Here is a 115,343-nt window from a genome sequence, read left to right as displayed (position 1 = left end):
ATTCTTTGTCCAGAACGTACTCATCATCGGAGCTCCAGGCACAGGACGCACTTCGATGGTTCAGGATTTGGCAAGGCGCTATTCCACAAGCTACTCCGTGGAGTATGCAAAAACATACTGCCACGAGCATCGGATTGCGGACGATGAACTGGATGTAAAGGACTTTCATGCAATCGGCATCGGACAGTTTGAGAATAACAGGCGGCATATCCACTCCCCCGGCACGCGCAAAGTCTTCTTTGCGGACACCGATGTCATGACTACAAAGGTCAACATGAAACGATATGCCGATGGAGAGGAATTCAATCGTCTGAAATCCGTCTTCGACTACTATATCCATCTCCAGAACTGGTCACTCGTCCTGGTGCTGCCTCCGGAAGCACCGAAAGGCGAGGCAGTGGACAACCTCGGTGCTAAAAATGAAATCCATGAAATGATCATGGATGAGCTGGAAATGCACGACCTTCTGTCAATAACACATATTCTGGATGGCGAATCCTATAGAAACAGATACCAGGAAGCGCATAGGCTGGTGGATGAAATTCTGAAAGAGGGCAAGGATAACTGATGAAAACGTTTTACCGGATAATATTACACTCTTAAGTATATTTGTCTCTCTTATAATTATGGAAAATACAGAAAACTTTGATATTATAGTGTACATCTATTCTATGGAGGCAGATATATATGGAACCGAACTTGCTACTCACACCCGGCCCGACGCCCATCCCCCCTCAAGTAACACGTGCAATGTCAGATGGCATGATTGGACACCGCTCTTCCGACTTCACTGCACTTATGGAAAATGTGCAGTCCAACATAAAGACATTATTCGGCACAGATGATTCTGTTGCCGTCCTTACATCAAGCGGCACAAGTGCCCTGGAGGCAGCAATGGTCAACCTTGTACAGCCCGATGAATCCATTGCAGTCATCGTCAGTGGCGCGTTCGGCGACCGTTTTAGAAATATTGCACAGACATATCCATTCGACGTACATGTTTTTGAAGTGCCGTGGGGCGAAGGGGCAGACCTGAAAAGTTTCAAGAAGTTCCTTGATGATAAAGAAAATATCAGGGCTGTATTCTCACAAGCCTGCGAAACATCCACAGCCGTAGTCCACCCGATTCATTCCCTGGGAAAGCTGGTCAAGGATTACAATAAGGACACGCTGTTCATCGTCGATGGTGTAAGTGCGGTCGGCGGCATGAAGTTCGATATGTCCGGGGATGCCATCGACTGCCTGGTGACGGGCAGCCAGAAGGCGCTGATGCTGCCGCCCGGAATCGCTTTCGTCGCCATGAACCATACGGCGAGGGAACGTGCTTCCCAAAACACCCTGTCCAGGTTCTATCTGGATATCAACAGATACTTCAAATCTCTGGAGGAGAACTCCACCCCCTTCACCCCGGCCGTTTCACTCATACAAGGATTGGCGCAGGTTCTGGAGCTGTATAAGGAGGAAGGTGTGGAACAGGTGTACGAGCGCCATCTCAAGATGCGCAATATGCTGCGGGCTGGGCTCAAGGCACTGGATTTTGAACTCCTGGTAGATGAAACCCATGCCTCTCCGACTGTCACCGCATTCAAATCCGATGAAGCAGAACTTGCGCATATCAAGGATGCCCTGAAAAAAACACATGGAATCACAATTGCAGGAGGGCAGAAACAGCTTAAAGGAAAAATATTGCGCATCGGTCATATGGGCTATATGTTTCCGAAGGATATGCTGACCGTCCTATCTGCACTTGAAGCGATCACAAGTGACTATCGCGGGAAGAAATACTATGGCAGAGCATTGACTGCTGCCCAGGAGGCATATTATGAATCAATATAAAGTACTCGTATTGGACCCAATCAGTGAGGACGGCATTAAAGAACTGCTCGATCATCCCAATTACGAAGTGGATATCAACACGGGCCTCTCTGAAGCGGAAATTTTTGAAATCGTTCATGATTACCACGCCCTAATCGTCAGAAGCCAGACAACCGTCACCGAGGAAATCATCCAATATGCAAGATCCCTGAAGGTGATCGCCCGGGCCGGGGTCGGTGTAGACAACATCGATATCGACGCCGCTACAAAATACGGGGTCATCGTAATCAATGCGCCCGATGGCAACACGATATCCGCGACTGAGCATACAATGGCAATGATGCTTGCCTTGACACGGGAGATTCCGGCAGCACACAAGGAGCTTTCAGAAGGTGCCTGGAATCGCAAGGCCTATAAAGGGACAGAAATGTATGGCAAGACGCTCGGCATTATCGGAGTCGGTAAGATCGGTTTCGGCGTCGCCCGGCGTGCCCAGAGTTTCGGCATGAAAATCGTTGCGTTCGACCCCTATCTGTCAGAGGATAAGGCCAAAGAAGCAGATATAGAAAAGATGGAAGTTGAAGATATTGCGAAACACGCAGACTTCGTCACTGTGCACACACCTCTGACCCCACAGACCAGAGGAATTGTCGGCAAGGAATTCTTCAAACTGGCAAAACCGGAACTCAAAATTGTCAATGTGGCAAGGGGTGGCATCATTGATGAGGCAGCACTACTGGAAGCGCTCGATGAGGAACAGATAGATGGTGCAGCCTTAGATGTATTCGAAGAGGAGCCCCCAACCAACCAGAAGCTTCTCAGCCACCCCCGCATTGTAGTGACGCCGCACCTTGGAGCCTCGACTGTCGAAGCCCAGGAAAAGGTGGCGATCAGCGTTTCCCGGGAAATAATAGACATTCTTGAAAACAATACAATCGTCCATGCCGTGAACGCACCAAGAATGAGTCAGAATATCAATGAAGAACTCAAACCTTTCATAAATATTGCCACACATATGGGCAAGGTGGCGATACAGTTGATGAATCGCCCCCCTATGGAAATCAAACTCAAATACCACGGCGATCTTGCATTAGATGATACAAGCATTCTGACACGGTCATTTGTTGCAAACATGCTGAAGCCCCACCTAGGTGAAAACGTCAATATCATCAATGCACTCTACCTGCTCCAGGAACAGGGTGTCACATACAAGGTGGAGAAGAAGGGGCAGACGCACGGCTACAGCAATTACCTCGAAGCAGAACTGGTCAATGACGACGAAACGTTGACAATCGGCGCAAGCGTCCTGAACGGCTATGGGGAACGCATTGTGAAAATAAACGGCTTCCAGGTGGACATCAAACCGACAAGACACCTCCTCTTCATCAATCACCTCGACCGTCCGGGCATCATTGGTGAAATGGGATACACTTTAGGCAAGTATAGTATCAATATCGCCAGCATGCAGCTCGGCCGGAAAGACGAAGGTGGTGCTGCGCTATTGTCCTTGAGGCTAGATCAGAGTGTAAGTGACAAAGCAATTGAAGAGCTCACAAAGATCGATGGCTTCCATAGGGTGAAGCAAGTTGATCTATCCTGAGAAGGACAGATCGAGCGCAAAAAAACCATCACTCATGAGTGATGGTTTTTTAGTATGATTTCTTCCACTTCAAGAACAGAATCAACCATGTGGTTCACCCCTAGGGCTTCAAAATTTGGAATGATCGCCCGTCCCGTGAGGCCGGTCAATGTAGCAACGAAGTCCGATCCGATTGCTTCAGCACAATAGTAGTCGGCCACCGAATCTCCCACGATGAAAATCTTATCCTCCGAGATATTTCTTTGATTCACCGCATCTTCAAAATGCTTCTCCTCATGCTCGTACAGACTCCATAAATAGCTGTATGGATGGGGCTTGGCAAGGGACCCTTCAGCCTGTTCCTTCGCCTCTGCCGCAAGCACTTCCGAGGCAGTGGATATCCTGTTGTCACGGAATATGTCCATGAGACGTTCCTGGTGGAAGGGGATGAGCGTCTCCTGCCTCGGGCGTCCTGTCGCCACACCGATCTCAATCCCCGCATCAAGCAGGCGCTTCAGCATGCCCCTGATGGCTTCAGGTTCCACAATCCACTCCTCATCATGGATGAATCCGGGTTTGTCCGGCTCCTCCGCCTCAATACCTGTGGATGTCTTTACATCCTTACTGCCAAGATACCATTCTTGATATTTATACTGTCCCGTTGCCCAAATCGGTCCCGACATCTCAAAAGCGGACACGTCCTCTATGCCCAATTTCTCCCTGGCATACGTCATGAGTGCATCATAGATCGAATCTTTCGTATAAGTGTCACCCTTGAGGAAATCGACAACTTTGCTGTAGTTCACCTTTTGGGCGCCCATCATGTCACCGACCCCATGGATTTCGGCAATATCCACATTTTCGACATTGACCTGCGCATCTTTCATCAGCTCTATATAGAGGATTGAAAATGTAACAAAAAGCATATCCCAGTTGGAATTCAGACCCATCTGCTTGAACCGGTCAAGCACTTCGTCGTTACTGAACACTTCCGCCCTTATATCCTTGATTTCCTGATCACTGTAGTCCGTACGGAAGTGATATGTATCCAGATTCAGATATCTTGGACTATAAAGCATCTCATGCACCGCCAGAGCGGATACATCAAAACACCTTTCTTCACTTAAAAAAACACCATCCACATCAAATAGTACCACCGTCACACTCTTGTCCTCCCCATTCACACTAGGTTTTTATAAGCTCAAGTTTCTCATATCAGCCGTTAATTGTCGATATTCGTTTTGATAATTAAAAATTTTACAAATTCACCCCTCTCAAGAGAGGTAAAATTATACCATATTAATCGTTATACACTGCCAGTCGCGTGGTTTAAACCGCTTTCACACAGGGAACAACGAATTATGCAAGAAAACGTTTTACGCCAAATATAACATTTTAACCCGGGTTAATTTTTTTATTCTGATGCATTTTCATAAGTTTCATCCTATAATGTAAGTCGTAATATGAATGGTAAATATTACGTTAAAATCATTAATATAATGTTAAGGTACGCTGTGCCTGGGTGGAGGAATATTTATGGAACTCAGTCCGATGGAAGTCATCTTTCTATTTCTCGGAGGACTTGGTATTTTTCTTTATGGTATCAAACAGATGGGGGATGGCCTGCAAGCTTCAGCAGGAGACCGGTTGCGTGAAATTCTGAACCGGATGACATCTAACCCGATTAAAGGGATCATTGCTGGTATTGTCGTTACAATACTGCTGCAGACCAGTACAGGAACGACGGTGCTGACTATCGGACTTGTTTCTGCAGGTTTCATGACACTGCGTCAATCTATCGGTGTGATTATGGGTGCCAACATAGGTACCACAGTCACTGCCTTCATCATCGGACTGAAGATTGGCGACTATGCATTGCCGATTCTGGCTCTTGGTGCATTCCTCATATTCTTTCTGAAGAATAGCCCAAAATCCTATAATATCGGGCGCATACTCTTCGGCTTTGGTGCCCTGTTCTACGGACTCGACCTGATGGGTCAGGGTATGAAACCATTGGCGGATTATCAATGGTTTACAGACCTTATGCTGAACATGTCTTCCAACTCTCTTCTCGGAGTTACTGTCGGTACAGCACTTACAGTCATAGTCCAAAGTTCGAGTGCTACCATCGGTATACTGCAAAGTCTTTACAGCAACGGGCTTCTGGACCTCAGTGCCGGTTTGCCATTACTGCTCGGGGATAATATAGGAACAACAATTACTGCTGTTCTTGCAGCGCTTGTCGGTTCCATCGCAGCCAAGAGAGCTGCTGCTGTCCATGTCATTTTTAACGTAATCGGCGCAACGATCTTCATGATTATCATGCCGTTGTTCGTCAACTTCGTTTCCTATCTGCAATCTGCAATGGAACTCAACCCGGAAATGACAATCGCTTTTGCCCACGGTTTCTTTAATGTCACAAACACACTCATCCACTTGCCGTTCATTGCCGCACTCGCATGGATTGTAACCCGTATAGTCCCAGGAAGAGACTTCTCTGAAGACTATAAGCCAAACCACTTGGATCCTCATCTTCTTAAGCGCTCACCTGGCTTGGCCTTGCAGGGTGCCCAGAAAGAAGTGAAGAACCTTGGCAATCTTACACTCAGCATTCTGGATGATACGAAAGAGTACAGCGAGACTAACAATCCTAAATTGTATAAACAGATTAAAGAGAAAGTGAATGTCGTCGATACGCTCCAGGACAGCCTGCGATCATATATCATCGACGCATCAAAGTATGACATTTCTCCGGAAGATGCGGAAAGACAGTCAACCTTGCTTGAAGTGACGCGCATTTTCTATAAGGTAAGTGGGCAGATCAATGAATATGCCGACCTTTTCAATAAGAAGCACCGTGAGAACATCGATCTTTCCGAACCAGCCCAAGAAGGCCTTGAAGATCTGTTCAACCATGTGTACAAGTCCTTCAGGAAGTCGATAGAGTCTCTCGATATATACAATCCACAGGATCTGGAAGAGGTCATTAGACTCAGTCAGAAATCATACAAGATAGAGAACAAGTTAAGAAAACAGCATGTCAAACGTCTGAACAAAGGCATCTGCTCCACAGATGGCGGATTGCTTTATGTAGATCTCATCAGTACCCTGGAACGCATCGGCTACAATGCAAGAAATATTTCTGAAACGAACTTGAGTGATGAAGTCGATGACCTTGCTGAAGATTTTACCATCTATGAATAAGGAAAAAAGCTGGATCAGCCAAATGGCTGGTCCAGCTTTTTCTATACCTTCCCTTTTAATAATGCATTCCAGTACATGATTGGCAGCATATTTTTCTTGAACTGATAGAATATCTTTTTGTTATCTGCCTGATTCAAAAACGTCGTTTCTTCAGGAATATTATTGTAGTCAAATTCTGCAAGTATCAGATGACCATAGTCAGTCGCTATCGGACAGGCGGTTTTTCCATCATACTCATGTGAAGGCACCTTGTCATCCATACGCTCCAGAAGATTTTTGACGAGGATGGGCATCTGTTCCTTTACCGCACTGCCCATTTTGACCGTCGGCAGACTCGAAGCATCACCCAGTGAAAAGACTGTAGTATAGGTGTTGTGCATCATCGTATGGGGGTCTACACTTACCCATCCTTCCGGGTTCAGAAGACCGGAGCCTTCAAGCACCGAAGGCCCGCTCATGGGAGGTGTGATGACGAGCATTTCGAAGGGCACAACATGGCGTTCCCCCGTATCAAGGTTTTCAAATACGGCTTCCTTATGTTCCCCTCTGACCTCGACAAGTTCCTCTTTCATCCTGTAGTCTATCTTCTTTTCCTCCAGCCGTTCCACAATTTTATCACTGTATTTTTTCACCTTGAATACTTGATCCCGTCCGCTACGGAACACTATGCTGGCATCACTGTCATTATCCTTTATATATTCATCCATTGTGAAGACAGAGTTTTCAGCGGAAACGCCACCTTTTATCCTGGACTGCGGCTTGGTAATCACAATGTTCCCCTCTTTGACATTCTGCAGGGTCTCATACGTATAGTTGACATGTTCATATATATAGTTCGTACATACTCCGTTTGATCCAAGCGACTCCCTGGCACCCTTGATTGCATCATAATTCAGCTCTATCCCAAGGGCCACCACCAGGAAATCATATTCGATGGTATATTTGCCTGCCGCCACTTCACGTTTGACAGGGTCCACACGTTCCACCGTTTCCTGGAGCCACTTCGCACCTTTTGGCATCACCTTGTCCATGGATTTTTTTGTGGCCTCGAGCTTCATCTCTCCGCTGCCGACCAACGGCCAGCCCGGCTGGAAGTAATGATGCGTGGTGGGTTCTATGATCAGTACATCGTTTTTCAGACTCTTGTCTTCACTCAGAATACGGCTTGCTGTGGAAATACCGGCAGTCCCTCCACCCAATATGACCAGTCGATAATGCTTTTTCATTCTTTCGACACCTCCATTTTTAAGTATCATTCCCCTTTCTCCGTCCATTTATTCAACAAAATAACTGGCAAAACTTTCCTATTTTTAATACTATGTAATAAAAGGAGGAGAAGAATTTGAATATTGAAACACATTTGACAAATTTCAAAAAAGAAATAGGAAAAGTGATTGTCGGCCAGGATGAAGTTCTCGACCTTATATTTATCAGCATACTTCAAAAAGGACATATATTGTTCGAGAGTGTTCCTGGAACCGGGAAGACGTCATTGGCCAAGGCGTTGGCAAAGACAATCGCTGGCTCCTTCAGGAGAATCCAGTTCACACCGGACCTGCTTCCCACCGACATTACAGGTTTGAACATATATAATCCAAAGACCCATGAATTCGAATTGCAGGTGGGGCCGATAGCCACCAATGTCCTGCTGGCAGATGAAATCAACAGGGCTACACCCCGCACACAGTCGGCCCTCCTCGAAGTCATGGAAGAACGACAAGTAACGATTGATGGCCAGAAAATAGAAATCGACGACCCATTTATTGTAATGGCTACCCAGAACCCGATTGAATCCACTCAGGGGACTTTCAGTCTGCCTGAAGCCCAATTGGACCGCTTTCTGATGCGGGTAGACCTCGGATACCCTTCGCGGGAAGAAGAACTGAATATGATGGCATTGTACAACGGCCCATCCCTTGAGGAAGAGATCCGTCCTGTATTCAGCAAGGAAATGATTGCCGAATTACAACGCAGGCGCTCGGCCATTGCAGTGAATCACTCCACTATGGAATACATGCTCGATATGATCCACCATACGAGGGTCCATCCGCATGTAGATGTTGGCGTATCGCCACGCGGTACACTGGCTCTGATGCACGCTGCGCAAGGGGTTTCCTTGATTCGTGATAGGGATTATGTAACGCCGGAGGACGTGAAATATATTGCCCCATACATATTAGGCCATCGTATTGTTTTGAGTATTGAAGGCCTCACCCTGGCGGACCAGAACAGCGTCATAAGGGAAATCATTGAGAACACAGAAGTACCAGTTGAATATGGGGTCCCAAGACATGAATTATAAGGTCGAATATCGCCCTTCTAGTACAATGACATTCTTTATCGGTGCTGTCGCCATCCTTTTCATATTGGACGTTTTCTATGGTATGCAGTTGAACCAGTGGCTGACTTTGTCCCTCGGCCTCTTCATGTCTTTCTTCCTTCTCAACCTCGTCTATGAAAAAAAAGTGCCTGACCAGATTACAGCCTCCATTGTGGACAAAGAGATGCGTTTGTTCAAGAATCAGGAAAGGATGCTTCGGATCAGACTCCATAATGGGGGGTGGCTCCCTGTTCTGAACGGTTCGATAACACTGGTTGCAAGTGATGATATTGAATTTTTTAAAGATACTTCATTAAAAATAAGACACCAGACCGAAACGAGCGTCCCTTTTACTGTCATGCCCAAAAGTGATGTGACCATCGAGGTTCCCTTCAGAGCGAGGAAACGTGGGATAGTCAAAGTAATGGATACAAGAATGAAAGTGCCGAAAATATTTGGCTTTGGTTCGCTTCTACTTACTCAAAAAGGCAGATTTCTCCATGAAATCCTCGTCTATCCCGGACAGCTCGACATACCACCTTTCGATATGAGAAATAAAACCCTGCAGGGGCTTTTCATACAGAAACAGGCACTCTATAATGACCCAATGCTCACCATCGGAACGAGACGTTATCAGCAGACGGACAGCATGAAGGACATACATTGGAAAGCGAGTGCCAAGACCGGAGAACTCCAAACACGCATCTATGAAAAGACAACCCATGTCTCCTGGCTGATTGCCATCAATCTTCGATCGGAAAAGACTTATGCTCCTCCGGCCAATATAGAAGAGAGCATTGAAAAGATCGCCTACCTTACCCGCATGGCGAATGAAGCTTCCATTCCCTACAGCCTGTTTACGAATCTGTCCACCTTCGATTCCCGTACATTTCTCAACTTGGAAGAAGGAGCGGGAAGACTGCATTACAGAAAAACATTGGAGACACTCGCGCGGATCGATACATTATCCTATACATTGAGTTTCGATCGCCTTTTGAAACATATCCACATTCACGAGGCACTGCCCTCCCATCTGCTCTTTACAGGCAGAACAGACCCGGCGATTGAAGATATGCTCAAGTCCTTCCGGGCCAAAGGCGTCGAAGTATTCCAGATGGATGGAGATGCTGTGCTACCATATTCTTTTCCAGTGAGGAGCGATGACGATGAGCCGAACTAGCTATTATTTTTCATTCTTCCACAGCTACGGAACCACTCTGTTCCTCCTTTATTTCATCATACTATTTCTGAACACCCATAACGGAAAGCCACCACTTCTACTGTCCTATGTGGTGATTGTCCTGACCATCATGGCAGTGAGTTGGATCATCGCCCATTATTTCAGACTGCGATATATATACGTTATACTGCCACTTGTTCTGGTTACTGCCGTAATGCTCGGTTTCCATTGGTTATCAGCATTACTTCTGAGCTTTGTCCCGATACTGCGCATCGAATATCTTTACGATGATATTGAAGATACGCTGGCAGCACCTTCCATCATTACTACATTCCTGCTCCTTCTTGGCGTCAATATTTTGGGGACCGGAGCCGATTCCACCCTCCTGGCGGCATACCACCTGTTGTTCATCAGTCAGGTACTGTTCTATTTCATCGGAAGGATAGTGTTTCTGCTGCTTGGAAGCCCGGATGTCCGTGTTGGAAAATTCACTGTCTTCCTTTCGCTCTCAGGCATATTCATAACGCTCGGCGTTATCCTTGCTGCCGCCTATAGATATGCTGTCTTCTCCCTCCAGTATATCGTCGTCGTATTGCTGGGTGGTATGGTCCATATACTGAAGCCTTTCTTTTCATTCCTGGAAGATGTCGATTTTGAGCCGCCCCGTCCACCGGACAGTGAGACGCCGGATCAGACAGAAGGGGAAGAAAGTGTGGAGATGGTCCAGACAGAATCCACAACATCACAGATACCAGTCGATACAATCACGACGTTTCTGCTCATATTGATAATCGGCATCGTCATTTACTATTACTATAGAAAAAGGGAGGCTCCGACTGAACAAAAAACAGAGAACAGTCAGAGCAATGGAGCAACAGCTGCTCATTACTCCGGGATGAAAGACTATGCAAAACCAGAAGCCCCGAAGAATAAAGTACGAAAACTATATTATAATTTTGAAAAATGGCTGGCTTCAAAAGGACTGGGAAGATACAGGGATGAAACCATTGAAGAATGGATTCTGCGATGTCGCCTGGAAGAGATTATCGATTCCGATAAACTTGAGATATACCGCAGGACAAGATATATGGACCAGGATACTTCAGATGCTGATTATAGGAAATATAAACATGCAATAGATCATATGAAAACGGCAATCATGCGGAATATGAAAAAACAGGGATGAGACCCGGGTCTCATCCCTGTTAACTTTAATACTGATTCAGATACTGTTTGAGCTCCCAGTCGGAAACTTGTGAACGGTACATGTCCCATTCGACGCTCTTGTTGCCATGGAACTGCTTATAGATGTGGCTGCCCAGAGCATCCGTGATGACTCTGTCTTCCCTCAATGCTTTAAGTGCTGTGTAAAGAGTAGAAGGCAGGTCTTCTACACCGACTGCTTCCCTTTCTTCACGGGACATTTCATAAATGTTCTCATTTACCGGCTCTGGAAGGTTCGTCTTGTTCTTGATGCCCTCAAGACCAGCTTTAAGAATGACAGCCAATGCAAGGTATGGATTGGCGGATGGGTCGACCGATCTCACTTCTGCACGTGTGGACATCCCGCGGGAGGAAGGTATCCGCATCAATGGTGAACGGTTCTTGCCACTCCATGCAATATAGCTTGGTGCTTCATATCCTGGTACGAGACGCTTGTAGGAATTGACAAGCGGATTACATACTGCAGTAAATCCACGTGCATGCTTGAGTATTCCAGCCATAAAGTATCTCATATCCTGGCTCAAACCAATTTCATCATTTTCATCATAAAATGCATTCTTTTCACCCTTGAACAGGGAAACGTTGAAGTGCATTCCATTTCCGTTCAAGCCGAACAGAGGCTTCGGCATGAATGTAGCATGCAGGTTGTGCTTGCGTGCAACTGTTTTAACAACAAGTTTGAATGTTTGAATATTATCACAAGCTGCGATGGCATCAGCATACTTGAAGTCGATTTCATGCTGGCCAGGTGCCACTTCGTGGTGGGAAGCTTCTATTTCAAAGCCCATGTCCTCAAGCTCAAGCACGATGTCCCTACGGCAGTTTTCACCAAGATCTGTCGGTGCAAGGTCAAAGTATCCACCCTGGTCATTCAGTTCAGTTGTCGGCTGTCCCTTTTCGTCAAGTTTGAAAAGGAAGAATTCCGGTTCAGGCCCGAGATTGAATGCAGAGTACCCCATGTCTTCCATTTCTTTAAGTATACGTTTCAAATTCGATCTTGGATCTCCATCGAACGGCTCTCCATCAACGTTGTATATATCGCAGATCAGTCTCGCTACTTTCCCTTTGCCTGCGGTCCAAGGGAAAATCGCCCATGTTTCAAGGTCTGGAACCAGATACATGTCGGATTCTTCGATGCGGACGAAACCTTCAATTGAAGAACCGTCAAACATCATTTCTCCATCCAATGCTTTATTCAATTGGCTGATCGGCACTTCGACATTCTTAATTGTTCCTAAAATATCAGAGAACTGTAGGCGTAAGTATCTGACATTCTCTTCCTCTGCAATACGGACGATATCTTCTCTTGTAAATTCGCTCATTGTACACGCTCCTGTAGATTATTGGAAAAACCTTGATAAATCTCCACGATTCAATAGTGGTCTCTGGTATTCGTTATGCTTAAGGATCTCGGGTGTCTCGACTTTCTGAGGTTCATTTAGGATTTCCCCTATCCTTTTCATGGTAAACCCTTTTTCCATGTAGTTTTGGATGGCAAGAAGAAGATCCAGGTCGTTCATGGAAAAGATCCGATGGTTTCCGGGAGTCCTTTCAGGAGAAATAAGAGACAGGGATTCATAATATCTGATTTGCCGCGCCGTCAGACCAGTCAGTTTCATGGCTGATGACATCGGAAAAATAGCGGTGTTACGCCTCATCTGATCTCTATCCAAAATGATCACCTCTAATCATATTCATAATATTAGCACAATGTTTTTTAAAAATCTAATCGATGTTAGATAATCTTACATGGATTTAAAGGTATAATAAAACAACGGGGAAAACAAGTTGTTTCTCCGTTGTTTTTCTACCCACGGCCAAATTTATGACGGTTCTTTTTGAAATTCATCGTCAATGTTTCCCGTGTGAGCAGACTATAGACAAGTGGGACGATGAGCAGAGTAAGAAATGTGCTGGTAAACAGTCCGCCAATCACGCTGATGCCCATCGGCTGATTGATTTCTGCGCCCTCACCAAATCCAAAGGCGATCGGTATCAGACCGAGCATTGTCGTGAAAGCTGTCATCAAAATCGGACGTATGCGTATATTGACCGCTTCTATGATCGCTTCGTATGGATTCATTCCACGCTCCCTCAACTGATTGATGAAATCGACAAGGACAATGCCGTTGTTTACGACAATGCCGATCAGTACCAGCGCACCTATGAAGACCGGCACACTAAGCGGCGTATCGGTGATCCATAGGCCGAACATGATTCCGATCGACATGAGGGGAACTGTAAACATGATGACGAATGGATACTTGAATGATTCAAACTGTGCTGCCATGACGAAATAGACAAGAATGACGGCAAGCACCATCGCCATCAGCATATCCATTACAGAGTCTTCTATCAGTTCCTGATCTCCGGTAAATTGTATTTCACTGCCTTCACTGAGGTTGAGGTCTCCGGTCGTCTCTTCAAGTTCTGCAGCGGCTTCCGAAAGGCTGCTGCCTGCTGCAACTTCCAATTCATACTGATAAGCATGCAGTCCATCAATCCTCTCGATTGTTGCCGAAGCGGCCTGGCGTTCAATCTCCGCCACATCTTCGAGATTGACGCTCTCTCCTGTCGCCGAAGTCTGTATTGTCATATTACCGAGCGCCTCTATACTATCTACATCTTCATCGGCAAGCTGCAGGGAGACGGTCAAGATTTCCTCAGTTTCGCCTTCAGTAATATTGAAGACATCTACCCCTCTCGTGAAGTTTGAAAACTTCTCAGCCACTTCAGCGGCTGTCAGCTGATTCTCAAATAGTGCTTCCTGGTCCAGGTCGACTGCCAGCTCCTCGACCGTCTCAGTCAGATTATTGGAAACCCCCGCTACAGTATCCAGTTCTCGCAATGCAGCTGTAAGTGCTTCTTCATCCGCATTGAGATCCTGCTCACTGTCATTCATCAGATTGAATGACAACACTGAGGAGTCGGTACCGGTAGAGGTGGAAGTCGTCATGGAAACCTCCGCATCCTCAATATACGATTCTGCGATATTCTGCAATTCCGGTCCAACCTCTCTCGCAATTTCATTTGTCGACCGGCCCCTTTCCTCCATTGGAACTGTCGTGACGTAGATTGCCCCCTCCGATGTATCAGCTGAACTCATGATACCGCCATTGCTTGATACTCCGGCCATGCTCAGATATACATCAATATCTTCAATGGAGGATAGATATGATTCCATCTCCCCTACCGCCTGTTCCGTCGTCTCCAGATTGGTTCCTGCCGTCATATCGATGTTTGCAGAAAAGAATCCTTCGTCTGTTTCAGGCAGAAATATCAAACCGGTACGATAGATGCCGAATACGCCAAGTCCCACCAGAATACCGACCAGGATGATAGTGATGATCCTGAATCGCAGCACCCTTTTCAGAAGCCCGTTGAACACCCTGTTGAAGAACCCTTTTCTGTTCCCTCTCTCCAGATTTTTGTTCGGCCGCTTCATGAATTTGCTTGCGAACATGGGTACCGTGGTCAATGAAACAACGAGCGAGGCAAGCAGGCTGAAGGCAATGGTTACCGAGAACTGTGTAAATATCTGACCGATGATGCCCTCGATGAATACGACTGGCAGAAATACAGCCACTGTGGTAAGTGTTGACGCGGTGATGGCGCCCGCCACCTCCTTCGCTCCGTCATAAGCAGCCTCCTTCGGTGACTTGTTCATCCCCAGATGCCGATTAATGTTCTCTATAACAACGATACTGTTGTCCACGAGCATTCCCACACCGAGAGCGAGCCCCCCCATTGTCAGGAGGTTTAGTGTAAAGTCGGAGAAATACATCAGTACAAAGGTGAATACGACGGAATATGGGATTGCGATGCCGACGATGATGGGACTTTTGAAGTTCCTCAGGAAGAGGAAGAGGACTGCCATCGCAAAGGCTGCCCCAAGAATCAGCGCCTGCGAAATGTCACTGATCGAGCGGTTGATATAGTCACCCTGGTCAAAAAGAACATCTGCTTCTATATCCTGATACTTGGGCTGTTCGAGCGTCTCTTCAAGGACGGCATTGAATTCCCGTGAGGCATTGGATGTATTGCCATCTGCCTCTTCAAGTACATTGACCAGCACGGAAGGCTGCTGATTCGTCCTGGAGATCGTATCGCCGCTCGTACTGACCCTCTCTATTTCAGCAATATCCGAAAGTGTAATGGCTTCCCCATTCGCAGGGTCGACCGTCACAATGAACGCTTCCAGATCAGAAATGGACTGGAACTGGGACTGTATGCGTGTAGTGATGCTTTTGGTCCCGTCATCAATCGACGTTCCGGGCAACGACAGATGGCTCGCTGTCAGCGCCTGCTGGATGGCCGTCATATCCAACTGATGTTCATCCAGTGCCTCCCCATCCAGATTGATTTCTATACTTTCAGTCGCAAGGCCTTCGGCATCTACACTTGCTATCCCCTGGATACGTTCGAGCTCCACCGTCAGATCTTCGATGAGGGACTGGAATTCCGCATCCTTTTCATCACTGCTTAAAGACATCTGAATGATGGGCAGTTGGCTTGGGTCGAATTTCATGAAACGGGGTTCGCCTGCGCCATCGGGCAACTGGGCAGCACGGAGCGCCTGGTTAATGTCGTTTTCAACCTCATCAATATCGGTGGCCCATCCAAATTGCAGAAAGATCAGATTCGACCCTTCCTGGGAAGTCGAAATCATCGAATCAAGTCCCGGGGTCGTCGACAACTGATTCTCAAGAGGGAGAGTAACCTGCTGATTCACCTCTTCAGGACTCGCCTGGCTATAGCTCGTAACAACCACACCGATCGGAGGGTTTATTTCCGGTATGAGCTTGAGTGGTATATTGATCAGGGAAACAGCGCCTAGAATAATCACAAGCAGCATTGTGACCATAGTGAGTACGGGACGTCCAATCGAAAATTTAATCATTCCATTCCCTCCCCGGAATTGATATCTATTGATTGAATATTACCACAATTCATCTCATCTGCCCTACGGCTTTTTTGACTATAAAAAAAGAACTTCCGGCCCAGCGCCGGAAGTTCCCATCTAGCCTATTATACTTACTGCAAAAACAATCAGTATCACTACTGGAAGTACAAACCTCAGCATCAATATCCAGAATTTGTACAACCCATACATCTTGCTGCTTTCATCAACATTCAACTGACTCATCGTCACACGCCTGTCGATGACGAAACCGACAAACAGGGTCGATACGAGGGCGCCGATCGGCAGCATGATATTGGAGACGAGGAAGTCCACATTATCAAAAATCGATCTGCCGAAAATGATGACATCGCTCAGGACACCGTAGGATAGGGCAGATGGAATACCCGCCAGAAATACGAAGAAGGCGAAGATATAGGCTCTGCTGCGCCGTTTGCTCTCATTGCCTTTTATCGCATTGGCCACATTGATCTCGATCATTGAAATCGAGGAAGTCAATGTAGCGAACAGGAAGGCACCAAGGAACAGGATGTAGAAAAGCATGCCCAGCGGAATCTCCCCAAATACTTGTGGCAGGACGATGAATACAAGCCCTGGACCTTCAGCCGCTTCCACACCGAGCGATGCAATCGCAGGGAAGATGGCAAACCCGGCCATGATGGAAATGACAACATTCATGATTACAATGGACAGCGCCGATTGTGTAAGATTGTGCTCTTCACCCAGATACGATGAATATGTAATCATCGTCGTCGCACCAATGCTGAGGGCGAAGAAAGATTGGCCCAATGCATAGAGCAGCGCCGTAGAATCGATTTCGCCGATATTCGGTGTCAGGAAGAATGCGATGCCTTCCATCGCCCCGGGAAGTGTCACTGAACGGATGATTACAATCAGGAACAGGACAAACAGCAGCGGCATCATTACTTTGGATGCACGTTCAAGCCCTTCCTGCACACCTTTGGCCACAATGAAGGCCGTCAACAGGATGAAGACACCCTGCGCAACAACGACATAGAAGGGATTGGCGATGATGCCTTCGAAAGCCGCACCATAATTGTCGATCTGGACCAGATTGATTGCATCACCAAGTGCAACAACAAGGTAGATCAGTATCCAGCCTCCGATTACACTGTAGAAGGAGAGCAGCAGAAATACTCCTATATTTCCAAGCCAGCCGAATACTCTATAGAACTTTTTGCCTCCAAGATATTCGAATCCTTCAATCGGGTTTCGTTGGCTTGCCCGTCCGATGACAAACTCAGACAACAGAAGTGGCATCCCAACAAATAATGTCAATATAAGAAATACAAGAAGAAACGCGCCGCCACCATGCTCAGCGGTCATATAAGGGAAACGCCACAGCGCACCAAGTCCAATTGCTGAACCCGCAGCTGCCAGAACAAATCCAATTTTGGAACCCCATCTCACACTATTCATAAACTAACCTCACTTCACTATTATTCACTTCATTCATTTTAAATAGAGTTCCTAATATATTAGCACACCTGTAATGCGTTTGAATACTCTGCGTCAGAAATTCCCCGTTAAAATAGTGCAAGGGGACGTTCCCATGACAGGAACATCCCCTTTGTCCGCTAGTTTGGATTGTCTTCAAGATCAGGCACCGGCTTTTCATAGTACTGCCTGTCTTTGTTTGCATTGAAATGGTCTGCCTTCTCCAGTTTCACATCGACTGTATAGTCGGGCATCTTCGCATAGTTTTCATATATGCCCTTTGGCACAAGATAGTTGCCTTCCGGGAACTGGATGCCCAGATTGCCCGATTTGATATCAGCGCTTCTTGCGAATCCCTGGAATACACCGTTCTTGTTATAGAGGACGATGGCTTCACCATCCTGGATCCCTTCGCGTTTCGCGTCTTCTTTACTGACGAGCACGTCATACCTGCCCATTTCATTGAAGGCGTCCGTATCGCCGTAAACCATGGAGTTAAACTGTTTGCCACGTCTCATCAGAAGCCTGAACTCTCCAGCTTTCTTGCTGTTGTCCGGTATATCAATGCCAATGAGGTTCGCCCTGCCGTCCGGCGTCGGGCACACGCCTCCCTCACACAGCCAGGCGCCGCCGTATTGATAGACGTCCCCAGCCTCCTTGAGATGCTGCACCCCGTCATACTGCGGATTGGCTCTGGCAATCTCTTCCCTGATCTCCTGTCCGGATGTAAAATCAATGAGTTCTGCTGATTCCGGCTTCACGCGTTTGGCAAGATCCACATAAATCTGCCATTCGCTCCTCGCTTCCTCGATGCGGTTTCGATTCCCTTCAATTTCCGGGGAGAAATAGACCATCCGTTCTGTTGATGTGGACAGTCCGCCCCCATCCTGCTCATACCGTGTCTTGGCAGGGAGCACAATCACCGTCTCTTTGGCGTCAAGCAGCGTCGAAGTATTCAGGATGATGTCCTGATGCACACGGACATCCAGATTGGAAAGTGCTTCCGCTACAAAATCAGGATCCGGCATCGTCTCAAGGAAATTGCCCCCCGACATATAATAGAGCTTCAGCTTCCTTTCGTTATCTTCCGGCAGCATGGCATTTTCGATTGTGACACCAACGGAATCCCCCGGCCATTTCGGCAATTCGAAGTTCCATATCTTTTCAATCCGTTCCCTGTTCGCATCATCATAGTCGCCTCCAGGCAGAACGAATGGATCGGCCCCCATTTCTCCTGAACCCTGGACACTGGAATGTCCGCGCAAAGGCATCAGACCACAATTTTCCCTTCCAAGCCAGCCACGAAGCAGGGCGAGATTCGCAACTTGTGAAATATTGTCCGTCGCATGCTTATGCATCGTCAGGCCGAGTGCCCACACCATGACGCCGCTATTCGACTTCGCAAGCAGTTCCGCAAGCTCTGTGATGCGCTCCCGGCTGATGCCCGATGATTCAACGATACGTTCCCATGTCTGATTTTCCACAGTTTCTTTAAGTTCATCGTAGTTGTTTACGTGATCCTGTACAAACTGGTGATTGATTGCCGAGCCGGAGTTTTCCGCCTCCATTTCGAACCAGTGCTTCATGACGCCATGCATCATGGCAATGTCACCGCCGATGTTCACTTCAAAGAAGTCATCCGCAATCTTTGTTCCGAATAGAGCCGATTCCGTCACAGAAGGCACCCAGTAGTTCTCCATCGCCGGTTCCTTATATGGATTGATGACGATGATTTTCGTACCGCGTTTCTTCGCTTCCATCATATACTTTGTGGATACCGGACTTGAGTTTGATGCCACACTGCCCCAGAATACCAGTACATCCGTACCAAGCCAGTCCTGATAGTTGCATGTCGAAGCCCCAACACCGATCGAGCGCTTCATGGCCGTCTTGCTCGGTGAATGGCAGATGCGGGATGCGTTGTCTATATTGTTGGTGCCGAGAAATCTTGATGCTTTGGCTGCAACATAATAGGATTCATTGGTGATGCCCCGGCTTGTCAGATAGAAGGCATACTGCTTCGGGTCCAGAGTCTTCATCTTATCTGCAACCGTGTCCATCGCCTCGTCCCATGAAATACGGATGAACTTGCGATCCCCCTTGCGGCGCATCATCGGGTACGGGATGCGGCCCAGTTCCCTGAGTTCCGCACTCGTCATCTTCCTCAGTTCGTCGATATCCTGATGCAGAACCTCGGGTTTGATCGGCGGCGCAGTATTCAGGCGGAGGACATTGAAGCGGGTGGTGCACATATGCGGCCCTTTCAGTGTCTGGTCCTGCAGACCGGATACACCCAGCGCACATCCATCACACACACCTTTGGTAATGATATTTTTGGCATAGTTGAGGTTGTCTTTATTTTTCCACGCAATTTTGGCCGTATCCCTGATGTGGTGCGGTTTCACTTTGGTCAGACCGAACGGCACCGGACTCACCCACAGGTTCGGATCCCATTTTTTCGTCTTGCTTATCGGACCTTGATGCAGAGTTTTTCCCATTACTACACTTCCTCCAAAAAATTGTCTTTTCCTATAGTTATTGTATCCCAATTTTCAGTTTAATCAATTCTCTTCTGAGAATTTAAACTTAAAGTGATTATAACCCCATATAATGATTAAAATTGGACAAAATTGAAAGACATGCTCTTCAAGATGAAGAGAACATGCCTTGTTAAAATGGCAAATTATAAAATTCAATTTTATAATTAACATACACTGGAATTCTTTCTCCAATTACTAATTTTCCATGACAAGCTCCGGTTCGCTGTCGTTTTTTGCCACCGTCTCAAGTTTTTTGATATCCACTCTGATGAATATGGAAATCAGAAAGGCAACAACGAACATTCCTGCAAAGATGTATAATGTTAGAGTATAGCTCTGCGTCGCTTCATAGACTGTAGAAGAGATATAAGGACCGACCAGCCCTGCAGCTGCCCAGGCAGTCAGTATATACCCGTGGATCGCCCCCAACTGTTTCGTCCCGAAAATATCACCTATATAGGCAGGAATGGAAGCAAATCCCCCGCCGTAGCATGAGATGATGACGAACAGCATCATTTGGAAGATTAGGGCTTGGGTGACTGAAGGGAGAATCAGGAACAGGGCGATCTGCAGGATGAAGAATAGCGTGTAGACATTGGGCCGTCCCAAATAGTCGGACACCGTTGCCCATACCAGCCTTCCGCCACCATTGAACACACCCATCAGCCCGACCATCAGAGCAGCTGCGCCCGCTGAGAGACCGGCGATTTCCTGAGCCATGGGACTTGCTACAGCAAGGATCGCGATGCCGCACGTCACATTAATGAAAAGCATAAGCCATAGGAAGTAGAACCTTCTGGTTTTGACCGCTTCATTCGCTGTAAGCTGCACCAGATCCTTCTTCGCCGTTTGCTTTTCTTCCAAATCCACACCTTCTGGCTGATAGCCTTCCGGCGGTTTCTCCAAATACAGGCTTGAGAGCAGCATGATTACAAAATAGACCCCGGCAAGAACATAGAAAGTGGCACCGATGCTGAACGCTTCAATCATGAATTCCATTGCTGGGCTTGCAAGCATTGCGGCAAAACCAAATCCCATGATGGCAAGTCCTGTCGCCATCCCCCGTCGATCAGGAAACCATTTTACAAGAGTCGATACGGGGGTGATATATCCTATCCCAAGCCCGATTCCACCCAAAGCGCCGTAACCGAGATATAATAGCCAAAGACTCTCTATCTGCACGGCAAACCCGGCAATAGCCAGACCTGAGGCGAAAAAACCTGTAGAAACGAGACCTGATATGCGTGGTCCCTTCGCTTCTACAAAATGGCCCATGAAGGCTGCGGATAGCCCGAGAAACAGTATTGCCAGGCTGAACGTAAACGAAACATTACTCAAACTCCATCCCAACTCGGCCTGAAGCGGTGCAGTGAATACGCTCCATGCATAGACCGATCCTATCGAGATATGTATTCCCACTCCTGCCAATGCGATGAGCCAACGGTTTTTCTTTGTTTTCAATCGAAGCGCCCCTTTGTTTTAATTGTTTACAAAAAAACCTTTACACTATAGAATATATTTGCAATGTTATGAATTAATTTTCATTATAATATAATGGGAAAGCGTTTTCAATATAATTAAAAAGGAGGGAAAATATTGAAGACCACAACCAATAAAAAGATTCTGCGCTACAGTGATGACCAGATGATGGAAGTGGAAGATGCTGTAGCAGAGGAATTCCCTCTTACGATCTACTTGAACGATGTGGAATTTGCAACACTGGTATGTTCGCCGGAACATCTTGAGGAACTGGTTATCGGTTTTCTTGCATCTGAAGGGGCGATAAAACGGTTCAGCGATATAGAATCCATGAATCTGGACGACCACGGCGGCTTCTGCCACATCCGTCTGAACAGGGAGATCCCCACCGATCACTTCATCTACTCCAAACGTATCCTCGGATCCTGCTGCGGCAAGAGCCGCCAGTTCTATTTCCAGAACGACGTGGACACTGCAAAGGTCTCAATGGCCAAAACGACGCTGACCCCGGCCCAGTGCATAGAACTGATGCGTGGCATGCAGGAGCGGAGCACCATCTTCAAGGAGACGGGCGGCATACATAATGCAAGTCTGGGTACGTCTGATAGCGTCATTGCTCACCGGGGGGACATCGGCAGACATAATGCATTGGACAAACTGTATGGCCACTGCCTGCAGAACCGTATTTCCGTCCGGGATAAAGTCCTTGTATTCAGCGGACGCATTTCATCCGAAGTGCTGACAAAAGCTGCGAAGATCGGTGTCGGCATCGTGCTGAGCAAATCGGCGCCCACAAACCTCGCAATACAGTTGGCGGAGGACCTGAACATTACCGCTGTCGGTTTCGTCCGCGGTGATTCCTTCAATATATACAGTCATCCCTGGCGCATTAAAAAAGATTCCAGCCTTTAGGCTGGAATCTTTTTTAATGCTTATAATAGTCTTTCAGGAAATTGTCCGCGTCCTTGCCCAGTTTCTGATAATGCGACTCGACGATACGGCCTATCTTCAGGGCCCATTCTATATCGGTCGCGTAAAGATGACTCCCAGGATTCACAGGGTTCCAGCGCATCGCATACAGCGTCTGCTGTTCCTGATCCAGGTAATTTTCCCTGATGAATTTTGCACCGCCGAGTATGGCTGCTTCAGGGGTGGACCATCCGGCACGGGCTGCGTAGGCCGATCCTTCTTCGATTGCCTGCCGGTCGAAAGCACCGACGCCGAAGAAATTATAGTATATGGCATCTCCTGCACGGATGCCCTGCGCAAGCTGCGACTCCCCATTGCCGGTCTCGAGCTGGGCATGACTGATGAGATACAACACGTTGATGTCATATTTTTCCTGGGCTTCAATGAATAAATCTCCGCGTCCTTCAAGTATGCCTTTGCCTTCCAGCAGCCGATCCAGTTCTTCATTTGCAACATCCACTTTTTCAGTGAGATTCAAAAATTGATATTCGACAGGGCTTCCATGGACTTTCATCGCATTTCTGATTTCATCGTTTTCAGCCTGCCGCGCCCTGCCCTCTTCAAGCTTCAAATCCGCTGTACCATTATTGATCTGACGCTCCACTGCCTCCTCGAAATTATGGATATTTCCACCCCCCTTGAACAGTGTCGTTTCCGACACCATGAATGCCAATAGGAATATGGCCATGATTCCCAGCAATATAAGAATCGGAATATTCTCTTTTGTCCTTTTATTCATCCGTCCACTTTTCCCCATCCGTTCAAATTGATCCTCATACTAAAATAAGCATCTGATACATCAGATGCTTATCGTCTCGGAATGCGACTGACGCACCAGACCATCAATCATGACACTCAGCCGTTCTTTCAGTGCATTGTTGATCAGCTCGTATCCTTCGCCGGTCTTGTCAAAATCTTCATCACATGTACATACCTGCAGCGGCAGTACCATCGCATGTACGCCCCTCATCACCATCCGCAGCTGCGTGAGGGGGTCGGAATTCCTCATGCCGCCGCTGTTGCAGAAGAGTCCGACCGGTTTCATTTCAAATTCGTCTATGGACAGATGGTCCAATGCATTTTTCAGCAGACCGGAAAATGAAGTATGATAGTTCGGCGTGCCGATGATGATGGCATCTGCATTTTCAGCATGCCGCTTCAAGACTTCTATATCTTCCGTCTTCCCCTGCCCGAATACGGGAATATCCATTTCCCTGAGATCTATATGGGTTACATCATGTTCCGGCTGTTCCACAAGAGATTCGATCAGCCTGGCAATAGAATGTGTGTGCGAACCTGGAAAGGCACTTCCTGAAAGGATCAGTAACTTCATTGGAAAGGCTCCTTTATACATATATTTAAGTGTGTATTATATGTTACCATCTGCATGATTTGAATTAAACCGCCTAAAGTTGTATAAAATAAACTGAGATCGGCTGCCGCCTACCTCAGTTCATCAGTTTATCATTCAAATTTTTAAGTTTGTCTATCGTCTCTTGGTCCAGGTCATCAATATCGACCTGTCCGTCTATAATTGATTGAGCCTGATCAATGGAGATATCCACAGCCCTGCTTATCTGGTAAGCAGTTAACTTTTCAGTCATTAATTCAAAATTCAAACCAATATCCATGCATTCACCTTCCTCAACCAATTAATCAAACTAAAGTTAATTATATCACAGGAAGTGGATTAAACAATGAATGTGAATTGCATTCAAACAGTTTCCTATGAAATGAGATGAACATGTACAGTGAAACATTACAACTCTGCTAGTTGAACAGAGCACTTTCCAATCCAGTGATCTTTGCTTTGACTGCTTCATCAAGCTGCTCGACTGCCACTTCTTCGTTCAGGAGACTTTGTGCCATTTCCATCGGGATGCCCAGGGCTTCGCTCAATTGGTAGGCTGTCAGTCTACCTTCCAATATTTTCAATCTCGTCTCCATTTGATCACCTTTTTCCTGTAGTAAATTAAGTATAGTGCCATTTCGATAAAAAGCAATCATTTTTACACAAACCATATGAAACTTTATCATTCTGTAAAGCAGTGTTAATTAAATTGAGTATTCAAAATGTTGTAAGGTGATATGGGCTGTTCAATAAGGGGAGAGTACATATTCCATACTTATCGGGGTACATATATAAAAATGAGGAGTGATTAAAATGTATGAGTCGTTATTCAATAGACAGAAGCAATTTTACCAGTCTGAAAGAACGAGGAGCCTCCCGTTCAGAATCGAATCGCTTAAACAATTGAAAAGAGCTATCCGTTATTATGAAGATGCTTTGCTTAAAGCCATGAAAACGGACTTGAATAAAGGAGAAACTGAAGGATATCTGACCGAAATAGGATATGTCTACAATGATCTCAATCTCTCCATGAGGCATCTCAAAAAATGGGCAGAAACAGAAAAGGTGAAAACACCTGTAAGCCACATCGGTTCAACTTCAAAAATCCATAAGGAACCTTATGGCGTCACATTGATCATTTCACCATGGAATTATCCATTTAACCTGGCCATCGGCCCTCTGATTGGTGCAATCAGTGCAGGCAACACCGCCATTCTCAAACCGTCGGAACATACACCGGCCATCAGTCGGGTAATCAGCGATATCATATCCCTGGCGTTCCCCGAGAAATATGTCGCTTCCGTAGAAGGGGGCATAGAGACAAACCAGAGTCTCCTCAACCTGCCCTTCAACTATATCTTCTATACAGGAAGTTCCCATATAGGGAAGATCGTCATGGAGAAAGCCGCGCAGCATCTTACACCTGTCACTCTTGAACTCGGAGGAAAATCGCCAGCCATCGTGACAAAAAATGCCAATGTGAAACTTGCAGCCAAAAGGATTGTATGGGGCAAGTTCATCAATGCCGGCCAGACTTGTGTGGCTCCGGATTTTGTCTATGCGCATGCTTCCATCAAACAGGAGCTGATCCGTCATATGAAATATTACACTGAAAAATTTTATGAGGAGCCTTTCAGGAATGGAGGCTATATGCGCATAGTCAGTGAAAAGCACTTTGAACGTGTTAAAGATCTGATTCAGGGTGATGTGGTCCACGGGGGGCATGCAGACCCTTCCACTCTTTCCATAGAACCGACAATCATCGATAATGTGGACTTTGGACACGATGCGATGCAGGAAGAGATTTTCGGTCCCGTCTTGCCTGTACTCGAATTCGATTCCCTTGATAAGGCGATACTGGATGTCAGGGACCTGCCCGATCCATTGGCTCTGTATGTATTTACCGGGAACAAAGCCGAAGCTGGAAACGTCATCCAATCTGTACCGTTCGGCGGAGGTGCTGTAAACGACACCGTCTTCCACCTCGTCAACCCACACCTTCCTTTCGGCGGACGCGGCAATAGTGGCATGGGAAGGTATCATGGAAAGTACTCATTCGATACTTTCACGCACGAAAAAAGCATTCTGAATCAGACGACATGCTTCGATTTTCCTTTCAGATATCCCGATGCCAAGCTATTCGGTAAAATGATCAGGTATATTTGGAGATGAATCAAAAAGGCCCCATCTGGACGAAGTCCAGATGGGGCCTTTTTGATTTCCTCATGCTTTTCGTGCCTACATATTGATCGGCATTCCGCCTGTCACTCCGAATACCTGACCTGTGATATAGCTGCCACTGTCTGAAGCGAGCAATACATAGGTATCCGACAGTTCAACCGGCTGCCCGGCGCGTTGCAGTGGTGTATTCTGGCCGAATTCCGGGATGTTTTCCGGCGGCTGGCCTCCTGAAATCTGCAACGCCGTCCATACTGGTCCGGGTGCTACGCCATTTACCCGGATGCCTTTCTGTCCGAGCTTCTGTGCCATCGAAACGATGAATGACACCTGGGCGCTCTTCGTCATTGCATAATCCGCCAGAAGGGATGCCGGACTGAAAGCCTGCACGGAAGTTGTGATGATTACACTGCCGCCTTCAGGCAGGTGATCCAGTGCTTCCTGAAGCATCCATACGTTCGAGAATACATTGATGGTGAAAGTATCCTGAAGCTGTTGTGTCTTCAGGCCTTTTATATCATTTATATACTGTTGCATCCCCGCATTCATCACCAGGGTGTCCAGCCCCCCCAGCTCTTTGGCTGCGTCATGGACGAGCTGTCTTGCAAAAGATTCGTCCCGAAGATCTCCTGGCAGAAGAACTGCTTTCCTTCCTGTCGCCTCGATCACTTCTTTGACTTCCTGGGCATCCGACTCTTCATCCGGCAGATAGCTGATGGCAACGTCCGCGCCTTCTTTGGCATACGCAATGGCTGCGGCACGTCCGATTCCGGAATCCCCTCCGGTAACGAGGGCCTTTCTTCCTGTCAGCCTGTCGCTGCCTTTATAGGATTCCTCCCCACAGTCGGGTACCGGGGTCATCTCATTCTGGACGCCCGGGTATGATTGTTCCTGTTTGCTGAATTTATCATCAAAGTACTTATATTTTGGATTATTCAAATTGTCCATAATCCTACTCCCCTTCCATCTTGCTTATATCTACTTATTGCGCATTTTGGGAGGCGTTAAACATATTTTTATTTTCAATATGTTTCAAGCGGACATAAAAACCGATGGCTGCAGACGTAAGACCGATGGAGATGCCGACCCAAAAGCCATAGACCTCAAGACCGGTCCGGGAAGCCAACAAATATCCCGCCACCATGCCGACCAGCCAGTAGGAAACAATGGCGATGACTGAAGGCAGGACGACATCCTTGTATCCTCTCAGTATCCCCTGGAAAGTCGCCTGCAGAGCATCGGAGAACTGGTAGATGATGGCAAACAGGAATAACGGCATTGTAACGGCCACCACTTCTGGATCATCCGTATACAGGTATGAAATGGGCTCCCTGAAGAAGTAAAGAAAGATGGAAGCGGCGCCAACAAGTCCGAGACTTGAAACGACTCCCATTATTTTATAACGCCTTGCATCCTCATGTCGCCCGCCTCCAGCACTAAACCCGATTACAATGGTCATTGCCATGGATATACTGAGTGGCAGCATGAACAGCATCGTAGTAAAATTGAGTACCACCTGGTTGGCTGCGATGATATTTGTGGTAAACATCACTCCGATAAGGAGGGTCATCATGGAAAAGATGCTGGTCTCTACAAATATGAGTACACCGATCGGCACCCCTACGGCCAAATGGTGTCTTATGGTGCCGGCCAACGGCCGGGACCATTCTCTGAATATGTAGAATCCCTTTAGTGGATTGACTCTCATGACCATGAGGGATATGAGGAGGAACATGAGCCAGTAGGTGATGGATGTCGCATAACCGGCACCGATGCTCCGAGTTCCGGAAAGCCGAAGTTTCCGAAAATTAAAGCATAGTTGAAGAATATGTTCAAAGGCAACGACGTCGTTATAACGTATAGCGATATTCTTGTAAACCCTTGTGCATCAACGAAATTTCTCAGTACTCCAAAAAAGAATAATGGCAACGTACCGGTGGATAGACCAACAAGATAGTAGTAGGCTATATGATGGACGGACCTCTCCAGCCCCATGATGTCCAGCACATCATCCAGAAAAAACATGCCGATCAATAGGACGATGGCCGTGAGCGCCACTGCTACATAGATTGCCTGCTGGACATTATGGCGCATCGCCTCTTTCTTTCCCGCGCCCAGCAGCTGAGCGACGATGGCGGTGACGGCCAGCAGGATTCCATTGATCCCTGTGGAAACGGGCGCCCAGAAACTTGACCCGATGGCTACACCAGCCAGGTCGTCCACCCCTGACCTCCCTGACATCATCGTATCAATCAGGTTCATGGAATAGAGAAGCACCTGGGTGATCATGATCGGCCACAGTATTCTGATGAATTGTTTGTACATTTCTCTTTTGGACTCTGTATGGTACATGTTCTCACCTTTTCTGGATGTTATAAATCCACCCGAAGCCTAAGCTCCGGATGGATTTTAAATGTTATAGGATCATACCTGCAAAAAATCCTGCAATCAGGACAGGTATATTCAGGAATACGAAAGTCGGCACACAGGTATCCCATATATGGTTATGCTGACCGTCGGCAGCGAGTCCGGCCGTCGGCCCAAGTGTCGAGTCGGAAGCTGGTGAGCCGGCATCACCCAGGGCACCTGCAGTACCAATGATAGCAATGATGGCCGGTATCGACAGTCCAAGTTCCATTCCCATCGGAATGAAGATGCTCGCGATGATCGGAATGGTAGCGAAGGAGGATCCGATTCCCATCGTCACTACCAGTCCTACAAACAGCATGGAAGTGACTACCAGTATCTTCTGATCCGAGAGGATATTCGCAATGCCATCGACGAGTGGACTCACATGCCCGGTCTCTGAAATGACAGCAGCAAAGCCATTGGCAGCCAGCATGACGATTCCGATGTAGGCCATCATTTTGATTCCATTGACCAGTTCATTGTCCAGCCTGCTCCATTTGAACTGGAAAGACAGGAAGAAGACCATGATTCCCGCCAATGCGCCAAATATCATGGAATCCGTCAGAATCTGGACACCAAACGTCGCAACAATTGCAATCACAGCAATGGAAACTGTCTTGACATTCACCTCTGCAACACTTTCAGAAGCGATGTCTTTGGTTTCATACCGCCGGTTCTTCCTATAGTAGAACAACGCCAGAACCAGACCGACGACAAAGCCGCTCGCAGGAATGACGAGTGCAGGTGCCACTTCCCCGAAGGCAATGTCCATCCCTGCAGACTCGAATCCTGTCACAATCGTATTCTGGAATATCTGGCCAAAACCGATCGGGAAAAGGACATAGGGGAAGGTCAGGCCAAAAGTCAGTACAACTGCAATGAGACGCCGGTCGAAACCGAGTTCGTTCATCAGGCTGAGCAGCGGTGGAATGAGGATGGGGATAAATGCAATATGGACCGGGATGAGGTTCTGACTCATGATCGATACCGCAAGGAGAGCGACTATGATCGATACCTTCGCAATGATCCGCGCTTTTTTGGACTGCTCTTTCTTCAGCGCCTTGATTATGAAGCCTACCAATACTTCTGTAATGCCACTGTACGCAATCAGCGCAGCAAATCCACCGAGGAGCGCATAGCTGAGTGCAATTTCCGCTCCCCCTACAATACCTTCCGTAAATACGGTGATGACTTCACCATACCCCATACCTGCAACCACTCCGCCAGCGAGTGCGCCGATAAATAGTGCCAGTACTACATTCAATCTGAAAAGACTTAATAAAATCATTACAAAAACCGCTATCAGGACCGCATTCAAACAGAGTCACCTTCCGATCATCAGAGTTTTACAACATTGCAATACTAAATACTTTACCGTCATTTGTCAATGCAGCCATGTTTAACAAGAAAATAAAGGGGAATTATTCTTTTGAATCGTCAATATCAATACATTCATAGGAGGAATCATACACATGAAACCATTCATCAAACCGTATACGAATGACGAAGCACTCCAAGATGATGTTAGTAAACTCACTTCCAAAGATGTAAGCGCAGATGACATCTATGTCATCTCCCACGATGATGACCGCACTAAGCGCATTGCAGACAACGCAGGCATCAGCACGGTGGGTCTCAGTGAAATGGGCGTCGGCGAAGCAGTGAAATCAACATTTGAGAAAAAAGGCGACCTTCTCCGTAAACAGCTTCAGAACCTCGGCTTTTCAGAATCCGAAGCTGAAAGCTATGAAAGTGAAATGGACGAAGGAAAGGTGTTCCTGATCGTTACAAATAACGACAGTGTCGAACAATATCTCTCCTAGAATAAAACCGTTTCCCCTCCAGGAAACGGTTTTATTTTATAATATATACAGTTATGGAAAGCAATATGGAAACAAGGAGTATGATTCCAAATGGTCTTGATGCACGGCCGGCCATATCCCTCATATTGATGTTCAGCCCAAGTGCAATCATCGCCATCGTCAGAAGCACTGTGGTCAGATGGGAGATGAAAGTCATGAACCCTTCAGACAAACTCACAATATCCCCCAATACATAACTGTTCAACAGGCTCATCACTATGAACCCGATGAGGAAGTATGGAAAAGCCACTTTGGCTTCTCCTGTCCTGCTCTGTTTCCGCCTCATATACCAGATGAAAACGAAGCATAAAGGCACGAGCAGAAAGACCCTCGAAAGCTTGGCGAGCAATGCAAATGCCAACGACTCTTCACCAGCGGGTTCTGCAGCAAGCGCTACATGCGCAAGTTCGTGCAGGCTCAGGCCCGACCACACCCCATATGCAACATCATCTATCGGCAGATATGGACGCACGATGAGATAGGCGATTGAAAACACTGTTCCGAGCAATGCAATGATGCCTACACTCACCGCCGTATCTTCATCCTTCGCTTTGATGATGGGAGCAACTGCAGCAATGGCAGCGGCACCGCACACCCCCGTCCCGACCCCCAGCAGCATGGAGAGGGTCATATCGGCTTTGAATATTTTAGCCAAAGTATAAGACAGAAGGATGGCCAGAGCAATGACGATCGCTGATTTCATCAAGAGTGGCAGACCTTCGCTGAATACAGTATCTATATTGAGTTTCAGACCATATAGGATGATTGCAGCACGCAGCAGTATCTTTGCTGAAAATTGTATACCCGATCTCAGCCTGTCAGGATAGCCGAAAATCTGTCTGTATATGAATGCAAGTATGATTGCAGTCGCCAGTGGCCCAACATAGGTGAATCCCGGCAATTGGGCGATTCCAAAGCTGAATACCGCTATGCTGAATGTAAAAAGAATCCCATACCAAAATTGTGGTTTTTCAGCCCCCATAATATTCGCCTCCGTACTTCATGATAGGGCGGTAGGAAGCATAAGTGAAATAGTATATAATTATGTTAATTATAACTAATAGGTTATGGAAAGGGTTTTTACATGATCAACCAGGTAGCGCGGGTGTTCGTCGCAGTTGTTGAAGAAAGAAGTTTTACCCGAGCGGCGAGTATGCTTCACATGACACAGCCTGCAGTGTCGGGCTATATCAAACAGCTTGAAGAAGAGCTTGATATTACGTTGATTGAGCGGTCCACCCGGGGCATCAGACTGAATCCCGCCGGAGAGATATATTATCATCACGCCAAAGAAATGATGTCTCTCGAGTCAAGGATGCATCACCTCATCCATGACCTCCAGGAAGAGACGAAAGGACCGATTCATATTGGCGCGAGCTATACGTATGGAGAGTATATTCTTCCTTCAATACTTGCAAGACTCGTAAAAAAACACCCCGGAATCATACCCGAAGTCCATATCAGCAATTCGGCAGCCATCATGCATGGTATAAAATCCTCTGACCTCGACATAGGCATCATTGAAGATGAGATCACCGATACAAAAGTCAATATCACCCGGCTTCTCAAAGATGCAATGCATATCATAGGCGACGCCACATTTCCCGCTTCTCCCACACTCCAGACACTGGAGGAGACGACTTGGCTGATCCGCGAAGAAGGCTCCGGTACCCGGCACTATCAGGAGCAGGTTCTCGAACGCCTCGGCATTCATCCCAAAACAATCACTTTAAGCAGCACCCAGGCAATCAAGAATGCTGTAGCAAGCGGCATCGGCCTTTCGCTACTGTCGAAGCACACCATCCAGCATGAGCTCGAAACAGGCCGGTTGCAGCACATCAATTACAATGACATGGCAATCGACAGGCACTTCTATCTGCTTACACCGGATGTCCGATTCCAATCAACCAGCACACTCGCCTTGCTCAGGCTGCTCAACGAAACGAGTATTGAGTCCCACGAAGTTTCACATTGAGTGCATCAGGAAATCAGCTTCAATCCGACTACAGCAAAGATGATGAGCATAATGAAGAAGATGCGTTTCCAATCCTTCGATTCCCCGAAGAACACCATGCCGAGCAATGCACCTCCAGAGGCCCCTATGCCTGTCCATACTGCATAGGTGGTCCCCATCGGCAATACTTCAAGTGCAATCGACAGGAAGAAAAAGGACAAACCGAAACATGTCAGCAACAGAATTAGGGAGAATAGGGACTTGTCCTTATGCAGCTTATTTATCGAAAGCACACCGCACACTTCAAACAGCCCTGCTACAATAAGTGAAACCCACGCCATATTCATCCTGCCTCCCCATCCGTATTTTCATCCGTCACAATTTTCAACCCGATGACACCAACAAGTATGAGTGAAATCAGAACAATCTTAAGGGGCACAAAAGGTTCCCCGAAAAGAATGATTTCCGAAAACACCGTTCCGAAGGCGCCCAAACCGACAAAGACAGCGTAAACCGTGCCAACCGGCAGATATTTGCCTGCATCGATCATCAGATAGAAGCTCACAAAGATGGCAATCAGGGTGCCAATCCATTCATACCATGTCGTCGAATGAGTGAGACCGACCACCCAACCCACTTCAAAAGCACTTGCAATTACAACTTTGATCCATTGCCTTGTCATATTCTACCTCCTGTGAAATCAAAAAAGCCCGAAAGAGAATCGCATTCTCTCCCAGGCTTTTATCCTTCCGTGTCATGAATAAACTTCATGCGCCACCTCTCGGACCAGCCCCATCTTTAAATGGCGGAACCCTAGGCGACCTTTTTATATGATTATCTGTATGGTACCCAAAATAAGGATGGATTTCAAGGATGATGGTATGAAAGAGCATTAAATGGGTAAATAGTTAACATGAATCCCAAAATTGGTTTCCAATATGAAGGAGTAGATTGAATGCTCGTAGTAATAGATGTCCAAAATGATATTTTCGACGAAAGAGGAACAGGATACGCAAATTCCACAAAAGAGGTGCGGGATGGCATTGAAGCACGCATCCAGCAGGCCATAGACAATGGTGAGTCCATCATCTATACACGTAACCTCTATCCGGAATTCGAACAGGAGAAGCGGAGCCTGGAAAGCATCCGTTTTGACGAAGAGATTTTCCCACAGTTCCGCCAGCTGCTTGAAACCCACGGGGATGAATATGTAAAAACCTTCTATGGCATCCCTCCTGAAGAAGCGAGAAAGATCCAGAAAAACTATGAAGATGAAGTGGAGACCAACCGCACCATTGAATTTGTCGGTGCAGAGACGAACGTCTGCGTCCTCGCCAACATCATGATCATCCAGAACATTTTTCCGCAGGCAGATATTACACTCAATAAGGATCTATCCGCCGGCACTGATAGAACACTCCATGACAAGACAATCGATGTCCTTTCCAATATGAATGTCTTCATCATAGGAGAGGACGAATAACGAAGAAGCACCCCCAGAGTTGATTTTGGTTCAACTTTGGGGGTGTCTCTCATCATTGAGGGGCTTTTTTCGTCATAATCAGGTTGATCCACTTGAGGAACATCGCAATACCAAGTAATAACCCTACATAACCCATTACCGGATAGACGGTTCCCACTAGGTCAGCAAAGCCGACAAAGCTGAGGAAATACCCCAGAACCAGTGCTATTGGCAGCATGATATTGTAAAGGCGGCTTTTCGGCTGGCTGAACCGTACGAGAAACGGATAGAGCATGCCGACAGCCGTATTATATATGACCAGCAGCATCGCTATCGAGAGCAGAAAACCGAGTACCGGATGGATTTCATTGGCCAGAAGGAGCATCGGCAGTTCGAATTCATTCACCTGATCCATACGTGCCAATAGCCCGTTATTGATAAGGAACATGAGCAGGATGATGATGATGCTTCCTATAAGTCCACCCCAGCCTGCAACTTTCCTTGAACTGGAATCGGATCCCATCATCGTCAAAAAACTGAATGCTACGGCGATTGTAAAGCCACTATATGTAATCGCATCCCACCACCATGGTCCGAAGGTCGTTTCGCCGGGCTGTGCATACTGATCCACTTCACCGAGTGACACAGCGGGGTTCAGGAAATTGACAACAGCAATGATCACCACGAGCGCAAGCAGATATGGTGTAATGGCCCCCAGCGCCAGTACGATCCGGTTGAAGCCCATATTCAATGTAATATAGACACCGATGATCAGTATCAGCGAACCGATCCATGGTGCTACGCCGAAACTCTCATAAAATGTCGAGCCTGCACCTGCAAACATGATCACGGCCACTCCGTATAGGAAAAACGCAAGCACAATGTCGATAATCCGGCCGAATGTATTGCCGAACATGTTCAGAAGGGAATCCACATGGGATTCCGCCTTGATATCGAAGCCGACGTCCGCCGTCCACTTCCCTGTAAAAAGGATCAAAAGACCGGAAAGTAATATTGCAAAGACACTCATTGCACCATTATTGGTGAAAAACTGGAGTATCTCCTGTCCCGTGGAGAACCCAGCTCCAACTACTACCCCCGTATAGGCAAAGCCTATTTTCAAGGCCTGTCTGAAATTCTGCAATTTGACCACTCCAAATTCTCTTAAAATTTTTAAAACACAGTAACTTCATATTAAACTTATTGCGATGTGTTGGCAAATGAAGAAAATCTCCGCTGCAGCAATTCATATTCATCACTGCCAGTCGAGCGCGTCAAAGAATTTCTGGATATCTTCAAAAAGCATCTCCTGGTCCTTGCCTCTCGTCATCAGGTGGCCGGTGTTTCCATAAGACTGGATTTCCTTTTCATTATGACCGATGCTTTCATATATACTTTTCGCGCTCTCCATGTATAATTCCGCATCCTTTTCTCCGTATTTGACCGCTACAGGAACATCAATGTACCCCAGATTCTCATGCACTTCATCGATCAGCTTCCGGAAATCCTCCAGACTGTCCATTGGATTATCCCTGTAGTACTCGACTGCCTCCTTGATTTTTTCGTCGACTTCTCCGGTAAACTCCAAGAAATTCTTCGTATAGTTCAGTACCCTCCTGTTTATATCTTCGACATCCTTGCCCTGCGGCACAGACATGCTCACAACACCATTGATATCTCCAAGCTGCTCTGCTGCCCTGAGAGCCAATACACCCCCAAGGGATACGCCGCCAACTGCGATGTTTTCATACCCCTTATCCTTGAGGAAATGATATCCGTCCATGACATTCTGCCACCAGTCGGAGGGGCCGGTCCGGACGAGCTCTGAAGGTCCCATGCCATGCCCTTCAAAACTCGGGACATGGACAGTATATTCATGCTGATAAAGATGCTGCGCCAATGGCTTTACATCCCTGACAGTTCCTGTAAAAGAATGCAGTAGCATAACTGCTCTGGGACCACTTTCATATTTCAGAGGTTCGGGTTGCACAATTTTCATCAGTCATTCTCCTTTCGTGTACCTGCCGTACGATGATATATGTACTCCGCTTCATGCTGATCCAGTCCGTAGTCCTTCTTCAGCACTTCGATAATCTCCCCTCTTGTCTTCCCCGCCCTACGATCTTTCAAAACCCGGTGATGAAGTTCTTCAGCATAATTCTCGGCAGTCATACTTTTTCTGGTCCTGTTCAGTTGAAGACGGCTCAAAGTGAAAAGAAGAAGTGCCACAATCATCAACAGGACGACCAGAACATCGTACATATGCCTCACCCTTTCCATTATTTAAATTTTTAAAAGTATTTGACAAATTAACTGACCTTATAGTAACATAGTCCCTAATCAAATATTTGCTTATCCAGAGTGGTGGAGGGATTGGCCCTGCGAAGCCCGGCAACCTTTTAGGTAAGGTGCTAAATCCAACAGGTACGTTCCTGAAAGATGAGTGACTCGAGAGTCTCCCTTAATCTTTGGGCAGGCTCTTTTTTATAATATATAACTGGAGGAATGAACAATGACAGAGAATCACCGTTTCGAGACAAAACAGCTTCACGCCGGACAAGAAGTGGATCCCACCACAAATTCACGCGCCCTTCCCATCTATCAGACGACTTCCTATGTATTTGATGATACGAAGCATGCTGCAGAACTGTTCGGCCTGCAGGATACAGGCAATATATACACGCGTATCATGAATCCGACAACTGCCGCTTTGGAAACACGTGTTGCAGAGCTCGAAGGCGGCGTCGCTGGCCTTGGTGTTGCGTCCGGTATGGCTGCCATTACATATGCCATCCAGGCTGTAGCAAGCACCGGAGACCACATTGTCTCCTCCGCCAGCCTGTATGGGGGCACTCATACACTATTCACCCACACATTCAAAAAGTTCGGCATTGAAACAAGTCTTGTTGATTCGAAAGATCCTGAAAATGTTTCACGTGAAATCAAGGAGAATACGAAGGCGATCTTTGTAGAAACCATCGGCAACCCGGAAGGCAATGTGGAAGATTTGGAAGCATTGGCGAAAATTGCAGAGGATAATGGCGTACCACTTATCGTGGATAATACATTCGCCACTCCGTATCTCTGCCGCCCGATTGAGCACGGCGCACATGTTGTTGTTCATTCAGCTACAAAATTCCTTGGCGGCCATGGCACTTCAATCGGAGGGGTAATCGTCGATGGCGGAAACTTCAATTGGGACAACGGGAAGTTTCCGGGTCTGACAGAACCGGATGCGTCCTACCATGATCTTGTCTTCACTGATGCGTTCGGACCTGCTGCCTATGCATTCAAAATCCGTACCACCCTGCTCAGGGATACCGGCGCAGCACTTTCTCCGTTCAATGCATTCCTCCTTACGCAAGGGATTGAAACGTTGTCACTACGGATGGAGAGGCATGTGGAGAATGCAAAGACGGTTGCCAAATTCCTGGAAAACCATGATAAAGTGGAATGGGTCGACTATGCAGGCCTTGAGTCCAGCGAGTATCATGGACTACAGCAGAAGTATCTTCCAAAAGGTGCCTCTTCCATATTTACATTCGGTGTCAAAGGCGGATATGAAGCCGGCAAGACATTCATAGAATCCCTCGAACTCTTTTCACTGCTTGCCAATGTTGGAGACGCCAAGTCACTCGTCATCCACCCGGCTTCCACAACCCACTCCCAGCTTAAGGAAGATGAACAGTTGTCAGGTGGCGTAAGGCCGGAAATGATCCGCCTGTCTGTCGGCCTGGAGCATGTGGATGACATCATAGACGATCTAAAAAAAGGTCTGGATGCGATTTAAATGCCTATTAAAATCATTGAAGGCCTCCCGGTCCGGGAGCGCCTCCATAAGGAAAATGTATATACCATAGAAGCGACCCGGGCGCATACGCAAGATATACGCCCGCTTCGCATGCTTATTTTGAACCTGATGCCCAAAAAGGAAGAAACGGAACTTCACCTTTTGCGGCTGCTCGGGAATACACCGCTGCAGATCGATGTCGACTTCATGTATATGAGTACACACCACAGCAGGAATACGCCGACCAGCCATCTTCAGAAGTACTATCATAATCTGGAAGAGGTACGCAACCGGCGGTACGATGGCATGATTGTCACAGGAGCGCCGGTAGAGAAGCTCGATTTTGACCAGGTGGATTATATTGAAGAACTGCGTGATATCATCGAGTGGTCGAGGACCCATGTATTCTCCAGGTTCTTCATCTGCTGGGGGGCACAGTTTGCTCTCAACCACTACTTTGGCATACAGAAATCCATATTGCCGACCAAACTGTTCGGAGTATTCGACTACAACAACCTGATACCCACCCATCCGCTTCTAAGGGGATTTGATGATGTCTACCAGGTGCCCCAGTCGCGGCATACACAGATTGATATGGAGGCAATAGAGGATATTGATGACTTGAACATCCTCACATCACATCCGCAATTCGGTCCGGACATCCTGAGTACAGAGGATCAACGTGACCTGTTCATATTTGGTCATCTGGAATACGAACGGGATACACTGAAGAATGAATATGACCGCGATCTGGCAGGCGGCCGTGAGATTGCCATTCCCCACAACTACTTCCCCGAGGACAACCCGACAGCTGCGCCTATATTCAGTTGGAAAAGCCATGGACATCTTCTTTTCAGCAACTGGATCAATGAAACATACCAGAACACCTATTATGACCTGACAGAATTAGAATAGCCTGCGATATTATCGCAGGCTATTCTTTATAGTTTATGGGAGATTGTGTAATTCCTAAGGTTTTCATGTTGCCGTTTTCTGGAGAGTGCCATGAGGTGCCTGAAAAACGAGTCTGCATAAATCTCCAAGCTTTGGTCCTGTAACCTTCCTACATTTTTACAAACGACCTGCTCTTCCCGCGTTTCATCAAACACGGGAATGTCATTTTCCAATTTGTATTCGGCAATATGGCTTGCAACTTCCATTCGTGCTTCAAATAACGCAATCAGTTCTGCATCCAGCTCATCGATCCTATGCCTCAATTTTTCATGTTCATTCATGGCCATCCCTCCTTAATTTTATTGCTGGACGATCTGTTTTCCTGCCGCTGTTTTCTTTTCGATATCAAGCAGCATATTGATCGTCTGCATCAGTTCTTCAAACTCGTCCGGAGTCAGGCACTGCTGTCCGTCGCTCCATGCATTTTCAGGATCTTCGTGCACTTCTATCTGAAGTCCATTCGCACCTGCCATCACTGCCGCTTTGGCCATGGATGGGATGAGGTGTCTTACACCCGCTGCGTGACTCGGATCGATGACGATAGGCAGGTGGGACTCTTTCTGGATGACCGGCACAGCCTGGATGTCCAGTGTATTACGTGTCGCGGTTTCGAAGGTGCGGATGCCTCTTTCACAGAAGATGACGTTATCATTGCCACCCGCCATGACGTATTCTGCAGACATCAACCATTCTTTCATCGTTGCCGACATGCCTCGCTTCAGCAGAACCGGCTTATCTGTCTCGCCGATTGCCTTCAGCAGGTCGAAGTTCTGCATGTTGCGGGCACCCACCTGGATGACATCCACCGATTCAACGAAATCATCGATGTAGTCGGTGGACATCAGTTCGGACACGATCGGAAGTCCCGTTTCTTCTTTGACGACATTGAGGATGCGCAGCCCTTCAAGGCCGAGTCCCTGGAAAGCGTATGGGGATGTCCTCGGTTTGAACGCGCCCCCGCGGAATGTATTTGCACCTGCTGCTTTAAGCTTCTTGCCAAGCGCCACCATGTCATCTTCGTTTTCAACAGAACACGGCCCTGCACATACCAGGAAGTTTTCAGCCCCTACTTTGACACCATCGATATCAATCACACTGTCGTCTTCGTGGAACTGTCTATTCGCTTTCTTGTAAGGCGCCTGGATACGGTGGACGGCATCCACAATCTTGTACTTTGCGAAGTCATTCTCCGTCACTCTTGAAGTATCGCCAATCAGTCCGATCACAGTCCGGTTCTTGCCGTCCGAACGGTTCACCCCGAAACCAGCTCCTTCTATATTCCTGACCAGATCCTGGATCTCCTGCTCTTTTGCATTATGCGCAACATGAATTATCATAATAAAAAACCTCCCAATAGAATTTGTATAACAAAACCGCCACTCATTATATAAATAAGTGGCGGTAGAATTTGATAAAAAGATATACCTGAACCCTAGCCACTTATTTATATAAATGGCTAGACATCACAAAATGCTTTAGCCATCACTGATACAAACAAATTTGTTTTACGTTTGTACGCAATGATGGGTACAAACGGTATCAAAAATAGCTAAAGTAAAATCGATTATGTTGTTGTTGTTTAGTGAGTAACATATAATCGCCTCTTTTGAGATGTGTTGAGAGTGATTATACCTCCCTAAAATTATTTTGTCAATACAGAATTGTCAGAAATATCGATATTGCTTTAGAAAATAATTATGTTTATACTACTCTAATACGAATGAAAGTGGAGGTAGAGAAATGAATATTGTCATAGTTGGCCTCGGAAACATTGGTGGCTCGTTCGCATTATCTTTAAGGGAAAACGCAGGCGAACACACTGTATATGCAATTGATGTGGACGAAAATACACTGCAGCATGCTGAACGGGAAGGCATCATCCATCAGGGGTTCACCGAACCCGAAGAAATCCTGCCTCAGGCAGATCTGATCATTTTTGCAGTATATCCACTCATACTGAAAACATTGGTGGAGAAATACATACCACTTCTAAAGGAAAATGTCATTCTGACGGATGTCACCGGCGTAAAACGCTCGATAATCGGACAGATCGAACCGCTTCTGCCCGAATCTGCAGACTTCGTCTTCGGCCATCCTATGGCCGGCAGAGAAAACAGAGGATTGAAATATGCCAGCGGCGAGGTCTTCAAGGGTGCGAATTATCTGTTTACATTGACAGATAGGAACAGGGATTCGAACATCCAGCTGCTGACCTCCCTCGTCAAAAGGATGGGATTCAAGAATGTTTCCTCCGTAACACCCGAATTCCACGATGATGTCATCGGTTTTACAAGCCAGCTGGCACATGTCATTGCCCTGTCACTCATAAACAGCGATGATGTCCAGAGGAACACAAAGCAGTATACAGGAGACAGCTACAGGGATCTGACACGCATCACCAATATCAATGAAAACCTATGGCCGGAACTGTTCATCATGAACAAGGATTATCTGCTCGACCACATCGACCGTTTCAAATCACAGATGGACCTCCTGAAAGACGCGATCGAAACGGAAGATGTCGATACGATGAAGGAAATGATGATAGAAGCCAGACGCAGATATCATGATCTGCATAACCTTGAACTGCCGGATTCCGAGTAGCGTCCATATGAAAAACTGCCCCCATTGTTGGACTATGTCCAACAATGGGGGCAGTTTAAAAATGAATGGCTTTTTCTGATCAGTACACTTTATCCCCATTGAAAATCGAGTTTTTGACCATCACATAATCGACGGTGCGGATTGCATCCAGACTATCGCCCCCGGCATAGGAAATGGAGGATTGCAGATCCTGCTCCATTTCTCTCAGAGTATCGCCGAGTGGCCCTTTGTAATCCACATACATCTTCTTGCCTTCCACATTCTTCTTTTCACCTTTTTGGAATTCTGAAGCGGAACCGAAGTATTCCTTATATTTCCTACCATCCCTCTCCACAGTTTCCCCCGGTGATTCCTCATGTCCTGCAAACAGCGAACCGATCATCACCATGGACGCGCCAAAACGGACGGACTTGGCAATGTCACCATGCGTCCTTATGCCGCCATCGGCAATGATGGGTTTTGAAGCCGCTTTTGCGCACCATCTCAGAGCGGCAAGCTGCCAGCCTCCTGTGCCAAATCCTGTTTTTATCTTCGTGATGCATACTTTCCCGGGCCCGATGCCTACTTTTGTAGCATCCGCGCCTGCATGTTCAAGCTCACGAACCGCTTCAGGTGTGCCCACATTCCCGGCAATCAGGAAAGTTTCAGGAAGATGTTCCTTGATATACTGGATCATTCTGATGACACTGTTCGAATGTCCATGGGCGATATCAATTGTAATATAGTCAGGCACAAGGTTTTCTTTTTTCAGCTGATCGACAAAGCCGAACTCTTCTTCCTTTACTCCAACACTGATTGAAGTAATCAGTCCCTTGTCCTTCATCTTGCTGATGAAATCCATGCGTGTTTCCGGCTGGAAACGGTGCATGATATAGAAATAGCCTTCCTGCGCCAATTTCAGTGCAATGCTCTCGTCAATAATCGTCTGCATGTTGGCAGGGACAACAGGCAATTTGAATGTATGCCTGCCAAGTGTGACGGATGTATCACAATCAGATCGGCTATCTACTATGCATTTATTCGGAATCAACTGGATATCTTCGTAATCAAATACATTTTCCATTAAAATTCTCCTCGGAATACGAATATTTTTTATAAATAATATTATTAAGTTCGCCATTCGGTAGTTTATGATATTTCAGGTCCAAAGTCAAGACTATGCATTATATATGAGTTAAATCGTTTATAATTAAATTATTATGCATTATTTTAAATAATTATTTGATTTTTAGTTATATTCATGTATAATTACCGTTAAATACTTTTCTGGGAGATGATTACTTGGGGCGGCAAAGCAATTAAAACTCATCAACTTTTATGGCAAGAACTTTTTGAAGGAATATGATTTCAACAAAGACCAGCTCGAAACCTTGATCGATTTTGCGGAACACTTGAAGAAAAAAGAGAAACACGGTATCCCTCAGCGTTTCATGAGCGGCAAACATATTGCTCTTATCTTCGAGAAGCAGTCGACACGTACGCGTTCCGCCTTCACTGTGGCTGCGAGCAAACTCGGCGCAAACGTTGAATACTTAAGCAAGAACGACATGCAGCTTGGGGCAAAGGAATCGGTGGAGGATACAGCCAAAGTGCTGGGAACGATGTTTGATGGCATCGCCTTCCGAGGGTTTGAACAGGAAACGGTCGAAGCGCTCGGCGAGCATGCTGGGGTTCCCGTATGGAATGCCCTCACAAATGAATGGCATCCGACCCAGATGCTGGCTGATTTCCTGACGATAAAGGAATACCTCTGCACCTACCATGGAAAGACAGTCACTTTTGTAGGGGATGGCAGAAATAATGTGTCCCATTCTCTTCTCGTGACAGGGGCAATTCTTGGGGTGAACATCAATATTGTAGCACCCGAGTCCCTGCAGCCTGCACTTTCTGTACAAAAACTGGCCAAGGAGCTTCAACAGCAGTCCGGAAGCCGATCACTGATCACTTCAGATGTGGAAAAGGGCGTCTATGGCAGTGACGTCATATATACCGACGTCTGGTGCTCCATGGGGGAAGAAGATGCACTTGATGAACGCTACGAACTTCTTCATCCATACCAGGTGAACCAGCAGCTGATGGACATGACAGGGAAGAAAAATACCATTTTCCTCCATTGTCTCCCGGCAATTCATGATACAACGACTGATGTGGGCAAGCTCGCCTACGAAAAATTCGGCGTTGATGGACTTGAAGTGACCGATGAAGTATTCAGAAGCAGCTATTCGAAAGTGTTCGAACAGGCTGAAAACCGTATGCACACAATCAAAGCTTTACTCGCTGTAACTTGCGGCGATGTCTACTAGGAGAGCAACTTCACAGTTGCTCTTTTTTTGATGTGTACTCTATACGCAGGCGGGTATATAAAAAAGGGAAATGACCAACCCTTGTATACCTATAGGGGTATTTGACAAATGCAATTTCAACCTCTATAATATGGACATATCAAAAAAAGAAGGTGATGTTGTTGGCTACACTGGAAGAACAGACGGTTTACGATAAAGCTGTAATCAATCGCATCCATCGCCTGCAAGGCCAGATCAACGGTGCACTGAAAATGATCGAGGAAGGCAAGGACTGCAAGGATGTCGTCACCCAATTGAGCGCAGCAAAAAGCGCCCTCAACCGGACGATGAACGTTATTGTCAGCGAGAATCTTGTACAGTGCGTTAGAGAATCGATGAACAACCCTGATGAGGACACGGATGAACTTGTCAAAGAAGCAGTTGAATTGCTAAATAAAAGCAGATGATTTCATCTGTTTTTATTTGAACCAAAAAATACCCCGCCAGGTATTTGACAAATTGAAAAGGTATTGCTATTATACCCCTATAGGTATTTGAAAACAGGAGGATGATTTAGCACTATGAGTGACATACAAACAAAGTACCACATTAATGATGCCGACCAACTGGTCGAAGCAAATGAATATCTACTGGATGTAAGAGAACCTTTCGAATATGAGATGGGACACATTGCCGAGGCAGACAATGTATCCGTGAATGAAATTGAGGAACGCCTTGACGAACTCCCCAAAGACAGAAGAATCCATGTATATTGCCAGCGTGGCAAACGTGGCGCAAATGCTGAAGCAATACTGAAACGTAATGGGTTTGATGCAGTAAACCTTGAAGAAGGCTACTCGGCCTACACTGGTAAATATGATAGTGCAAACGAAGCTGCAGAAGAAAATGCTCCAGGCTCAAATGAAAACGTTGAACTCAATCCAAGCCGGGTGAAAGTCGAAGCAAGTGGACTGCAATGTCCCGGTCCCCTTCTCAAAGTGAATGAAGTGATGGGAGAACTCGAACCTGGACAACAGATGGAAATCACGGTCACAGATTTCGGCTTCTGTACGGATGTCGAAGCATGGGCGCGCAAAACAGGACATTCCGTTCTTAAAAATGAAAAATCGGGAGACAAGGTCGTAGTGGTGCTGCAGAAGAACGCCCCTCAGTCCAAGACCGACGGCGAAGACCATCAGATGGTGGAAACCAAAGATGGCGCGACGATGGTCGTATTCAGCGGAGACATGGATAAAGCATTGGCTTCATTCATCATTGCCACCGGTGCAAAAAGCATGGGTAAAGATGTCACCATGTTCTTCACATTCTGGGGACTTAATGTCATCAAAGATCCAAATGCACCGAAAAAGAAGAAATCCGGTCTGGATAAGGCGTTCAGCATGATGATGCCAAAATCCGCCTCCAAGCTTCCGATCTCCAACATGAACATGTTCGGGCTGGGGTCCAAAATGATCCAATATGTAATGAAGAAGAAGAAAGTTGACGCGCTTACTGAAATGATCGAAAAGGCAGATAAACTTGGCGTCAAAATGGTCGCCTGCACAATGAGCATGGATATCATGGCCATTGATGAAGACGAGCTTCTTCCCAATGTCAATTTCGGCGGCGTAGGCACTTATCTCGGCGATGCAGAAAACGGCAACTTGAACCTCTTCATATAATTGAACAGGCTGTCCCGCGTATCCACAACAATCAATCAAAATTTCAAGGAGTGTATATAAATGTTCTTTAAACAATTCTTCGATAAAAAACTTGCACAGACCTCCTATATGGTGGCTTGTCAGAAAACGAAAGATGCAATCATCATCGATCCAAAACGCGTCATTGATGAATATGAGGAAGTAGCGGAAGCTGAAGGCTTCAACATCACCCAGGTGACTGAAACACACATCCACGCCGACTTCGCTTCCGGCCTTCGTGACGCTGCAAAACGCTTCAATGCGACAGCATATGTATCTGACGAAGGCGACGAGAACTGGAAATACGAAAATATGCCGGAAGATACCGTCTACCTCAAAGACGGCGACATCGTCAATGTCGGCAATATCGAATTGAAGGTCATCCACACCCCAGGCCACACGCCTGAAAGCATCTCCTTCGTACTGACCGACCGTGGTGGCGGCAGCGACGAGCCGATGGGCATATTCACAGGCGACTTCCTTTTCGTTGGCGACATCGGCCGTCCGGATCTGCTCGAAGAAGCAGCCAAAATGGAAGGAACAACTGAAGAAGGTGCCAACGCGATGTTCAATTCCCTCAAGAAAATGAATGACTACCCCGACTTCATGCAAGTATGGCCAGGCCATGGCGCCGGCAGCGCATGCGGCAAATCCCTGGGGGCAGTACCTTTATCCACACTCGGGTATGAGCGCAAGAATAACTGGGTATTCGAATACGAAAATAAAGACGCATTCACCAAAGAATTGACGAGCGACCAGCCCGAACCACCAAGCTACTTCGCCCAGATGAAGAAGGTCAACAAGGAAGGCCTGCCTGAATTCAAGGTGAAGGAAGTCGAAGTCGGTACACCTGATACGCTTCCAGGCCAGCTGTTCGACCTCAGAAGCAAGGAAGAATTCAAAAAAGGATTCAAAAAAGGCGCCATCAACATCCCATACAATGACAAATTCCTTCAATTTGCAGGATGGTATGTAGATTATGATCAGCCGATGACAGTGATTGCGAATCCGGAATACAGCACAACGCTTCAGGAAGAACTTGCATCCATCGGTTTTGACAACCTGCAACTGATCGTGCCTGCTGATAAAGCCGACAAGTACTTCGATGACTCATATGAAAACGTATCACCTGAAGACTTTATCCAGAACTATGAAGACAAGCACATCCTTGATGTGCGTTCCACTTCCGAGTATAAGGAAGGCAATATCGATAATGCACACCACGTCCACTTTGGGCATCTCAACGAAAAAGAAGTGCCATTCAGCACAGACGATACAATCTATGTCCACTGCCAATCCGGCGTACGTTCAGCCATTGCAATGAGTGCACTTAAAGCACGCGGCTTCGATAATGTCGTCAATATTGAAAAAGGCTATGCCGGCATTAAAGAAGCGATAAGCTAATGGACGCCACTTTCATCATCATGATCTTTCTGATCGGATTCATCGGTTCCTTCATCTCCGGGATGGTAGGAATCGGTGGCTCCATCATCAAATATCCGATGTTGCTCTATCTCCCCTCCATGCTCGGAATCGCTGCATTCTCCTCGCACGAGGTAGCAGGCATCAGTGCCGTACAGGTTTTCTTCGCAACCATTGCTGGCGTATGGGCATATAAGAGCAGCGGATACTTGAACATGAGGCTGATTGCCTATATGGGTGGCGCCATCCTCATAGGCAGCCTTCTCGGGGGCTATGGATCAGAGTTCCTTACTGAAACACAAATAGACATCGTCTATGCAGTTCTTGCAACAATTGCTGTCATCATGATGTTCCTCCCAAAGAAGGAACTCCCCTTCCATCCTGGTGATGACCTTGATTTCAATGGTCCTTTGGCAGCTGCACTTGCTTTTATCACCGGTGCAGCAGCAGGTATTGTTGGTGCAGCAGGAGCATTCATTCTCGTACCAATCATGCTTGTCCTCCTTAAGATACCCACCAGGGTAACGATTGCCACCAGCCTTGCCGTCACCTTCATCTCATCCATCGGCACCACCATCGGTAAAGTTGCCACAGACCAGGTGCTCTATGGGCCAGCAGCTATCATGATTGTTGCGAGCCTCATCGCCGCACCTCTGGGTGCCAAAGCAGGGCAGAACATGGACACCAGGATTCTCCAATGGATATTGGCATTGCTTATTTTGGGTACGGCGGTGAAAATATGGACGGAAGTGCTCATGTAGAGGAAGAGATCACATAAATAAAAGGCACAGTGCAGTCGCACTGTGCCTTTTAGTCTATATTGCCGAAAGTTGAACTTATGGACTGTTCTGTCATAGGTCCGGTATATTTATACGCGATGTACCCATTCGAATCGATGAAATATGAAGTGGGAATTGATTTGACCTGGTACATGTCTGTAACCCTTCCATTTTCATCAAGTGGCACAGGGAAATTCAATGCATATTCCTCATGGAATCCCTTCATGTCTTCTTCGCTGTTCTCTTGGTGCAGCATATTTACTGCAATAATTTCCACATCCCCCTCCTGGGAGTCATAAAAATTGACCATGTGGGGTATTTCAGCTTTGCAGGGTGGGCACCATGAAGCCCAGAAATTCAGCATCACCGGTTTTTCCAACTCACTGAGAGTCATTTTTTCGCCCTCAAGCGTTTCGAGGGTGAAGTCAGGTGCTTTAGCCCCAATTTCGATACCAGTCTCCGGATTTGAATCCAGGCTGTCACTTATCCCCATATTATTTAACAGCGCCTGATACAGGGTAAATCCGATTGCTGCAGATAATATGGTAATGAGGAGGACATGCCTGGCCCTATTCACCTTCCGTTTCCTTGTTCATTGAGAGCAGTACATATATCAGACTGATGATGATCCACCACTGGATGATGCTTATGCCTGAAACTTCCGGACCGCTGTATATGAAGAATCTCCCTAATAACTGCACTATGAATATCGTTACAGTAACGAACAGTATTGCTCTGAAACGCCTCCACATAAAGTATATCAGAACCAGTGCGGCAAGCGTTATGACAGCAAGAGCAATATAATGCCATTGCAGAAGTGCCCTCAGCTCCAGCACACCATAGAAGGCGAGCAGGGAGACCGAGAAAATACAATAGGCCTCTACATAGAACAGACCCCTCGACTGGTAGAAGAGGTAGACGAAGGTCACTACCAGAGCAATCAGAAGGCCTACAGCTCCTCCATCAAAGTATAGGGCGCTCATTGGATTATCTATAAATTCCGGCCAGTTGAACGGAATGTATGTAAGCTTATAGACCAAAAATAAAATGATGATAGCATTCGTCCATTCGTTGAAGAGTCTTTTCTTATCCTCAGATTCCCATAACATCAGGTAGGTGACGATAAAAGACAGCAGGATGGCCATATAGACCGAAGGTATGGAGATGTTGCCGATATCAAACGTTTCAAACATGCTATCAATCCAATTCAAATAGATTTAAAGACGTTTATAATGATGCCACGAATTCCAGTACAATAAAAGCTTATTGCATCCTATAAGCCTCTGAAAGCCTGTGTATGATCTAGTACAGCCTTCCAATCGCCTGTTTCACAATTGCATCATAGATCTTTGCAGGAAACATCCTGCTTAGGAACCCCAAGGCAAAAGAACCCCGGGTAGTTCGATAGACGGGGCTTACATGCTCTTTAAGCAAGGCTTTGACCATAATATCCCTCGTATGGTCCACATCCGGTGCGCGCTCGAACGCCTTCAGCATGAAAGTCTTCAGGTCGCGCATCTGAGCTTGATAATCCGGAGTTTTCGGCGCCATATAGTTTTCGTCCATTGCTATTTGCCCAAAGGCTGTTTTTACAACCCCCGGTTCCACCATCACTACATCAATTCCCAAGTTTCCTACTTCCTGTCTCAATGCCGTTCCAATTGCTTTAATACTATGTTTTGTCGCAGCATAGTATCCCATCCCTGCACTCGAAACGTGCGCAGCTGAAGAGCTCGTCAGTACGATGCGTCCCGCCTTTTGGCTACGCATCGATGGCAGCACCGCACGTATCGTTTCAACGGCACCGAAGACGTTGACTTCAAACTGTCGCCTGATCGCTTCTTCCGGAACTTCTTCAATAGGCCCGTAGACACCAAAACCAGCATTCACCAGTACTGCATCAACCGGTCCGAGTTCCTTTTCAATCGTCCTCTGGACTCTTTCTATTTCAGCAGTCTTTGTAATATCAAACGGATAGGCCTTGGCACCTTGTCTGACAAGCACTTCCAGAAGGTGCGCTCTCCTCGCACTTACACATATGACATGGTCCGTATCTTTCAACAGTTTCATTGCTACGGCCATGCCAAACCCGCTTGAAGCCCCGGTAATCCATATCACTTTCGTCATAATTCAACCTCACTCATATCCGGTTGGATTCTATTTTTTGAACATGCTGAACAGTTTGCTGAAGTAGCCACCTTTTTCTTCTTCATGCTGTTTATCTGATTGAGATGTTCTAACTGTATCCTCTTTTTCTCCTTCTTCTTCGGAAGCAGCATAGTTGCTCATATCTACATTGGAGGCATTACCATCCTCTGCCTCTTCAATATCACTTGTGTAAATCGTTCTTCCTTCCGGCTCTTCCGTTTCGGCCTCATCTACTTGAGGCGGCTCCTGAGGTTGTACTTCTTCATATACTTCACGGTTATCGGAGTCGCCCCCCTGGTGCCATTCTTCATTTCTATCTTCTTCACTATATTGAAGTGATAGCGTTTGGGAATACTTGCCATATTCATCCAGCTTTTCAACCAGTCTATGTACATTGTTCTTAAGTTCTCTATTTTCCTGTTGCATTGTTTCCAATTTATCCATGACAACGCCCAGCATCTGGTTAATATCGCTATTGGTAACGTTGGCAGGCATATGCTGGGAATTCTCCGTGACAATGTTCGGTACTTGTTCAATGATTTCATCTGCAGCCGTTTCCAGCGTATATCCAGGTTGCTTCGCGAGCTTGATGAATGCTTTCAGGACCTCTACATCCCCTTGTGAAAATAACCTTCTGTTATGCTCATCCTTAGCAACTTCATACTTTCTGTCCTCAAGCAGCCGGACGTATTTTCGAACATTCTGATCTGACAACTCCACCTTATCTTTTACTTGAGCAGTGGTATAGTATACTGCCTGATTGAGTTCTTTCATAATTTACCTTCTCCCATAAAATAGTTACCGTAATTATAACATTATTTATGCAACTGTCCACAATACATAACAAAGTACTTATACATCAATTCGTATCGCTATAACATCGGTGGTGCGAATTGCATTATAAATTTACATAAACGCTTATAAAATGGATTTATGTACGTTATAAAAGCGATATTAATCGATTTCTTTTGCATCGCTCATTTTAAAAGTATAAACCAACTTTATACTTTTACTTACTATGCTATTATAACGATAAAAAACTGTAATATACAAGAAATTGCTGCCGCTTAAATTATTTATAAATGTCAGATAATGAGATTGACTTTGCCGGTATAAATCTGTATATTTGTTTAAACTGAATTTTTATAGGATGATACGATGAAGAGAAGAGTAGGTTCTGATGCATTTATAGAGAGTCTCCGGGAGGTGGAAGGGGATAATGGATAGGATTGAACATGAGCTCGGAGTGTCAGTGGCGGCTTCCCGTTATAGAAGCCCAGTATTCAAATACTGGATGAGGTAGGGATAGCGATATTTCTATAAAAAAGGTGGTACCACGTAAGCTTGAGCTTTCGTCCTTCTGACAGATCAGTTCTGCAGATGGGGGAAAGCTTTTTATATTATAATATTAGGAGGAATACCATGGATACCAAACTCGCACAGATAGGGATGAATACAGATATCACTGGAGCTACAACAAGCCCAATCTATACGGCTACTGCCTATAAGCATGAGAGGTTGGGCATGTCTACCGGCTATGATTATACAAGGACGGCCAATCCAACACGGTCACATTTTGAAGAAGCATTTGCCGAACTGGAAGGGGGGACCTCCGCTTTTGCAACTTCCAGCGGCATGTCAGCCATCCAGCTTGTCTGTAATCTGTTCAAACCTGGGGATGAGGTACTTGTAAGCTTCGATCTTTATGGAGGGACCTTCAGAATATTCGATTTCTACGAAACACAGTACAATATAAAGTTCAAATATGTCGATTTCGATGACATGAAGGATGTAAAAAATCATGTCAACAGTTCGACAAAGGCATTCTTCATTGAACCGATCACAAACCCCTCAATGATTGAAGTATCACTCGGACCGATCTACGACCTGGCCCGTGAGCATGAAATAATGACCATCATAGACAATACTTTCCTCACGCCATATTATTATACTCCTTTATCAGATGGGGCGGATATCGTACTGCATTCAGCCACCAAGTACATCGGCGGACATAATGATGTTCTGGCTGGAGTCGTTACAGTAAAGGATGAAGCACTCGGAGATATTCTTTCCATGCATCATAATATGATTGGGGCGACACTTTCCCCCTTTGATGGCTACCTCCTGTTAAGAGGATTGAAAACTCTGCATCTTAGAATGGATCGTTCGACGGAAAATGCACGGCACCTCTCCGAATATTTCACTGGACACCATGCAATCGATGAAGTCCTTTATTCCGGACGTACCGGCATGCTGAGTCTAAGGTTGAATAAGGAATATGATGTCGGTGCCCTCCTTGAAAATATAAAGGTCTGTACCTTCGCAGAAAGCCTGGGAGGTACCGAAACCTTCATCACCTTCCCGTTTACACAGACTCATGCAGATATGCCGGATGAGGAACGGATAAGTCGGGGCATTGATGAACAGCTGATCAGACTTTCCGTAGGTATAGAGGATATAGAAGATATTCGGGCAGATTTGACACAGGCACTTTCCAAAGCAAAAAGAGGAGCATGATACGAGCTGCTCAAAAGAGGCAGACATGAGTCCGATAGAGGACAACTTATCAGACTGTCACTGCCCATGTATCATCCCCATCATTTCCCGGTTCATCCCGGATTCTGGAGATGACTACCTATATGTCTGTCAGGTGACCCAGATTGAACAGCGTCCAAAAAGAAACCCGCCAAGCGCGAGCATGAAAAATACGGTTTAACAATGACCTGTTTGCCGAAGCTTTATTCGTCAATAATGAGAAGCCGAAAGCAAGTCTCGAAAAACTCCAATTGGAAATTATGTAGGCAGCAGAAAAGCACGCTCGGCCGAGCGTGCTTTTTTATGTGTAACTCTGTTTGAGTTCCATTTTGTCGATCAGATAATCTATCTGTTTTTCGGTCCTTGATATGAGTGCACTATCCAGAATGGGTTCGGTGCTTTCCTTATCAATCTGATTATCCAGATAATAGACGCCTTTGAGCGGAACCCCCTTCAGGGTCGAGAGTAGCGGCTTCAATGTATATTCCATCGCCAGCAAGTGGGAGATGCTTCCTCCTGACATTATAGGCAACACCGGAGTATCTCTCAATACATCCTGTGGAAGTATATCGAAAAGGCTCTTGAGCACACCTGAATAGGCTGCTTTATATACTGGGGAACCTACGATGACACCTCTGGCATTATGAATATCTTCCGCAATATCCGTGACTGTTGGACTATTGAAGTTGCCAAACATCAGATCCTTGGCCGGCACTTCCCGGACGGATACATGACGGACAGACAGACCGCGCTGCGTCAGTATAACGCCGATATATTTCAAGACACTTTCAGATCTTGAGAACTCGGAGGGGCTGCCTGAGACAATTACAACATCATACATATGATCACCTTTTCTAGACTGACAGTCTGTAATGTTTGAGCGTATCTTCAAGATGGGTAATACCCACTTCTGTAACGGCGTCATACCTGTTGCCGAATCCCACTTCCACCACAGGCACATGGCGTACCCCGTATTTCACATCAAGGATATCCCTCAGATGGTCATTTTCTGTTACATCTATAGTCTGATAATCGAACCCGTTCTCTTCCAGATACTGCTTCACTTCTTCACAGTAGGAGCAGCCCCGCTTGGACCACACCAGTACATTCACTTTTTTGCTCATTTGACTTCCTCCTTATCCTTTTCTTGGGCCTTGTTTGTGTAACGGTTCTCCTTGAATCCGAGTCCAAGGTTGTCTCTCAGCGTATCGCCGATATATTGGCGGTCATAATATCCTCTATCCTCCAATATGGGAATCACATTTTCAATGAATTCATCGAATTGACCATCGAATATCTGAGGATTCAGCATGAAACCGTCGGCGGCACCTTCTTCTATCCATTCAATCATCCGGGAAGCGACATCTTCATAGCTGCCATAGAATGGATCCTTTGGAGAAGCGACCTGCAAGGCGACTTCCCGAAGCGTCAATGCTTCTTTTTCTGCTTTCTCTTTAATATTATCAGTCGTTGACCTAAAACTGTTCTTTCCAACCTCTCCAACATCCGGGAAAGGTCCATCGAGAGGATGGACAGAAAAATCATAATGATCAAAGAACCTTCCGAGAACTTCCAGTGCCTTATCGATGGATATCAGATTCTTAATCTGTTCATATCTTTGTGCAGCTTCCTGTTCTGTCGGAGCAATGATTGGGGAAAGTGAAGGGAAGATGAGGATATCTTCTGCTTTCCTTCCTGATTCTATCGCCTTATTTTTTAACGTGCTGTAGTATTCCTGATTTTTTTCAATACTGTTGGCGTGGGTGAAAATCGCTTCTCCATACTTCGCTGCAAAATCCTGGCCCGTCTTGGATGCTCCGGCCTGGAAAATTACAGGCTGTCCCTGAGGCGACCGCTGGATATTCAATGGTCCCTTCACTTTGAAAAATTCCCCTTCATGCCCGAGGGTATGAAGTTTCTTTTCATCCAGAAACTCGCCTGTTTTCCGATTCCTGACAAAAGCATCATCTTCATAGGAATCCCAAAGTCCCTGCACCGCTTCCACATACTCGCTGGCCATCCGGTATCTAAGGGAATGCTCGGGATGATTTCCTTTGTTGAAATTGTCCGCACTGCCTTCCAATGGCGATGTAACGACGTTCCATCCGGCCCTGCCACCACTTATATTATCAATACTGGCAAGCTGTCGCGCAACGTTATACGGTTCACTGTATGTGGTGGAGACCGTACCGGCAAGTCCTATCTTCGAAGTGACAGGCGCCAGTGCCGAGAGCAGGGTCAGTGGTTCAAAACGATTGAGAAAATGAGGGATGGACTGTCTGTTGATATGCAGACCATCTGCGATGAACATGAAGGCAAACCCTGCATCTTCCGCTTTCTGTGTTACATTCAAATAATGATTGAAATTAATACTTCCATCTATTACAGCATCCTCCGATCTCCAGGAGGTGGGATGTGATCCCGGTCCCTGTATGAGCACGCCCAATTTTATTTTTTTCCTTATCATGCGATCACCACTTTCTTAGTTTTATATCCGTTTCTACAGATACAGACAATCGTCCATACGAGGAGGGGGGTCATCAAGCATTTTACATATCGTTATAACGCCATTCCCACTATTGGCCCTTGATGCCATATAAGGCTAAGGATGCCAGTACTGCCATGTCCTATACTTCATAAGGTCTATTGATCCTTGCTTCATACCATCGCTGCACCCAGCTGTATACAATCGTCATGCCCCAGTAGATGATGCCAACTGCCAGATAGGCTTCAAAAAACTGCAGTGTCGCTGTAGCGAGCAGTTTACCTTGTGCAAGCAGCTCGGTTACACCTATCGTGAAGGCCAGGGAGGAGTTCTTTATCAACCCAATGAACATGTTTCCTGTGGCCGGCACTGCGTTTCTTACTGCCTGAGGCAGAACAATGCCCCATACTGCCTGTCGATATGTAAGGCCAGTTGATATCGCCGCTTCCGTCTGCCCCTTGTCCACGGATATCAATGCTGCCCTAAATATTTCCGCCAGATATGCTGAAGTATTCAGGCTGAAGGCAATGATGGCTGCATTCACAGCGGATAACGAATTCAACCAGGGGAACAGCTGGGGCAGACCGAAATAGATCATCAACAGCTGCACGAGTACGGGGGTCCCTCTGAAGAAAGATATATAGAGTTTCGAAAGCTGCAGGAGCACCGGCACTTTATTGACGAGAAGCAATGAAAGCACCACACCTATGGCCACTGCAATGATCATCGATACAATTGCTAGGTATAGTGTGATTGGTATATATACCAGCAGTTCCGGGATAATTTCGAGCATATAGGCTAAATCAAAATTCATTATGCTTCCTCCTTTCCATCCAACTAAGCCATTACCAGTGCGGGTTCTTCTTTATCATTCTCTGCAGGAGCCTGCCTGCCATACTTGCTGAGGAATCTTCTAGTCCTTTCATGCTGCGGGTTGTCGAATATATCTTCCGGTTTGCCTTCTTCGACAATATAGCCGTCTGCCATGAAAATGACTCGATCTGCGATATCTCTCGCAAAATTCATTTCGTGCGTAACGATCAGCATCGTCTTATCCTTTTGGGCAATATCGGATATGACATTGAGCACCTCTCCGACCCATTCCGGATCGAGTGAGGAAGTCGGTTCATCGAAGAGGATGGCATGTGGATCCACAGCCAATGCCCGGGCAATACCGACCCGTTGCTGCTGCCCCCCTGACAGGGATATCGGATATGCCTCCTGCTTATCAAGTATTCCCACTTGTTCCAGAAGCTTTCGCCCGACTGTATCCGCTTCACTTCTGCGATACTTTTTCGTGGCTGTCAGAGGATACGTGATATTCTCCAGCACTGTTTTGTTTTTGAACAGATTATAATGCTGAAAAACCATGGAGGTCTGCATCCTCAACTGGTTTATCACGGCCTTTTTCGGCTTGTCTGCATCGATGGATACTTCTCCCACTTCAATATTTCCGGCATCCGGCCTCTCAAGATAATTCAGGCACCTGAGCAATGTCGATTTGCCTGATCCGGAAGGACCGATGATGGCCACCGTTTCCCCTTCACTTACTTGAAAACTTATATCTTTCAATACCTCGTTGTTATTGAATGATTTCTTCAATCCGGAAACTCTGATCATATACAACCCTCCCAATCCATACTTCGTTGCTCTGATTAATGTTTTTAAGTATAGCACCCTGTTCCGGGTGCTTCAAGATGATGCTTATAGGTATTCATCCCTCTACTTATAGATGCTTTCTATATGAATGAGCGAGAATACACTTCAGGCCTTTCGGATGACACCTTCCTGATGATGGCAGTCATTTCATCAAAACCGTCAATATCCATGCCATTATGATGAATCAGGTCGGTCTTTAATGAAACATTTGCCAGAGTCGGAACATCGACTGCTACAAGCGACCCTTCTTCCAGTTCCCTATGTACACTGAGTTCCGGGAGAAAACCGATGGCTGCCCTGTTCAGAATGATGCCTTTCGCAGATTCCATACTATCCACTTCGTACTGTATATCCGGCTGTTCCCTCAGACTCAGAAATAGATTATGGACCATTGTCCAGTCCAGGGAGCCGCATTCAAAAAACACGATGGGGGTTTCGACCAACCGCTCAATATCAATCGTCTCTCCGTCTGCAAAGGGATGGTCCGAAGGGACAATGAGACGTATGGGGCTTTCAATCACCCTTTCTGCATTCAGTTTCGTCTGGGAAACATTGCTGGCAAAGCCGTAATCAGCATCTCCATTCGCCACCATCCGTGCAACCGTTTCACTCGTCTCAGTCATTATTCTAAACGTCTGGTCTGGAAAACGTTCTTTGAACATCGGCATCAGTCTGGGAATCAGATAGAAAGAGACAAGGCCGGAACATGCGATGGTTATCTGGTTCTTCTCTTCCATATTCTGAAGATGTTCCTTGCCTTTTTTCATGGTACGAATGATATTTTCCGCAAATGGCAGAAACTCTATCCCCTTGTCTGTAATGATCAGTTGTCTCCCGACACGTCTGAACAGTTCTGCATCCAGTTCCCGCTCGAGAGATTTGATTCTTGATGTGACAGAAGGCTGGGACAGGAATAATGCTTTGGATGCCTTGTTTATACTTCCAAAATGATTGACGAAAACAAACGCTTCTATATTATCGATATTCATATGCATCCACTCTTTTCATAAAAAATCACAATTGTTTAATATTTAATATCCTATTATATAGATATGATTTAAAAAAGTAAATAGTACAGCCGGTTATCTTTATATAGACAAAAAAATAGCAGAACCGAAGTTCTGCTATTTTTTATTTGCATTATTTATCGCTTCCATTGCCTGGATAACACTTTTTCTGAAGCCATTATTTTCAAGTTCCATCACACCCTGTATGGTGGACCCTCCTGAAGTAGTTATCTGATCCTTCAGAACGGCTGGATGGGATTCCGTTTCCAGGACAAGTTTCCCTGCCCCCACCACGGCCTGGGCTGCCAGCATATAGGCCTGCTGGCGTGGAAATCCGGCGCTCACTGCCTTGTCCGCCATTGCTTCTATCATCAGGAACGTATAGGTAGGGGAAGATCCCGTAAGGGAAGGCACATATTTCATCAAGGACTCCTCCACCCATGCCACCGCAGCGATTCGGGTGAATATTTCATCAAGGATCCTCTTATCTTCCTCCGAAATATGGGCGTTGGCCGCCATCACCATCACGCCTTCCTGGACAGATACTGCGATATTCGGCATATTCCTCACAACCTTGTGCTGTGATAAGATCGTTTCCATCTCATCTATTGATACACCTGCCGCAATCGAAATATGGATTGCATCTTCTCTCGTGTGAGACTTCACCTCGTTGAATACATGCAGTGTCTGGTCCGAGCTCACACCATTGATTATAATATCGCATTCGGACAGCAGGCGATAATCGGTACTTACCTTTATCCCTTTTCCATCATTAAATTTCTCAAGCTTCTGCTGGTTTCTGCCTGTGACGATGATATCGTCTTGCATATCAGGATCCTTCAGAAGCCCTTTGACGATGTGATTGACCATCTTCCCAGCACCGATGAATCCCAGTCTATAACTCATATGTACTTCATCCCCTTAAGCTTTATTGAACATTTTAACACGCCTGCCGGCCGATGGCTTATAATTTGTATAAAAAGTGGCAGGTGATATAATTATCCCCAAATGAGTACGCATCCAACAGGAGGGACACCAATATGGCGGAAAAGGATCTGATTAAAGAAAATAACAGATTGCGTGAAAAGTTGGACCCGAGATATAAAAAGGTTTATGAAGATATCCTCGTGTACATCCGGGTGAATACCAGCACACGGAGTCATGAAACAGAGGCAGTGCTCAATACATTGTTGAAGCAGATTATACAAACCCAAAGAGAGGGGAAAAGTATAGAGTCTGTTACTGGAGAAGACTATAAAGCTTATGCCGACAGTCTGGTTAAAGAACTCCCCAGGAGGAACTTGTGGAGACTAGCAGCCTTTCTCGCCCTCATCCTGGTGGGATTGAATCTTATTTTCGATTATATGATCCAGATACTCTTCAGACTGATCGACAGTGCGGCGTTGACCACTACCGTGGTGTCCATCCCATTCATCCTGGAAATTGTCATTACTGCATCTCTTGGCATCGGCTTTATATACACTTTGTTTTATGCCTTTAGCCAAGTTGCATTCAAGGATTGGCCCGCCTGGAAGGAATATGGGTTGTATTTCCTGATCGGTGCAGGCTTCTTTCTTGTCTACCTGCTCATCGATAGATTCCTTGCTTCCATCGATAGTGGCCCTTCATTCGAGATGAACATGTTTTTAATAGTATTGCTTGGCATTATCCTAACAATCCTCGGCTTTATGGGGATTTTCAATAAAAAGTAACGCCACCCGTTATGTGAATCTATAATGGGTAGCGTTATAAATGGGAGAACTTCCTGATTCAACGTGTTTTCGGCAGTGTTGTTCCACTGCCCGCTCTCCTCATTCCAAGGAATGCCATGGCGATCAAGAATGGACAAGATTCGTGTTTCACAGTGAACGATACATTCATATAAAAAAGTTTGAAGAATTCTCTCCTCCATCAAGAAAGCCCTGCAATGATCATTGCAGGGCTTTCTTCTAACTTAGCAGTGCGCCTTCTTCTTGGGACTTCAAATTCAGTTTATCGGAAACAATTTCATGTATTTCCTTGAATTTCTCAGGCTGCTCAGATAGATTGATGCCGTAGGAAGGTACCATTTCTTTTATTTTATCTTCCCATTCCGGGTACTCCCGCGGGAAGCAACGCTGCATGACATCCAGCATGACATCTACAGAAACGGAAGCGCCAGGTGAAGCGCCGAGCAGTGCTGCAACGGAACCATCCTCAGCAGTAATGACCTCTGTACCAAACTGGAGTGTCCCCTTTCCACCTTTTTCAGTATCCTTGATGACCTGTACACGCTGCCCGGCCACTACGATATCCCAGTCTTCACTTCTTGCTGACGGGATGAATTCTCTCAGATCCTCCATCCTGTCTTCATTCGACTGCAGAACCTGCTGAATCAGATATTTTGTCAGACCCATCTCTTTGGCACCTGCTGAAAGCATAGTAAAGACATTGTTCGGCTTTACAGAGCCGATAAGGTCAAAGTAGGAACCGGTCTTCAGGAACTTGGGAGAGAATCCTGCAAATGGCCCGAAGAGCAGTGATTTCTTACCTTCGATATAGCGTGTATCCAGGTGGGGCACCGACATCGGAGGGGCCCCAACTTTAGCTTTGCCGTATACTTTCGCATTGTGCTTCTCCACAACTTCAGGATTCTGGCAGACCATGAAGATTCCACTGACCGGGAAGCCACCTATGTTTTTGGATTCCGGTATGCCGGTCTTCTGAAGCAATGGCAGGCTGCCTCCGCCTGCGCCGATGAAGATGAACTTCGAAGTATGATATTCAACTTTTCCTGTTACCAGGTCTTTGACTTTTACCTGCCACTCTCCACCTTTTGTCCGTCTGATATCTTCCACTTCGTGTCCGAGATTGAGCGCTGCGCCCTTTTCTTCGAGAAGTTCAAATAGCTTGCGCGTCAAATTGCCGAAGTTGATGTCCGTACCGGTTTCGATACGCGTTGCTGCAATCGGCTCCTTTGAGGTCCGCCCCTGCATCATCAATGGAATCCATTTATTCAATGTCTCCGCATCATCTGCGTACTCCATCCCTTCAAACAATGGACTTTTGGATAACGCTTCTACACGTTTTTGTAGAAATTGAACATTCTTTTCTCCTTCTACAAAACTGAGATGGGGGACCGGCATGATAAAGTCCTGAGGCTTCTCCATCATGCCTTTTTCAACAAGGTGAGACCAGAATTGCTTGGATAGCTGAAACTGTTCATTGATGTGGATCGCCTTTGTCACATCCAGGGAACCGTCAGCCTTTTCAGGTGTGTAGTTCAATTCGCACAGGGCCGAGTGTCCGGTTCCAGCATTATTCCAGGCATCAGAGCTTTCCTGGGCTGTTGAATCCAGCTTTTCAAATACCTCAATGTCCCATTCTGGCTTCACTTCTTTTAGAAGTGTGCCTAATGTTGCACTCATGATTCCGCCACCAATAAGAATGACATCAGTTTTGTTCATTACACTGTTCATAATAACTCCAAAGCTCCTTATCAAAATTCAAGTATAGGGATGCTCCAGGCCAAGTAGTCTATCAATACGCCAGGTGCACCTTGATTCTTTAATGCAGCCATCTTTGCATGAGATGGTATAATGGTTATTCAGTTGTAAAAATATTAGTTATTATTTGTTAATTATACTCCTTTTTCTACAGATGTAAAAGGGTTATGTACTAATATGACATACAGAAAAATAAATATGTCATACTAATTAACAGAAGGAGAATCTATGAAAAATATCCCCGTTTTCATCATCACACCAATGGTGCTTTTCCTATTCCTGATCCTGATCACCGATTTTGGGAATGCCATCGGTGGCGTGTTCATCTATCTGCTTGTCATGCTCGCACGCTTCCTGTTCGACAGGCTCAAACGGAGGAAGGAGAATCACAATAAAGGCTCTGGAAACTGACGTTCCAGAGCCTTTTGCAACTAGTCCACTTTATCATTTACATATTCGACAAATGTGTCGACGTCACCTTCGGTCACATCGATCATCGCTACTTTTCCCATTCCTTGGGGAAATTCTATGAAAAGGGTATTATTCTCGATTATGGCACGAACGATATCCTGATAGCTGAATACACGCTTATACGATTCGCCGTTCATATCGACATTCATGATCATACGCTCGCTTGTCGTAATATAGGCACCTTTGAAATGCGTCTGTTCCCCAACCTTATAAATGATTGTGCCTTCTACAGCTGGGCCCAGCTTTTCTGTTGGATACAGTTCATCCTTATCTATCTTTGTCAAACTCACTTTATCACACTCCACTATCTGATTCTCCATCATTCATCATAACACTCCGTAATCCCTGCTTGCCAATATTGAGTACTAGTCGGTATGAATATGCCACTGCTTTCTGGAAGCAATCGCCATGAGCCGCTCATCCGGCTTCACTGCTACCGGCCTCCCTACAAGTTCAAGCATCTTAAGGTCTGCATAGCTGTCACTGTATGCTTCACTGTTCTTCCAATCCACTTCTTTCCCTGCAAAATGCTGTCTGATGATATCTATCTTACGATCTGCATAGACACGCTCAAAGCGGGATTTATTATCCAGTCTTTCTCCGTCATAGTTTATTTTCGATCCTACTATACAGTCTATGTCATACCCTTGGAATATCGCTTCAAGTAGCGGGATGAAGGCACCCGATATCAGCATTATATAGTAGTTGTCCTGTTTCAGCTGTTTGATCTTTCGTATTAATGGCGCCCTCAGATCATCTATCATGTCACCGGCAACCTCTTTGAAGAATGATTCTATCTCTCTCCTGGAGTTCTTCTTGAAGGAGAGGATATAGTATTCCATCGCTTTGCTCTGCATCGTCGCTTTATTAATCAGTTTGAGCTTGTAGAAGAAATATATAGGCGCAAAATTCCTTACAAACCGTTTATAGTTCTTTTTATATTTGGGATGGCGTTTCAGGCGTTCCATCAGAATATTGAATGTTTCATACGGATACAGGGTCCCGTCAAAATCAAACAAGGCCACTTTCATATTACTTATCCTTCCTTACTGGGATGGTTCTTTTATAGTTCTTTGTATTATATTCTAACATATTTCCAGGGTGATTGGTTACTGGTTGTTTCACGGGAAACATTATAGCATATGTCGGGTTGTCGCACTCAATTCTTCAAGATACAGCCTTGCCATACGGCTGAGCTTAATCTTCTTATTGACGACCCAGCCAACCTTGATCGTGTCTTCAACTTCCAAGGGTACCTGTACAATTTCAGAACTGTCCAGGTCTTTGCTCAATATTCCTGTAGATATGGTATAGCCATTCAGTCCGATGAGCAGATTGAACAAAGTCGCCCGGTCGCTCACCTGTATGCTTTTGGGACTTGGTATCGTGCTGAAAACCTCTTCGGAATAGTAGAAGGAATTGAACTCACCCTGCTCAAAAGCAAGGCGCGGGTATGGGTCCAGGTCATCCAGGGTTACAGAATCCCTCGTCGCCAGAGGATTATTGTTGCTGATGAATATATGGGGATGAGCTTCAAACAGCTGAGTGAACTCCAGACCTTTTTCCTTGATCAGCTGCAGCAGCACCTTTTCATTGAAAGCACTAATGTAGAGCACGCCGATTTCGCTGGTCAAATTTTTCACATCCTCTATTATCTCATATGTCCGTGTTTCCCTGATTGTAAACTGGTACTTGTCTCCGCCATATTTGCGGATCATCTCAACAAAAGCATCCACGACGAATGAATAGTGTTGGGAGGAAACCGAGAACAGCTGCTGCGAAGGTTCCGTATCGAAATACCGCCTTTCAAGCAGTTCAACCTGCTCATTGATCTGTCGGGCATAGCCCAGAAATTCAGCCCCGTCCGGAGAGAGTGATATGCCTGTGGAGGTTCTTGTAAACAGAACAATACCGAGGTCCATTTCCAGCTCCTTGATCGCTTTGGACAGAGTGGGCTGTGATATATACAGTCTTCTGGCCGCCTCATTGATGGATCCGCTCAACACAACTTCAATGAAGTATTTCAATTGGTGTAGCTTCATATAATCCTCCTTCGATATAGCCTATGGTTATAACAAATTATAAAAATAAACCGTTACTCTATATCTTATATGCATGATAGTATTTAAACAATATCAAGTTGAAAGAGGGATTAGATGAGTACACTGAAGACAAAAAAAATATATAGGGCAGATCACGTAGGAAGTCTGCTGAGACCTGAAAGAATTAAAGAGGCAAGGAAGCAGTTCTCGGAAGGTGCAATGGACGCGGAAGAACTGAAACGCATTGAAAATGAAGAAATTGCCCGGATTGTCAAGAAGCAGAAGGAACTCGGCCTCGAGGCTGTCACGGATGGAGAGCTCCGCCGTTCATGGTGGCATTTCGACTTCCTTGAAAACCTTACAGGTGTGGAGGGCTACTGGTCTGGTGATGGGATTGCATTCAAAGAGAAGACGACTAAATCAAGGGCCATCAAAGTGACCGGCAAACTGGACTTCAATGATCATCCGATGCTTCAGGATTTCAAATATCTTAATGAACAGGCCGGGGACCACACTGCCAAGTTCACAATTCCGAGTCCAAGCATGCTGCATTTCCGGGGAGAAATTGATCCATCTGTCTATCCCGATGAAGATGTCTTCTTCGATGATCTGGCAAAAGCCTATAAAAAGGCACTGGATGCCTTCTATAAAGCGGGCTGTCGATACCTCCAGCTCGATGACACAGCATGGGCATACCTATGTTCCGAAGAGCAGAAAGAAGAGTTGAAAAACAAGGGGCTCGACCCGGATCATCTGGTCGGCAAGTATCTTGAAACCCTTAATAAGGCGGTAGCCGACCGTCCGGATGACTTCAAGATTACAATGCACATCTGCCGCGGGAACTTCCGCTCCACATGGATTTCTTCCGGTGGATATGAGCCAGTCGCAAAAGAGATCTTTGGCAAGCTCGACATCGACGGATTCTTCCTCGAATACGATAGTGACCGTGCCGGTGATTTCAGGCCGCTCCGTCATGTGAATCGTGAGGATCTCTTCATCGTCCTTGGATTGATCACTTCCAAGCACGGCGCACTCGAGAACAAGAATGAAATCAGGAAAAGAATCGAGGAAGCAACGGAGTATGTCCCACTTGAACAGCTCGCCCTGAGTCCACAGTGTGGTTTTGCCTCCACTGAAGAAGGCAACCTGCTGACCGAAGAAGAACAATGGAACAAGTTGAAGCATGTAGTGGAGATTTCCCAGGAAATCTGGTCCTAATAAAAGAAAGGGAGGAAGCCTATGCGTACAGTACAGGTAGAACAGGTCATCGATCAGAGCAGATTCAATAAATTTCATCTGCTCGTTTTCCTGTGGTGCTTTTTTGCAATTTCGTTCGATGGTTTCGACATTGCACTTTATGGCATTGGATTGCCGTTAATGATGGAGGATTTTGGCCTCAGCTCTGCAGAAGGTGGGGCAATCGGCAGCTATGCACTCATTGGAATGATGCTGGGAACATTCATACTCGGCTCTTTTTCCGATATCCTTGGCCGAAAAAGGGTACTTGCACTCTGCCTGGCACTCATCAGCATTTTCAATATGCTTGCCGGCTTCGCACCGAATGCCACCTTCTTCGTCATCATGCGATTCATTGCCTCCATGGGAATGGGCGGACTGATGCCAGTCGTTATTTCCCTAATGACCGAGTATTCGCCAAAGAAGAACAGGGCGATGACCGTCGCCGTAATGTACTGCGGTTACTCCATTGGAGCCATTTTAGCCTCCTTGATTGCCATGGGGCTTCTGGAATCACTTGGATGGCGATTCATGTACTGGCTCGGCGTGCTCCCTCTTCTCACCCTTCCTTTCTTTCTGAAACAGTTTCCGGAATCCCTGTCATATTACATAGCGAGGGGCCGGGGGGACCAGGTGGCACATATATTGAACCGGGCTGATCCTGAAGGAAACTATAGCCCTGAAGAGCGGTTCGAATATACAAAGGCGGCCAAAGCTGCCAAGGGAGTGCCTGTGAGCAGACTGTTCAAGGACAGCCGTGGCCGCACTACAGTCGCATTCTGGATTATGGTATTCAGCTGCCTGATGATGATCTATGGTTTGAACACATGGCTCCCGGCAATCATGCAGGAATCCGGTTTCGGCATTGCTTCAAGTCTCTCCTTCGTCATGATTTTGGCGGTGGGTCAGATTGCCGGTTCATTGGCTGGTGGCTATCTGGTGGACCGTGTTGGGCATCGCAACGTGCTTCTATCGATGTATCTCATCGGTGCTCTGACTTTCATCGTATTAAGTGTTACACATGAACCTATAGTGCTGTATATACTCATCGCAATTGGCGGAGCCTGCACCGGTGGCACACAGAATCTCGTCAATCCGTATATCAGTTCGTTCTATCCGGCTGATATCAGGGGGACCGGGCTGAGCATGGCCGTAGGCATTGGACGTCTGGGCTCTATTTCCGCCCCCCTTCTGATCGGATTTGTACTGATGACGAACATTGCCCCCCAGACTGCCTTCATTGCATTTGCCATTCCGAGCCTGGTTGGAGGCGTCGCGCTCCTGCTCGTCCAGGAGAGGCATGCCAACCATGTACAGCAAAGACGGAAAAAAGCGGTCACCAATATCCCCGGAACAAGTGTATAGCCATATTGGACTAAAAAAATGCACATCAGCTGAGCCAGCCGATGTGCATTTTTTATTGTCAGCCCACTTCCTGCTTTTCTCTCTTCCTGAGCTCATTGAACTGCTTTGTTTCAGTGACGACCACACCAGAGAGCAGCAGCAGACCAATCAGGTTCGGCACCGCCATCAGACCATTGAAAATATCTCCGAGGTTCCATACGGTGCCGAGTGACATCGTAGCTCCTGGGATGATTGCCAATACGAATATGATCCTATAAAGCAAAGTGAAATTGTCCCCGACAAGATAAGTGAAGCATTTTTCACCAAAGTATCCCCAACCGAGTATCGTTGAGAAGATGAAAGTGAGCAGTGTAACAGCAACAATAATATCCCCGAACCCGGGAAGCAGCTGATCGAAGGACTGTGCCGTCAATGCAGCTCCTTCTGTTCCGCTTGTGTAGAGACCTGCCATCGTCAGAGACACACCTGTAATCGTACATACGATGATGGTGTCGATGAACACCTGTGTCATGGATACCAATGCCTGACGGGGCGGCACATCTGTGCGTGCTGCAGCGGCAGCGATGCCACCGGTACCAAGCCCGGCCTCGTTTGAGAAGAGACCGCGCGCTACACCCATTCTTATGACCGTGCCCAGAGCGCCGCCTGCGACGGCGTTTCCAGTGAACGCATCCGAAAAGATCAGACCGAAGGCAGCAGGTACTTGATCGATATGTAGCACAAGTATAAGGACCCCTGCAATCAGATAGAGCGCAACCATGAATGGGACGAGTATACTCGCCGTCTTTCCGATGCTCCTCACGCCACCGATGAGTACCAGCCCGATGAGGACGGCAAACACTATCCCTGTGACCCATACCGGTATATTGAACACATCCAAAGCGACGCCCGAAGCAGCATTCGCCTGTATCATATTGCCGATTCCGAATATCGCCGCAAATACTGCAAAGAATGCAAAGAGTACGCCGAGCCATTTCTGTCCGAGCCCATGCTCGAGATAATACATCGGGCCACCTGACATTTCTCCTTTGGCATTCTTCTGACGGTATTTGACCCCGAGCACCCCTTCGGAATACTTCGTCGCCATACCGACAAGCGCAGTGATCCACATCCAAAAGACCGCTCCCGGTCCCCCGATGACGACAGCGGTCGCCACGCCAACTACATTACCTGTGCCGACTGTTGCAGCAAGCGCCGTCATCAGAGCCTGAAAATGGGTGATATCCCCTTCGCTTTTCGTATCCGCCTTACTGAAGACAAGTTTCAGTGAATAAGGCAGCATCCGAAAAGAGAAAAAAGCAAGTCTGATCGTCAGATAGAGACCTGTACCGACCAGAAAGATGATCAGAGGCAACCCCCATACAAAGCCGCTGACATCTGCTGTGAAATTTTCAAACCTTTCTCCCATAATGATTCCTCCCCCTTAATAGCTATCACCTACAATCTATAAGAATTTTCAGATAATGTCAATGGCATATTCCCGCTAAAAAAGCCACCTTACCAGGTGGCTGCTGTATAATCATATATCTGCCGTCTTTTTGAATTTGTCCGATTCTTCTTCCATTTCATCCGCCACCTTGGCAAAGTCACTGCTATGGATAGGGAAGTTTCTGAAGAAGTAGGCACCTGCAAGGCCGACCAGCCCGGAGACGATTGCGACAATGACTGCATAAAGCAGTACCTGTATCGCCGGATTATAACCGAACAATACAAGCAGTCCGGCTGTCGGCGTTGCAGTCCCCGGGGCATCATTGACGAGCCCCGAATAGGCAATGATCACGCCACTCAACCCGCCTCCGATAAAGTTGGTTATGTATATGGGAAGCGGGTTTGCTGAAATGACATCCGCTTTGGACAGCGGTTCAATTGCTACTGACAATACAGATTTCGCGTTTCCTATCTTCAGCTTATGGAAGAGCGTGCCGTTTATGAATGCTGAACCGAATGCTGCGAGACTGCCTACGGCCATCGGTATGCCCGTAAGACCCAGCAATGCTGTCAGTGCCATCGAACTCAGAGGTGATGTACCTACCACGGTGATGATGCCGCCGAGCATCAGTCCCATGATGATCGGGCTGGTCTCTGTAGCCACTTCAATGATGCTCCCGATTTTAAGCAGTGATGCATCCACCATCGGAGTCAGCACTGCACCGATCAGACGGGTGAGGGGCACAACTGCGATAACGACAATGATGAAGTCCAATCCATTCGGAATCTTCTTTTCAAGATACTTGACCCCGAACGATATGAGGTAGGCCGCAAAGAAGCTCGGTATCAGACCGATGCCTCCACATGAGACGGCGATAATTGCAGAATTGAGCGGGTTCACACCCATTGTCAAAGCCACGAGGAATGCAACGATGACCCCGCTCAGGAGTCCGGCTTCAGTGCCCGCCTCCTGGAAGAACCCCAGGCTGAATATGTCTCCTATGACAAATGACTGCAGTGCTTCTACCAGAAAGGTTGCAATGGCCGCTGCAGCGAGTGCACCCATGGCTTTGTCGCCGTGGGGAGCGTAGTAGGTGAATAGGGTGAAAAACGCGAGTAAAAGTATGAGTAATCCGATACCAATCAACTGTTCCATTTTTTATCTCCTCTGATTCATTCGACGCCCATGGTTGAATAAATGCTTTTCGTATTCGTATGTTGGCTTCCTCATTCCATCAGGTAGGACAATGCGGCGCTGCCGATTGCCTGTGCCGCAATCAGCATGGACCGTTCATCAATATTGAATTTTGGATGATGGTGGGGATAGACCTCCCCCTCCGGAGCTGCACCGATATAGATGAAGCAGGAAGGCAGTTCCTTCGTATAATAGGCGAAATCCTCCGATGGTGGCTGGGGGCCGCAGCGCTCTACTGACGCGATTTCCGGCATACCCGCTTCCCTGATTGATGCTGCAATCTTTGCGGTCAATTCCGGATCATTGTACAGTACCGGATAGTCATCTTTGTATTCGAGTTCATTGACCACCCCGAATGTTTCTTCCAGACCACCTGATATGCGTCTGATCTCTTTTTCTATTACCTGTTTCGTATCATCACCCATTGCACGCACGTCACCTTCAAGCGTCACTTCATCCTTGATGATGTTGAACTGGCCCTTCCCATCAAATGAACCGATCGTCACCACACCGGCTTCAAAGGGGTTCAGCCGCCTCGAGATGATGGTCTGGACCTCTGAGACGAAGTGCGCCCCGGCCACAATCGGGTCATTTGCCAGATGGGGTGAAGAGCCGTGACCTCCGGAACCTTTGATCCTCAATTTGAAGTAGGCACGTCCAGTCTGGGCTTCCTCTTCACGGTAAAGGACTTTTCCCGTTTCCATATTGCTCATTACATGCGCACCAAGAACGTTGTCCACTCCATCCAGCACCCCGTCTTCAATCATCTGGATAGCACCGCCCGGTGGTGTTTCTTCGGCATGCTGGTGGATGATGACCACCCGGCCTTTCCATTCGTCTTTAAGTTCAATCAGGGTCTCGGCCAGGAGCATCATGTATGCAGTATGGGCATCATGGCCACACGCATGCATGACACCTTCGTTTTTCGAAGCGAATGGCAGACCTGTTGTCTCCTGGATCGGCAGTGCGTCAAAATCAGCCCTCAGTGCGAGGGTCCTGCCCGGCCTGCCGGAATCAATGGTCACTCTGATGCCATTGCCCCCGACTCCTGTCTTTACTTCAACACTCTTATCTTCATAAAACCTGGCAATATACGCGGCTGTTTCCGTCTCCTGAAAAGAGAGCTCGGGATTCTGGTGGAGATACCTGCGAATTTCCACCATACGCTCATATTTCTCTTCCAGACGCTCAATCAGTTTTTCATTCACCATACCGCACCTCTTTTAACATTTTTTATTTTCAACTGGAGTATGCTTCTACTTTACACCTAAAAATCCCCTTCATTCAAATAAATCTTCAGTTATCGAAAAATTAAAGCAGAATAGTTGCATGAATGTTAACGCTTTCATAAATTTACAAAATAGAACCGGAATAGGATTCCGGTTCTTTCAGGATTACTCGTTCACTTCAAAAGCGGGTTCCAAATGCCCTTCTTCACTCAGTTCCATAAGGAAATCATGCACTTCCTGGGAAGTGAACGCCTCTTCTACAGCCTGGATTTCCTCCGAATCCTGGTTGTCCTCACGTGCTACAAGCTGGATGGCAAATGTGTTGTCCTCATCCTCTTCAAGCAGTACAGCATCTTCCGGTGTCAGATCGATGCTGGAAATATACGTCGGATAGTTGAATACAAGCTCCACACCATCTTCATATGCACCGGTCAGGTTGAGCAGATCAATATGGGTGAATTTGAGGTTATGCGGATTCTCTTCGATATCTTCCACTGTCGCCGTATGTTCAACATCAGAAGCCAGGGTGATGATGCCATGCTGGTCGAGTATCATGAGTGCCCGTGCTTCATTTGTTGCATCAGAGGGTATCGCCACTTCGGCCCCCTCCTCAAGTTCATCCATGGAATCATAAACAGGTGAATAGAAACCGACGATTGCATTGTAGATTGGCTGCAGAGCAACCAGATTGCCGTCGCGTTCTTCATTGAAGATCTCCATAAACGGTTCGTGCTGGGCAAAATTCGCATCGACTTCTTCGTTCAGCAATGCTTCGTTATACTGGATGTTGTCCGATACTTCCACCAGTTCTATTTCATACGGGTCTTCAATGACGTCTCCTGCAATTTCCACAACATCCGTCATTGGGGGCAGATGGGAAGCCACCTGTACGACAGTCGTCTCCTCTGAACCATTGGAGCCACTATCCTGCGATTCCTCTGTGCCACTTTCTTCCCCTCCGCATCCAGCAAGGATGAGGGCGAGACCACTTAACAATAATCCTTTTTTAAACATGCTTTTCATCTCCTTTGAAATATTCATCTTTTGTCAAGTTTTCTGGCGATTCTAAGTCCGAACCATTGGGCCAGAATTACAAATATGATAATCACTACAATTGCGGTATACATGATATCCGTCTCATAACGCTGATATCCATAGCGGATGGCGAAGTCTCCTATACCACCGCCACCGACGACACCCATTATGGTGGAATAGGATATGAAGCTGACGAAAGCGGTGGTGAAACCGATGATCAGGGAACTTCGCGCTTCAACATAAAGAAACTTCCACACCAGTTGAGTCGTCGTTGCCCCCATGGATTCCGCCGTCTCCATCACACCTTTGGGCACGTCATGGAGCGATTGCTCGACAAAGCGTGCATAGAGGGCAATAGCGATCAGCATCATTGGAAATGATGCTGCTACAGGATCTCCTGTTGCACGTCCATAGAAGAAACGGATCAGCGGCTGCATGACTACAACGAGAAGCAGGAAGGGGAATGATCGGACAATATTGACAAAGATGCTTGCCACCTGGTATAGGAACTTATTCTCCATGGGCTTGTTCCTGGAAGTCAGAAATAGGAGGGTACCGAGAGGAAGACCCAGCAGAATCGCTGCCACCATGGCGAATGCCATCATGATTCCTGTCTCATAGAGGCTCTCAAAAAGTCGCGGTGCATATTCAATGACACGTTCCATATAGAGGCTCAGACTAATCACCTTTCAACACTTCCAATACACGTTCATGATAGGATTTTCCCGACCGTCCGTCAGCCTCATGGACCACATCGATCGTATCGATCAGCCTCCCCTGGTCCAGTACAGCTGCACGATGACACAGGGTCTTGATGACATTGAGTTCATGCGTCACGATGACGACGGTCATGCCGTATTCATTCTGTGCCTTATGCAGTACATCGACGATTTCATAAGTCGTGTTCTCATCCAGAGCGGATGTCGGCTCGTCACACAGAAGGATCTTCGGGCGGGTAATGAGCGCTCTGGCAATGCCCACACGCTGCTTCTGGCCACCGGACAGTTCCGCAGGATAACTGGAACGCTTATCGGCAAGCCCGGTGAAATCCAGCACTTCGTCTATGGATAATGGATTTTTATATTTATGTAATGTCAAAGGCAGCCTTATATTTTCTTCGACGGTCCTATTACCCAATAGATTGAAGTGCTGGAAGATCATGCCGATATCCTTCTGATGGCTTCTCAGTCTCTTCCCCGCCAGTTTTTTGACTTCTACACCATCGACTCGTACATCTCCCGAATCCGGCGTTTCCAATGCATTGATAAAACGCATCAAAGTCGATTTCCCGGCGCCGCTCTCCCCGATGATTCCGAATATCTCCCTCTCTTTGATCGCAAGCGTCACATTATCCACGGCTTTGAAAGGACCATCTTTACCTGTAAATGATTTTGATACCTTTGTCATTTCTATCAACTTAAGGACCTCCATAATACAGTCAGCTCGGGTATCATATCTGCCCAAAATTCTCAAAAGTCAATGATATCATACCTCTGCATCCAAAGTGCCAGTATATTGAAAATACCCCTTTAGAATAACATGTCCAAAGGGGTTAATCATCATCATAATCATCAAATTCTATATAATAGTCGTTCTGGTACTGTCTGTTGTATTCCTGCAGCTCCTGGGCGAAAGCTTCTATATCTGTAATATCTTCAAAATCGATGGAGAACCACAGCACTTTATCGACTTCTGCCGACTGGGCATCGATGGTGACAAGCGCACCTTCGTCATCATCCTCCACCAGTTGAATGACCTGGTACTCAGCTGGGTGGGCCCCATCATCCAATGTGACGTGTATGAACTGTCCGCCGACTTCTTCTGAAGCCAGGGCTTTTGCCTCCTCTTCTGTCATCAGCTCCTTTTCCCCGGTGCCTTCATGATTTTCTGCAGCCGGTTCCTCAGCGACTTCCTCCGCAGGCAATTCCCTTGATTTCATATCAGTAATACTGCCGTCTTCTTGTTCCATCGTAATCTCATACTCGAAATTTTCATCTGATACCCGGACAATATAGTGCTGCCCCCTGGTCTCGACCGCTTCAATCTCCCCACCATACCGTTCCATGATCATCGCTCTGACTTCATCTTCTCCAATGTCATCGGACTGGGACTGCATCACTGCCACCACACCAATCAGTATGCCCAGTACGACCGCTCCCACAGCAATTAGAAGTTTAGTTGTCTTCCTCATCATTTCTCCCGCTTTCCATAGTCAGTCTGAAGGTCGTGCCAACGTCCACCTGGCTGTCGACGGAAATTTCAATGCCATTCAATTTTGCGAGTTCACGGGCTATCGACAGGCCGAGGCCCGAGCCGCCGGTCTTTCTTGCACGTGCCTTATCCACACGGTAGAAGCGGGTGAATATGTGGTCGATATCCTCCTTGGGGATTCCGATGCCCCTGTCTTTTATCGCCACTTCGACCGAATGCCCATGGTCATGCACCTCGACTGCAATTGCATCCGAACTGTATTTATAGGCATTGTCCATGAATATCTTCATCAGCTGATCGAATGTATTCACATCAACATGGGCGAGCACCGCTTCATTATTTGTACATACATCAACCTCCCGCTGATAGACCGTCTCCAGCCGTACTGCAATATCCCGTATCAGCTTGACGATGCGCGTCGGCTGCCGGGAAACTTCCTCCCTGCCTGTATTCACCTTGGCAAAGCTCAACAGCTGTTCCGTCAGATATTTCATCCTTCTCGCTTCATCGCTGATGGCATGGATGCTCTCGTCCAGCACATCCTCCCTGGTCTTGCCGAAACGTTTGAGCATTTCGCTGTAGGAGCTGATGACAGTGATCGGCGTCTTCAGCTCATGGGAGGCATTCATGATGAAGGCCTGCTGGTTCTCATCATGGACCTTCAGCTCCTCCATCATATTGTTGAAGGCTGCAGACAGTTCCTGAAGTTCCTTCGTATCCTTCCGATCGACTTCCAGCATGGAATATTTCGATGTGGTATCCGTCCTGTTCATCCTGTCGATCAGCTTGTTGATCGGCTGTGTGATGAAGTTGGTGATGATCCTGTTCAACAGGAATATGACGATGAAGATGATGGCGGTCGACAGCAGCAGGATCCAGCGCAGGATTTCGAAAGTTTCATGCAGAAACTGGACATTTTCGTAGATCTGCAGATCGTATACCTCGCCATTCTCCCAGATGATCGGCAGGGAGACCATTACGAAATGATTGGGGCCGTGGGTCATCGCCTCTGCATATTGGGAAGTACTGTATGGCATGGATATATTGGCATACTCCGCTTCTGTCGCAATTCGGACCACCGGGTTGTTTTCGCTATCGATGACAGTCATATAGCCGTCTGAAAGCAGATGTGCCTGGAGTACGGCTTCGGCATTGATATCATTGTCATTGGCATTCTGGATTTCCTGCATGATATTGAAACCGCGGTTTTCAAGCTGGCCCATCTCTGCATTCAGCGAAAACTGCTTATATGAATAATAGACGAACAGGTTGATGATGATGACCACAAGCAGGGTCATGACGGTTGTATACAACTGGATTTTAGTTCCGAGTTTCATCACTTCAGTCCTTCACTATATAGCCGATGCCCCTGACACTTGAGATGATGGAGGAGGATTCGCGATCAAGTTTCTTGCGCAAGTATCTGACATAGACATCGACGGTGTTCGTATCACCATAATAGTCATAGCCCCACACCGTCTCGATGATCTGCTCCCGTGACAATGCCTGGTTTTTGTGTTCGACCAGGAAATGAAGCAGGTCGTATTCCTTCTGGGTCAGATAGATCAGTTCGTCATCTATATATACTTCCCGGGCCATCGGAAGAATCTTGAGATGTCTGCACTTTACTTCCTGGAAGTCGGCATTGTGCGACAGGCTTCTTTGCTTCAGCTGTGCCCGGATGCGTGCCAGCAATTCCTCGATTTCAAAAGGTTTGGTGACATAGTCATTTGCTCCGGAGTCGAGGCCGCTCACTTTATCCATCACTGCATCCCTTGCCGTAAGCATGATGATACGTATTTCATCATCTTTCTGACGGATGCGGCGGAGCACTTCAAGGCCATTCAGTTCAGGAATCATGACATCCAGAAGAACCAGATCAAAAGATTCGGATCCGTATTTTTCCATCGCTTCTTTTCCTGTGTAGGCGATTGCCACTTCATATCCTTCATATTCCAATTCCAGCTGGATGACACGGGCTATCTTGTCATCGTCTTCGACAATCAGAATCTTTTCCATAACAGCACTCCCCACTATTTTGATGCACGATGATTACTATTACACCAAGTATAAAGCAAAATGCCGCGGTTTTCGTTATAGAAACATTAAAATTCAATTAAAAAACCCGGGAGAAGTTCTCCCGGGCCACCCGTCTCTCACTCAGTCGTCGATTTCAGTCACTTTACCTGTCTTCGCGTCAATTTCAACTTCGTGTTCTTTGCCATCTGCATCAATTTCAACTTCGTATTCCTCATCGTCCTCATCGAAATCCCATTCTTTCACTTCACCACCGACTTCATTCTGGGCGATTTTCAGTGCTTCTGTGGAAGAAATGAGCCCGTTGCCGTCAGACTGCTTCGGTTGATCCTTGCCGGATTCTGATGATGTTCTTTCGTCTCTGTCATCGTCATCATCCCGACCATTGTCGTCTCTATCATCGTCGTCTCTGTCATCATCCCGGCCGTCGTTCCTATCATCATCGTCCCTGTCGAATGATTCCTCAAGAATTGTCAGGTCGTTGGCGTCGATATCGACATCATATTCCTCCTTGGCATTTTCCAGCTCGATTTCGTAGTAGTAGATACCGTCATCCGCTTCAAGTTCCACTTCCTTCACTTTGCCGTCAAAATTCTTCTTCGCCGCGTCGACCGCTTCCTGGGCACTTTTCTTCACATTATTCTCAGCCTCAGCGCTCATCACAACAGTCGTACCTTCCGTACGGTCATCTTCCCAATCCATATCCGTCTCTGCACTCGCACTTGAACACGCACCCAATATCAACGCTGATGCGATACTTCCAGTCAGCAGATGATTTTTTTTGATCATCATTCATAACGCCTCCTTAATGTTTGTAACTTCATTATAGGAGGGCATCAATAGAGGACGGTTAACGAAAAGTTAAAAGATGATTAGAGCATTACTGGGTTTCTTTTAATGAAACAATCCACCGGCCGTTCACACAAGCTCCAGCCTTTCCTTGTAGCACTTCCTGCAGACTGGGACATACTCCTCGTCTCCCATATAGATGACCTCTCCGACATTCGTCGGTTTCCCATCCAAAATACGCATATTCAGCGTCGCCTTCTTGTTGCAGAACTGGCAGATGGTCTTCAGTTCATCGATGGCATCGGAAAGTTCCAGCAGCACCCGGCTGCCTTCGAACAGATGATTGCGGAAGTCCGTCTTCAGCCCGAAGCATATGACCGGAATATCGAGCACGTCGGCGATGTCGCTCAGGCGATGGACATCCGCCCTTGAGAGGAACTGTGCCTCATCCACCACAACCGCATGCACCTTATCCTTTTCATGGATTGCTTCCACCTCTTCGTAAATATTATCTGTAATGTACTCGCATACCAGTTCAAGGCCAATCCTCGATTTGATCCTCTTATGCCCGCTCCGGGTGTCTATCGGAGTGGAGTAGGCCAGACACTGCTTGCCCTGGGTCGTGTATTGGTGGTGTGTTGTGATGATCTGGTTGCTTTTGTTGCTCTGCATCGTTCCGTATCGATAATATAGTTTCGCCACTTGGATTCCAACTTCCTCTATGTATTCCTACCATTCGAGTATGAATGGTTGACTTTAAATCTTTTCCTCTATAGTATTACTAATTATATTCTGATAATTAACCCCTAGGAGTGATGAGATGGATTTCAGTATTCTAAATCAGAGTCCTGTACTGGATGACCATACGGTTGCGGCCTCCCTGCAGGATACCGTAGACCTTGCCATCCGGGCGGACCAGCTCGGATACCGCCGCTATTTTGTCGCCGAACACCACAATGATGAGAAGCTTGCAGGGACAGCACCGGAAATTATGATATCACACCTGCTTGCCCATACAGAACAGATGCATATCGGTTCCGGCGGAGTGATGCTCCAACATTATAACCCCTTTAAAGTCGCAGAACAATTCCAACTTATGCAGCACCTGGGTTCAGGGCGTGTAGATCTGGGAGTCGGAAAAGCACCCGGCGGACTGCCGTTATCGACACAGGCATTGCAGCATGAGCTGCGTGAAGATGCTGTCTCCTTCAACAGGAAGTTCAAAGATCTCAAGCGGTTCCTGTCCCAGGAGCCCACGGAGGAATGGCAAGGGTTGAAGACTTCCCCGGACACATCCCATCCGCCGGACCTTTTTCTGCTCGGTTCGAGTCCTTCTTCAGCGACGTTCGCAGCAGAGGAGGGGGCACATTTCATCTACGCACATTTCATCACCAATAATGAACGGCTGCTCGAAGAAAGCATCGGAGCCTTCCGGACATACAATGGTACAGGGAGGTTCATCGTGGCGCTTTCCGTCATCGTTACAGACGACACTTCCATACAGGATGAAATCATCGGCCGGAATAGGATCTTCAAATTGACTTTCCAGGATGGCAAGGTGCTCCGTGTGGGGAGTAAGGACAAAGCGAATGAACTGCTTTCAACGACTTCGGGGCAGGTGGATGTAGAGATCATCGAACCGCATATCATCGCCGGAACGGCATCGGAAGTCCTCTCGAAACTCGATGAAATAGCGTCCAAAACGGGGGTCGATGAACTGATGTTCCACCTGCCGACGCATGATGCCGGCCTGCGGCACCAGACGATTGAAGCACTGGCACCTGTACATACGATACATGCTGCACAAAAAACCAATACACTGTAAGACTTTCATGAGCAGACGGCCGCTATCGGCCGTCTTTTATTTTTGACTAAAGGACTATGATATTCTATAATGTTCTAATCCTAGCAATTCAATAAGAAAAGGAGTCTTATAGATGACCACGAGAGTTCAACCTGTTAATGAAGCGAGAGATCCGGTAAGACGTGATTCACTTGCTTTGAGTCCGCCACAGAAAGCGCTGGTTGGCGGCGGTATTGCAGTCAGTTTTGTACTATTTCTATACTTGGCGGCCACACAGTCGATGATGCAGCCCATGCTGATGATCATTGGTCTGCTGCTTGGCTTCACACTGTTCCACGCCCGCTTCGGCTTCACTTCGGCCTTCAGGCGCATGATGTCCGTGGGCAACGGACAGGCGATGCGTGCCCATATGCTGATGCTGGCTGTGGCAGTGACATTGTTTGCACCCATCCTTGCCTTCGGCACATCTTTCTTCGGCCAGGATGTAGCCGGTTATGTTTCACCAGTCGGTGTGAGCCTGATTGTCGGTGCATTCATGTTCGGCATCGGCATGCAGCTTGGCGGCGGCTGTGCATCCGGCACGCTCTATGCCATCGGGGGCGGCCGTACCGTCATGTTCATCACACTGATATTCTTCATTGTAGGTGCAACAGTCGGCGCATATCATCTGCCATTCTGGACGGAGGAGATGCCGTCATTCGAACCCATTTCACTCGCCACTTCCACCGGGCTCGGCTATGGCGGTGCATGGATCGTATCCCTCGTGCTGTTCGGCCTGATTGCGTTGGCTACAATCATCATCGAAAAGAAGAAGAACGCACCAAAAATGGCACCACTGCCGACTGCACGCGGATGGAAACGCCTATTCAGAGGCTCATGGCCGCTGTTTGCCGCGGCCATTGCGCTTGCGGTACTTAACGCACTGACCCTGATGACACGGGGCGCCCCTTGGGGCATCACATCCGCATTTGCGCTATGGGGGTCCAAAGTGGCCAGTTTCTTCGGCGTTGATGTCGCTGAATGGGGATATTGGCAGGGGGCCAATGCCGCTGCTCTCGAATCCTCGATATTCGCCGATACGACGACCGTCCTCAACTTCGGTGTCATTCTGGGTGCATTCATTGCATCTGCAGCAGGCGGACTGTTCAAATTCACTAAAATCAATCTGGGCAACTTTTCCGCGTCCGTCATTGGCGGACTGCTGATGGGCTATGGTGCCCGTCTTGCATTCGGATGCAACATCGGTGCCTATTTCGGAGGCATTGCCTCTTTCAGCATGCATGGGTATATCTGGGGCATACTGGCACTTGCCGGTACATTCCTGGCACTCTATCTCCGTCCTCTTTTCGGACTTTCCGTGCCAAAATCCAATGATTCCGTATGCTGATATGAAAGCAGGGTGCCTCTGAAAAGATGCACCCTGCTTTTTGTTACATTCAATGTCCTCCCGATGATTAGAAGCAGCGCATATAGGATAAAGTATATGGAATAAAAATAATAAAGGGGAATGTCATAATGAGAAATCATACGAAACAGTATATAAATGGAGAATGGGTAGAAAGTGCAAGCGGAGAAACAATCGAGGTCATCAATCCGGCAAACGGTGAAGCCTTCGGCAGGATTGCCAAAGGCAATGCTGAAGATGTCGACAAGGCTGTCGAAGCCGCCCACTCCGTCTACCTTGAATTCCGTCATACACCTGTAGAGGAAAGACGTGAAATGCTGGACAGGATTGTGAAGGAATACGAAAATCGCAAAGAAGATTTGATCGAGGCGATTACAGATGAGCTTGGTTCCCCGCTTGAGATGTCCGAAAAGACACATTACCAGGCGGGCATCAACCACTTCACGGCCGCACGGGATGCGCTTGATACATTCGAATTTGAGGAGCAGCGTGGTGACCACCTTGTAGTGAAGGAAGGCATCGGTGTCTCAGGACTCATCACCCCTTGGAACTTCCCGACCAACCAGACATCTCTGAAACTGGCGGCCGCCTTTGCAGCGGGCAGCCCTGTAGTCATGAAACCTTCAGAGGAGACACCTTTCGCAGCCATCATCCTCGCTGAAATCTTCGAGGCTGCCGGTGTGCCGAAAGGCGTATTCAACCTCGTCAATGGAGACGGTGAAGGTGTAGGGAACCCGCTCAGTGAGCATCCGAAAGTCCGTATGATGTCATTCACCGGCTCCGGCTCCACAGGTTCCAAAATCATGGAGAAGGCAAGCAGGGACTTCAAGAACGTCTCCCTTGAACTCGGAGGAAAATCGCCGCTCATCATCCTCGATGATGCGGATGTCGAAGAAGCTGCCAAAATCGCCGTCAAAAAGGTTGTCCATAATACTGGACAAGTATGCACGGCAGGTACCCGGACGCTGGTTCCGGAATCCATGAAGGAGGCATTCCTTGAGGCGGCGAAAAAGGAAATGGAGCAGGTGAAAGTCGGCGACCCGCGCAAAGAGGGGACTGCTGTCGGCCCTCTTGTCAGCCGCAAACAGTTTGATACTGTACAGTCCTATATTGAAAAGGGTGCAGAGGAAGGCGCAACACTCTTCCATGGGGGCACCGGACAGCCTGAGGGTCTCGACAAGGGATTCTTCGTAAAACCAACCATCTTCTCCGATGTTGAAAATGACATGGTCATCGCCCAGGAAGAGATTTTCGGTCCGGTGATGTCCGTCATCACCTATAAAGGTCTTGATGAAGCAATCGATATTGCGAACGATACCAAATATGGACTTGCAGGCTATGTATATGGCGAAGACATGGAGACCCTCAAAGACGTCGCCCGCCGCATTGAAGCGGGCACAGTGGAAATCAATGGTGCAGGTGGACGCAAGGATCTTCCATTCGGCGGCTATAAACAGTCCGGCATCGGCCGCGAGTGGGGGGATTATGGCATCGAGGAGTTTCTCGAAGTCAAAGCGATCAAAGGTTATTTCAAATAATTTTCCAAAAATACCCCAATCCTCTCCGGATTGGGGTATACATATGTATAGGAAAAGGGGGATTGAACCGTGAAAAAACTGATCAATGACAAAGAACGCTTTCTATCCGACATGCTCGACGGTTTGAAGCAGCGTGATCCGCACATTGAGATCATCGAAGATACCGTAGTCGTGAGAAAAGAGAAAAAAAGCAGCGGTGTAGCACTTGTTTCAGGAGGAGGCAGCGGGCATGAGCCTGCCCATGCCGGATATGTTTCCCAAGGCATGCTCGATGGCGCAGTCTGTGGCGAAGTATTCACCTCTCCGACACCGGATAAGGTACTTGCTGCGATAAAAGCGGTGGATAATGGGGACGGTGTCCTGCTGATCATCAAAAACTACAGCGGGGATGTCATGAATTTCGAAATGGCGCAGGAAATGGCGGAAGCGGAAGGGCACCATGTCGCTTCAGTGGTTGTCAGGGATGATGTTGCGATTGATAATGAGGAGCAGAGACGCGGTGTCGCCGGCACTGTAGTCGTCCATAAATACGCAGGCTACCTTGCGGAACAGGGCGCTTCCCTCGATGACATTGTGAAGAAAGTGAAAGAAATGATGTCCACACTCTATTCCATTGGCATGGCCATCCACCCATGCCTTGTACCGACGACCGGAGAGTACGGCTTCGATCTCGCAGAAGATGAAATGGAAATCGGTATCGGCATCCATGGGGAAAAAGGTATTTCCCGGGAAAAATCGGCGAGCGTCGACAAGATCGTCAATCGACTTCTTGATGAACTCTTCAAGCATACGGATAGCTCCCGCCTGATTGTTATGGTCAATGGCATGGGTGCAACACCGGAAAGCGAACTCAGCATCGTAACAAAGTATGTGATGGAGGCGCTGGACGATCGTGGCATTACAGTTTCAAAGCTGCTTGTCGGAGACTATATGACAGCACTCGACATGCAAGGGTTCTCACTGACTATACTTGATGAAGACGATGAAGTCCTTGAAGCGCTCGATGCAGATACAGGATCCAAGTATTTCAAATAGGAGGCAACGGAAATGAATGCCGAAAAATTACTTGAAAAGATGCATGGATTAAAATCCATCTTTGACGAAAAGGAAAGCGAACTGACGGGTCTCGATCGTGAAATCGGCGATGGGGACCATGGCGTCAACATGAAGCGTGGGTTTTCAGCGGTGAATGATAAGGTTTCTGCCGGTTCGACACAAGATATCCTCAAGCAGACAGGCATGACGCTGATGAGCTCCATCGGTGGTGCGAGTGGACCGCTCTATGGTTTCAGCTTCGTCAAGATGAGCGAGGTGGCCAAAGAGGAAATAGATGGCGAAAATCTGTTGGAAATGCTGGAAGTGTTTGATAGGACAGTTGCTGAAAAGGGCAAGGTGGAGGGCGGCGAAAAGACGATGTATGATGTCATTTCGAAATCCGCCGATCTGCTTCGGGATAAAGGATCACTCAGTCTGGAAGATCTTCAGCAGCTGGCTGAGGAGACGAAGGATATGATTGCGACAAAAGGGCGTGCTGCCTACTTCAAGGAGCAATCCAAAGGGACGATCGATCCCGGAGCACAAAGCGCCGTCTATATCATTCATGCACTGGGAGAGGGTGTTGAAAATGACTGAGATCCTCATCATCAGCCACAGCAGCGAAATCGCAGAAGGTACCCGTTCCCTCGTTTCCCAGATGGCAGGCGATACCGTAATCCATGCCTCGGGGGGCGTGGAGGGTGGTATCGGTACAAATATCGACCAGATCAACGATATGCTTGAAAAAATAGAGGATGATACCATCTGTTTCTATGATATCGGCTCGAGCCGGATGAATCTTGAAATGGCTGTGGAAATGTATGATGGCCCCCACCAGCTTCATATTTCAGAAGCGCCAATAGTTGAAGGCAGCTTTCTCGCCGCAGTTGAAAACAGCGTGGGTTCCTCGACAGAAGATATGCTCGAAAAGCTCAAGACCATGAAAAAGTAAAGATCAATGCTTCTCCCGCAATCGCCGTTGGAATTGCGGGAGTTTTTCATTTTCTGATTTCATGATAGATATTTTCGAAGTCAGACCTGTCAAAAATCACCGGTACTGGATAGAGAGGATTCGCTTCATGATAGGCATTTTCCACCATGTCAGGAATATCCCTCTCCTTTATTCCTTCTATCCTCTCCGGTACGCCCGTCTTTTCATTCATCCTTCTGATTGCTTCAATGAACGTCGCCGCTTTCATCTGTTCCGTATCCGTCCGTCGTCCGACCCCTGCAATATCTGCCAGTTCTGAAAGCGGCTTGTGCACCACGTTCCCGTAGTATTCGAGTACATGCGGCATTATAACGGCGTTAGCCAGACCGTGGGGGATATTATAAAATCCGCCCAGCGTATGCGCAATGGCATGAATATTGCCGACATAGGCACGAGTGAATGCCAGCCCTGCCTTGAAGGCGGCCTGCTGCATGCCTTCCCTCGCCTTCAGATCATGTCCATTGTCATATGCTGCCTCAAGATTGTCAAAGATGAGCGCAACCGCTTCTTTGGCATATGCTTCCGTTTCCCGGGTGCTGCTTCTGCCAATATATGATTCCACTGCATGGGTCAATGCATCCATCCCTGTCATTGCGGTAACATCTTGGGGGAGTTCCAATGTGAGAAACGGATCGATTATGGCCACATGAGGAATAAGCGAAGTATCCATCAGGGCATATTTGTCCTGAGTGTCCCTATTCGAAATGACAGCCGCCAAAGTACCTTCACTTCCTGTACCGGAAGTGGTCGGCACCGCAAAAAAAGGCGGCATGTTCCTCCTCACCTTAAATACACCACGCATATCGGAAAGGGTTTTGCCAGGCCTTGCAGCCCTGGCACCGACACACTTCGCACAATCCATCGCCGAACCGCCACCGAAAGCGACAATCCCTTCACATTGCTGGTTATGATAATGATGCAGGGCCGCTTCTACATTCTGAATATCAGGGTCGGGCACAGTATCACTATAGACGGTACAATGGATGCCCCTCATTTCAAGCTGCTCCAGCATCAAATCCATGAGACCCGCTTCCAGTATTCCCTTATCGGTGACGATGAACAGCCTTCTTATGCCGGCAGCACTGACGAGTCCCGGCAGACGGTCCAGACTATGTGCGCCTTCAAAGACCAATGGGGTTCTCCAGGGCATATGTTTTATGATGGGCTTCATGACCTTCTGATATGTCCGGTAGTATAGATGCCGCATGTTCCTCCGCCTCCTGTTGCTTATTGCCATTTCATTTCCCTATATTTCATATGTTATATCATTCAACATCCAGTCCATCCAAGGATTGGCTACTGTTTTCTATTACTCAGTTTCAGGGTTTCCCCGAGGCGGAACTGGGCCATCAGACCTGCGATGAATGGCATCATCGCCACCAGTCCGATTGCCCATGTGACACCCATGAAGTCTGCAATGATGCCTGCCAGCAGTGCACCAAAAGCATACCCGCTGTCCCTCCAGAACCGGTATACCCCCATGGAGGAAGCCCGCCACCCCGGAGCGGCAACATCACTGATGGCCGCCTGCAGTGTCGGGTAGACCATCGCCGTCCCGATACCAAGCAGTATGGCGCCTGTCATCCAAAGGGGATAGCTCTCTACAGCCAGAATAAACCACAACGCGGCAGCCTGCGTCCACATGCCGTAAGTGATGAGCTTTTTCCGCCCCAGTCTATCGCTCAACACCCCGGTAAAGAGCTGGAAAACACCCCACGCAGCAGGGTATACAGCTACAATCGTACCGATCTGGCTGACACTCAAGCCGACAGTCGTGAAGTAGAGGGGGAAGAGCCCCCATGCCATACCGTCCTTCAGGTTGGTGGACATGCCTGCAAAGCTTGCAGTTGAGAGGTTCCGGTCCTGCCACGTGGTCTTCTGGAAGACCGTTTTTGCCGACAGGTCATTCTTCTCTCCACTCGACTGCTCCATCTGCACTTTCAGATGCCCTTCTGTATCTTTTATGATCAAAGCCATGAAAAGACCGATGAGGCCAACCGCAATACCGATATAGAAAGGCTCCGGCCGTAATGAGTAGGTGGAGGCCACGTATCCTGATACAGCCGCCAGAATGGCCACCCCGGAATATCCTGCAAATTCATTCAGTCCTACTGCTGTGCCCCTCTGGTCAGCCTTGGACAGATCGATTTTCATATTCACCGTCATCGACCAGGCAAGGCCCTGGTTGATGCCGAGCAGGACATTGGCCACAACGATCACCCACCAGGCATGTGCAAATATGATCAGTACAGGGACAAATAGGCCGATGGCCCATCCTGCCAGCAGCACTTTTTTCCGTCCATATCTATCTGCAATACCCCCGGCAAAATAATTGATGATTGCTTTGGAAAAACCAAAGCTGATAATGAAGCTCAGCGCAGCACTCGTGGAAGCGAGCCCGAACTGCTCTTCGCCAAGCAGGGGCATCACTGTCCTTTCTATCCCCACCATGGAGCCGACAAAAAGATTTGTCACCACGAGGAGTATGAATTGTGGTAGATTGCTTTGTATGCCTATTTTTGGCTGTTTCATATCATCCTCTCCTCTGGCTTCAAGATTCCACGTACATTTATGCCAAAAGATGTTACCACGGCCCTCAATCCATGTAAACGATGTCGACTCATGGAAGGTCGGACAGACGGACTAATCATAAACGAAGTTGTAATCACCTTATTAATTTGTTATTATATATAGCGTTGTGCTTAAAATCACTTTTTACACTGGGATTGTTACTGATACTTATTATACAAATATGCAGATCAAAGGAGGACTTTTGTCCAATGGAAAACTCTACACAACCTAGCGGTAGAAAACTATCCAAAGTCTTCATCTATGCCTCCATAATCGTGGGCATCATGGTGATACTGGGTGCCATTTTCCCGGATCGGTTTGGCCAGGTCACTGGCAACGTCGGGTCATGGGTCATTGAATACTTCGGCTGGTACTACCTGATTATCACCACATTGATGGTGTTCTTCTGTATCTTCCTTGTTTTCAGCCCAATCGGCAAGTTGAAACTCGGCAAACCCTACCACAAGCCGGAATTCCGGACCATATCATGGCTTGCCATGCTGTTCAGTGCCGGGATGGGTATCGGCCTCGTATTCTACGGTGCAGCTGAACCGATCCAGCACTATATGGGGCCACCGACGGCTGACCCTGAAACGGACGCTGCCATGGTGGAAGCGTTGCGCTCGACTTTCTTCCACTACGGCTTCCATGCATGGGCAATGTACGGCGTCGTGGCGCTGGCTCTCGCCTATTCACAGTTCAGGAAGGGTGAAGTCGGGCTTCTGTCCAAAACACTGAGACCGATACTCGGTGATCGTGTCGACGGTCCGATCGGCATCGCAGTCGATGTACTTTCCGTGTTTGCGACCATCATCGGTGTCGCCGTATCCCTTGGTGTCGGCACACTGCAGATTAACGGTGGGCTAAACTACCTGTTTGGTGTACCAATCAACATCGTAGTCCAAGGAATCATCATAGCAGTCGTTACATTCCTGTTCCTGATCAGTGCGTGGAGCGGGCTAAGCAAGGGAATCCAGTACTTGAGTAACCTGAATATGGGACTTGCAGGCATTCTTCTGATTGCTGTACTCATTCTCGGTCCAACAATGATGATTCTCAATATGATGAATACATCCACAGGTGCCATGCTCGATACGTTTCTTTACAACAGCCTTGACGTTGCACCTCTGAATCAGCAGAAAAGCGAGTGGCTCGAGGTCTGGACCATCTACTACTGGGGCTGGTGGATGAGCTGGAGCCCGTTCGTCGGCATATTCATAGCGAGAGTATCCCGTGGGCGTTCAGTACGTGAATTCGTCCTGGCAGTACTCCTCGTCCCGACACTTGTCAGCATCGTGTGGTTCAGTGTGTTTGGTGTTACAGGTATTGAAATCGGAAAGACTGTACCAGCCATCTTTGATATGAATGCTGAAACGATGCTGTTCGGCATATTCAATGAACTGCCGATGAGCATGATTCTGTCAGTCATCGCATTGCTGCTCGTTTCGTCATTCTTTGTAACCTCCGCCGATTCGGCTACGTATGTACTCGGCATGCAGACCGCATTCGGATCCCTGCAGCCTTCCAACAAAATCAAGGTTGTCTGGGGTATCGCATTGTCTTCCATCGCCTTCGTACTATTGCTATCAGGTGGAGATACAGGGCTTGCAGCATTGCAGTCGGCAGCCATCATCTCAGCCTTCCCGTTCAGCTTCATCATCATTTCGATGATGGTGTCCTTCTATAAGGATGCAAATGAAGAACGCAAGTACCTCGGACTTTCCATTACACCGAACAGGCAGCGCATGAAGGACTATATAGAGAAATCCAAGCGTGAACGTGCAGAAGAAATAAAAGCCGAACAGGAAGCAGACAATCAGAATCAATAGTTTCCTCAAAAAGCACCGGACAGCCGTCCGGTGCTTTTTATATACCATTCATTTGGCCCCTTATCATTTTACAAATCACACCATTATCACTGATAATGGTATACAACCAAATGACCTTATGTAACATTCCTTTCCACTGCATTGGAATGAATATTAGTGTCCAGCAATGAGGTGCCATGGCTAAAAAATTGAAAGTACCATCCCTTTTTGCACTTTTTGTGATCAATGCCCTTGTATGGCTGGCTGTACATCTGATCATTTCAAATTACATGCTGAAACTGGATACTCAAAGAATAAACCGTTTTGCTTCCCTCTACAGAAGCTATCCTTTCGAACAGGAGGGGGCGCTTTGGGACCGGCTTTTCAATATTAAGAAATGGAAGGGCCGACTGCCTGAAAGTACAATCATCGTGCCGGAGAGTTTCGACCAGTCCGCGATGGGCCGCACCGACCCGGAAACCATCCTCACCTATATTGACGAAACAAACCGGGCGGAACTGACCCATTGAGTGTCCATGCTGCCCGTCCCCATGTTCTTCCTGTGGAATCCGAAATCCGCAAGGGTAATCCACATTCTTTATGCCCTTTCCAGCAATGTCCCCTTCATTATTGCCCAACGCTACAATCGTCCCCGGCTGCATCAGTTAAAATCAGAAAGAGCCAAAAAGAGAGGAGACAGGGAATGAACAGGGAAACAGATCCAAGAAGCCGACGGAAAAATGAGCACGTCAGACATGCCCTTGAACAGGCTTCACAAACAGCCTTTTCCGACTTCGATAATGTCCATTTCGTACATCAGTCCATCCCTTCTGTCAATATGGAGGATGTGGACCTTTCCACCCGTTTCGGTCCTTTTGCGCTTCCGCGGCCTTTGTACATCAATGCAATGACCGGGGGGAGTGAATGGACACGGGAAATCAACGGGAAGCTGGCCGAAGTGGCCCAGGCGACAGGCGTACCCATGGCGGTCGGTTCCATGCATGCAGCACTGAAGCATCCTGAGCTGTCGGATTCATTTACAATCGTCCGCACCAGGTATCCGGACGGCATCATTTTTGCGAATGTGGGGGCAGACATTTCCCTCGACGGTGCGAAACGGGCCGTGGACATGCTCCGTGCAGATGCGCTCCAGATACATATCAATGCCCCGCAGGAGCTCATCATGCCCGAGGGGGACCGCAATTTCAAATCATGGCGTGGCAATATAGAGAACATCGTCAGACATGTGGATGTTCCGGTGATCATCAAGGAAGTGGGGTTCGGCATGAGCAGGGAAACATTGCAGACTCTGAAAGATATCGGTGTCCAATATGCAGATGTCAGCGGCAAGGGCGGCACCAATTTCGCTTCCATAGAAAATCTCCGTCGTGAAAACAAGGATATGGCCTACCTGAGCAGCTGGGGACTCTCCACAGCCATCTCCCTCCTTGAAGCCCAACCCTTCGGCGGGGATATGCATATATTGGCAAGTGGCGGCATCAAAACACCACTCGATGCCATGAAGTGCCTGGCTCTCGGGGCGAAAGCCGTGGGCATGTCCAGACTGATGCTGGAGCAGGTGGAGCACCATGGCGTCGAAGCCGCCATCGACCATGTGGAACAGTTCCACCATCAGATGCGCAAGATTTCCATCTTGATCGATGCAAAAGATATCGAAGAAATTACCAGCCGCCCCCTCGTCCTGAGCCCTGAAGTCATTTCATGGCAGAGACAGCGCGCGCTGGATAAGTGAGGAATCAGAAAATGACAAAAAAGATTACGATCATCGGGGCGGGGGTTGCCGGCCTGGCAAGTGCAATCCGGCTTCAGCATGAGGGCTTTGAAGTCAAAATATTGGAAAAGGAATCCACACCCGGGGGCAAGATGAACCGCATCGATGTCGACGGCTATAAATTCGACCTCGGGCCGACCATCGTCATGATGCCGGAACTGTACAGAGAAGTCTTCGAGCTTGCCGGACGGAATCCGGAAGACTACATTCCCATGCAGCGGCTCGATCCCATGTACAGCGGGTATTTTGATAATGGCCGGAAGCAGTACCAGGTGACCAATGATCTTGTGAAGAACATAGAAATGTTCGAGGAGATCAGTGATGAGGATGCCGAAGGGTTCATGAGATATCTGAGCGACCTCTATCATCGGTTCAATATCGCCAAAAAGCATTTTCTGCAACGTCCATTCAGAAACAAAAAGGACTTCTACAATCCTTTCATGATTGGACAGGGCATAAAGCTTAGAACATTGAACAACGCTGAGAATCTGATGAAGAAATATATTAAAGACAAGCGCATGAGACAGATGATCAGTTTCCAGACCCTTTACATCGGCATCTCCCCCTTCAAGGGACCTTCGCTCTACACGATCATTCCAATGATAGAATTCCTCTATGGTGTCTGGTTCATCAAAGGCGGCATGCGTACGATGGCTTCCGGCATGGAACGCATGTTCATGGAAATGGGTGGCAGCATCGAATATGAGACCAGTGTAGATCACATCGTCATAGAAAATAAAAAGGCCGTTGGCGTATCATCGGAAGGCACTTTCATTCCGTCAGACTATGTCATGTGCAATGCAGATTTCCCATATGCAATGAAAAGCCTGGTCAGGGAACCGGAGCATAAGGGAAGGTACCAGGATGAGAAAGTCGACCGGATGGACTATTCCTGCTCATGTTTCGTCCTCTATCTCGGGATGGACAGAAAGTATCCTGAAATCGATAATGTCCACAATTTCGTGTTTTCGGAAGACCTGGACACGAATATCAACCAGATTTTTGACGGTGAGATGCTAGAAGATCCTTCCCTCTATATGTATATCGCTTCCAAGATTGATGCATCCCTTGCGCCTGAAGGCAAGGATGGCCTATATATTCTGATGCCTGTATCCGACACGGCCACGATGAAATATGAATGGACCGATGAATTGTCTGGAATGTATCGGGATAGGATCATCCATAAGATCAGAATGCTGCCGGGCATGGAAAACTTTGAACAGGAGATCGTTTCGGAAACGATGATGACGCCCCAGGAATTCGAAGGACGCTTCAATGCATATAACGGCGCAACATTTGGACTCCGTCCGACGCTCGTGCAGAGCAACCACTTGAGACCGCAAAGCAAGGCGACGCATTGCGAAAACCTTTATTTTACAGGCAGCAGCACCCATCCCGGGGCTGGTGTGCCTATTGTGCTTCTGTCTTCCAAAATTGCCGTTGGAGAGCTGTTGAAGGACGAAAATCACTAATAGGAGATACGAATATGACCAAAAATTACACCCCCTCGCTGGAAAGTGATTATAGACAATGCCAATCCTTAATCAGACAGCACTCCAAAAGTTTCTATTATGCTTTTTCCACTCTGCCTGAGACGGATGCGAATGCAGTTTATGCCGTCTATGCCTTCTGTCGTATGGCAGATGATGCCATAGACCAGGCAGAAGATGCGGAGACTGGAATCGCCAACCTCAGACAGCTTGAAGACGGACTTGATGCATTCGTTGCAGGGAATATGCCCCAAGCTCCAATGTGGCGTGCCCTCGGGGATGTCGTGGACCGTTATGATATCGATGAATCCATGCTCTATGCCCAAATCAGGGGGCAGGAAATGGATGTCCATTTCGAACAGCCGAAAGATATGGACGACCTGATCCATTACAGCAGCCATGTTGCAGGGTCGGTAGGAAAGCTCCTTCTGCCAATCCTGAGCGATGATTTGTCACAGGAACGGAAAGCGAATGCAGAAAAGCTCGGCATCGCCATGCAGATCACCAATATCCTGCGGGATATCGGCGAGGATATGAGAGAACATGGACGTGTCTATATCCCCGCATCCATCCTCAATGATTACGGCTGTTCCGTGGCGCAGCTTGAAGAACGGAAAGTCGACCAGGCATTCATGGACGCCTGGGAGCATCTGGCGAGAGAGGCGGAGGTGCTCTATGAGGATTTCAGAAAAGAGATCCTCCATTACAAGGAGGAGGCGCAGCTTCCACTTCTGGTCTCACTCTCCGTCTATCGTGAAATTCTGAATGAAGTGAGAAGCAGCAACTACGACTGTTTCTCAAAACGCAACGCTGTTTCCATGACACGCAAAATGAAAATCAGGAATGAAGAAAGCCAGTTTCTCAAAAATATCAAAGATGCATAAGAAGGGGGCAGGGGCATGTCCAAAAAAAGGACAGTTCTGGTCATCGGGGGTGGACTGGGCGGTCTATCTGCAGCAATCACATTGAAACAGGAAGGTTTCGATGTCAGCCTATACGAGAAGAACGACCACCTTGGTGGCAAGTTGAATCGCCATGAACAGGATGGATTCGGGTTCGATCTGGGGCCATCCCTCCTGACCATGCCGTATATTTTCGAACGCCTTTTTTCAAGAAGCGGAAAGAATATGGATGACTATGTCGAAATCGGGGAGGTGCCGCTTCAATGGCGTGCCTTCTTCACTGACGGCACCCACATAGACCTCTATGGCGACCTTGACAGGATGGCCCGGGAGAACCCCCAATTGTCCGGGAGGGATATGGCAGAATACCGCAAGTTTCTATCCTACGCCGGAAAGATTGACCATCTGACCCTACCTGGCTACTTTGAAAAAGGCTTTGATGATGTCCGCTCCATCATAGGGTTCCATGGACCGCTCACCGCCCTGCGTGGCTTCGACTATTTCTCCACCATGCAGCAGGGGATCAATAGACGTGTCAGCCATCCGCACATGCGGGATATGTTGGGCTATTTCATCAAATACGTCGGCTCAAGTGCCTATCGGGCACCGGCTGTCCTGAATATGATGGCCCACATGCAGCATGAAACGGGCGTATGGTATGTCAAAGGCGGCCTGCATAAACTCGCCGCAGGGATTGCGCAACTGGCATGCGATATCGGCGTCGATGTACATATCAGCCAATCGATTAAGACTGTAGTGACGGAGGGTACCGGGCGCATCCAGCATATCGTTTTAGCAGACGGCAGTAGGAGAAGTGCCGACTATATCGTCTCCAACATGGAAGTATTGCCGTTCTATCGCCATGTGCTGGATTATCCTCCTCAGAATTTGAAGAAACTCGAAGACAGGTTCGAGCCGGCAAGTTCCGGCCTCGTACTGCACATTGGTGTCGACCGCACCTATCCCCAGCTTGGTCATCATAGCTTCTTCTTTTCGAAAGATTCGAAGCAGAACTACAGGGAAGTATTTGATGAGAAGGTGCTGCCATCAGATCCGACCATCTATCTGGTCAATACGAACAAGACAGATTCCAGCCAGGCCCCGCCCGGGCACGAAAACCTGAAGATACTTCCCCATATCCCGCCTTTGCAGGGTAAGGAATATACCAAGACGGACTACCTGGCCTTCAGGGAGACTGTACTTGATAAGCTTGAGAATATGGGACTTGTCGGTTTGCGTGAGCATATCGTCTCTGAATATATGCTCACTCCCCACGATATCGAATCCCTTTATTTTTCAGACCACGGGGCGATTTATGGCACCGTCTCCGACCGTAAAAAGAACAAGGGCTTCAAACATCCCAAAAAAGCAAAGCATATTGATAACCTCTACTTCGTGGGCGGCACAGTCAACCCCGGGGGCGGCATGCCGATGGTCACGTTAAGCGGCCAGCAGGTTGGGGCAATGATTGCAGACAGAGAAAGAAGCGGGAAATAGCATGGCTTGGCATTTCATCTGGATTTCGATCCTCATACTTTGTCTTATCTCAGGCCATATCGTTTATAAGAATCCCAGCTTCATCGGGAGAAGCCGATCTGACGCCAGTATCAGCATCATCGTTCCTGCCCGGAATGAAGGCCATAACCTTCCAAAATTGCTGGATAGCATCGGCAGGCAAAGACTCACTTCCCTGGAGGTCATCGTTGCAGACGATGGCTCGACTGACGACACACGCAAAATAGCCGAGGCATCCGGTGCGACAGTCATTGAGGTGCCGGAGGGGGAGTGGCAGGGCAAGAGCCATGCGTGCCATCATGGCGCACAGCATGCCCGATACGGCACCCTTGTCTTCATGGATGCGGACACTTCATTTACCGGTGACGATTCGCTTTCCCGCATCAGTGCACAGTATCGCAAGCAGGGCGGGAGGGGTGTCCTTTCCATCCAGCCATTTCATCAGACAGAAAGATTCCACGAAACATTCTCGGCCATCTTCAACATTGTCACTGTCACAGGAATGAATATATTCTCAGCTTTTGGGGACCGGACCCATACCAGCACGGTGTTCGGGCCGTTTCTCATGACAGGACGGCGGGACTATGCCGCTACAGGCGGTCATATGAATGCAAAGGAGACGATTATAGAAGGCATGGGCATATACAGGGGCTACCATGAAAAAGGGCTGCCGACGACCCTCTATATGGGATACGATGTATTGCAGTTCAGAATGTACCCGGAAGGGCTGCCTTCCGTAGTCAAGGGATGGACGAAGCATATTGCCTCAGGCGCCGAGAATACGGAGGGTTGGGTGATGGCATTGATCATGCTGTGGCTCAGCGGCACACTTATCGCACCTGCCTACCTGGTCTCTACGGCCATATGGCACTTTGAGAGTATCCTCTGGCCTGTCGTATTCTATATCCTGTATGCACTGCAGTTCAGGTGGATGAGCAGACGGCTGATTCTCCTCCCATGGTATAACTTCTTTCTGTATCCCCTGTATTCGCTCTTCTTTTTCCATGTATATGGACTGTCCTTCATCCAGACGCATATAATTAAAAAGGTCGAATGGAAGGGCCGGAAAGTCGATTTGAAAAAGCGTAAGTGATATTGCCCGGGAAATAAATAATGGAGGGTCCTAGGACCCTCCATTTTTCTTATTCTCCTTAAAGCTCTGTGCCCCTTTGAGAATTCCGATAATACCATTCGTGCTATAGCTCAGATCCTCAGTAATCGTCTTGAATGTAACATTCTTGTTTCCATCTATATGATAAAGGATGACATCATCATCTGTAATCTCATCCGATTCAGAAACGTCGATTTCAGTGATTTCATTATCATCAATGAACTGGTTGAACCAATAATATGTGTAGTCTTCATCAAACAGTATATGATGCCGGATCTCGGGTTCGACACGACGCCTTTTCTTTTCGCTGTCAATGGGATAGGGGAACATTTTAACATTCTTCAGTCCAAACTCCTGTGACATTTCATTGAAAGCCAGATGGTTGAAAGTGTATGACCGGGTCGTCAGCAGACACTGCTCATAAGGAGTGAGATCTGTCTGTACCCTTTCCCCTTCAGAGAGCAGGTTGCCATCGAAGGTTTCCAACCCGCGCTCCTTTGCCCGTCTCGGATCGGAGTTGAGCAGATCAGATATGAGTACAGGAATCTCATGGGACTGGAGGCGTTCAGCAAGTTCCAGGGAGAATCTGTTCTCACCGATGATGATGACTCCTGGAGGTGCCGTACTCGAAAGTTTCAGGATCCTGCTCAGCGGCTTGAAGCTGAAGCCATAGATAACCACCGTCACAAAGACGAACCCGAATGTCACCGGAACGATATGATTTGCCATCTCGACCTCCTGGGAGATGAACAGGCCGGCAAAGAACTCCGCCACTGCCAGTGCCACGATGCCCCTTGGCGCTACAAAGGAGACGAATGCACGCTCTTTGAAGGCTATCCCGGTGTTTATTGTAGAGAGAAGGATATATGCGGGACGGACAATGAGTATCATGACAATACAGAACAGCACAAGCTGCCAGCTGATGACTTCACTGAGCACTTCCCGCGTCAATGAAGAGGTGATCAATATGAAGACTGTGGAGACCAGAATCAGTGTCATCTCATCAATGAAATGATCGGACTCCTTATAGATCAGACTGTGATTTTTAAGCCGTGCCATTACAAGCCCGAATATGGTGACCGCGAGCAGTCCGGATTCATGAAGCACTGCATCACTGAGGCTGAAAATGAGCAGTATGAAGACGAACTGGATGGGCGCCATGAGATTCTGGGGAATGAAGTCCCACTGGATGAGCCACTTGAAGAGGTACGAAGCACCGATGCCAAGGCCGAAAGCTACGGCAAAGCCGGTAATATAGTTCATGAAAAAGTCGATACCGAAGCCCCGCTCCATCATCTGGAAAATATAGAATGCGAAAAGGGCGAATAACGGACCAACAGGGTCGAGTATGATGCTTTCCCATTTCAATATGGAGTTTACAGAGTTCTTCACCTTCGCCTGCTTAAGCAAAGGTTGTATGACAGTGGGCCCCGTCACTATGAACAGGCCGCCAAGTACAAATGATATGGACAGCGGCAGATCCAGTATGAGATACAAGGCCAGAGCACCCATAAGCCAAGCCAGAACAGCGCCAATGCTGACGATTCTGGCAATCGCCTTGGAAACGCCGGGAAGCTCCCGGTAATCCAGGTTGCTGCTGCCTTCAAACAGAATGATTGCAACGGCAAGCGATACAATCGTACTGAAGAGTTCGCTGCCCATCAACTGTTCCGGATTGACCAATTGGAATATGGGCCCGACGAGCAGTCCTGCGATGGACATCACTACAATCGCCGGCCATCTGATCATCGTCGCCAGCCATTGGCTCAGTATGCCGAGGCCGATGAATAACACGATCATCAGCATCAATGGCACTTCTATATTCATTATACTCACCCTTTCTTCCGAAAATCAGATATATAATCTACTGTAAAAATACAGCACTATGATAAAAAAAGACAGATACAAATCCTGTGATGGATTTCGTATCTGTTCTTTACCCTATTATTTCTATTTTACAATCATTACAGGAATATTCGCGCGTTTTGCCACTTTGTGGCTGACGCTTCCAAGCACCATTTCCTGCAGACTGTTCAGTCCTCTTGTACCAAGTACGACAACATCATATTTTCCGGAGTTCGCAACCTTCACTACGGTCTCCTTCGGTTCTCCATGTTCAAATGCCATTTCGTAAGTGACGCCGGATTCTTCGAAAAATCCGGTGATGTCCGAGATTTTTTCCATCCGTTCACGTTCCAGGCTCTTGCTGTTGGATCCATGCAGCACATCTGCTTTGGAATCCGAATATCCGATTACATTCAGAATGGTGACTGTTGCACCTTCATTATAGAACTTCCTGATTTCCTGCGCTGCCCTGTAGCTGTTCTCGGAACCATCCGCAGCGAGCAATATTGAATTGTACATCGTTGATCCTCCCTATACCAGTTCTTCTTTATTGATCATGCTGAGTTCGTTGATGATTTTACGGCTATCCTTATTCAGATTCCTGATGTAGACCTGATTATTCTTCCGCCTCATTTTGGTGATCATCGTATCAATCGCATCGACACCTGAATCATCCCATATATGAGCATTGGTAAAATCAAGTTCAATCATCCTGTTTTCATCATCGAGATCAATCTGGTTCATCATCGTGTCTACAGAGGCAAAGAAGACCTGACCATCGATGCGGTACTTCACTTCATTGCCTGATTCAGTCTTGTCCACTTCGACATTGGAGATCTTCGTTGCAAAGAAGAGGGCACTGAGTATGACACCCGCGACGACGCCAATGGCCAGGTTGTGTGTCATCAGAACGATTGTGACCGTCACCACCATGACAACTACATCGGTCCTTGGTGCTCTGGTCATATACTTGAATGAACCCCAGTCGAATGTCCCGATTGATACCATGACCATGATTCCTGCCAGAATCGGCATCGGCACCTGGACGACGAGATCGCCAAGTACGATGATCAGGAAGATCAGTACAATTCCTGCTGTAAAAGTGGACAACCGTGTCGTCGCACCAGATTTCACATTGATGATGGACTGGCCAATCATTGCACAGCCACCCATGCCACCGAAGAAACCGGCGATGATATTGGATACACCCTGTCCACGGGACTCCCTGTTCTTGCTGCTGTAGGAATCCGTTGCATCATCAACAATCTTCGCTGTAAGCAAGCTTTCCACCAGTCCGACAATCGCCATCGAAATTGAAAACGGCAGGATGATCCGGAGTGTTTCCAATGTATATGGTACATCCGGAATGATGAAGCTTGGAAGCGACCTCTCGATGGCACCGAGGTCTCCGACTGTCCTGACATCCGCTCCCATGAACAGATAGATTGCAGTCAGTACGACAATCGCTATAAGCGGTGCCGGTACCGCCTTGAAGAAACGCGGGACCACATAGACGATAAGCAGTGTCACCCCTACATAGAGGTATGTTGAAATTGAAATGCCGAATATGTGCTCGATCTGCGACATGAATATCATGATGGCCAGTGCATTGACGAAACCGAGCATCACTGATTTCGGAATGAATTTCATCAGTTTGCCAATTTTAAGTATTCCGAGCATCAGTTGGATCAGACCCATGAGGAGAGTCGCCGCCAGCAGATACTCCACACCATACTCTCTCACCAAGGGTGTGACAAGCAGGGCAATTGCACCTGTCGCAGCAGATATCATTGCGGGACGGCCACCGAGAATCGAGATGGATACCGCTATGATGAACGAGGCATACAGACCGACCATCGGGTCCACACCTGCAATAATCGAGAAGGCGATCGCTTCCGGGATGAGTGCCAGGGCTACTACAATACCGGCAAGAATATTCGTTTTTGGATCAGTGAGCCATTCTTTCTTTAAAGTCTCTATCATTTTTTACGCTCCTATTTTATAATCATAGAGCCTATTATAATCACTGAAGTTTCAAATGTATACCCCTTTTTGAAATTATACGTGATATAGTTGAAATCTAGGAGTGTTGGATATGAAGTATGGATACGCACGGCCAGTGGAACTCAGTGATTCCATGGAGGAGCAGGAACAGAAGCTGGCAAAGCATGCCGACCAGCTATATTTGGAAAATCATAATAATAATAAAAGACGGACACAGCTCGATGCACTGCTGTCGGTGATGGAGACTGGTGACGTCCTTTACGTGACAGACCTTTTCATATTGGCCGATTCCACAAAACAGCTTGTCGATCTGGTCAATGCAGCGGTGGATAAACAGGCCACCATCATTATACTGAACAAGGCCCTCACCATAGATTCGGAAACGTCATTCACTTTCCACCAGTCACTCAACCTCATTTCCGATTTCCAGAGTGACATCGTCAAGTTCAGAACGCGCCTCGGCATGACTGAAGCCTCTTCCAAAGGCAAGCAGATCGGCCGTCCGAAACGCAGCGATGAAAACATCAAAAAAGCCATAGAGATGTACATGTCGAAAAAGTATACACTCGATGAAATCAAAAAAGAGACGAATATCAGCCGGGCGACACTCTATCGTCACCTCGATCTATAGATGAAGAATAGAAGATGGTCCCCGTGCCATCTTCTATTCTTTTTTAACATATCCCTGTATCACTGCACTCTTCCCCCGGTGCATCCTCCCTTCCTTGCGCCGGACAATCACTTCCTTAAGTTCCATAATTTCCACATCATACTTTTCAAGTTCCCGTCTCATATCCCCTACATCATAAAGCATATGGATATCTTTGGGGCCGCCTGTCTGGAATTCTATCTGCCTCTTCGAATACAGTTCAAAAGCGATATGTCCGCCAGGCTTCACGATCTGTACCATATTTTTAATCATTTCCTCTTTCCCTTCAGGTGCTACATGTCCGAAAACATTAATGCTCACATCGTATACACCGTGTGGAAGTGCATCAGGTTCCGTGATATCCACAAGGCTTGTGCCAACAGTCACTCCCGCTGCCTGTGCCAGTTTCCTGGTCTTGTCGAGGCCCACCCGGGAGTAGTCATAGGCCGTGACATCATGGCCAAGTTTCGCCATGTATACCGCATTGCGTCCTTCCCCTTCAGCAAGCAGTGCCACTTTTGCACGCCCCTTTCCATGGAATATGGACTTTATCCATTCATTTGGTTCCGTCCCATAGATATATTCATCTTCGTCAAACTTCTCATCCCAATGGTTCATCATGTCCCATCCTTCCACTTTTTTCAGATAATTGATGTCCGTCAATTTTCATTTACCCCAACCACAATATAATAATAGTTGAAAGAAGGAACAGGACAAAAAGAAAGGAAGAGGAAAATGAGAATAGATTTGAAGACGGAAACATTCACTTGTCCGAGCTGCATCAAAAAGATTGAAGGCAATCTGAATAGGGCAGAAGGCGTCGATGCCGTAAAAGTATTGTTCAACTCCAGCAAAGTGAAAGTCGAACATGATGAAAACAGGATTGATCCTGAAGAGATCAAAGACATCATAGAAAAGCTCGGCTACGAAGTGCATAGTGTCAAATCCAGCTGATCACCAGAACCTTCCCGGGCTAGGGGAGGTTCTTTGTGTCGATCAATATCTTTGAATACGTTACTCGAGACCTCTAGAATATTAACCGTGAAAGTATTTCAAATGGAGGAATATCATATGAAGAATGAACAGATTGTTCTCGCAAAACGGCCGGAAGGTGTACCCGGTGATGATGTATTCAGATTTGAAGATATTGATGTGAGGCAGCCATCCGATGGAGAAGTACTGATCAGGCCATTATATATATCCGTCGATCCATATATGAGGGGACGCATGTCCGATGCCAAATCCTATGTCGCTCCGTTCGAACTGGATCAGCCCCTTCATGGGCATGTCGTCGGCGAAATAATGGAATCGAAGAATGATGCATTCGAAAAAGGGGATAAAGTAGTCGGAGTACTGCCATGGCAACGTTATATCACCGTTACAACGGACAATATATCGAAAATCCAGAATTCCGATGTGCCAATCCACCTCTACTTGAGCACACTCGGCATGACCGGCCAGACAGCCTACCATGGCCTGCTCAAGATCGGCCAGCCGAAAGAAGGGGAGACGGTCGTCGTTTCCGCCGCTTCCGGTGCTGTGGGTTCGGCCGTTGGACAGATTGCTAAAATAAAAGGGGCAAGAGTCGTCGGCATTGCCGGGGGAGAAGAGAAGGTAAACTACCTTGTTGAAACACTCGGTTTCGATGCCGGTGTGGACTATAAGGCAGACGACTTTGCTGATGCATTCGAGGCTGCAGTACCCGATGGCGTGGATGTCTATTTCGAGAACGTGGGTGGAGAAGTTTCGGATGTCGTACTGCCCCATCTGAACACGTTCGCACGTGTACCGGTATGTGGCACCATCTCCAGTTACAACAATAGGGAGGATGATATCGGTCCCCGCATACAGTGGATACTCGTCAAGACGCAGGCACTGATGCAGGGGTTCATCGTAGGCAATTATGCGGATGATTTCGAAGCTGCGGGCAAGCAGCTGGCGGAATGGGTACAGGAAGGCAGAATCCATACAGAAGTGACCGTTGAAGACGGATTCGAAAATCTTCCAAGTGCATTCAGAAACCTCTTCGAAGGCAAGAACCTGGGCAAACAGGTTGTAAAGATCGGTGAATAGAAGCAGAAGACGCATCCGGGTCGGATGCGTCTTCTTTATTTTACATATAATCCATCACTGTGCCGATCCTCAAAGAGTACTGGACATCGATGACCCTTTGGTTGAGCGATCCCCGGAAAGGGATGCCGGGCCTATAGAGCCAGTCTACAAAAGGACCATCGACCAGCACATCGATCTCTTTGAGCATTCCGTACCTTCTTTGATCATTGGCCAGGTATTCGAACATGAAGCCGGTCCATACCCATATGGATTTCGCCTTGCCGAAACGGGCACGGAATCGGCTGATTATTTCAGTCGCAAGCGCCATATTGCAGAAGGGCTCACCACCCAGTATGCTGAGCCCTTCGATATAGTCCGCTTCACAGTACGAAATAATCTCTTCAATGACGGCATCCGAGCATCTCTCCCCGTAGGTGAACTTCTGTGCATGCAGATTATAGCACCCGGGGCATGAGAAGGGGCACCCCGAGAGGTAGATGCTGCACCGTACCCCCTCGCCATCGACGAAGCTGTGCGGCTCTATCTTTGCAATATGATACTGCCCATCATAGATCTGCAGTGCCTGCATCACACATCACTCATATGCTTGACGCGGGCTTTGATTTCCTTATGCCGCCCTTCGATCGTCGGGCGATTCACCGGATTGCCGAGATAGCCGCATGTCCGTTTGACGACATCCACGGTATCAGGATCCTGGTTGCCGCAGTTCGGACATCTGAATCCATTTTCTGTCGTTTCGAAGTCGCCATCATAGTGGCATTCATAACAGTGGTCGATTGGCGTATTGGTCCCGAGATAACCCACTCTGTCATAGGAATAGTCCCATACCGCTTCCAAAGCTTTAAGGTTATGTGTCATCTTTGGATACTCGCAGTAGTGGATGAAGCCGCCACTCGCAATTTCAGGGTAATCCTTTTCAAAATCGATCTTTTCAAACGGTGTGATGTCCTTGCGGACGTCATAGTGGAATGAATTCTGATAGTATCCCTTATCCGTTATATGTTCAATATCACCGAACCGCTTCTGGTCCAGACGGCAGAAACGGTCAGTCAACGACTCGCTCGGTGTGCCATACACACTGAAGAATATATCATAGTCATCAGTCCAATCGAACTGGTACTGCTTCATCTCCTTCAGAATATCCATCGTGAACGCCTTGGCCCTAGAGTCCTCTTCCCACTCCGGGCCATAGAATACCGTCGCCGCTTCATAAAGTCCGATGTAGCCCATGGATAATGTGCAGCGCTCCCTGGTGAATACATCCATCACATCCTCACCCGGTTCGAGTCGGATGCCGAAGGCACCGCTTTTATAGAGGATTGGGGCGTTGTCACTGACTACCGACTTCAGCCGCTCGACCCTGCACATGAGGGCATCGTGCATCAGCCGCATCTTCTCATGGAAGAGCTCCCAGAAAGCTGCTTTGTCTCCCCCTGATTCGATTGCAATCCGCGGTACATTCAGAGTAACGACGCCCAGGTTGGCCCGGCCGCTGTTTATGAACGCCCCGGCCTCATCCTGCCAGCTCGGGAGGAATGAACGGCAGCCCATCGGTGCCTTGAAATCACCAAGCAGCTCCACCGTCCTGTCGTAATTCAGGATATCCGGGTACATCCGCTTCGCCGAGCATTTCAAAGCCAGCTGCTTGATGTCGTAATTCGGGTCGGCCGGAAAGAAGTTGACTCCTTTTCTGATGGAGAATACCAGCTTTGGGAATATGGCCGTAAATTTCTGGTCCCCGATGCCGTCGAGTCGCGTATTCAGTATCGCACGCTGGATATGCCTGCTGTATTTGTCGGTCCCGAGACCAAAACCGATCGTAACAAAAGGCGTCTGGCCATTTGATGTATAGAGGGTATTGATCTCATACTCCAGACTCTGTATGGCATCTCTGATATCCTTCTTCACACGTGCTTCGACATATGCTTCAGTCTTGTCCCCATGCACGTATTCCACAACCACGGCACGATGATGGTCTTCATTTTTCTGTGCATATTCACTCAACACTTCGTCTATGCGATCGACCGTGCATCCCCCATACTGGCTGCTGGAAACATTTGCGATGATCTGTACAATCTGGGCCGTTGCCGTCTGTATCGATTTCGGGGAAACCACTTTCGCGTTGCCCATCTGAAATCCCTTCGCGAGCATTCCACGGATATCGATCAGGCAACAGTTCGTCATCGGCTGGAAAGGGTGGTAGTCGAGATCATGGAAATGAATGTCCCCTTCAGCATGTGCTTTTGCGACATATTCCGGCAGCATCCGCTCCAGTGCAAACGACTTGGCCACAACTCCGGCGGTCAAATCCCGGAAAGTGTTGAATGTCCTGCTGTCCTTGTTTGCGTTCTCATGCACAATCGATGGATTGAAATCCAGCAGTTGTGCAATATCTTTATCCAATGTATTCATAAGACCACTCCAAATCCTATATATTGTGCTTCAACTAGAAAACTAACACAATATATTGTTACTTTATTTATTTGAAATGGTTCGTCTAATTTCTGACAAAAAGATATGAACGATTATTGAAATATAAAAAATACGCCTTCCCAATGAGGGAAGACGCAATTCGCATCAGGAAAATATTCTGTCTATCTTCTCAATCTCCGCCTGTGTCAATTCAACTTCCGCCGCTTTGACGTTTGATCTGATCTGTTCGCCATTCTTGGCCCCTGGAATGAGGACATCGACAGAAGGACGGGTCAGGTAGAAGGCCAGGACGATATGGGCGACTTCTTCACCTTTTTCAGCGGCAAGCTCCTTGAGCTGATCGACTTTCTCCAGATTCTCCTTGAACTGGTCTTCCTTATAGAAGGGCAGGTTCGCCCGGAGGTCTTCGAACTTCGTATTCTCGTCATATTTTCCTGCAAGCAGTCCTGCAGCCAACGGGAAGTATGGAATGAAAGTGATCTGGTGCTCTGCCGTATATTTCAGCAGGTCTTCCTCAGCGGACCGGTCGAGCAGGTTGTACTGGCCCTGGTAGACGTCCACATGACCATCCTTATCCGCTTCCTTCAGCTGATCGAAGGAGAAGTTGGATACACCGATGGCACGGATTTTGCCCGCTTCCTTCAGCTCGGCAAGTGCCCGGATCGCCTCGTCTTTTGGCGTCTCCTCGTCCGGATAATGGATATAGAAGAGATCGATGTAGTCCGTCTGCAGTCTCTCGAGTGCTTCATCCACCGCCTGCTTGAGAAACTCGGGAGAATTGTCGAGAGTCGTATTGCCATCTTCGTCCACCCGCTGGGCGGCCTTTGTCGCAACGACGACGTCCTCGCGCCTGTATTCCTTCAATACTTCACCAATCAGTTCCTCGGAACGTTTCGGTCCATACATATAGGCTGTATCAATCAGATTGACACCGGCATCGATGGCATCCCTGACCACCTGGCGCCCCGCCTCTTCATCGAGGTTCTTATACAGATTGTGGCCACCAACTGCGTTGGCACCAAGTGCAATCGGGTGTACTTTGATTCCGGACTTGCCAAGTTCAACATGCTCTGTCATATTCAAAAACTCCTTTTTCTAAGGTTTCATTACAATCATAGTCATCAAGTATGTTTTATTCAAACCAAGTGCTCAAAAAACCGGAACACATGGTCCCGGCTTTCCGAATCATATTATGCTGTCACAGGGGCCATTCCCCTGAAATCCACAAGCTGGTAGGCTGCTTCGACGTCTGTATCACTTGGAGGTTCTACATCATTCAATTCGTAGGGCACACCGAGCGCTTCCCATTTATGGACACCAAGCTGATTATAGGGGAGTATTTCGAACTTCTCGACATTATTCAGGGAATTGATGAATCTGCCGAGTTTGATGAGGTCCTCCGCATCATCGGTCAGTCCCGGGACAAGTACATGTCTGACCCATATCGGCTGATGACGCTCCGACAGCATTTCTGCAAACTTGAGTATATGGGTATTCGGCCGTTTGGTCAGATGGATATGCTTTTCATTATCGATGTGCTTCAGGTCGAGGAGTACTAGATCCGTATATTTGAGCAGCTCCTCCATCCCGTTCGTGAAAGTTTCCGAATCATTTGCACATCCGGCGGATGTATCGATGCACGTATGGATGCCTTCGGCTTTCAGCGCCTTGAACAGTTCAGTCAGGAAGGGCATCTGCAGAAGCGGTTCCCCGCCGCTGACAGTGACACCCCCGCCTGAAGCTTTGAAGTAGGGAATATAGGGTCTGATCTCCTCGACCATCTCTTCTGCTGTCACCACTCTTGCGGCGCCACGCATCTTCCATGTATCCGGGTTGTGACAGAACAGGCACCTGAGGACGCAGCCCTGAGTGAACAATACATAGCGCAGACCTGGTCCGTCCAGTGTTCCGAGACTTTCTACAGAATGAAGATTCCCTTTGATCATGATAAACCCCTGCCTCTTTTAATAGTTTCTACATTCTCTCATGGAATGTGCGTGCGATGACATCGAGCTGCTGTTCGCGTGTCAGTTTGATGAAGTTGACGGCATACCCGGATACCCGGATGGTCAGCTGTGGATATTCTTCCGGATGATTCATCGCGTCGATCAGCGTCTCCCTGTTGAACACGTTGATATTCAGGTGGTGTCCGTGCTGCATGGCGTAGCCATCGAGTATGCCGACCAGGTTCATCTCCTGTATTCGCTCTTCCTTGCCGAGGGATTTCGGTACGATACTGAATGTGTTTGAAATGCCATCCTTACAGCTGTCATACGGCAGCTTGGCGACGGATGAGAGGGAAGCGAGTGCCCCTTTCTGGTCGCGTCCATGCATCGGGTTCGCCCCCGGCGCAAACGGTTCGCCGGCTTTGCGTCCATCCGGTGTGTTGCCGGTCTTCTTGCCGTACACGACGTTTGAAGTGATCGTCAATACACTCATGGTGTGCTCTGCATCGCGGTATGTCCTATGCTTTCTGAGTTTCGCCATGAAGCGTTCGACCAGTTCGATTGCGATATCGTCGACACGCGCATCGTTGTTGCCGTATTTCGGATAGTCCCCTTCGACTTCAAAGTCGACCGCGATACCCTCTGCATTGCGCACCGGTTTCACTGTGGCGTGCTTGATGGCGGACAGTGAATCGGCGACGACCGACAGTCCGGCGATGCCTGTCGCCATCGTGCGATGGACATCCGTGTCGTGCAGTGCCATCTCGATTCTTTCGTAGCTGTACTTGTCATGCATATAGTGGATGACATTCAGTGAATTGATGTAGACACCGGCGAGCCACTCCATCATTTCGTCGAATTTCCTGTCCACCTCATCATAATCAAGCACTTCGGAAGTAACAGAGGAAAATTCAGGACCAACTTGTACGCCGGACTTTTCATCCCTTCCACCGTTGATGGCATAGAGCAGTGTCTTGGCCAGGTTTGCCCGGGCACCGAAGAACTGCATCTGCTTTCCGATCCTCATTGCGGATACACAGCATGCGATGCCGTAATCATCACCATAGCTTTCCCGCATCAGATCATCATTCTCGTACTGGATGGAGCTTGTCTTGATGCTCATCCTTGCACAATAGGCCTTGAAGTTCGCCGGCAGCCGCTCAGACCACAGTACTGTAAGATTCGGCTCCGGTGCCGGTCCGAGGTTGTCGAGTGAATGCAGAAAGCGGAACGCGTTTTTCGTTACAAGCGGCCGGCCGTCGATGCCGACGCCACCGATGGATTCCGTCACCCATGTCGGATCTCCTGAGAACAGCTCATTGTAGTCCGGGGTGCGGGCGAACTTCACAAGACGAAGCTTCATGATGAAGTGGTCGATGACTTCCTGCACTTCCGCTTCGGTTGCAACCCCCGCTGCGAGGTCGCGTTCTGCATAGATGTCGAGGAAGGTGGATGTGCGACCGAGACTCATTGCAGCCCCGTTCTGCTCCTTCACAGCCGCCAGGTATGCAAGGTATGTCCATTGCACCGCTTCCCTGAAATCTCGCGCCGGACGGCTGAGGTCGAATCCATATATTTCCCCAAGCTTTTTCAGTTCACCGAGTGCACGATACTGTTCCGACATCTCCCCACGCAGACGGATCACATCCTCCGACATGACGGTCGTCATGCTGTCGAACTCATCCTTCTTCTCATTCATGAGGAAATCTATGCCGTAAAGCGCCACTCTCCGGTAGTCCCCGATGATGCGGCCACGGCCGTATGCATCAGGCAGGCCGGTGATGATGCCCGCCTTGCGGCATGCCAGCATCTCCTTCGAATAGGCATCGAATACACCCTGGTTATGCGTCTTGCGGTAGTCGGTGAATATGCTTTCCGTCTCCTTGTCGAGCTCATATCCATAGGCCTCACATGCCGCCTTTGCCATGCGGGTGCCACCGAATGGCTGCATGGAGCGTTTGAACGGCGCATCGGTCTGCACCCCTACGATTGTTTCCAGTTTCTCGTCCAGATAGCCCGCCTTGTGGGAAGTGATCGTCGATACGGTCTTCGTGTCCATATCCCACATGCCGCCACGCTCACGTTCCTCCTTGGACAGTTCCAGCACCTGCTTCCACAGCCGTTCCGTCGCCTCCGTCGGGCCGGCCAGGAATTCATCCGTCCCTTCATACAATGTGTAGTTCAACTGGATGAATTCCCTGACATCCACTTTCCTATTCCAACGTCCTGCTCTGAAGCCTTCCCACGCATCTGTTCTTTGAACTCTTTCCTTCAACATGAACATCCCTCCAAATGATTGTTCAATATATCACAAGTAAAGTATATCATTATCGTGAATTAATTCACATATAAAATTAAGAAAGATGTGTCAATTCTGCATCGATGAGACTTTATCCATTTGCAGATTTTTTTGGAAATATGAGACAATGAACCCAAATGCACAGGAGGCCCTTGCCATGACACGATGCACAAATTGCGGCACACGATGGACGTTCAAGGATAAACTGAGGAAGTCTTTTTCATTTGATAGGGGCATGTCATGCCCACATTGCGGAGAAGCGCAGTACCTGACCTGGCGTTATAGGAAGAAAAGCAGTCTGACCACTTTTCTGATGCTCCTGCTGTTCTTCCTGCCCAGCTTTTTCAATGCACCCTGGCAAGTCCATGTATCTGTCCTCATTCCAACATTGAGTGCTGGTATATTATTCCAGGTACACACCTTTGAACTCACTGACAACGACGATGGGGATTTCTGGAAGGTATAACTTTAAGGAAACTAAAAAAGCTGCCCGCAAGGCAGCTTTCAATGTATCATTAAACACTATCCATCCTTCTATCCACTTTCTCCAAACAGCTGCTTACGCCTCCAGCCACCGAAGTTATAATAGGTGAATGCAAATACGCTGCTGAGTATAAAACTCATGCCCATGCCGATACCGATGCCCACTTCTCCAAACTGGGAGGCGAAGAGGGCAGTCAATGGATACCGCAATATCCAGAAGGAAATGATGTTCAGGCCAAGTACTTGGTACATCGCACCGGAGGCTCGGACGATGCCATTGAGCACGAAGTTCAGCCCAAGGAATGGGTAGCAGAGGGCGACGATACGCAGGTACCGGGCACCGAACTGCACCGCTTCCTCATCCTCTATAAAGAGGCGCATGCCGAATTCGGCGAAGGTGATGACGAAGATTGCGACGGCCACCATGAGGCCGAAGTTGTAGAGGGCGGCATTTTTCGCAATCTGCCTGACGCGTTCCCAGTCGTTGATTCCGATATTCTGCCCGGCCATGCTGTTCACTGCGGTCCCGAGCGCCATTGCAGGCAGCATGATCAGGCTGTCGAGCCGCTGTGCGGCACTGAAGCCTGCAACGGTCTGGCCGCCGAACTGTGTGACCACACTGAGAATGGCTGCGACACCAGCATGGATGACGGCCATCTGCAGCCCGGCAGGAATGCCGAGGTTGAAGATCAGCCTGACTTCCTTGCCAGAAGGCAGGGAAGGTTTTGTGAAAGGGATCAGATCGTGCTTCACCGAGTAGTAGACGCTGTAGAGGAACGCGATGCCCTGGGACGCGACCGTCGACAATGCGGCCCCCTCGATACCCATCCCGAATCCTATCAGGAATACCGGAGCCAGCGCCGCATTCAATATGACGGCGACAAATACGACCCGAAGCGGCGTCTTGCTGTCGCCGACCGCCCTGAGGACCGTATTCATGAAGTTGTATGCAAAAAGGAAGAACATGCTCAGGAAGCTGATCTGCAGATAGATTCTTGCTTGCCCGAGCAGGTCTTCCGGTGTGCCGATCAACAGCAGCAGCTGCTCCGCGAAGACGAAGCCGATGATTCCGAACACCAGAGCCATGCTTGTCATCGTAACGATGAATGCATTCAGATAGGATTTGAACCCTTTCTCATCACGTTTGCCATACTGCTGGGACAGTATGGTGAGTGCAGCGTTGTTGAGCCCCAGTATGAATGACAGGACCGTGATCAGTATCGTCGTTGCAACAGCGACGGCACCGAGTGCCGATGCACCGAGTATATTCCCGACCCAAAGGCTGTCCACAATCTGGAATGACGTCTGGAGCAGATTCGTCAGCATGATTGGTCCGGAAAACAGTATGAGGGATTTCAAGATGGACCCCTGGGTGAAGTCCTGCTGATTCTGAGACATATCTACACCTACCAAATTATTTTTTCAAGAAGTTGCCAAATTCATCATCTATTATATAATTTAAAGTCAAGAGGGCAGGCAATATCACCTTGAAGATGTAACCCTTGTACCTATCATTCATGAGATGGGGGATGCATATGAAACTTTTCATAAATCCGCAGGTCCCTGCAGTTTCTCCCGGTGACGTAAACTATTTCATCTATGTCATGCTGATTGCTCTAGTCTTTCTTTTTGTATTCATGGTGAGAAAAACGCTTCCCGGACGAGCAGGTTTTGTCTTTTTCGTATTTCTGTTGCTTGCCATACTGCAAAGGATACTGATTATAGGCTGGTATCTGCTCACAGAAGAATATGATCCTGCCTATTCACTCCCTTTGCAGATCTGTCGGGTGGTCGTATGGCTTGTAATCCTCCAGTTCTTCATCCGACGTGACTTTCTGAACCAGATAATATTCTATATGGGACTTTTTTCCTATGGTGCTTTCTTCTACCCAATTGGTATCTACCCACCTTGGCATATGGCAGGTTGGGCATTCTTTCTGCTCCACGGCATCAATACAGTGTTTCCGTTCGCTATGCATTTTGCAGTCGGCTTCATTCCAACTTTCAAAGGCCTGCTTCAGGCCTATATCGTATTTCTCATCTACTTCTTTCTGGTCTACTCCTTAAATCCCCATTTTGACGGCAACTATTTCTTCATAGAACAGCGTCCTTTTTTTCATGAATTGGGAGCATCCGCCTATATCCTTGTTAATCTTGCAGGAACATTTTTCGGATTTCTGTTCGTCTATCTCATAGTGAAAGGTTCAATCCGGTTAAAATATCGGGCATCACACGAGGAGGAGGCATAGGAATGAATCTATCCTCCAAACAACTGCATGGCAAGATATAACGCCACACCCCATATGATGACTGCAGAAATCTTGTTGAGGGCATTCAGAAATACGCCTTTTGTATCGAAGTTCCCCACTGTCCTTCCGACTATCGCAAGACCGATGAACCACAGCCAGGAAATGACGATGCACGCTGCAGTGAAAACCACTTTCTCCAGCCCTTCGTAGCTGAGTGAGCTTGTACCGATGACACCGATCGTATCGATGATGGCATGGGGATTCAGCAATGAGACGGACATGGCGAACAGAATCTGCTTCTGCATGGACATCGCCGCCGCCTCCTGACTGAGGGTGGCTGGATCGCTCTTCCAGATCGACCATCCCATATACAGCAGAAAGATGATGCCAAGGGAGAAGATGACCGTCTGCAGGACCGGCATGGTCAGGACGATGACCGAGACCCCAAGTACAGCAAGGAGGATCAGAAGCGTGTCACAAAACCCTGCGGTAATGATGACGGGAATTGCCCCCCGCAGTCGTGGCTGTGACGCACCCTGATTGAACACGAAGACGTTTTGTGCCCCGAGGGGGAGGATTAGTCCGAATGCCAGAATAATGCCATGGAACAGTGCTGCAGTCATATTCATTCTCCTTCAGTTCTAATTATTATTGGCCGGGAAATGGAAAAAAGCCATTCCATTATATCGTGGAATGGCTCTCATGACCATATTTGAATCCCGACTTACTGTTCCGGGTGATGCTGAACGAACACTTCATAGGTGGAGAGTTCAGCTCCAAGAATCGGGTTATCTTCCGATTTCGCTTCAGAACCGCCCGAAGCATGCGCCTTCTTCGTCGCACGGCTTTCCCTCCAGGCATCGAAGCTTGCATGGTCCTCCCATGTCGTACATACTTCGATGACATCATATTCCTCCGTATTCTCCTTGACCAGCACTTCCATGAGGATGAAGCCATCAAACGTATGGACCGCTTTTGCCTTCGAGAACCGTTGGGCCACTTCCTCCACTCTGCCTTTTTCTACACGTATCTGATTCACTGCTTTGATCATATGACCGAATACCTCCTTGAATATAAACCATTTCTTCCACCTAAATATATCATGTATGACCGGATGCCTTACAGGATAAGCCTTCAGTGAAATATGGTATGATTTGAGTGAATGGTGGGCTTTATATCTGAAATCAAAGGGGATGGTTTCCATGGATAATAAGCAGAATGGCCAAAAGAAGGAGAAGAATGCATCCTACGTAGGAGTTGGCATTGCACTCGGTGCAGGTATTGGGACGGCTGTGGGTGTCGCAGCCGATGAAATTGCGCTGGGCGTCGCTTTTGGCAGTGCCTTCGGTGCAGTTCTCGGGGCAGTACTTACGAACATGGGCTCCAAGAAATGATGACACTGTATTCATACTCAAAAGGGTGGTTCATGGAGGAGAAGCGGAACAGCAATAATAACGCTAAAAAATCGAATGGAAGCCCGGGACTGCTGCTCGGCATACTCTTTGGAGCACTATTGGGCATTACCATCGACGAGCTGGCGGTTGGTATTGCTTTGGGAGCCGGGGTCGGCACAGCCATAGGCTCCAATATACCCAAAAATAATAATGAACACAGAGGTGACAGCATGATCCTTAAAGATGCAGAAGGAAAATACAAAATTTCTCTGGAAGAGGAACGGGCGGTGGTCCGGCAGGATTCTGAAGAGGTACACTATGCCATCATTGAAAGTAGGAGGGAAGTGGAAAATGCGGGCTACTGTGTGCTTAACAACATCTATGTTAATGAAGGCATGGAAGCACCTTTCGAAGCACGGTTTCTGAAGCGCCAGTCCAACCTGGTGACAGTCGATGGCTTCAAGGCCATTCGCGTAATGAAGGCAGTATCCGGCCCATATTACATCATTTTGACCTTGTGGGAGGATGAACAGTCGTTCCATAATTGGCAGGACTCCGAACAGTATGGTGAGACCCATAGGAAAAGGGGAACGAAATCCGGTCTCGATCGTGAAGTGGTCGATCGGGAACAGTCGTTCAATGTCCGTTTCCAGCTGGAAAATGAATAGCTAAATAAAGCAGTGATGCATCCGTCACTGCTTCTTCATATTGAAAACATAGGCTTACTTATGTAAACTTGTTTATTGTATTCAATTTGCGATACCAACCTTCCCAACATTAGAAAAGAAGTGTCTTATTATGAAACATTTCCTAAACCAGATACCTGTCTCGATCTGCGGCCTGATACTCGGCCTTGTATCGCTCGGCCATCTCTTCTTCTCCATACAGCACACTCTCATCGGGTGGGCTTTCACTGGCATGGGCATACTGCTGATGCTCCTGTTCTTCATGAAAATCACCGTTACGGGCAGAGACACCCTGAAAACATTGGATAATCCTGGCGTGGCTGCCATATCACCGACATTTCCGATGTCGCTCATGGTACTCTGCAATATTCTCGGCCATTTCACTGTAAATGATCCGCTCATATTCGCTGTATGGTGGCTTGCCATCATCCTGCATTTTGGCCTGATGGCTTTCTTCGCCCTCACCTTCGTCACGCCGAACAGGATGAAGTCCGAATATATCAATCCCGGCTGGTTTGTCACTTTTGTCGGCATCGGTGTCATACCAACCACTTCAAGCAACTTCGGAGTGGAGTTCGGCCAGATTGTCATCTGGATTGCCCTCGCATTCTATCTCATCCTGCTGCCGCTCGTCATCAGCCAGGTGATAAAACAGCGGACCACCCGTGCCACACTGCCACTCGTTGCCATCGTCGCTGCACCGGGTTCGTTATGTCTGACCGGCTATATCTCCGTCATGGAACATCCTTCTGAAATGCTCGTATATTTGCTGCTCATCCTGTCGCAGACAGTATATTTTCTGATTGTCATGAGGCTTCCCAGAATCATGCGTTTCAGATTTCATCCGAGCTATGCCGCCCTGACGTTTCCAGTCGTCATTTCTGCTACGGCGATCATCTATACATTGCAGATGACGGATGGCAGAAGTCTGATGAACAGCATACTCGGATTCCTTTCCACCATCGAACTGTCACTGGCTGTCATCATCGTCACCTATGTACTGATACGCTATTCGATTTTTATCGTGCAATGCTATGCAGACAACGGCCAGTCATATAACTAGGACCGCAGTGAGAGGCACTGCGGTCCTTTAATTTTCAATATATAATCATGAGTGGGGTTCTGATGAGAACTGGACCTTGATCAAATAGGAAACGGGATTCTCTTCAAACAGGTCTTCTGCACGGACATTCCCCTTATTCAGCGCCTCAGGTACAACACCTCGTACTTCAGATGCATTATCAAAATACTGCATAACACCGATGACCACTTCCGCTTCATCACTGAAATCGACGGACTCACCAATTTCAGTGCTGGACGTCCTGCTCATATTCTCCATATCAACCTCCTCACCAAATACAGCATCAAGCTCACTGATACTGTAGACTCCATTATCCATATGTATAATCTTAATTGATTTCCGATCGTTATTCTGGTCTTGAAGGGAGAAATAAAGTCTTCCCTCGTCTGATCCACTTCCAGTTTCATCTGTTCTTTCCGTACTATGCCTCATCAGATACTCTTCTTGTTTTTCTCCGTATACATACTCTTCAATCCAAATATTCAAATAAGGTTTTTCCAAATCTGCATGCTCAACCTCATAAACAAATGTTTCCTCGGAAAGGGCTGATATAAGCTGCTTTTCATTTTCAGAGACTTCAGCTGTCTTCATCGTATTGGTTGCACTTCCGCATCCAGCCAGTACCACCACGACTATTCCAATCAGTATATCCCTTATCCTCATCAAATTCTCCTTTTCAACTTATTATTCCGAATACGTCCAACGTGGTAAACTATCAATAAGAATATTCTATCATTGGGGTGAAGCAGATGAACATGACAATTACAAGATGCACAGAAAATGACTGGAAACAGCTGCAGGAGATCAGCCATGTCACGTTTGACGAAACGTTCAGGGCACAGAACAAACCGGAGAATATGGAAGCCTACCTTGCCCAGGCATTCACTGAAAAGAAGGTTAAAAATGAACTTTCTGAAAAAGACTCCCAGTTCTTCTTCATATATGCAGGGGATGACCACGCCGGCTACCTAAAAATAAACACTGGAGATGCCCAGACCGAAGAGATGGGCAATGATGCTTTGGAAATCGAACGGATTTACATACTGAAGGCTTTCCAAGGGCAGGGGCTTGGCCGCATACTGTTCGATAAGGCAATGGATATCGCCAATGAAATGCAGACCTCCAAAATATGGCTCGGTGTATGGGAAAAAAATGATAAAGCCATCGCCTTCTACAAAAAGCTCGGCTTCAGGGAGGAGGGGAGCCATTCCTTCTACATGGGGGATGAAGAGCAGACTGATATCATCATGGTGAAGCCGCTTGCATCATAAATTCGAAAAAGGGGTGTTCTGATGTATATACCAAAGTACTATAAAGTAACTAATTTGGATGAAATCGAAAGCTTTGTAAGAAACCATCCATTCGGGACAATCATATCCAATGATAACGGCCGGCCAATGGCCACCCATGTTCCCATGGAAATGAGCCGGAGTGGCAATGGCCATGTCATCACCGGGCACCTTGCGAAGGGCAATCCGCAATGGAAGACCATTGATGATAACGACGATATACTGCTCATATTCCAGGGGCCACACGCGTACGTTTCCGCTTCCTGGTATGAAAAGGAGGAGGTCTCGACCTGGAACTATCAATCCCTCCACATCTATGGTTCAGGAACATTGCTTTCAGAGGACGAATTGGAGAACGACCTAATCCACCTGCTGGATCGCTATGAAGGCCATCGCGAGGCAGGCAAGACATGGGAAAACCTATCCGATAAGAGTAAAGGTCAGATAAAAGGTATCGTCGGGTTCAAAATAGAAGTCAATGAAGTGCAGGCGGCCTACAAAATGAACCAGAACAAAAGTAGGAGAGACTTTGACAGCGTCATGGAACACCTGGCCGAGAAGAATGATCAAAAAGCACGTCAGATATCAGAAGAGATGAAAAGACACAGATATTAGAGTCGAAATTGCCAGCCAATATCCAAACAAAAAAAGGATGACCTCCCAATTGAGGCCATCCTTTTCTCCGTATTACTTATTGTGTCCACTCTGATACCATATCCTGATTCTCTTCAACCCAAGTTGTAGCCGCTTCTTCAGGTGAAGCGCCTTCTTCTATATCAAGCATTACTGCTTCCATATCTTCTGTCGTCCAACTAAAGTTATCGAGAATATCATAGGCGTGCGGGCTGTCTTCACCCAGTCCTTGACGAACGATGGTATTGATGTGTTCTTCTTCTCCGAATATACCTTCAGGATCATCGAGATATTTCAAGTCATGTACTTGGAACTTCCAGTGGGGGGACCAGCCTGTAACGACGATTTCCTCGCCATTTTCCATTGCTTGTCCAAGTTCAGTCGCCATTGCACCTGAGGATGAAGTTTGTACTTCCCATCCTTCAAGGTTATCGTACTCTTCCACTGCATTTTCTGCGGCTTGGACAACGCCAGCCCCTGGTTCAATACCAGTGACAGTCTGTCCAGCTTCATCGCTAAGATCA

114 protein-coding genes, 1 pseudogene and 2 riboswitches (2 of these 117 cut by a window edge) are annotated in these 115,343 nt (G+C 47.5%); of the genes and pseudogenes, 48 read left to right on the top strand and 67 right to left on the bottom strand.

Translation table 11 applies throughout. The features are described from left to right. The 3 genes from RQP18_RS00820 to serA form a co-directional block, all read left to right on the top strand. On the top strand, positions 1 to 568 hold the 3' portion of the coding sequence (locus RQP18_RS00820) for an AAA family ATPase (RefSeq protein ID WP_342388296.1). The gene continues 509 nt to the left of window position 1, outside the view; only the last 568 of its 1,077 coding nucleotides appear in the window; its start codon lies beyond the left edge, outside the window; it ends in the stop codon at positions 566 to 568. Positions 569 to 681: 113 nt separating this feature from the next. After that, positions 682 to 1,836 (top strand): pyridoxal-phosphate-dependent aminotransferase family protein, encoded by a 1,155-nt coding sequence (locus tag RQP18_RS00815; RefSeq protein ID WP_373446152.1) that lies wholly within the window; start codon positions 682 to 684, stop codon positions 1,834 to 1,836. Next, positions 1,823 to 3,415, top strand: coding sequence for a phosphoglycerate dehydrogenase (gene serA, locus RQP18_RS00810; RefSeq protein WP_342388294.1), 1,593 nt, complete (start codon positions 1,823 to 1,825; stop codon positions 3,413 to 3,415). Before RQP18_RS00815 ends, serA begins: the two co-directional genes overlap by 14 nt. A gap of 32 nt (positions 3,416 to 3,447) precedes the next feature. Here serA and RQP18_RS00805 read toward each other — a convergent pair whose 3' ends face one another. Further along, positions 3,448 to 4,557 carry an HAD family hydrolase gene (locus tag RQP18_RS00805; RefSeq protein WP_342388293.1) on the bottom strand — a complete coding sequence of 370 codons (1,110 nt, stop codon included), beginning with the start codon at positions 4,555 to 4,557 and terminating at the stop codon, positions 3,448 to 3,450. Positions 4,558 to 4,930: 373 nt separating this feature from the next. Between RQP18_RS00805 and RQP18_RS00800 the strand changes: the two genes are divergently transcribed. After that, complete coding sequence (locus RQP18_RS00800) at positions 4,931 to 6,598, top strand: Na/Pi cotransporter family protein (RefSeq protein ID WP_342388292.1); 1,668 nt, start codon at positions 4,931 to 4,933, stop codon at positions 6,596 to 6,598. 41 nt (positions 6,599 to 6,639) lie between these two features. Here the strand turns inward: RQP18_RS00800 and RQP18_RS00795 are convergent, their stop codons facing one another. Next, the gene (locus tag RQP18_RS00795; RefSeq protein WP_342388291.1) at positions 6,640 to 7,824 is read right to left on the bottom strand and encodes an NAD(P)/FAD-dependent oxidoreductase; all 1,185 of its coding nucleotides are present in this window, start codon (positions 7,822 to 7,824) and stop codon (positions 6,640 to 6,642) included. Between the two features lie 116 nt (positions 7,825 to 7,940). Here RQP18_RS00795 and RQP18_RS00790 point away from each other — a divergent pair, with 116 nt between their 5' ends. Genes RQP18_RS00790 through RQP18_RS00780 form a run of 3 tightly spaced genes read left to right on the top strand, consistent with a single transcriptional unit; the run spans position 7,941 to position 11,284 of the window. Beyond that, a complete protein-coding gene (locus RQP18_RS00790) occupies positions 7,941 to 8,900 on the top strand; it encodes an AAA family ATPase (protein WP_342388290.1) in 960 nt (319 codons plus the stop codon). Further along, positions 8,890 to 10,098, top strand: a complete 1,209-nt coding sequence (locus RQP18_RS00785; protein ID WP_342388289.1) for a DUF58 domain-containing protein — start codon at positions 8,890 to 8,892, stop codon at positions 10,096 to 10,098. The genes RQP18_RS00790 and RQP18_RS00785 overlap by 11 nt, the downstream gene beginning before the upstream one ends. Then, positions 10,085 to 11,284, top strand: a complete 1,200-nt coding sequence (locus RQP18_RS00780; RefSeq protein WP_342388288.1) for a hypothetical protein — start codon at positions 10,085 to 10,087, stop codon at positions 11,282 to 11,284. Before RQP18_RS00785 ends, RQP18_RS00780 begins: the two co-directional genes overlap by 14 nt. 25 nt (positions 11,285 to 11,309) lie before the next feature. Here the strand turns inward: RQP18_RS00780 and glnA are convergent, their stop codons facing one another. The 6 genes from glnA to RQP18_RS00750 all read right to left on the bottom strand — a co-directional run bounded on the left by glnA (position 11,310) and on the right by RQP18_RS00750 (position 21,702). Beyond that, positions 11,310 to 12,644 carry a type I glutamate--ammonia ligase gene (gene glnA / locus RQP18_RS00775; protein WP_342388287.1) on the bottom strand — a complete coding sequence of 445 codons (1,335 nt, stop codon included), beginning with the start codon at positions 12,642 to 12,644 and terminating at the stop codon, positions 11,310 to 11,312. 18 nt (positions 12,645 to 12,662) lie between these two features. After that, the gene (locus RQP18_RS00770) at positions 12,663 to 12,995 is read right to left on the bottom strand and encodes a MerR family transcriptional regulator (RefSeq protein ID WP_373446100.1); all 333 of its coding nucleotides are present in this window, start codon (positions 12,993 to 12,995) and stop codon (positions 12,663 to 12,665) included. A gap of 134 nt (positions 12,996 to 13,129) precedes the next feature. Beyond that, entirely contained in the window at positions 13,130 to 16,222 is a 3,093-nt protein-coding gene (locus tag RQP18_RS00765; protein ID WP_342388286.1) for an efflux RND transporter permease subunit, read from the bottom strand. 120 nt (positions 16,223 to 16,342) lie between these two features. Then, the gene (locus RQP18_RS00760; protein ID WP_342388285.1) at positions 16,343 to 17,683 is read right to left on the bottom strand and encodes a sodium-dependent transporter; all 1,341 of its coding nucleotides are present in this window, start codon (positions 17,681 to 17,683) and stop codon (positions 16,343 to 16,345) included. Positions 17,684 to 17,841: 158 nt separating this feature from the next. After that, a complete protein-coding gene (locus RQP18_RS00755; protein WP_342388284.1) occupies positions 17,842 to 20,199 on the bottom strand; it encodes an FdhF/YdeP family oxidoreductase in 2,358 nt (785 codons plus the stop codon). A 237-nt stretch (positions 20,200 to 20,436) separates the two neighbouring features. Further along, positions 20,437 to 21,702 (bottom strand): L-lactate MFS transporter, encoded by a 1,266-nt coding sequence (locus RQP18_RS00750; RefSeq protein ID WP_342388283.1) that lies wholly within the window; start codon positions 21,700 to 21,702, stop codon positions 20,437 to 20,439. Positions 21,703 to 21,885: 183 nt separating this feature from the next. Between RQP18_RS00750 and fdhD the strand changes: the two genes are divergently transcribed. Then, the gene (gene fdhD, locus RQP18_RS00745) at positions 21,886 to 22,632 is read left to right on the top strand and encodes a formate dehydrogenase accessory sulfurtransferase FdhD (RefSeq protein WP_342389354.1); all 747 of its coding nucleotides are present in this window, start codon (positions 21,886 to 21,888) and stop codon (positions 22,630 to 22,632) included. 13 nt (positions 22,633 to 22,645) lie between these two features. On the opposite strand, the gene RQP18_RS00740 is transcribed toward fdhD, so the two are convergent. From RQP18_RS00740 to RQP18_RS00725, 4 genes are all read right to left on the bottom strand, one after another. Continuing rightward, complete coding sequence (locus RQP18_RS00740) at positions 22,646 to 23,428, bottom strand: N-acetylglucosaminidase (protein ID WP_342388282.1); 783 nt, start codon at positions 23,426 to 23,428, stop codon at positions 22,646 to 22,648. Positions 23,429 to 23,488: 60 nt separating this feature from the next. After that, positions 23,489 to 24,022: an NADPH-dependent FMN reductase gene (locus tag RQP18_RS00735; protein WP_342388281.1), complete on the bottom strand. Its 534-nt coding sequence runs from the start codon at positions 24,020 to 24,022 to the stop codon at positions 23,489 to 23,491. Positions 24,023 to 24,137: 115 nt separating this feature from the next. Continuing rightward, on the bottom strand, positions 24,138 to 24,320 hold the full coding sequence (locus RQP18_RS00730) for a hypothetical protein (protein WP_031546988.1): 183 nt from the start codon (positions 24,318 to 24,320) through the stop codon (positions 24,138 to 24,140). 139 nt (positions 24,321 to 24,459) lie between these two features. After that, complete coding sequence (locus RQP18_RS00725; RefSeq protein WP_342388280.1) at positions 24,460 to 24,636, bottom strand: hypothetical protein; 177 nt, start codon at positions 24,634 to 24,636, stop codon at positions 24,460 to 24,462. Positions 24,637 to 24,853: 217 nt separating this feature from the next. Here RQP18_RS00725 and RQP18_RS00720 point away from each other — a divergent pair, with 217 nt between their 5' ends. Next, positions 24,854 to 26,212, top strand: coding sequence for an aldehyde dehydrogenase (locus RQP18_RS00720; RefSeq protein ID WP_342388279.1), 1,359 nt, complete (start codon positions 24,854 to 24,856; stop codon positions 26,210 to 26,212). Positions 26,213 to 26,278: 66 nt separating this feature from the next. Here RQP18_RS00720 and RQP18_RS00715 read toward each other — a convergent pair whose 3' ends face one another. The 4 genes from RQP18_RS00715 to RQP18_RS00700 all read right to left on the bottom strand — a co-directional run bounded on the left by RQP18_RS00715 (position 26,279) and on the right by RQP18_RS00700 (position 29,945). Beyond that, the gene (locus RQP18_RS00715) at positions 26,279 to 27,166 is read right to left on the bottom strand and encodes an SDR family oxidoreductase (protein WP_342388278.1); all 888 of its coding nucleotides are present in this window, start codon (positions 27,164 to 27,166) and stop codon (positions 26,279 to 26,281) included. Positions 27,167 to 27,200: 34 nt separating this feature from the next. Further along, positions 27,201 to 27,953: an MATE family efflux transporter gene (locus RQP18_RS00710; protein WP_342388277.1), complete on the bottom strand. Its 753-nt coding sequence runs from the start codon at positions 27,951 to 27,953 to the stop codon at positions 27,201 to 27,203. Beyond that, positions 27,923 to 28,570 carry an MATE family efflux transporter gene (locus RQP18_RS00705; RefSeq protein ID WP_342388276.1) on the bottom strand — a complete coding sequence of 216 codons (648 nt, stop codon included), beginning with the start codon at positions 28,568 to 28,570 and terminating at the stop codon, positions 27,923 to 27,925. The genes RQP18_RS00710 and RQP18_RS00705 overlap by 31 nt, the downstream gene beginning before the upstream one ends. Positions 28,571 to 28,634: 64 nt before the next feature. Next, entirely contained in the window at positions 28,635 to 29,945 is a 1,311-nt protein-coding gene (locus RQP18_RS00700; RefSeq protein ID WP_373446099.1) for a Na+/H+ antiporter family protein, read from the bottom strand. Between the two features lie 154 nt (positions 29,946 to 30,099). On the opposite strand from RQP18_RS00700, the gene RQP18_RS00695 reads away from it, so the two are divergent. After that, a complete protein-coding gene (locus RQP18_RS00695) occupies positions 30,100 to 30,450 on the top strand; it encodes a general stress protein (protein ID WP_342388274.1) in 351 nt (116 codons plus the stop codon). 31 nt (positions 30,451 to 30,481) lie between these two features. Here RQP18_RS00695 and RQP18_RS00690 read toward each other — a convergent pair whose 3' ends face one another. After that, entirely contained in the window at positions 30,482 to 31,471 is a 990-nt protein-coding gene (locus tag RQP18_RS00690; RefSeq protein WP_342388273.1) for a YeiH family protein, read from the bottom strand. Positions 31,472 to 31,573: 102 nt separating this feature from the next. Here RQP18_RS00690 and RQP18_RS00685 point away from each other — a divergent pair, with 102 nt between their 5' ends. Further along, positions 31,574 to 32,464, top strand: a complete 891-nt coding sequence (locus RQP18_RS00685) for a LysR family transcriptional regulator (RefSeq protein WP_342388272.1) — start codon at positions 31,574 to 31,576, stop codon at positions 32,462 to 32,464. A 5-nt stretch (positions 32,465 to 32,469) separates the two neighbouring features. Here the strand turns inward: RQP18_RS00685 and RQP18_RS00680 are convergent, their stop codons facing one another. Further along, positions 32,470 to 32,784, bottom strand: a complete 315-nt coding sequence (locus RQP18_RS00680; protein WP_342388271.1) for a DMT family transporter — start codon at positions 32,782 to 32,784, stop codon at positions 32,470 to 32,472. A gap of 2 nt (positions 32,785 to 32,786) precedes the next feature. Then, the gene (locus RQP18_RS00675) at positions 32,787 to 33,125 is read right to left on the bottom strand and encodes a DMT family transporter (RefSeq protein ID WP_342388270.1); all 339 of its coding nucleotides are present in this window, start codon (positions 33,123 to 33,125) and stop codon (positions 32,787 to 32,789) included. 46 nt (positions 33,126 to 33,171) lie between these two features. Continuing rightward, positions 33,172 to 33,271, bottom strand: a riboswitch (guanidine-I (ykkC/yxkD leader). A 127-nt stretch (positions 33,272 to 33,398) separates the two neighbouring features. Between RQP18_RS00675 and RQP18_RS00670 the strand changes: the two genes are divergently transcribed. Then, positions 33,399 to 33,926 carry a cysteine hydrolase family protein gene (locus RQP18_RS00670; protein WP_342388269.1) on the top strand — a complete coding sequence of 176 codons (528 nt, stop codon included), beginning with the start codon at positions 33,399 to 33,401 and terminating at the stop codon, positions 33,924 to 33,926. 52 nt (positions 33,927 to 33,978) lie between these two features. On the opposite strand, the gene RQP18_RS00665 is transcribed toward RQP18_RS00670, so the two are convergent. The 3 genes from RQP18_RS00665 to RQP18_RS00655 all read right to left on the bottom strand — a co-directional run bounded on the left by RQP18_RS00665 (position 33,979) and on the right by RQP18_RS00655 (position 36,167). Then, positions 33,979 to 35,049, bottom strand: coding sequence for a YkvI family membrane protein (locus RQP18_RS00665; protein WP_373446098.1), 1,071 nt, complete (start codon positions 35,047 to 35,049; stop codon positions 33,979 to 33,981). A 111-nt stretch (positions 35,050 to 35,160) separates the two neighbouring features. After that, positions 35,161 to 35,904 carry an alpha/beta hydrolase gene (locus RQP18_RS00660; RefSeq protein WP_342388267.1) on the bottom strand — a complete coding sequence of 248 codons (744 nt, stop codon included), beginning with the start codon at positions 35,902 to 35,904 and terminating at the stop codon, positions 35,161 to 35,163. Continuing rightward, a complete protein-coding gene (locus tag RQP18_RS00655) occupies positions 35,904 to 36,167 on the bottom strand; it encodes a hypothetical protein (RefSeq protein WP_342388266.1) in 264 nt (87 codons plus the stop codon). Before RQP18_RS00655 ends, RQP18_RS00660 begins: the two co-directional genes overlap by 1 nt. An 87-nt stretch (positions 36,168 to 36,254) precedes the next feature. Next, positions 36,255 to 36,351, top strand: a riboswitch (SAM riboswitch). Positions 36,352 to 36,417: 66 nt separating this feature from the next. On the opposite strand from RQP18_RS00655, the gene RQP18_RS00650 reads away from it, so the two are divergent. Both RQP18_RS00650 and RQP18_RS00645 read left to right on the top strand, forming a co-directional pair. Continuing rightward, the gene (locus tag RQP18_RS00650; RefSeq protein ID WP_342388265.1) at positions 36,418 to 37,695 is read left to right on the top strand and encodes an O-acetylhomoserine aminocarboxypropyltransferase/cysteine synthase family protein; all 1,278 of its coding nucleotides are present in this window, start codon (positions 36,418 to 36,420) and stop codon (positions 37,693 to 37,695) included. Continuing rightward, entirely contained in the window at positions 37,696 to 38,610 is a 915-nt protein-coding gene (locus RQP18_RS00645) for a homoserine O-succinyltransferase (RefSeq protein ID WP_342388264.1), read from the top strand. A 26-nt stretch (positions 38,611 to 38,636) separates the two neighbouring features. Here RQP18_RS00645 and RQP18_RS00640 read toward each other — a convergent pair whose 3' ends face one another. Together RQP18_RS00640 and aroF are read right to left on the bottom strand one after the other, a co-directional pair. Beyond that, positions 38,637 to 38,930, bottom strand: coding sequence for a chorismate mutase (locus RQP18_RS00640; RefSeq protein ID WP_342388263.1), 294 nt, complete (start codon positions 38,928 to 38,930; stop codon positions 38,637 to 38,639). A gap of 18 nt (positions 38,931 to 38,948) precedes the next feature. Beyond that, positions 38,949 to 39,986: a 3-deoxy-7-phosphoheptulonate synthase gene (gene aroF, locus RQP18_RS00635; protein WP_342388262.1), complete on the bottom strand. Its 1,038-nt coding sequence runs from the start codon at positions 39,984 to 39,986 to the stop codon at positions 38,949 to 38,951. Positions 39,987 to 40,389: 403 nt separating this feature from the next. Here aroF and RQP18_RS00630 point away from each other — a divergent pair, with 403 nt between their 5' ends. After that, entirely contained in the window at positions 40,390 to 41,253 is an 864-nt protein-coding gene (locus RQP18_RS00630; RefSeq protein WP_342388261.1) for a prephenate dehydrogenase, read from the top strand. 79 nt (positions 41,254 to 41,332) lie between these two features. On the opposite strand, the gene guaC is transcribed toward RQP18_RS00630, so the two are convergent. Beyond that, a complete protein-coding gene (gene guaC, locus RQP18_RS00625) occupies positions 41,333 to 42,316 on the bottom strand; it encodes a GMP reductase (protein ID WP_342388260.1) in 984 nt (327 codons plus the stop codon). Positions 42,317 to 42,560: 244 nt separating this feature from the next. Between guaC and argF the strand changes: the two genes are divergently transcribed. The 5 genes from argF to RQP18_RS00600 all read left to right on the top strand — a co-directional run bounded on the left by argF (position 42,561) and on the right by RQP18_RS00600 (position 47,418). Then, positions 42,561 to 43,556, top strand: a complete 996-nt coding sequence (gene argF, locus RQP18_RS00620; RefSeq protein ID WP_342389353.1) for an ornithine carbamoyltransferase — start codon at positions 42,561 to 42,563, stop codon at positions 43,554 to 43,556. 170 nt (positions 43,557 to 43,726) lie between these two features. Continuing rightward, positions 43,727 to 44,002: a metal-sensitive transcriptional regulator gene (locus RQP18_RS00615; protein ID WP_342389352.1), complete on the top strand. Its 276-nt coding sequence runs from the start codon at positions 43,727 to 43,729 to the stop codon at positions 44,000 to 44,002. Between the two features lie 114 nt (positions 44,003 to 44,116). Next, a complete protein-coding gene (locus RQP18_RS00610) occupies positions 44,117 to 45,217 on the top strand; it encodes a DsrE/DsrF/DrsH-like family protein (protein WP_342388259.1) in 1,101 nt (366 codons plus the stop codon). A 60-nt stretch (positions 45,218 to 45,277) separates the two neighbouring features. Further along, positions 45,278 to 46,639, top strand: a complete 1,362-nt coding sequence (locus RQP18_RS00605; RefSeq protein ID WP_342388258.1) for an MBL fold metallo-hydrolase — start codon at positions 45,278 to 45,280, stop codon at positions 46,637 to 46,639. Continuing rightward, positions 46,639 to 47,418, top strand: a complete 780-nt coding sequence (locus RQP18_RS00600) for a sulfite exporter TauE/SafE family protein (protein ID WP_342388257.1) — start codon at positions 46,639 to 46,641, stop codon at positions 47,416 to 47,418. The genes RQP18_RS00605 and RQP18_RS00600 overlap by 1 nt, the downstream gene beginning before the upstream one ends. A 49-nt stretch (positions 47,419 to 47,467) precedes the next feature. Here RQP18_RS00600 and RQP18_RS00595 read toward each other — a convergent pair whose 3' ends face one another. The 4 genes from RQP18_RS00595 to RQP18_RS00580 form a co-directional block, all read right to left on the bottom strand. After that, on the bottom strand, positions 47,468 to 48,013 hold the full coding sequence (locus RQP18_RS00595; protein ID WP_342388256.1) for a redoxin domain-containing protein: 546 nt from the start codon (positions 48,011 to 48,013) through the stop codon (positions 47,468 to 47,470). Beyond that, entirely contained in the window at positions 48,006 to 48,629 is a 624-nt protein-coding gene (locus RQP18_RS00590) for a hypothetical protein (RefSeq protein ID WP_342388255.1), read from the bottom strand. The genes RQP18_RS00595 and RQP18_RS00590 overlap by 8 nt, the downstream gene beginning before the upstream one ends. A 109-nt stretch (positions 48,630 to 48,738) precedes the next feature. Then, entirely contained in the window at positions 48,739 to 49,563 is an 825-nt protein-coding gene (locus RQP18_RS00585; protein WP_342388254.1) for an SDR family NAD(P)-dependent oxidoreductase, read from the bottom strand. A 30-nt stretch (positions 49,564 to 49,593) separates the two neighbouring features. Then, positions 49,594 to 50,358, bottom strand: coding sequence for a MerR family transcriptional regulator (locus RQP18_RS00580; RefSeq protein WP_342388253.1), 765 nt, complete (start codon positions 50,356 to 50,358; stop codon positions 49,594 to 49,596). Positions 50,359 to 51,006: 648 nt separating this feature from the next. Here RQP18_RS00580 and RQP18_RS00575 point away from each other — a divergent pair. Then, complete coding sequence (locus tag RQP18_RS00575) at positions 51,007 to 52,101, top strand: PLP-dependent transferase (RefSeq protein WP_342388252.1); 1,095 nt, start codon at positions 51,007 to 51,009, stop codon at positions 52,099 to 52,101. Positions 52,102 to 52,420: 319 nt separating this feature from the next. On the opposite strand, the gene ssuE is transcribed toward RQP18_RS00575, so the two are convergent. From ssuE to proC, 7 genes are all read right to left on the bottom strand, one after another. Beyond that, on the bottom strand, positions 52,421 to 52,960 hold the full coding sequence (ssuE, locus tag RQP18_RS00570; RefSeq protein WP_342388251.1) for an NADPH-dependent FMN reductase: 540 nt from the start codon (positions 52,958 to 52,960) through the stop codon (positions 52,421 to 52,423). A 13-nt stretch (positions 52,961 to 52,973) separates the two neighbouring features. Continuing rightward, positions 52,974 to 53,243, bottom strand: a complete 270-nt coding sequence (locus RQP18_RS00565) for a glutaredoxin family protein (protein ID WP_342388250.1) — start codon at positions 53,241 to 53,243, stop codon at positions 52,974 to 52,976. Then, a complete protein-coding gene (locus RQP18_RS00560; protein WP_342388249.1) occupies positions 53,240 to 54,586 on the bottom strand; it encodes an LLM class flavin-dependent oxidoreductase in 1,347 nt (448 codons plus the stop codon). Before RQP18_RS00560 ends, RQP18_RS00565 begins: the two co-directional genes overlap by 4 nt. Positions 54,587 to 54,746: 160 nt before the next feature. Beyond that, a complete protein-coding gene (locus RQP18_RS00555; protein ID WP_342388248.1) occupies positions 54,747 to 55,418 on the bottom strand; it encodes an amino acid ABC transporter permease in 672 nt (223 codons plus the stop codon). Positions 55,419 to 55,441: 23 nt separating this feature from the next. Continuing rightward, a complete protein-coding gene (locus RQP18_RS00550) occupies positions 55,442 to 56,224 on the bottom strand; it encodes an amino acid ABC transporter ATP-binding protein (protein ID WP_342388247.1) in 783 nt (260 codons plus the stop codon). Positions 56,225 to 56,343: 119 nt separating this feature from the next. After that, the gene (locus tag RQP18_RS00545; RefSeq protein WP_342388246.1) at positions 56,344 to 57,252 is read right to left on the bottom strand and encodes a LysR family transcriptional regulator; all 909 of its coding nucleotides are present in this window, start codon (positions 57,250 to 57,252) and stop codon (positions 56,344 to 56,346) included. Positions 57,253 to 57,387: 135 nt separating this feature from the next. Continuing rightward, entirely contained in the window at positions 57,388 to 58,176 is a 789-nt protein-coding gene (gene proC, locus RQP18_RS00540) for a pyrroline-5-carboxylate reductase (RefSeq protein WP_342388245.1), read from the bottom strand. A 134-nt stretch (positions 58,177 to 58,310) separates the two neighbouring features. Between proC and RQP18_RS00535 the strand changes: the two genes are divergently transcribed. Then, the gene (locus RQP18_RS00535) at positions 58,311 to 58,982 is read left to right on the top strand and encodes a DUF1048 domain-containing protein (RefSeq protein ID WP_342388244.1); all 672 of its coding nucleotides are present in this window, start codon (positions 58,311 to 58,313) and stop codon (positions 58,980 to 58,982) included. 237 nt (positions 58,983 to 59,219) lie between these two features. Here RQP18_RS00535 and RQP18_RS00530 read toward each other — a convergent pair whose 3' ends face one another. Next, complete coding sequence (locus tag RQP18_RS00530; RefSeq protein WP_342388243.1) at positions 59,220 to 60,728, bottom strand: malate:quinone oxidoreductase; 1,509 nt, start codon at positions 60,726 to 60,728, stop codon at positions 59,220 to 59,222. 255 nt (positions 60,729 to 60,983) lie between these two features. On the opposite strand from RQP18_RS00530, the gene RQP18_RS00525 reads away from it, so the two are divergent. Further along, complete coding sequence (locus tag RQP18_RS00525) at positions 60,984 to 61,166, top strand: hypothetical protein (RefSeq protein ID WP_342388242.1); 183 nt, start codon at positions 60,984 to 60,986, stop codon at positions 61,164 to 61,166. A 20-nt stretch (positions 61,167 to 61,186) separates the two neighbouring features. Here RQP18_RS00525 and RQP18_RS00520 read toward each other — a convergent pair whose 3' ends face one another. The 3 genes from RQP18_RS00520 to RQP18_RS00510 all read right to left on the bottom strand — a co-directional run bounded on the left by RQP18_RS00520 (position 61,187) and on the right by RQP18_RS00510 (position 63,268). Next, a complete protein-coding gene (locus tag RQP18_RS00520; protein WP_342388241.1) occupies positions 61,187 to 61,516 on the bottom strand; it encodes a hypothetical protein in 330 nt (109 codons plus the stop codon). Between the two features lie 75 nt (positions 61,517 to 61,591). After that, a complete protein-coding gene (locus tag RQP18_RS00515) occupies positions 61,592 to 62,251 on the bottom strand; it encodes an HAD family hydrolase (protein ID WP_373446171.1) in 660 nt (219 codons plus the stop codon). A 108-nt stretch (positions 62,252 to 62,359) separates the two neighbouring features. Further along, entirely contained in the window at positions 62,360 to 63,268 is a 909-nt protein-coding gene (locus RQP18_RS00510) for a LysR family transcriptional regulator (RefSeq protein WP_342388239.1), read from the bottom strand. A 114-nt stretch (positions 63,269 to 63,382) separates the two neighbouring features. Here RQP18_RS00510 and RQP18_RS00505 point away from each other — a divergent pair, with 114 nt between their 5' ends. Both RQP18_RS00505 and RQP18_RS00500 read left to right on the top strand, forming a co-directional pair. Next, positions 63,383 to 64,486, top strand: coding sequence for a 5-methyltetrahydropteroyltriglutamate--homocysteine S-methyltransferase (locus RQP18_RS00505; protein WP_342388238.1), 1,104 nt, complete (start codon positions 63,383 to 63,385; stop codon positions 64,484 to 64,486). Positions 64,487 to 64,507: 21 nt separating this feature from the next. Continuing rightward, positions 64,508 to 65,869, top strand: a complete 1,362-nt coding sequence (locus RQP18_RS00500; RefSeq protein WP_342388237.1) for an MFS transporter — start codon at positions 64,508 to 64,510, stop codon at positions 65,867 to 65,869. Positions 65,870 to 65,927: 58 nt separating this feature from the next. Here RQP18_RS00500 and RQP18_RS00495 read toward each other — a convergent pair whose 3' ends face one another. The 11 genes from RQP18_RS00495 to RQP18_RS00445 form a co-directional block, all read right to left on the bottom strand. Further along, positions 65,928 to 67,277, bottom strand: a complete 1,350-nt coding sequence (locus RQP18_RS00495) for an alanine/glycine:cation symporter family protein (protein WP_342388236.1) — start codon at positions 67,275 to 67,277, stop codon at positions 65,928 to 65,930. Positions 67,278 to 67,388: 111 nt separating this feature from the next. Beyond that, on the bottom strand, positions 67,389 to 68,453 hold the full coding sequence (locus tag RQP18_RS00490; protein WP_342388235.1) for a PTS sugar transporter subunit IIC: 1,065 nt from the start codon (positions 68,451 to 68,453) through the stop codon (positions 67,389 to 67,391). Between the two features lie 71 nt (positions 68,454 to 68,524). Beyond that, positions 68,525 to 69,700, bottom strand: coding sequence for an amidohydrolase (locus tag RQP18_RS00485; RefSeq protein ID WP_342389425.1), 1,176 nt, complete (start codon positions 69,698 to 69,700; stop codon positions 68,525 to 68,527). 186 nt (positions 69,701 to 69,886) lie between these two features. After that, complete coding sequence (locus RQP18_RS00480) at positions 69,887 to 70,735, bottom strand: MetQ/NlpA family ABC transporter substrate-binding protein (protein WP_342388234.1); 849 nt, start codon at positions 70,733 to 70,735, stop codon at positions 69,887 to 69,889. Between the two features lie 23 nt (positions 70,736 to 70,758). Next, a complete protein-coding gene (locus RQP18_RS00475; RefSeq protein WP_342389424.1) occupies positions 70,759 to 71,421 on the bottom strand; it encodes a methionine ABC transporter permease in 663 nt (220 codons plus the stop codon). A 13-nt stretch (positions 71,422 to 71,434) separates the two neighbouring features. Beyond that, positions 71,435 to 72,163, bottom strand: a complete 729-nt coding sequence (locus tag RQP18_RS00470; protein ID WP_342389423.1) for a methionine ABC transporter ATP-binding protein — start codon at positions 72,161 to 72,163, stop codon at positions 71,435 to 71,437. Positions 72,164 to 72,308: 145 nt separating this feature from the next. Continuing rightward, positions 72,309 to 72,950: a PepSY domain-containing protein gene (locus tag RQP18_RS00465; RefSeq protein WP_373446097.1), complete on the bottom strand. Its 642-nt coding sequence runs from the start codon at positions 72,948 to 72,950 to the stop codon at positions 72,309 to 72,311. Continuing rightward, on the bottom strand, positions 72,931 to 74,304 hold the full coding sequence (locus RQP18_RS00460) for a sensor histidine kinase (protein WP_342388231.1): 1,374 nt from the start codon (positions 74,302 to 74,304) through the stop codon (positions 72,931 to 72,933). The genes RQP18_RS00465 and RQP18_RS00460 overlap by 20 nt, the downstream gene beginning before the upstream one ends. A gap of 4 nt (positions 74,305 to 74,308) precedes the next feature. Further along, the gene (locus RQP18_RS00455) at positions 74,309 to 74,986 is read right to left on the bottom strand and encodes a response regulator transcription factor (RefSeq protein WP_342388230.1); all 678 of its coding nucleotides are present in this window, start codon (positions 74,984 to 74,986) and stop codon (positions 74,309 to 74,311) included. A gap of 141 nt (positions 74,987 to 75,127) precedes the next feature. Further along, the gene (locus RQP18_RS00450) at positions 75,128 to 75,796 is read right to left on the bottom strand and encodes a PepSY domain-containing protein (protein WP_342388229.1); all 669 of its coding nucleotides are present in this window, start codon (positions 75,794 to 75,796) and stop codon (positions 75,128 to 75,130) included. Positions 75,797 to 75,922: 126 nt separating this feature from the next. Next, positions 75,923 to 76,495: a thymidine kinase gene (locus RQP18_RS00445; RefSeq protein ID WP_342388228.1), complete on the bottom strand. Its 573-nt coding sequence runs from the start codon at positions 76,493 to 76,495 to the stop codon at positions 75,923 to 75,925. Between the two features lie 118 nt (positions 76,496 to 76,613). Between RQP18_RS00445 and RQP18_RS00440 the strand changes: the two genes are divergently transcribed. The 6 genes from RQP18_RS00440 to dhaM all read left to right on the top strand — a co-directional run bounded on the left by RQP18_RS00440 (position 76,614) and on the right by dhaM (position 82,527). Then, on the top strand, positions 76,614 to 77,618 hold the full coding sequence (locus RQP18_RS00440) for an MsnO8 family LLM class oxidoreductase (RefSeq protein WP_342388227.1): 1,005 nt from the start codon (positions 76,614 to 76,616) through the stop codon (positions 77,616 to 77,618). Positions 77,619 to 77,730: 112 nt separating this feature from the next. Beyond that, a complete protein-coding gene (locus RQP18_RS00435) occupies positions 77,731 to 78,984 on the top strand; it encodes a YeeE/YedE family protein (RefSeq protein WP_342388226.1) in 1,254 nt (417 codons plus the stop codon). A gap of 128 nt (positions 78,985 to 79,112) precedes the next feature. Further along, on the top strand, positions 79,113 to 80,540 hold the full coding sequence (locus RQP18_RS00430; protein WP_342388225.1) for an aldehyde dehydrogenase family protein: 1,428 nt from the start codon (positions 79,113 to 79,115) through the stop codon (positions 80,538 to 80,540). 69 nt (positions 80,541 to 80,609) lie between these two features. Then, the gene (gene dhaK / locus RQP18_RS00425) at positions 80,610 to 81,575 is read left to right on the top strand and encodes a dihydroxyacetone kinase subunit DhaK (RefSeq protein WP_373446096.1); all 966 of its coding nucleotides are present in this window, start codon (positions 80,610 to 80,612) and stop codon (positions 81,573 to 81,575) included. Positions 81,576 to 81,587: 12 nt separating this feature from the next. Next, positions 81,588 to 82,172 (top strand): dihydroxyacetone kinase subunit DhaL, encoded by a 585-nt coding sequence (gene dhaL, locus RQP18_RS00420; RefSeq protein ID WP_342388224.1) that lies wholly within the window; start codon positions 81,588 to 81,590, stop codon positions 82,170 to 82,172. Further along, positions 82,165 to 82,527, top strand: coding sequence for a dihydroxyacetone kinase phosphoryl donor subunit DhaM (dhaM, locus tag RQP18_RS00415; protein WP_342388223.1), 363 nt, complete (start codon positions 82,165 to 82,167; stop codon positions 82,525 to 82,527). Before dhaL ends, dhaM begins: the two co-directional genes overlap by 8 nt. A gap of 46 nt (positions 82,528 to 82,573) precedes the next feature. Here the strand turns inward: dhaM and RQP18_RS00410 are convergent, their stop codons facing one another. After that, positions 82,574 to 83,773 carry an iron-containing alcohol dehydrogenase gene (locus RQP18_RS00410; protein ID WP_342388222.1) on the bottom strand — a complete coding sequence of 400 codons (1,200 nt, stop codon included), beginning with the start codon at positions 83,771 to 83,773 and terminating at the stop codon, positions 82,574 to 82,576. An 89-nt stretch (positions 83,774 to 83,862) separates the two neighbouring features. Next, positions 83,863 to 85,098: an MFS transporter gene (locus RQP18_RS00405; protein ID WP_342388221.1), complete on the bottom strand. Its 1,236-nt coding sequence runs from the start codon at positions 85,096 to 85,098 to the stop codon at positions 83,863 to 83,865. Between the two features lie 248 nt (positions 85,099 to 85,346). Between RQP18_RS00405 and RQP18_RS00400 the strand changes: the two genes are divergently transcribed. From RQP18_RS00400 to RQP18_RS00370, 7 genes and pseudogenes are all read left to right on the top strand, one after another. Continuing rightward, entirely contained in the window at positions 85,347 to 86,966 is a 1,620-nt protein-coding gene (locus RQP18_RS00400; RefSeq protein WP_342388220.1) for a BCCT family transporter, read from the top strand. A gap of 176 nt (positions 86,967 to 87,142) precedes the next feature. Further along, positions 87,143 to 87,652: pseudogene (locus RQP18_RS00395) on the top strand (glycosyl-4,4'-diaponeurosporenoate acyltransferase). Beyond that, positions 87,649 to 88,698: a type 2 isopentenyl-diphosphate Delta-isomerase gene (gene fni, locus RQP18_RS00390; RefSeq protein ID WP_342388219.1), complete on the top strand. Its 1,050-nt coding sequence runs from the start codon at positions 87,649 to 87,651 to the stop codon at positions 88,696 to 88,698. The pseudogene RQP18_RS00395 and the gene fni overlap by 4 nt, the downstream one beginning before the upstream one ends. 11 nt (positions 88,699 to 88,709) lie before the next feature. Continuing rightward, entirely contained in the window at positions 88,710 to 90,209 is a 1,500-nt protein-coding gene (locus RQP18_RS00385; RefSeq protein WP_342388218.1) for a phytoene desaturase family protein, read from the top strand. Positions 90,210 to 90,223: 14 nt separating this feature from the next. Beyond that, positions 90,224 to 91,111 carry a phytoene/squalene synthase family protein gene (locus tag RQP18_RS00380; RefSeq protein WP_342388217.1) on the top strand — a complete coding sequence of 296 codons (888 nt, stop codon included), beginning with the start codon at positions 90,224 to 90,226 and terminating at the stop codon, positions 91,109 to 91,111. A gap of 15 nt (positions 91,112 to 91,126) precedes the next feature. Continuing rightward, positions 91,127 to 92,626 carry a phytoene desaturase family protein gene (locus RQP18_RS00375; RefSeq protein ID WP_342388216.1) on the top strand — a complete coding sequence of 500 codons (1,500 nt, stop codon included), beginning with the start codon at positions 91,127 to 91,129 and terminating at the stop codon, positions 92,624 to 92,626. A 1-nt stretch (position 92,627) separates the two neighbouring features. Next, positions 92,628 to 93,737 carry a glycosyltransferase gene (locus RQP18_RS00370; RefSeq protein WP_342388215.1) on the top strand — a complete coding sequence of 370 codons (1,110 nt, stop codon included), beginning with the start codon at positions 92,628 to 92,630 and terminating at the stop codon, positions 93,735 to 93,737. A gap of 30 nt (positions 93,738 to 93,767) precedes the next feature. On the opposite strand, the gene RQP18_RS00365 is transcribed toward RQP18_RS00370, so the two are convergent. The 3 genes from RQP18_RS00365 to RQP18_RS00355 form a co-directional block, all read right to left on the bottom strand. Continuing rightward, positions 93,768 to 95,582 carry a cation:proton antiporter gene (locus RQP18_RS00365; protein WP_342388214.1) on the bottom strand — a complete coding sequence of 605 codons (1,815 nt, stop codon included), beginning with the start codon at positions 95,580 to 95,582 and terminating at the stop codon, positions 93,768 to 93,770. A 123-nt stretch (positions 95,583 to 95,705) separates the two neighbouring features. Further along, entirely contained in the window at positions 95,706 to 96,119 is a 414-nt protein-coding gene (locus RQP18_RS00360) for a universal stress protein (RefSeq protein WP_342388213.1), read from the bottom strand. Positions 96,120 to 96,131: 12 nt separating this feature from the next. Continuing rightward, positions 96,132 to 97,583: a SulP family inorganic anion transporter gene (locus RQP18_RS00355; RefSeq protein WP_342388212.1), complete on the bottom strand. Its 1,452-nt coding sequence runs from the start codon at positions 97,581 to 97,583 to the stop codon at positions 96,132 to 96,134. Positions 97,584 to 97,695: 112 nt separating this feature from the next. Between RQP18_RS00355 and RQP18_RS00350 the strand changes: the two genes are divergently transcribed. Further along, complete coding sequence (locus RQP18_RS00350) at positions 97,696 to 98,235, top strand: recombinase family protein (protein WP_342388211.1); 540 nt, start codon at positions 97,696 to 97,698, stop codon at positions 98,233 to 98,235. A 33-nt stretch (positions 98,236 to 98,268) separates the two neighbouring features. Here the strand turns inward: RQP18_RS00350 and RQP18_RS00345 are convergent, their stop codons facing one another. Next, positions 98,269 to 98,916, bottom strand: coding sequence for a class I SAM-dependent methyltransferase (locus tag RQP18_RS00345; protein WP_342388210.1), 648 nt, complete (start codon positions 98,914 to 98,916; stop codon positions 98,269 to 98,271). Positions 98,917 to 98,988: 72 nt separating this feature from the next. Between RQP18_RS00345 and RQP18_RS00340 the strand changes: the two genes are divergently transcribed. Beyond that, positions 98,989 to 99,207, top strand: coding sequence for a heavy-metal-associated domain-containing protein (locus tag RQP18_RS00340; RefSeq protein WP_342388209.1), 219 nt, complete (start codon positions 98,989 to 98,991; stop codon positions 99,205 to 99,207). Between the two features lie 117 nt (positions 99,208 to 99,324). Continuing rightward, positions 99,325 to 100,326: an NADP-dependent oxidoreductase gene (locus RQP18_RS00335; protein WP_342388208.1), complete on the top strand. Its 1,002-nt coding sequence runs from the start codon at positions 99,325 to 99,327 to the stop codon at positions 100,324 to 100,326. 40 nt (positions 100,327 to 100,366) lie between these two features. Here the strand turns inward: RQP18_RS00335 and nrdG are convergent, their stop codons facing one another. The 5 genes from nrdG to pflB all read right to left on the bottom strand — a co-directional run bounded on the left by nrdG (position 100,367) and on the right by pflB (position 106,983). Further along, complete coding sequence (nrdG, locus tag RQP18_RS00330) at positions 100,367 to 100,894, bottom strand: anaerobic ribonucleoside-triphosphate reductase activating protein (RefSeq protein ID WP_342388207.1); 528 nt, start codon at positions 100,892 to 100,894, stop codon at positions 100,367 to 100,369. Further along, the gene (gene nrdD / locus RQP18_RS00325) at positions 100,894 to 102,738 is read right to left on the bottom strand and encodes an anaerobic ribonucleoside-triphosphate reductase (RefSeq protein ID WP_342388206.1); all 1,845 of its coding nucleotides are present in this window, start codon (positions 102,736 to 102,738) and stop codon (positions 100,894 to 100,896) included. The genes nrdG and nrdD overlap by 1 nt, the downstream gene beginning before the upstream one ends. Positions 102,739 to 102,903: 165 nt before the next feature. Continuing rightward, positions 102,904 to 103,836 carry an aldo/keto reductase gene (locus RQP18_RS00320; RefSeq protein WP_342388205.1) on the bottom strand — a complete coding sequence of 311 codons (933 nt, stop codon included), beginning with the start codon at positions 103,834 to 103,836 and terminating at the stop codon, positions 102,904 to 102,906. A 113-nt stretch (positions 103,837 to 103,949) separates the two neighbouring features. Beyond that, a complete protein-coding gene (gene pflA / locus RQP18_RS00315; RefSeq protein ID WP_342388204.1) occupies positions 103,950 to 104,705 on the bottom strand; it encodes a pyruvate formate-lyase-activating protein in 756 nt (251 codons plus the stop codon). 28 nt (positions 104,706 to 104,733) lie between these two features. Further along, on the bottom strand, positions 104,734 to 106,983 hold the full coding sequence (pflB, locus tag RQP18_RS00310) for a formate C-acetyltransferase (protein WP_342388203.1): 2,250 nt from the start codon (positions 106,981 to 106,983) through the stop codon (positions 104,734 to 104,736). 148 nt (positions 106,984 to 107,131) lie between these two features. Between pflB and RQP18_RS00305 the strand changes: the two genes are divergently transcribed. Beyond that, positions 107,132 to 107,470 carry a TIGR04104 family putative zinc finger protein gene (locus tag RQP18_RS00305; RefSeq protein ID WP_373446095.1) on the top strand — a complete coding sequence of 113 codons (339 nt, stop codon included), beginning with the start codon at positions 107,132 to 107,134 and terminating at the stop codon, positions 107,468 to 107,470. Positions 107,471 to 107,538: 68 nt separating this feature from the next. On the opposite strand, the gene RQP18_RS00300 is transcribed toward RQP18_RS00305, so the two are convergent. Beyond that, positions 107,539 to 108,885 carry an MATE family efflux transporter gene (locus RQP18_RS00300; RefSeq protein WP_342388202.1) on the bottom strand — a complete coding sequence of 449 codons (1,347 nt, stop codon included), beginning with the start codon at positions 108,883 to 108,885 and terminating at the stop codon, positions 107,539 to 107,541. 137 nt (positions 108,886 to 109,022) lie between these two features. On the opposite strand from RQP18_RS00300, the gene RQP18_RS00295 reads away from it, so the two are divergent. Beyond that, on the top strand, positions 109,023 to 109,736 hold the full coding sequence (locus RQP18_RS00295) for a YwaF family protein (RefSeq protein ID WP_342388201.1): 714 nt from the start codon (positions 109,023 to 109,025) through the stop codon (positions 109,734 to 109,736). 8 nt (positions 109,737 to 109,744) lie between these two features. Here RQP18_RS00295 and RQP18_RS00290 read toward each other — a convergent pair whose 3' ends face one another. Together RQP18_RS00290 and RQP18_RS00285 are read right to left on the bottom strand one after the other, a co-directional pair. After that, the gene (locus RQP18_RS00290) at positions 109,745 to 110,359 is read right to left on the bottom strand and encodes a LysE/ArgO family amino acid transporter (protein ID WP_342388200.1); all 615 of its coding nucleotides are present in this window, start codon (positions 110,357 to 110,359) and stop codon (positions 109,745 to 109,747) included. A gap of 101 nt (positions 110,360 to 110,460) precedes the next feature. Further along, positions 110,461 to 110,787 (bottom strand): antibiotic biosynthesis monooxygenase, encoded by a 327-nt coding sequence (locus tag RQP18_RS00285; protein ID WP_342388199.1) that lies wholly within the window; start codon positions 110,785 to 110,787, stop codon positions 110,461 to 110,463. Between the two features lie 151 nt (positions 110,788 to 110,938). On the opposite strand from RQP18_RS00285, the gene RQP18_RS00280 reads away from it, so the two are divergent. The 3 genes from RQP18_RS00280 (at position 110,939) to RQP18_RS00270 (ending at position 112,879) form a co-directional block, all read left to right on the top strand. Beyond that, positions 110,939 to 111,130 (top strand): hypothetical protein, encoded by a 192-nt coding sequence (locus RQP18_RS00280; RefSeq protein WP_342388198.1) that lies wholly within the window; start codon positions 110,939 to 110,941, stop codon positions 111,128 to 111,130. After that, entirely contained in the window at positions 111,127 to 111,798 is a 672-nt protein-coding gene (locus RQP18_RS00275) for an antibiotic biosynthesis monooxygenase family protein (protein WP_342388197.1), read from the top strand. The genes RQP18_RS00280 and RQP18_RS00275 overlap by 4 nt, the downstream gene beginning before the upstream one ends. A gap of 130 nt (positions 111,799 to 111,928) precedes the next feature. Beyond that, a complete protein-coding gene (locus RQP18_RS00270) occupies positions 111,929 to 112,879 on the top strand; it encodes a TDT family transporter (RefSeq protein ID WP_342388196.1) in 951 nt (316 codons plus the stop codon). 45 nt (positions 112,880 to 112,924) lie between these two features. Here RQP18_RS00270 and RQP18_RS00265 read toward each other — a convergent pair whose 3' ends face one another. Beyond that, positions 112,925 to 113,560 (bottom strand): hypothetical protein, encoded by a 636-nt coding sequence (locus RQP18_RS00265; protein ID WP_342388195.1) that lies wholly within the window; start codon positions 113,558 to 113,560, stop codon positions 112,925 to 112,927. A gap of 86 nt (positions 113,561 to 113,646) precedes the next feature. Between RQP18_RS00265 and RQP18_RS00260 the strand changes: the two genes are divergently transcribed. Both RQP18_RS00260 and RQP18_RS00255 read left to right on the top strand, forming a co-directional pair. Further along, positions 113,647 to 114,168, top strand: a complete 522-nt coding sequence (locus RQP18_RS00260) for a GNAT family N-acetyltransferase (RefSeq protein ID WP_342388194.1) — start codon at positions 113,647 to 113,649, stop codon at positions 114,166 to 114,168. 21 nt (positions 114,169 to 114,189) lie between these two features. Further along, the gene (locus RQP18_RS00255) at positions 114,190 to 114,801 is read left to right on the top strand and encodes an FMN-binding negative transcriptional regulator (protein WP_342388193.1); all 612 of its coding nucleotides are present in this window, start codon (positions 114,190 to 114,192) and stop codon (positions 114,799 to 114,801) included. A gap of 76 nt (positions 114,802 to 114,877) precedes the next feature. Here RQP18_RS00255 and RQP18_RS00250 read toward each other — a convergent pair whose 3' ends face one another. Next, positions 114,878 to 115,343 carry the 3' portion of a glycine betaine ABC transporter substrate-binding protein gene (locus RQP18_RS00250; RefSeq protein WP_342388192.1) on the bottom strand. The gene runs 422 nt beyond the window's last position, so 466 of the gene's 888 nt are visible here — the last part of the coding sequence; the start codon falls outside the window, past its right edge; its stop codon occupies positions 114,878 to 114,880.

Source organism: Salinicoccus sp. Bachu38, from assembly GCF_038561955.2.
Taxonomy (GTDB): Bacteria; Bacillota; Bacilli; order Staphylococcales; family Salinicoccaceae; genus Salinicoccus; species Salinicoccus bachuensis.
The sequence above is the reverse complement of the archived record's forward strand: the minus strand, read 5'-3'. Positions and strand labels throughout refer to the sequence as shown.

Coding starts and splice junctions, on each gene's coding strand:
- serA (WP_342388294.1), top strand. CDS start 1,823: ATGAATCAATATAAAGTACTCGTATTGGACCCAATCAGTGAGGACGGC.
- RQP18_RS00800 (WP_342388292.1), top strand. CDS start 4,931: ATGGAACTCAGTCCGATGGAAGTCATCTTTCTATTTCTCGGAGGACTT.
- RQP18_RS00795 (WP_342388291.1), bottom strand. CDS start 7,824: ATGAAAAAGCATTATCGACTGGTCATATTGGGTGGAGGGACTGCCGGT.
- RQP18_RS00785 (WP_342388289.1), top strand. CDS start 8,890: ATGAATTATAAGGTCGAATATCGCCCTTCTAGTACAATGACATTCTTT.
- RQP18_RS00780 (WP_342388288.1), top strand. CDS start 10,085: ATGAGCCGAACTAGCTATTATTTTTCATTCTTCCACAGCTACGGAACC.
- glnA (WP_342388287.1), bottom strand. CDS start 12,644: ATGAGCGAATTTACAAGAGAAGATATCGTCCGTATTGCAGAGGAAGAG.
- RQP18_RS00765 (WP_342388286.1), bottom strand. CDS start 16,222: ATGATTAAATTTTCGATTGGACGTCCCGTACTCACTATGGTCACAATG.
- RQP18_RS00760 (WP_342388285.1), bottom strand. CDS start 17,683: ATGAATAGTGTGAGATGGGGTTCCAAAATTGGATTTGTTCTGGCAGCT.
- RQP18_RS00755 (WP_342388284.1), bottom strand. CDS start 20,199: ATGGGAAAAACTCTGCATCAAGGTCCGATAAGCAAGACGAAAAAATGG.
- fdhD (WP_342389354.1), top strand. CDS start 21,886: ATGATGGAAGTGGAAGATGCTGTAGCAGAGGAATTCCCTCTTACGATC.
- RQP18_RS00740 (WP_342388282.1), bottom strand. CDS start 23,428: ATGAATAAAAGGACAAAAGAGAATATTCCGATTCTTATATTGCTGGGA.
- RQP18_RS00735 (WP_342388281.1), bottom strand. CDS start 24,022: ATGAAGTTACTGATCCTTTCAGGAAGTGCCTTTCCAGGTTCGCACACA.
- RQP18_RS00730 (WP_031546988.1), bottom strand. CDS start 24,320: ATGGATATTGGTTTGAATTTTGAATTAATGACTGAAAAGTTAACTGCT.
- RQP18_RS00725 (WP_342388280.1), bottom strand. CDS start 24,636: ATGGAGACGAGATTGAAAATATTGGAAGGTAGACTGACAGCCTACCAA.
- RQP18_RS00720 (WP_342388279.1), top strand. CDS start 24,854: ATGTATGAGTCGTTATTCAATAGACAGAAGCAATTTTACCAGTCTGAA.
- RQP18_RS00715 (WP_342388278.1), bottom strand. CDS start 27,166: ATGGACAATTTGAATAATCCAAAATATAAGTACTTTGATGATAAATTC.
- RQP18_RS00710 (WP_342388277.1), bottom strand. CDS start 27,953: ATGTTCCTCCTCATATCCCTCATGGTCATGAGAGTCAATCCACTAAAG.
- RQP18_RS00705 (WP_342388276.1), bottom strand. CDS start 28,570: ATGTACCATACAGAGTCCAAAAGAGAAATGTACAAACAATTCATCAGA.
- RQP18_RS00695 (WP_342388274.1), top strand. CDS start 30,100: ATGAAACCATTCATCAAACCGTATACGAATGACGAAGCACTCCAAGAT.
- RQP18_RS00690 (WP_342388273.1), bottom strand. CDS start 31,471: ATGGGGGCTGAAAAACCACAATTTTGGTATGGGATTCTTTTTACATTC.
- RQP18_RS00685 (WP_342388272.1), top strand. CDS start 31,574: ATGATCAACCAGGTAGCGCGGGTGTTCGTCGCAGTTGTTGAAGAAAGA.
- RQP18_RS00680 (WP_342388271.1), bottom strand. CDS start 32,784: ATGGCGTGGGTTTCACTTATTGTAGCAGGGCTGTTTGAAGTGTGCGGT.
- RQP18_RS00675 (WP_342388270.1), bottom strand. CDS start 33,125: ATGACAAGGCAATGGATCAAAGTTGTAATTGCAAGTGCTTTTGAAGTG.
- RQP18_RS00670 (WP_342388269.1), top strand. CDS start 33,399: ATGCTCGTAGTAATAGATGTCCAAAATGATATTTTCGACGAAAGAGGA.
- RQP18_RS00660 (WP_342388267.1), bottom strand. CDS start 35,904: ATGAAAATTGTGCAACCCGAACCTCTGAAATATGAAAGTGGTCCCAGA.
- RQP18_RS00655 (WP_342388266.1), bottom strand. CDS start 36,167: ATGTACGATGTTCTGGTCGTCCTGTTGATGATTGTGGCACTTCTTCTT.
- RQP18_RS00650 (WP_342388265.1), top strand. CDS start 36,418: ATGACAGAGAATCACCGTTTCGAGACAAAACAGCTTCACGCCGGACAA.
- RQP18_RS00645 (WP_342388264.1), top strand. CDS start 37,696: ATGCCTATTAAAATCATTGAAGGCCTCCCGGTCCGGGAGCGCCTCCAT.
- RQP18_RS00640 (WP_342388263.1), bottom strand. CDS start 38,930: ATGAATGAACATGAAAAATTGAGGCATAGGATCGATGAGCTGGATGCA.
- aroF (WP_342388262.1), bottom strand. CDS start 39,986: ATGATAATTCATGTTGCGCATAATGCAAAAGAGCAGGAGATCCAGGAT.
- RQP18_RS00630 (WP_342388261.1), top strand. CDS start 40,390: ATGAATATTGTCATAGTTGGCCTCGGAAACATTGGTGGCTCGTTCGCA.
- guaC (WP_342388260.1), bottom strand. CDS start 42,316: ATGGAAAATGTATTTGATTACGAAGATATCCAGTTGATTCCGAATAAA.
- RQP18_RS00610 (WP_342388259.1), top strand. CDS start 44,117: ATGAGTGACATACAAACAAAGTACCACATTAATGATGCCGACCAACTG.
- RQP18_RS00605 (WP_342388258.1), top strand. CDS start 45,278: ATGTTCTTTAAACAATTCTTCGATAAAAAACTTGCACAGACCTCCTAT.
- RQP18_RS00600 (WP_342388257.1), top strand. CDS start 46,639: ATGGACGCCACTTTCATCATCATGATCTTTCTGATCGGATTCATCGGT.
- RQP18_RS00590 (WP_342388255.1), bottom strand. CDS start 48,629: ATGTTTGAAACGTTTGATATCGGCAACATCTCCATACCTTCGGTCTAT.
- RQP18_RS00585 (WP_342388254.1), bottom strand. CDS start 49,563: ATGACGAAAGTGATATGGATTACCGGGGCTTCAAGCGGGTTTGGCATG.
- RQP18_RS00580 (WP_342388253.1), bottom strand. CDS start 50,358: ATGAAAGAACTCAATCAGGCAGTATACTATACCACTGCTCAAGTAAAA.
- RQP18_RS00575 (WP_342388252.1), top strand. CDS start 51,007: ATGGATACCAAACTCGCACAGATAGGGATGAATACAGATATCACTGGA.
- ssuE (WP_342388251.1), bottom strand. CDS start 52,960: ATGTATGATGTTGTAATTGTCTCAGGCAGCCCCTCCGAGTTCTCAAGA.
- RQP18_RS00565 (WP_342388250.1), bottom strand. CDS start 53,243: ATGAGCAAAAAAGTGAATGTACTGGTGTGGTCCAAGCGGGGCTGCTCC.
- RQP18_RS00560 (WP_342388249.1), bottom strand. CDS start 54,586: ATGATAAGGAAAAAAATAAAATTGGGCGTGCTCATACAGGGACCGGGA.
- RQP18_RS00555 (WP_342388248.1), bottom strand. CDS start 55,418: ATGAATTTTGATTTAGCCTATATGCTCGAAATTATCCCGGAACTGCTG.
- RQP18_RS00550 (WP_342388247.1), bottom strand. CDS start 56,224: ATGATCAGAGTTTCCGGATTGAAGAAATCATTCAATAACAACGAGGTA.
- RQP18_RS00545 (WP_342388246.1), bottom strand. CDS start 57,252: ATGAATATCGATAATATAGAAGCGTTTGTTTTCGTCAATCATTTTGGA.
- proC (WP_342388245.1), bottom strand. CDS start 58,176: ATGAGTTATAGACTGGGATTCATCGGTGCTGGGAAGATGGTCAATCAC.
- RQP18_RS00535 (WP_342388244.1), top strand. CDS start 58,311: ATGGCGGAAAAGGATCTGATTAAAGAAAATAACAGATTGCGTGAAAAG.
- RQP18_RS00530 (WP_342388243.1), bottom strand. CDS start 60,728: ATGAACAGTGTAATGAACAAAACTGATGTCATTCTTATTGGTGGCGGA.
- RQP18_RS00525 (WP_342388242.1), top strand. CDS start 60,984: ATGAAAAATATCCCCGTTTTCATCATCACACCAATGGTGCTTTTCCTA.
- RQP18_RS00510 (WP_342388239.1), bottom strand. CDS start 63,268: ATGAAGCTACACCAATTGAAATACTTCATTGAAGTTGTGTTGAGCGGA.
- RQP18_RS00505 (WP_342388238.1), top strand. CDS start 63,383: ATGAGTACACTGAAGACAAAAAAAATATATAGGGCAGATCACGTAGGA.
- RQP18_RS00500 (WP_342388237.1), top strand. CDS start 64,508: ATGCGTACAGTACAGGTAGAACAGGTCATCGATCAGAGCAGATTCAAT.
- RQP18_RS00495 (WP_342388236.1), bottom strand. CDS start 67,277: ATGGGAGAAAGGTTTGAAAATTTCACAGCAGATGTCAGCGGCTTTGTA.
- RQP18_RS00490 (WP_342388235.1), bottom strand. CDS start 68,453: ATGGAACAGTTGATTGGTATCGGATTACTCATACTTTTACTCGCGTTT.
- RQP18_RS00480 (WP_342388234.1), bottom strand. CDS start 70,735: ATGTTTAAAAAAGGATTATTGTTAAGTGGTCTCGCCCTCATCCTTGCT.
- RQP18_RS00475 (WP_342389424.1), bottom strand. CDS start 71,421: ATGGAACGTGTCATTGAATATGCACCGCGACTTTTTGAGAGCCTCTAT.
- RQP18_RS00470 (WP_342389423.1), bottom strand. CDS start 72,163: ATGACAAAGGTATCAAAATCATTTACAGGTAAAGATGGTCCTTTCAAA.
- RQP18_RS00465 (WP_373446097.1), bottom strand. CDS start 72,950: ATGATGAGGAAGACAACTAAACTTCTAATTGCTGTGGGAGCGGTCGTA.
- RQP18_RS00460 (WP_342388231.1), bottom strand. CDS start 74,304: ATGAAACTCGGAACTAAAATCCAGTTGTATACAACCGTCATGACCCTG.
- RQP18_RS00455 (WP_342388230.1), bottom strand. CDS start 74,986: ATGGAAAAGATTCTGATTGTCGAAGACGATGACAAGATAGCCCGTGTC.
- RQP18_RS00450 (WP_342388229.1), bottom strand. CDS start 75,796: ATGATGATCAAAAAAAATCATCTGCTGACTGGAAGTATCGCATCAGCG.
- RQP18_RS00440 (WP_342388227.1), top strand. CDS start 76,614: ATGGATTTCAGTATTCTAAATCAGAGTCCTGTACTGGATGACCATACG.
- RQP18_RS00435 (WP_342388226.1), top strand. CDS start 77,731: ATGACCACGAGAGTTCAACCTGTTAATGAAGCGAGAGATCCGGTAAGA.
- RQP18_RS00430 (WP_342388225.1), top strand. CDS start 79,113: ATGAGAAATCATACGAAACAGTATATAAATGGAGAATGGGTAGAAAGT.
- dhaL (WP_342388224.1), top strand. CDS start 81,588: ATGAATGCCGAAAAATTACTTGAAAAGATGCATGGATTAAAATCCATC.
- dhaM (WP_342388223.1), top strand. CDS start 82,165: ATGACTGAGATCCTCATCATCAGCCACAGCAGCGAAATCGCAGAAGGT.
- RQP18_RS00410 (WP_342388222.1), bottom strand. CDS start 83,773: ATGCGGCATCTATACTACCGGACATATCAGAAGGTCATGAAGCCCATC.
- RQP18_RS00405 (WP_342388221.1), bottom strand. CDS start 85,098: ATGAAACAGCCAAAAATAGGCATACAAAGCAATCTACCACAATTCATA.
- RQP18_RS00400 (WP_342388220.1), top strand. CDS start 85,347: ATGGAAAACTCTACACAACCTAGCGGTAGAAAACTATCCAAAGTCTTC.
- fni (WP_342388219.1), top strand. CDS start 87,649: ATGAACAGGGAAACAGATCCAAGAAGCCGACGGAAAAATGAGCACGTC.
- RQP18_RS00385 (WP_342388218.1), top strand. CDS start 88,710: ATGACAAAAAAGATTACGATCATCGGGGCGGGGGTTGCCGGCCTGGCA.
- RQP18_RS00380 (WP_342388217.1), top strand. CDS start 90,224: ATGACCAAAAATTACACCCCCTCGCTGGAAAGTGATTATAGACAATGC.
- RQP18_RS00375 (WP_342388216.1), top strand. CDS start 91,127: ATGTCCAAAAAAAGGACAGTTCTGGTCATCGGGGGTGGACTGGGCGGT.
- RQP18_RS00370 (WP_342388215.1), top strand. CDS start 92,628: ATGGCTTGGCATTTCATCTGGATTTCGATCCTCATACTTTGTCTTATC.
- RQP18_RS00365 (WP_342388214.1), bottom strand. CDS start 95,582: ATGAATATAGAAGTGCCATTGATGCTGATGATCGTGTTATTCATCGGC.
- RQP18_RS00360 (WP_342388213.1), bottom strand. CDS start 96,119: ATGTACAATTCAATATTGCTCGCTGCGGATGGTTCCGAGAACAGCTAC.
- RQP18_RS00355 (WP_342388212.1), bottom strand. CDS start 97,583: ATGATAGAGACTTTAAAGAAAGAATGGCTCACTGATCCAAAAACGAAT.
- RQP18_RS00350 (WP_342388211.1), top strand. CDS start 97,696: ATGAAGTATGGATACGCACGGCCAGTGGAACTCAGTGATTCCATGGAG.
- RQP18_RS00340 (WP_342388209.1), top strand. CDS start 98,989: ATGAGAATAGATTTGAAGACGGAAACATTCACTTGTCCGAGCTGCATC.
- RQP18_RS00335 (WP_342388208.1), top strand. CDS start 99,325: ATGAAGAATGAACAGATTGTTCTCGCAAAACGGCCGGAAGGTGTACCC.
- nrdG (WP_342388207.1), bottom strand. CDS start 100,894: ATGCAGGCACTGCAGATCTATGATGGGCAGTATCATATTGCAAAGATA.
- nrdD (WP_342388206.1), bottom strand. CDS start 102,738: ATGAATACATTGGATAAAGATATTGCACAACTGCTGGATTTCAATCCA.
- RQP18_RS00320 (WP_342388205.1), bottom strand. CDS start 103,836: ATGACAGAGCATGTTGAACTTGGCAAGTCCGGAATCAAAGTACACCCG.
- pflA (WP_342388204.1), bottom strand. CDS start 104,705: ATGATCAAAGGGAATCTTCATTCTGTAGAAAGTCTCGGAACACTGGAC.
- pflB (WP_342388203.1), bottom strand. CDS start 106,983: ATGTTGAAGGAAAGAGTTCAAAGAACAGATGCGTGGGAAGGCTTCAGA.
- RQP18_RS00305 (WP_373446095.1), top strand. CDS start 107,132: ATGAACCCAAATGCACAGGAGGCCCTTGCCATGACACGATGCACAAAT.
- RQP18_RS00300 (WP_342388202.1), bottom strand. CDS start 108,885: ATGTCTCAGAATCAGCAGGACTTCACCCAGGGGTCCATCTTGAAATCC.
- RQP18_RS00295 (WP_342388201.1), top strand. CDS start 109,023: ATGAAACTTTTCATAAATCCGCAGGTCCCTGCAGTTTCTCCCGGTGAC.
- RQP18_RS00290 (WP_342388200.1), bottom strand. CDS start 110,359: ATGACTGCAGCACTGTTCCATGGCATTATTCTGGCATTCGGACTAATC.
- RQP18_RS00285 (WP_342388199.1), bottom strand. CDS start 110,787: ATGATCAAAGCAGTGAATCAGATACGTGTAGAAAAAGGCAGAGTGGAG.
- RQP18_RS00280 (WP_342388198.1), top strand. CDS start 110,939: ATGGATAATAAGCAGAATGGCCAAAAGAAGGAGAAGAATGCATCCTAC.
- RQP18_RS00275 (WP_342388197.1), top strand. CDS start 111,127: ATGATGACACTGTATTCATACTCAAAAGGGTGGTTCATGGAGGAGAAG.
- RQP18_RS00270 (WP_342388196.1), top strand. CDS start 111,929: ATGAAACATTTCCTAAACCAGATACCTGTCTCGATCTGCGGCCTGATA.
- RQP18_RS00265 (WP_342388195.1), bottom strand. CDS start 113,560: ATGAGGATAAGGGATATACTGATTGGAATAGTCGTGGTGGTACTGGCT.
- RQP18_RS00260 (WP_342388194.1), top strand. CDS start 113,647: ATGAACATGACAATTACAAGATGCACAGAAAATGACTGGAAACAGCTG.
- RQP18_RS00255 (WP_342388193.1), top strand. CDS start 114,190: ATGTATATACCAAAGTACTATAAAGTAACTAATTTGGATGAAATCGAA.